The following is a 111,503-nucleotide window of genomic DNA, read 5'->3' on the forward strand; positions in this document are numbered from 1 at the left end:
CCACGACCAACATCCCGCGCAAGCCTCCCGTTCGAGCCGGAAGGCAGTGTGGATGACTTGTCCTGGGGTCCCGTTTGGACGCCGATTACCCCAAAAACGGGGTCCTTATTCCACGCCTAATCACAAGCTGCCTCGGAGGCGGCTCTCCCGGCGACGGCGCCACCGTACCCATCACGGTGCAAGGTCGAGCAAGGCGCGCAGCGACCGCGCAAGCCCGCTGCCAGTGTCCCGCGCCCTGATGATGGGCGTAGTAGCCGATCGGCCGCATCAGATACGCGCCCCCGGATACGGGAACCGGGTGAGCGCATCGTCCAGCGGGAGGACGGGCGCCGGCGGATCCAGCCGTTCGAGCTGCCGATGGGCACGTTCGACGAAGGCGATGGCGTTGGGGCAGGTCGGCACGGCTACGGCGGCAACGCTCTCCGTCCCCAGGCCGAGGCGGACAAGAGCCATCGTCGCCGCCTTCGCACCCTCTCGCCAGGCGGCCCGCAAGGCGCTTCGCCGGGCCACGATCCGCTGCCAATGGGCTGGGGCAGGAAGCAGATACGGATCCTCGCCGTCGAGGACCGCCTGCCGGCGCGCCATGTCGGTGGCCATACCTCCATCCGCGCGACCGACGGAACGGTCCGAGACCCATACGGCAACGGCCGGATCGTGCCGCAACCGGCCGCCCGCCTCGACCACCCGGCCGACGAGCGCGTTGTCCTCACCGCGCGGCAGGGCCGGCAAGCCCCCCACCGCCCGGTAGGTCGCGACCCGCAATGCGAGGCTCGCTCCGGTATGATCGCCATGCCGCGGCGCCGGATCGTGTGCCGGCGAGTCGAGCCGATCCTCGATGGCGCGCACCTGCGCCCAGTATCGCTCGATCTTCGCATGCAGGGCGAGCCGGAGCGGATCGGTCGAGACAGTGTCGATGACCAACCTGCCGCCGACGATCTCGGCATCGGCGAGGGCGGCGAGATTGGCGGCAACCCAGCTCGGCGGCAGCCATGCGTCGGCGTCGGTCGACAGCAGAACGCCCGACGGGCCGATCCGCTCGGCGGCGCAATCCATGGCTTGCCGTCGCGCGGTACCGACATGCGCCTCATGCGGCGGCAGTTCGGCGGTCGTCACCGTCAGCGCCAGCGATGCACCCGCAGGGCTGGCTGCGAGGCTCTCGGCGGCCTCCACGGTGCCATCGCGGCAATTGTTGGCGAAGAGCAGGACCGGCAACGGTCGGGCCGGGCCGTATCCCGACTGGTTCGCCAAGCTCGCCAGCACCCGCGCGATGCGATCCGCCTCGTCATGGGCCGGCAGCACGACCATGGCGGGGAGCGCCGCGTCCAATCAGGCGCTCGCCAAAGCCGGGAGACGCCAGGATGCGGCCGGCCTGTCGCGGCTCGCAACAAGACGTCCGTAGATATCCTCATAGGCGTCGATCATCCGCTCGACGTCGAAGAGCGCCTCGGCCCGCCGCCGGCAGGCCGAGCGATCGAGACGCATGGCTTCGCGCGCGGCCCGTGCCAGGTCGCGCGCATCGTCGGGCGCGGCGAGACGGCCCGTTGCCCCGTCGAGGATCGTCGGCAACGCGCCGCGACCGAAGGCTGCGACCGGCGTCCCGCACGCGAGCGCCTCGGCGACGACGAGCCCGAACGGTTCCTCCCAACAGGGTGAGACGAGAGCCACCTGCGCTCCGCCCAGCCATCGGGCCAGATCAGGCTGCGAAAGATGCCCGAGATCCGTCACATCCTGTCCCAATCGCGGCGCAATCGCCGTCTGCCAGTAGGAGCCCGGATGCCGCGGACCGGCGAAGGCGAGCGGCATCCCGGCCAGCCGGGCCGCCTCGATTGCCAGATGCAAGCCCTTTTCCGGCACGATGCGTCCGCTCCAGAAGGCATAGGCGGGTGTCACCGGATGTGGCGCGAACGGAAAGGCCTGCACGTCGATGCCGTTCTCGACGACCTGAACGTCCGGCGCGATCTCCGCCCATTCATCGGCCAGCGAGCGCGATACGCCGATGAGCGGCATCTCCGGCGCGCAGGCGCGCATGCCGGCGGCATAGGGCTGAAACGGAGGGGTGTGGAGAACGCAGACCATCGGTGGCGCCAGGGTGCGGCTCTCCCGCAGAGGCAAGTCATGCAACGCGTTGTTGTGAACGAGATCGAAACCGCCCGTGGCAACCCGCGCCATGACGGTCCGGTAGGCGTTCGTCTCGACGATCCGCTCGCAGTCGTCTCCGGTCGGATCGCAGATATCGACGGTCCCGATATCCGGGTCCGACCCGCGCGCCGCGAAAAGAGTGACCGAATGACCGCGTTTGATGAGCTGTGACGCCAGCAGATGCGTATGGCGTTCCAAACCGCCGGCAAAAGGTTGCGCGATCGGGTATTTGAGATGAGCGAGAATCGCGATTTTCACCAGCGAGAGCGCCTTTCCACACAACCCGACAACAACGGAAATATCGGATTCACTTCGACCTCGTTGACGATGCTGTTTCTCCGTCAGCCACCGAGAGCGAATTGAAGACAATCACGACGTCACGACTTTTATGGCGGGCTCACGCCAACGGGCTGCGCATAGTCCGGAGCGATGCCAAGCCCACAGCGCTTCCATGGTGAAATCCGCGTCGTGCGAAATGTATCCAACACGACGCCACTCCGGCGTGAATTTCTGTGGAGACTGGCGAGAGCGACACCCTGGGGCCGACAAAGCGTGCGAAAGAGAGAATCATCTTTCGATGCATTGTATTATTAAGCAAATGCAGGCTTTCGCAGATAGAATATCTTTGACAAACCCGAAGGAATGATGGCCACCCGGCCCGGACGACGTGCCGTGAGGGCCGTTCGGGAAACGGCATGATCCGAACCGAACGCTCGCCACCCGCTACCGGACCGCGACGGCATCGGCGCTATCGAGGGGGGGAGGCGAGACGTTCGGCGACCGCGGATCGGGCCGTCGAGCCCGCTCAGGCGACCAGATGCCAGCCCTGCTCGATGACGGGGAGGTGGTGGAGCATCGCCTCGGGGCTTTCCGAGATCGCAAGCGCCACGGAGGCCCGGCTCCGGCCGGCGTCGAGGGCGGCCTGCCAGTGGTCGAGGCCGGCCTGATCCGGGCTGCGGCCGAGCGCTCCTTCGTAAAGATGGGCGAGGAACGCCTGGTCCGAGAGGGTCGCGTAAGGGGCGGCGTACTCCGGCGAATCCAGGAATGCCTGAGCGATCGACAGTTCCGGGGCGCCGGATGTCGCCTGCGCGGTCCAGAACCGAAGCCCGGCCTCGTCCGGGGCACGGTCGAGGAGGCCGTAGTAGAGCCGGGCCATGTCGCTGGCGGTCGGGTCGGGCGCGAAGACACCGGCTTGGAGTGCGGGGGCGATCTGGCTTTCGTTCTCCGGCGAGAGCGCGAAGGCGAGCGCCACGTCGGCGCGCGATGTGCCGGCCGCGAGGAGCCCCTCCCAATATGCCTCCCCCGCCGTGTCGGGGGCGCGCCCGAGGGCGACCTGATAGAGATGCTCCAGGAAGGTCTCGTCGCTGCCGCCCCCGGCGGCCCCATAGCCGGCCGCGAATTCCGGGGAGGCCAGGAAGCCCGCCGCCGCGTCGTGCAGGCTCAGGCCCGCCGCGATGCGGTCCGTCCAGCAGGCGAGCCCGGCGTCGTCCGGCGCGCGGCCGAGAGGGGCATCGTAGAGGGCATAGATCTCGCCGCCGATGCTCGCGGCGTCATGCGCGAGCGCGCCGAACGCCGACCGGTTGGGAGCGAAATCGAGGGTCAGATCGAAGGACGCGCTGGTGCCGGTATTGCCGGCGGCATCCGTCTGCACGGCGGTGAGGTGGTAGGCGTGCCCGGTGCCGTCGCCGTCGAAGACGATCGGTATCGCCCAGTGTCCCGAGGCGTCGCTGGCGGTCGTGCCGATCGCGGCGGCGCCGTCGAACAGCGTGATCGTCCCGCCGGCATCGGCCGCGTCCGCCGTGCCCGAGACGACATGGCCGACCGTGCTGGCCGCGCCGCTCGCGGCCGCGATGCTCGGCATGGGCGCAATCGTATCGAGGGTGAACCGGACCGCCGCCGAGGTCGCCGCGCGGCCCTGCGCGTCGGTCTGGGTGACGGAGACCGTGTGCGGCCCTTGCGAGAGGCTCGAGGGGTCGTAGGTCGCCAGAACCACGCTGTCGACCGTATAGGTCAGCGTGCCGCCGGCGGACGAGGGTGTCACGGTCAGGGCGGCATCCGAGGTGATCCCGTCCAGCGACGAGGAGCCGGTGTCGTGAGAGAGCACGAGGCCCGGCGCCTCCGGCGCGGGAACCACGACGCCTGCGCTCTGGAGCCCGGCGGCCGCCGAGGCGTACTCGGCATTGCCGGTCAGGGCGATGTCGAGCACGGTGTTCGTGAACAGGAGCGTCCCCTCCTGAAGCCCGGCCGCCCGCGCCACATCCTCGGCCGCCGACCGCACGGCGGGGTCGAGATCGGCGAGGGTGATGGTCTTCGAGGGAAAGCTCCGGTCCGTGAAGCTCGCCGTGGACTGCCCGGCGGTGTAGGTGAAGAGCGAGGTGGCATCGGTGACGCGCCACGAATCCGCGAAGCTGCCGTAGAGCGTCGCAGCCGACACCTCCCCCGTGAGCACGGTCCCGTCGGCGAGCGCCAAATCGTTGGCCGTATTGCCGTCGGCGTTGCCGAGAAGGCCCGAGACCGGACCGACCGAGGCGGAATACGGCAGCATCTGCAAATCGAGGAAGGTCGAGGCGACGCCCGCCGAGAAGCCGTCGCCGGCATCCCCCACCACCGTGTAGATGTTGGCGGCCCGGCTCACGAAGCCGTGCCCGATCTGCAAGGCCTCGCCATCCGCGAGATCGTGCGCGACGCCGCCGATCAGGAGCGGATGCGCCGTCCCGGCGTCCAGCTCCACGACCGTGCCGCCGATCCGGGTGGCGACCGCCGTGACGGAGGATGCGTCGGGGCCGACCGCGCCCAGGCGGACCTGCGTCTCGACATTCGTGCCATGGACCAGCGCGAACTCGCCGACCGCCTGGAAGTCGTAGGCGCGCCCGTCGAAGGTCATGAGATGCGGATCGCCGTGGATGCCGCCGCTCGATCCGCCGATCCCCTGGAAGCCCCAGGAACCCCCTCCGCCCGTCGGGAAGATTCCGAGATGCACGGTGGCGACGTTGCTGTCGCTGATGCCGTCGTTCACCTTGTAGGTGAACTGGTCGAGACCGAAGTAATACGCATTCGGATTGGCGGGGTCGCGCCCGTCCGTGTAAGTGAACGAGCCGTCGGCGTGGAAGTCGAGCGTACCGTGGGCCGGCCCGGAGACGAGCGTCGCCGTCAGCGCCGAGCCGCTCGGGCTGGTGTCGTTCGCGAGCACGCCGCGGCCGGCGTCGATCACCAGGGGCTGGTAGGCGTAGGGCGACCAGCGGTCGTCGACGGCGGTCGGCGGGTAGCGGATCGTCTTGAGGAAGACGTCGATCGCCTCGTTCGTGTCGTTGGGGACGAAATTGTCCACCTCCGAGCTGAAGACGATCTTCGTGCCGTCCGGCGAGAAGCCGATTTGGGAGGGGAGGCGATCGGTGCTGTCGGAGGTCTGCGCGCCGTCCGCCGTCGTCGAGACGCGGGTGATGGCGCCGGTCGTCAGATCCTTGACGAAGACGTCCTGCGCCCCGTTCGTATCGCCGGGCACGAGGTTGTCCGCCGTCGAGCGGAAGGCGATCTTCTGGCTGTCCGGCGAGAAGACGGGAGCGTAGGTGCCGTGCAGCACGTACGGCGACGATGCGAGGGTGGAGTCGACGGCCGCGCCCCCGTCCGCCGCCGACGAGGCGACGGTGATCTGGCCCGTGCCCAGATCCAGGACGAAGACCTGATTGAAGTGGATCGGCGGAAAGCCGGGAACCGGGTTGGGGCTCGTGGGGAGCCCGCTCACGAGGTTGCTCGCCTGGCTGACGAAGGCGACCTTGCTGCCGTCCGGGGACATCGTGACCGATGTGACGTCCGCGTCGGCGCCGTAGCGCGAGCCGTCCACGTAGCTGAGGGTCGCGAGGTCGTAGACCGGGTCGTGGGTGCCGTGGGTCAACTGACGTATGTCGCCCGATCTCAGGTCCTTGATGTAGAGGTCGGCGGAGCTGTCGTACTGGTCGCCGGTGAGGCCGTGGAGCCCCGACGAGAAGACGATGCTACCGCCGTCCGGAGAGAAGGCGAGCCCGTAGGACAAGAAGTCCGTGCGCGCGGGCCCGACGCCCTGCGAGCCGTCCCTCGCCGTCGAGACCCGGTTGAGGGACCGGGTCGGCAGGTCGAGGATATAGACGTCGACCTGGCCGTTGGTGTCGCTCGGCATGAGCGCGGCGTCGGTGTAGAAGGCGATCTGGCTGCCGTTGGGCGAGAACTCGGCCCCTCGGAACGTGCCGGTATGCGGGAACGTGGTCGCCGTCCTCGTCAGCGTGTCCTCGACCTGGAACCCGGTCGCGGATTCGAAGGCGATCGTGTGGCCGTCCGGCGAGAACGCGATGTTGCTGCGGTAGTCGGAGGTGGCCTCCTGCCAGACCACCGTCGCCGTCCCGGTCGTCAGGTCCTTGATGTAGAGCCGGCTCCCGTCGCCCTCGCCCGCGTAGTCGCTGCTCGACCAGAACGCGACCTTGGTGCCGTCGTGCGAGACGGTCGGGTTGTTGCCGCCGCGCGCGATCTGGCCGTTGCCGGAATCCGTCGAGACGCGCACGATGTCGCCGAAATTCGCGGTCACGCCGAGCGACACGGTGGCGACGTTGCCCGGCACGATGCCGTCGCTGTCGCGGTAGGTGAAGCTGTCGCTGCCGACGTACCCCGTCGTCGGCGTGTAGGTGAACGAGCCGTCCCCGTTCAGCGCGAGGGTACCGTGCGACGGGCCCGAGACGAGCGCCGCCGTCAGGTGGTCGCCGTCGGTATCGTGGTCGTTCGCCAGCAGCCCCGAGGCCGCCGTGACCGTGAGCGGCACGTTCTGGCGGGTCGTGTAGCGATCGTCGCTGGCCGCCGGCGGCGTGTCGACGGTGAGCGTCACCGTGGCGAGGCCGCTCTGCGCCTGCCCGTCTGACGCCTTGTAGGTGAAGCCGTCCTGGCCGTGGAACCCGGCCGCCGCCGTGTAGGTGAAGGCCCCCGAGGGATCGAGGGCGAGGGTTCCGTGCGACGGCCCCGAGATCAGGGCGGCGGAGAGCGTATCGCCGTTGGCGTCGCGGTCGTTGGCGAGGACGCCCGACGCAGCGACCGCGAGCGGGGTGCCGGCCGTCACGACATAGGTATCGTCGCTCGCCACCGGCGGCGTGTTCACGGGCGCAACGACCAGCTCCTTGACGAAGATGTCGCCTTCCCTGGGCGTGAAGCCGGCGACCAGATCCTTCGATCCAGACAGGAACGCAACCTTGCTCCCGTCCGGCGACAGCGCGGGCTGCAAGCCGCCGAGGCTCGCCTGCGTGCCGTCCGCTGCGGTGGACAGCCGCGTGACCTCGCCTGTGATGAGATCCTTCTCGAACACGTCGTACTGGTTGTTGGTGTCGCCCGGCACCAGGAAGTTCCCGTAGGACGAGAACAGGATCTTGGTGCCGTCCGCCGAGAACACCGGCGGGTCGTTCTGGCCGCCGCTGCCGCCCTGCGCGCCGCTCTGCGAGGCCGTGACCAGCGTGACGGCGCCCGTCCTCAGATCCTTGACGAAGAGATCGTCGCTGTTGTTCGCGTCGCCGGCCACGAGGTTGTCGGAGCTCGACCAGAAGGCGACCTTGCTCCCGTCCGGCGAGAAGACCGGTGTCCCGACGCCCCGGTCGGCGATGGCGCCCGGCGTCCCGTCGGGATCGTTCGCCGCGCGGGAGACGAGGGTGTAGGCGCCGCTGGCGATGTCGCGCACATAGAGCTGATTGTAGAAGCCCGATGCGTCCGGCGTCAGGCCGGAGGAGGACAGCACGGCATACGCCTTCCCGTCCGGCGAGAGCACGGGATTGAAGAGGTAGCCGTCGCTGTTGGCCGACAGGCGCGTGACGGTGCCGGTGCCGAGATCCTTGAGGTAGAGATCGAGGTTGCCGTTGGTGTCGTCCGGGGTCAGCTTGGCCGACGAGATGAAGGCGACGCTGGTCCCGCCCGGCATGAAGACCGGAGCGGCGGTGTTGGTCACGACCGGGGTTCCGACGGAATCGCTTGTCACCATGGTGACGGCGCCGGTGGCGAGATCCTTCACGAAGATGCCGAGATTGAGATCCGCGTCGTTGGAGACGAGGTTTCCCGCGAAGGACGAGAAGGCGAGCTTGGTGCCGTCCGCCGAGAATACCGGGTTGAAGCTGCCGCTGTCGCCCTCGATCCCGGCCGCGTTGGCCGAGACGAGCGTGATCGCGCCCGTGGTGAGATCCTTGAGGAAGATGTCGGAGGTGCCGTTCGTGTCGGCCGTCACCAGGTTGTTGGCGTTGGAGACGAAGGCCACATGCCGGCCGTCGGGCGAGAACACCGGATGCGTGCTCTGTAGGTTCCCCGGAACGCCCGCTGCGCTGGTGGAGACGACCGTGACGGTCCCCGTCGCGTCGTTCGGTCCGGCCATGACATCCCTCTCCGTTGCCCGGACCGCACCCCCGCGCGCGCCCGGTCTGATAACCAGACCCGGCGGCGGCCCGATTTATTCGCGACGATCGCGATTCACGGCCGGAGGAGGGGGAGCGGCAACCGCCGCGAACGCAGGCTCGCGGGCCGGACGGACTTTTTCGAGCGCCAGGAATAATTCACCGTCGCGCATGGTCTGAAGTTTTGCCGACATGCGAGGATGTGCGAGGGCTACAACTACGTGCGCTGGCGCGCCGGCGGCATGGCCTTCTGGGCGGTGTCGCATCTCAACGGCAAGGAGCTCGCCGAGTTCGCCGCTCTCTGGCAGTGACCGGGCCCTCCGAGACGTCTGCGAGACACCCTCTCCCGGCGCCTGAGCGCCCGCCTACGGTCCCGCGCGGCTCGATGCTTCGAGCCGTCCCACCCGAGAACGCGCGCAGGCGTGGACCGGAAACAGGTCCGCTCGACCGGCCCGCGAGCCATATCCCAGGCCGGATCGGCTGCATGCGAAACGATTACCGGAAGCGCGCCGTCCATCTGTAATTATATTGCTTTTCTACTTATTTTGCCCTTATTGTATTATGTTTTATTTGAGATTTTCATCGCCACGCAAGTTCGAGACCTATGAGTTCGAACCCCCTGGTTTTAACGATTTATAAACAATTATCTGTTTTCTTTCAGCGTGGGCATTTTTCCCACACAATATGGCCGCCTCGTAGGAGTGGCTCACACATGCGCAGTTTCGGACATGTGCGACGTTGTCGGCGCGACGAGAGCGGTGCCGCCGCAATCGAATTCGCGCTGCTGTCGCCGATCTTCCTGGTGATCCTCTGCGCCTGGACCGAGGTCGGACTGTGCCTGCTGATGGAGAGCGCCCTCGACAACGCCGCCCGTGATGCCAGCCGCCTGATCCGAACCGGCACCGCGACGGAGGCGACCTTCAAGGCCGCCGTCTGCGCCAAGGCATCCCCGGCCATCCCCTGCGCCAGCATCACCTACAACGTCCAGTCCGCATCGAGCTTCGCGAGCTTGAGCGTCATCGCCGTATCGAGCACCGGCACCCTGTCGAGCACCGGTTTCGCCGCCGGAAGCTCGGGGTCCGACATGCTGGTGCAGGCCGCCTACAGCAAGCCGGCCTTCTTCTCGTCGCTCCTCAAGGCGGCGGGGTTCAGCGGCAACATCCTGATCATGACGACGCTCGCATTCCAGAACGAGAGCTACTGATGCCCTCCGCGTTCCGTCGTCTCTGGCACGACCGGCGTGGCCTGGGCGCGGTCGAGTTCGCGCTGGTGGTGCCGTTCCTGCTCCTGGCCTGCTTCGGGAGCGTGCAGTGCTTCCTCCTGGCGCGGGCCAAGATGCTCACCGTCGCCGCCGCCCGCAATCTCGCCGATCTCGTCTCCCAGCAGGACAGCGTCAGCGCCAGCGTGATCGGCGATTTCTGCACGGCGGGACAGCTGTCGATCCAGCCCCTTTCCGGCACGACGCTCAAGGCGTCCGTGGCCAGCGTCAGCTATTCCAGCACGACCTCGGCGCCGGCCATCGTCTGGACCGATACGACCTGCGGGAGCGTATCGGCCATCTCGACCGCGGCGACGCTTGCCAAGAGTGCGGTGACGGCCAGCGGCGACAGCACCATCGTGGTCTGCGCCACCTATACGCTGAGCCTGCCGATCTCCTTCCCGCTCGGTTCCAGCTTCACGCTGACCGGGACCGCGCTCGCGCGCCCGCGCAACGGCTCGGCCGTCGCCTACGGCAGCTGAATCGACCGAACCGCAGGATGATCGATATGCAACGTCCCTTGCTCGCCTTGGCCGCGGATTTCCGGCGCGATCGCCGCGGCTCGTTCGTCATTTGGCTCGCGGCGGCTCTCGTCGCCCTCATATTGTTCGCCGGCACCGGTCTCGACCTGATGCAGGCCGTGGATTTGCGCGCCCAGCTCCAGGCGGCCGCTGACTCGGCCGCTCTCGCGGGAGCAACAGCCTATACGTCGTCTTCCGCAAGCTCCACGGCGACCACGGCAGCCAAGAACTATATGGATGCCGCGATCGCCAAGCTCACCGTCAACAACGGCGTCACCTATACGACCACGCCGAGCGCGACGACGAGCGGAAACGCCACGCTTTATAAGGTGACGGTGACGGCCTCTTCATCCATTTCGAATTCTCTGATGAAGATGGCCGCCAGCTCGACATCGGTGCAGGTAACGGCAACCGCGCAGAACGCGACCTACACGATTTCGTCGACGCTCTCGGGTTTCTCCAGCAGCGCCGCCGATGCCAACTATATCTATTGGTATATCGTACCGAGCGACGGAGGCGTGCCCGCCAGCTCGGAGCTGACGCTGCTTTATTCGAACGTCAGCTCGAACACCACGAAGACGATCACCACGACGATCACCGCCGGGCAGAAGATGGGCTTCGCGCTGAAGAACGTCACCGGCGGCATCACCGCTTATGGGCGGAACGGCTACGGTGCGGCCCAGGGGACGAGCCATTGGTTCTACTCGCACCTGACGCCGCCGAGTTCACAGGCGTATGGCTCCGTCAGCAAGGACTGCAACTTGCAGGTGCTCGTTTCCGGCTCGTCGAGCTCTCTCAAGAGCGGGTCCTGCCTGTCGGCCTTGCCGGCTTACGCGGCCGTCAACTGTAGCGAGGCCGCCGGCAAGACCCTGGCCTTCTATTGGAACGACATGGGCGGCACGTCCGACGACTACGACTACAACGACGCCGCGTACAAAGTGGCCTGCTCGACCAACTCCGCGACATCTCAGGTCGGCGTGATCCTGATCAAGTAAATGAGCCGAGGCGGAAAAGCGGCTCAGTTCAGCTTGACGAGCTCGACACGGCGGTTCTTGGCGCGCCCCTCCTCGGTGTCGTTGCTCGCGAGCGGGGCCGCCATGCCGACGCCCTGCGGCACCATCCGCGCACCGGCGATCCCCGCGCCGGTCAGGGCGGCGACGACCGCCTGCGCACGCCGCCGCGAGAGATCGAGATTGTAGTCGACCCCGGCCTGATTGTCGGTGTGCCCGACCACGAGGACCTTGGTCGCGGGGGCGCCGCGCAGGAAGCTCACGAGCTCGGCGAGCTGCGGCTGGCTCTCCGGCTTCACCTCGGCCTTCGCCGTGTCGAACTGGATAGCGTAGAGCGCGACGCGACCGTCGCGGTCGAGCCCCTGGCCGACGGCGCTCGCGGCGACCGTCTCCATGCGCTGCTCGCGCGCGGCGGTCTCCACGGTGACGACGAGCGCCACCGTGCGTCCGACCCAGGACTTGCAGTTCGAGCCGGCGGAGACGTCTCCCACGGTCCAGGCCAGCACCGCGGCCTTGCCCGCCCCTTTAGGCAGATCGAGCAGGGTATAGCGCTGCCCGGCGCGGTCCTCCTGCAACACGCACTCGGTCCAGGGGCCGGAGATCATGTCGTAGGGGTAGAGCATGTGAACGATGCCGGTCTTGCTCCCGCCCGAGCGCGCCGCCGACACCGCCGAGCCGCCGCACTCGTCGCGGTTGCACTCGAAGAGAACGCTGCCACCCGCCTCCTTGACCGCCTGCTGGTAGCCCCGCACCACCTCCAGGACGGAGCGGCCTTCGGGCAGGAGATAGCTCATGCGCGTCAGCCGGCCCTCCACGGTCGGAGGCTCCGGCGGCAGGAAGAGGGCGTTGTTGTTGGCGTCCACCTTGTCCTCGCGCCGCTCCAGCTTCGCGTTGGGCAGCACCAACTCGTCGAAGGCGCTCGCCTTGCTCTCGAGCAGGATCGCTCCGGCATAGCGCGGGAGGGCGCCGGCATCCCGCGCGCCGGGAGCGTCCCCCGGCGGGATCGCCCCCGCCTTGAGCGGCGGCGCGGGAGGCGCGGCCTGTCGCGCCGGCGGCGGTCCCGCCGCGATCAGGAGGAGGGCGGCGGCACACACGAGCATGCGGATCATAGGGTCGGCGCTCTCCGAGACCATCCATTCGGCGACGGGGCGCAATTCAGCAGGTTCGAACACCCTTGTCGATATCGGACAGGCCGGCGCCGGGCGATGTGCGGGACCGGAATGCGGGCCGGCCCCGGCATCTCCGGGGGCCGGCCCGTCCGCGGCCTTCAGCCTTCCTTGAAGCCGTATTCCGGGACGCCGTCCTCGGCGCCGTAATACTTGTAGGGGAGGAACTTGCCCGAGAGGCTCATCTTCACGCGGTCGCCCTTGTTGTTGGGCTCGCGCTCGATCTCCATGTTGAAATCGATCGCCGACATGATGCCGTCGCCGAAATCCTCCTGGATCAGCTCCTTCCAGGTGGTGCCGTAGACCATCACCAGCTCGTAGAAGCGGTAGATCAGCGGGTCGGTCGGCGGGGCCTGGAACGAGCCGCGATAGGGCGCCTCGTTGAGCATGCGCTCCTCGGCCGCCGACAGCCCGAACAGCTCGGCCGCCTTCCTCGCCTGAGCCTTGGGGAGCTTCATCTGGCCCATGCAGGCGGCGGTGATGAGGATCGGAGAGAGGCCGCCGATCTCCGCCTGGATGTGCTTCCAGGTCCAGCCCTTCTCACGCTTGATGTCGAGCAGCTTCTCCGTGAGGTCTTCGCGCTTCATCGTGTCTCTCCAGGAATGGCCGCTCGGGGCGGCCGGGTGAAAGGTGTGTCGTTCCAGGGTGGCGGCGGGCAAGAGGCAGGGGGGCAAGAGGCAAGCGGGCAACGGGCGAGGCACGCGCGGATCCCCCGCGCCGGGAAGGCGGCGGCGGGAGACTGGCACGACAGGGCCTTCCCCTCGGATCAGACCCGCTTGGCCGGCGGCGCGGCATCCATCGGGTCGGGATCGATCCCGCTCGACGAGGGCCGCACGACGGGAGGATGGCGCTGGTCGTATCCCGGCGGCATGCCCTCGTCGCGCAGGCTCTTCGAGCGCGTCACCAGGAAGTCCATCAGATGATTGCGCAGGGCGTAATAGCCCGGCGCGTGGTGGAGCTGCGTGCGGTCGCGATCCTTCGGCAGCGGGTTCTCGACGATCTCGGCGACCTTGGCCTGGGGGCCGTTCGTCATCAGCACGATCCTGTCGGCGAGGTAGATCGCCTCGTCGACGTCGTGGGTGATCATGAACACGGTCTGCCCGGTCTCGATGCAGATGCGGCGAACCTCGTCCTGCAAGGTGCCGCGGGTCAGCGCGTCGAGGGCCGAGAACGGCTCGTCCATCAGCAGGATCTTCGGGTCGATGGAGAGCGCCCGCGCGATGCCGACGCGCTGCTTCATGCCCCCCGACAATTCGGAGGGCCGCTTGTGCTCGGCACCCGCGAGACCGACCGTGGCGATGGCCTTCCTCGCCCGCGCCTCGACCTCCGCGCGAGAGGCCTTGCGCCAGCGCGAGGACACCGCATAGGCGACGTTGCCGAGCACCGTGCGCCAGGGCAGCAGGGCGTGGCCCTGGAAGATCACGGCGCGGTCGAGGCTGGTGCCCTCGATCGCCTGGCCGTCGACGATGACCACGCCCTCGCTCGGCGCCTCGAGGCCCGCCAGGATGTTGAGCACCGTCGTCTTGCCGCAGCCGGAATGCCCGATCATGCAGACGAACTCGCCGCGCCGCATGGGCAGCCACAGATCCTCGAAGATCGTGGTCTGGGTGGCCCCCGCAGCCGGGTAGCGCCGGGCGATCCCCTCGATCGAGATGAACTTTTCCGAGGAGGGCATGGAACGGCCGGTCGGGCCGTCGGGTCGCGCGCCGGCGGAGCGCCGCACGAAGGGGAGAAGCTTGCTCATCGCGTGGCGCCTCACTCTGGGAAGGTGACGAGGCGCTGGGCGCGCGCGAGAAGCTGGTCGAGGACCATGCCGACGAGGCCGATCACCAGGATCGAGGTGATCACGTTGGTGATCGAGAGGTTGTTCCACTCGTTCCAGACGAAGTAGCCGATGCCGGTGCCGCCCACGAGCATCTCGGCGGCGACGATGACGAGCCAGGCGATGCCGATGGAGATGCGCATCCCCGTGAGGATCGTCGGCGCGGCCGCCGGCAGGATCACCGTGAAGGCGCGGCGAACCGGCCCGACCTCGAGGGTGCGGGCGACGTTGAGCCATTCCTTGCGGGTCGAGGCGACGCCGAACACCGTGTTGATCAGCATCGGCCAGACCGAGCAGACGAAGATCACGAAGATCGCCGACAGGCTCGAATCCTTGATGGTGTAGAGGGCGAGCGGCATCCAGGCGAGGGGCGAGACCGGCTTCAGGATCTGGATATACGGATCGAGCGCCTTGCTCATCAGCGGCGACATGCCGATCAGGAAGCCGATCGGGATCGCGACCAGCACCGCGAGCCCGTAGCCGAGAGCCACCCGCCCGATGGAATAGGCGAGCTGGATGCCGATTCCCTTGTCGTTCGGGCCCCGGTCGTAGAACGGGTCCTTGAGATGGCGCCAGATCGTGGCGCCGACATCGAGGGGACCCGGCATCGCGGATTTGCCGGTGGTGGCCGACTGGCCCATGAGCGCGGCATATTCCGGGTCCATCGTCTCGGTTCGAGAGACGCCGCTCACGGCGATCTGCCAGCCGAGCAGGATGACGACCAGGAGCGCCAGGGAAAGAACGCCGGCGCGAAGGTTCGAGGTGTTGGCCTTCGATGTCTTGGGCATGGCCTAGCTCGCCCGCTTGATCTTGAAGGACTCGACGTATTCACGCGGCTTTGCCGGATCGAAGGGCTTGCCCATCACCGAGAAGGACTTGGTGGTCGCCTCCGGCGGACTGAGCCCCTCCTGCTTCATCAGCCTGGCGGCGTCGGTGGCGAGGTAAACCTGCTTGGCCACGCCCGCGTAGTCGACATCGCCCTTGATCTGGCCCCAGCGCTTCATCTGGGTCAGCGTCCAGATCGCGAAGCTCTCGTAGGGGAAGGGATCGAAGGCGACGCGCTTCGGGTCCTTCTTCACGCCGCCGAGCCCGTCGGCATAGGTGCCGGTGAGGACCTGCTCCACCACGGTGAGCGGCTGGTTCAGGTAGTTCGCGGGCGCGATCGCGGCGGCGATCTCCTTGCGGTTCTCCGGCACCGAGGCATAGGCCGTGGCCTGGAGGATCGCGCGCAGGAGGGCGGCGGTCGCGTTCGGCATGGTCTTCACCGTCTCCTGCGCGATCGAGAACGAGCAGCAGGGATGCCCGTCCCAGATCTCCTTCGACAGGATGTGGATGAAGCCGACGCCGTCATAGACCGCGCGCTGCACCACGTTGTCGGGGGCGAGGAAGCCGTCGATGTTGTCGGCGCGCAGGTTGGCGACCATCTCCGGCGGCGGCACCGAGCGAAGCTGCACGTCCGTATCGGGATCGATGCCGTGCTCGGCCAGATAGTAGCGCAGCAGGTAGTTGTGGTTCGAGTAGTCGAACGGAATCGCGAGCTTGAAGCCCTTCCAGTTCTTCGGGTCGCGATTGTCCTTGTGCTTCATGGCGAGGCAGATCGCCTGGCCGTTGACGTTCTCGATGGCCTGCACCGCGAAGGGCACCGGGTTGGAACCCAGCCCCATGGTGATGGCGAGCGGCATCGGCGCCAGCATGTGGGCGGCGTCGTATTCCTTGTTGAGGGTCTTGTCGCGGACGACCGCCCAGCCTGCCGTCTTGACCACCTCGACGTTCAGCCCCTGCTTCTCGTAGAAACCCATGGGCTTGGCCATGATGATCGGCGTGGCGCAGGTGATCGGGATGAAGCCGACCTTGAGGTCGGTCTTCTCGGGCTTGGCCGTGTCGGCGAACGCCTCCGCGACGAATCGCGTCGGCAGGAACTGGGCGATGGCCGCCGCGGCGGTCGCGGCCCCCACGGCCTTGAGGAAGGCGCGCCGCTCGGCGGCGTGCGGGAAGACGGCCCGCGTCATCGTCTCCGCGACGGCCCGGTCGATGGCCGCGTCGCCCGCCGGAACCGCCGCCTCGTGCTCGGCTTGGCTCGCATGCGCGCCGCACGGGCAGCCGCCCCGGCCGAAGCGGGAGCCGAAGGGGGCCATCGCAGAACTCCGTGTTTCAGCCTCACGGTCCTCAGCAACAGTCGCGCCAAGAAGTCCGTGCTCGATTTTTCCTGATCCGACAGCGGCTTGCGAACCATCGCTGCTGCCGTCCGACAAAGTCCGGCCTCCATTGTCGACAGATTGTCGACTTTGGCGGCGACGCGCCGGCCTGATCGTCTTCCCGGTCAGGCGGCGAGCCACGCGGTCACGGCGCCGTGATGCCGCTGTTCCATCGCCAGCCGCTCCCGCGTCTGCTCCACGACGTGCCAGGGGGCGCCGGGGACCGGATTCCCGTGCAGCTCGATGGGCGCCGAGCGCGTCTTGAGGCGGATCACCGGCGCGGCATGGGCGTAGCCCGGATGCGGGCGGCCGAGGATCGCATGGGCGATGGCCTCGGCTTGGCGGGCGACGGGCTCGATGAAGCGGCAGGGCCGCCCGCCGATGCTGACGCAGTCGCCGAGGGCGAAGATGTCGGGTCCGCTCGTGCGCAGCGTCTCCGGGTCGACGACGATGCCGCGATCGAAGGCGAGGCCGGCGCCGCGCACCAGTCGCGCGGGGGTCGCGAGCCCCGTCGCGGCGATCACCGTGGCGGCGGACATGCCGGCTCCTCCCGACAGCGCCAGCGCGATGTCGCCCTCGGGACGGCGGCGGAGACCCTCGACCAGGGTGTTTCCGAGGAAGCGGACGCCCGCCCCTTCGAGACCGGCCAGGAGCCGGCGCCCGGCGGGCGCGGGCAGGAGTTCGGGCAGCGGCAGCGCGTCCGATCCGATCAGGGTCACGGCGTGGCCGGCCCTCGCGAGATCCTCGGCGATCTCGCAGCCGACCATGCCGGCGCCGATCACCGCGACGGCGCGGGGGCCGCCGGCGAGTTCCGCCTGCAAGGAGGTCCAGGCCGCGAGGTCGTTGATCCGCCAGCACAGGGCGGGGTCGAGACCCGGCGGCAGGGCCGGCCGCGCACCCTGGGCGAGGACGAGATGGGTATAGGCGAGCGTGCCGCGCGTGGTGCGCAGGCTATGCGGCTCCGGCGACAGGCCGACCGCCACCGTGTCCGCCATCAGGCGAACGCCGAGGCGCTCGGCGGCGGCGGCCCCGGTCTCCCGGCGAAGCCTGTCCGGCGACAGGCCGCGCCCCAACGCCACCGAGAGTTCCGGCTTGTGGTAGACGTCGCCGCCGCAGGCTGTCACCAGGGTGATCGGGACCTGCGCGTCGAGCGCCCGGATCGCCTCGGCGGCGCTCCACCCGGCGATGCCGGCCCCGACGATCGCCACGCCCGGCCGGCGCGAGGGAGCCGCCGGGAGCGGCGCCGGCGCCACCGCCGCCCGCCGCCGGTAAGGCTCGAAATCGGATTTCGTCACCCCGCAGATCGGGCAGGCCCAATCCTCCGGGATGTCGTCGAAGCGGGTGCCGGGGGCCAGTCCGCTGTCGGGATCGCCCTCGCCCTCGTCGTAGATCAGCCCGCAGGCCCGGCAGAGGAACTGCTTCCAGGGGCCGAGCCCGTCCGTCGGCTCCGGGGCGGTCATGCCTGCGCTCCCGCGCAGGAGGCGGCCGGCAGGATCTCGCGGGAGAGCCGCGCCATCTCCCAGCGCAGATGCTTGACGGCCGGCGTGACGATGGCCACGAAATGCGATTCCCGGATACGGCGCTGGGGCGCCGCCGACATCAGGTAGCCGCGCGCGCCCTGGTGCAGCAGAGCCGATTGCGCCGCGCGTAGCGCGAGCTCGGAGGTCTGGCAGCGGGCGTCGAGGACATCGATCAGGTAGTCGGTCGCGCCGTCATAGGGCGTCTCGGCGAGCCGCATCACGCGGACGCGCAGCTCCGCGAGCTCCGCCGCGATCCGATCGGGACGGTCGTCGAGGAACTGGTTGACGTGGCCGAGGGGCTCCTCGACCGCGCGCATGGCGTCGAGGCTGCCCTCGGCGACGCCGAGCCCCATGCCGCACTGGAGCAGGATGAACGCACCCCGGATGCGCCCGATGAAGGGCCGCGCCGGATCGGCGATGAGGTCGTCCTGGCCGACGAACACGTCGTCGAGGCGCACGCCCCAGGTGCTGGTGCCTTCCATGCCCGAGAAATGCGGGCAGGGCCTCAAGTCCGCGCGGTCGCAGCGCAGCAGGAACATGATCTCGTGGGTGATCGCCTCGCCCGCGCCGAGGACGCCCGCGATGGCGCCGCAATACTGGCCGGGGCCGATATGGCTGACCCAGGGCAGCATGCCGCTGACGCGATAGCCCCCCGCGACCCGCCGCGCCCGCAGCAACATGGGCTCGATTTCGGCGAACGCCTTCATCGGGTTGGAGAGGGCGGTGCCGCCGAAGCTCCGGCCGGCCGCATGCTCGTCCAGAAGGGCGCCTGCGAGCGCCGGGTTGCCCGACTGCTCCATGTAGAGACCGCAGACGTCGTGGCACCACATCAGGAAGCCGGTGGCCCCGCAGGCGCGGCTTCCCGCCTGCATCGCGGCGATGGACAGCCCGAAACGCGCGCCGTGCCGGTCGAGATGGACGCCGAGCGCGCCGGCCCCGCCGAGCTGCGCCATGATGTCGAGCGGGTAGGCGCCCCGATCGATCTCCGCGGCGGCGGCGCTCAAGGGTCCCCCGGCGATGGCCGCCGTCCCGGCGAGGACGGCCCCGTCCGTCCAGCCGAGCCCCTCGGGGCCGGGCAACGGCGTCTCCGGCATGGTGGAATCGGCCGGCCGAAGAGCGAGCGCGCTCGACATCGTGCATCTCCTCAGGATTTCGGAAGGACCATGCCTGGAGCCGCGTCCGATCGCGGCTCCAAGCCTTTGGTTTGGCCCGTATATTCGCGCCGAACCGGCATCCGTCTCGGCGGAATGCGCTAACCGGCGAGGCCGATCTCGAAGGGGATCGGGTTGCGCATGGAGTTCGCCACCGGCGAGTAGGCATTCGCGTGGCGCACGATCTCGTCGAGCTCCTCGCGGGTCGCGTCGCCCTCGATGGTGACCGCGACGCGGATGGCCTGGAAGCCCATGTCCTCGGGCTTCTTCTCGGCGCCGCCGGCGCCCCAGGCGGCCGGGTTGCCGATGTCGCCCTCGAGATGCAGCTCGAGGCGCGAGAGGCGAACCTGCTTCCAGGTGGCGACCGCCGTGATCCCGACGGCGAGGCAGCCGCCGAGCGCCGAGAGCACGATCTCGCCGGGCGCGGGGGCGGTGTTCTCGCCGAACAGGTGCAGCGGCTCGTCGACGACGACGGGCTGGTGGTCGCCGACATAGCTCAGGGTACGGTACTGGCCGTCGACCACGGTGTGGACCTTGTTGGTGCCGCGCGAGCCCGGATTGCAGCGGCCCTTCTCGGCGAACTGCATGAGCCCGTCCCGGTCGATCGGGCGCAGATACGCGGTGACGGTCTTCGGGGCGGGGCTGGCGCTCATGGTCTCATCCTCTTCCGGCGGCCCTTGCGGTGACGGGCCCGGTGCGAGGGGACTTGCGCAAGGCGGATGCCAGACGACGCGACGGCGAAACTTTCTTAGAAAACCATTTTATATCAGATATTTATGCCGATCCGTGATCAGTCCCGCGCGAGATGCTTCCTCGGGAATGTCGACATTGTGTCGACATTGTCGGCCCGCTTCGTCAGTAGCCGGAGGCGGTCTGGAGCTTGCGCCAGCGGTACGAGAACTGGCGTTCGGTCAGGCCGAGGCGCTGCGCGGCGCGGGTCTTGTTGCCCCCCGCCTGGGCGAGAGCCGAGCTGAGCTGGTCCCGGCCATGCGAATCCGCCGGCAGGTAGGGGCGGATGATGCCGGCCGGCCCCTGCGCGGGCGGCCTGTCGATGCGCTCCGGCGGGAGCAGGCCGGTGGCGGCGGCCCCCTCGAGCATCGGGCGCAGGTCCTCGACGTCGAGCATGCCCTCGCCGGAGAGCAGCACGAGCCGCTCGATGAAGTTCGCGAGCTGGCGGATGTTGCCCGGCCAGGGCTGGCGCGCGAGATGCGCCACCGCGCCCGGCGTCAGGTTCACGTTGCGCTGGTTGTCCTGATTGGCCCGCGTCAGGAAGTGCAGGACGAGATCGGGGATGTCGCCGCGCCGCTCGGCCAGGGGCGGCAGCGTGATCGGGATCACGTTGAGCCGGTAGAACAGGTCCTCGCGGAAGCGTCCGTGGGCGACCTCGGCGCCGAGATGGCGGTTCGTGGCCGCCACGAGCCGCATGTCGATCCGGATCTCGCGCTTGCCGCCGAGGCGCACCACGGTGCCCTCCTGAAGGGTGCGCAGCAGCTTCGTCTGGAGGATCGCCGGCATCTCGCCGATCTCGTCGAGGAAGATGGTGCCGCCGCTCGCCTGCTCGAACCAGCCGGCCCGCGCCTCCACCGCCCCCGTGAAGGCGCCGCGCTCGTGCCCGAACAGCTCGGACTCGAACAGGCTCTCGGGGATCGCCGCGCAGTTCACCTTGATGAAGGGCCGGTCCCGCCGGGGGCTGGCGAGATGGAGCGCGCGGGCGAACAGCTCCTTGCCGCTGCCCGACTCGCCGAGCAGCAGCACGCTGGCCGTGGCGTCGGCCACCTTCTCGACCTGGGCGAGCGCGCGCAGGAGCGCGGGCGAGGTGCCGATGATGCCGTAGCGGGCCCGCTTGATGCGCAGCTCGCGGGCCAGCATGCCGTTGTGCTCCTCGAGCGCGCGGGTCTTCTGCTCGACCCTGGCGTTCAGCGTCAGCAACTGGCCCACCATCGTCGCGATGATGCGCAGGATGGCGAGGTCGTCCGACAGGGCCCGCTCGCGGTGGCGGATGCGGTGGCAGGCGAGGGCCCCTACCGTGCGGTTGTCGACACGGATCGGCAGGGCCAGGAACGAGACCGCCCCGCGCGGCAGCCGCGCCCGCTCGACGGCGCGGGCGAGGAAGGTCGGGTCCTTGTCGATGTCTTGGACGATGATGAGATGGCCGTCCCCGATGACGCGGCCGGTGATGCCCTCGCCGGGGGCGTAGCGGCCGCGCGCGACCTCCTCGCGGGTCAGGCCGTAGGAATGGGCGATCCGGTAGCCGTCCCCGTCCGGGTCCCGCAGGACGATGCGCCCCCGGTTGAGGCCGATGATCTCCGAGAGGAGATGCAGCATCTCGCGCGCGACCTGATCGAGATGGATGCCCTTGCCGATGAGGTTCATGACCTCCTGCAACAGGAACATCTCCTGCGTGCGCCAATGCGCGCTCGACGCGTCCTTGCCCATCCGTCACCCGTGCCCGTGGCCCGCTCGTCCGTCGAGGGCGGGGCCGGAGGGGGCCTGCAAGCTCCGTGCGAGCCGGGCAGGGGGCCTATGCCGAGCGACGGGATGGCCCAGGCGTCAGTAAGCCAGGGCGAAGGCGGGAAAGACCTCCGACTTGGTCCCGCGCGGATCGGAGCCCGCCTCCAGAACCCCGGTCTCGAGGTTGCGCTCGGTCCCGCAGAGATAGCCCTCCGTCCAGGGTGGCGCGGGGTCGATCTCGTGCCCGCGCGCGGCCAGACCGTCCAGGGTGTCGCGGCCGATGCTCGTCTCGATGCGGAGGCGGTTGAGGTAGAAGTCGTGCGGGTGGAACAGGGCCGGGAAATGCTCGCTCGAGAATTTCGGCGCCTCGATCGCCGCCTGGAGCGGCATGTCGAACACGACGCGGTTGAGGAAGAACTGCAACTGCCACTGGTCCTGCTGATCGCCGCCCATGCTGCCGAACGCCAGCCACGGCTTGCCGTCCTTGCAGGCGAGGCTCGGGCTGATCGTGGTCCGGGGCCGCTTGAAGGGCGCGATCACGTTGGGATGGCGGGCCGGTCCCACGCGGCAGTTCGACAGGCGGACGCCGAGCGGAAACCCGAGGGCCGGCACGACCTCCGCGCTCTTGATCCAGGCGCCGCTCGGCGTGAAGGCGGCGGTGAAGCCTTCACGGTCCATGGCGTCGACATGGACGGTGCCCGGCCCCCAGGACGCGCCCCCGAGCCGCTCCGCGGGCGGCAGCAGGGCGCCCCCGGTCCGGGGATCGCCGGGACGCAGGGCCAGATCGGCGCGATCGGCGACGAGCCCGGCACGAAGCTGGCCGTAGGCGTCCGACAGCAGGGTCTCGACCGGCACCTCGACATGGTCGGGGTCGCCGTAGAACTGCTCGCGATCCGCGAAGGCGAGCTTCATCGCCTCGACCACGAGATGGATGTAGGCGGGGCTGTTGTGCCCGAGCGCGGCCAGATCGAAGTTCTTCAGGATCGACAGGGTCTGGAGGAGGGCGGGCCCCTGGGTCCACGGCCCGCATTTGTAGAGGTCGACGCCGGCGTAGCGGATCGAGACCGCGCGCTCGACCGGCACGGTGAAGCGCGCCAGGTCGTCCCGCGTCAGCAGACCGCCGCGCGCCGCCACGAAATCCGCGATCTCGCGGGCGACGTCGCCCTTGTAGAAGGCGTCGAAGACCGCCCCCAGGCCGTCGAGCCGCGTCCCGCCGGCCCGGCGCTCCTCGGCCGCGAGGAAGGCCAGCATGTCCGCGAGCGCGGGGTTGCGGATGATGTCGCCCTCCGCCGGGACGCGGCCCTCGGGCAGGTAGAGCGCGGCCGAGCCGTGCCATTCGCCACGGAAGCGCTCGGCGTTGTCGACGATGCCGAACTTGTGCTGGCGCAGCAGCCCGGCATGGACCGGGAAGCCGTTGCGGGCGAGGTCGAGGGCGGGGGCGCTGACATCGGCGAAGCTTAGGCGCCCGTAGCGGCGCGAGGCCTCGACCAGGGCGCCGAGCGCGCCCGGAACCCCAGCCGCCAGCGGCCCCTCCGGTGGAATCTGGTCGAGCCCGCGCCGCAGGAACGCCTCGGGCGTGGCCGCCGCCGGCGCCACGGTGTTGCCGTTGATGCAGACCACCCCGGCCTCGCCGGGGGCGGCGATCAGGATCGGGATCTCGCCCCCGATCGTGTGCATCTGCGGGTTGACGACCCCCTCGACCAGCGTCGCGGCGATGGCCGCGTCGACGGCGGTGCCGCCCTGCTTGAGGATGTCGATGCCCGCCATCGGCGCGAGGTAATGCTCGGCCGCGACGGCGCCGCGCCGCCCGAAGATGCGCGGATGGAACGGCACCGACTCCGTCGGAAGGGTGCGGAAGGACCGCGTGCTCGTAGGGGTGGGCAACATTCCCGTCCTCCCAGCAGTGATGCGCGCCCGGCTCAGGCCAGGGTCGAGAGGTCCTGGAACCAGTGCTGCGCCTGCGTGTAGCTCTTCACGCGCGGCGACAGCGCATGCGGGTTGCTGTCGTGCACCACCCAGACCTGCACGGCGTCGTCGACGACGATCTCGTGGATGCGCGCGAGGAGCCTGTCCTGCTCGGCCATGTCGAGGCTGGTCTTGACCTTGTCGCAGAGCGCGTCGACCTCGGGGTTGCGGTAGTGGCTCCAGTTGACGCCGTTCGGGGAGATCTGCTTCGAATCGTAGAAGCGCAGGATCGCGTAGAACGGGTCTGAGGTGACGTAGGCGACGTTGCTGGCGGTGACGCCCTTCAGGCTCGGATCCGCCGCGCCCTGGCGCCAGGCGGTGTAGGCGACCTCCTGCTCCACCGTGCGGAACTCGACCTGGATGCCGACCTCGGCCCAGCTCTGCTGCACGAACTCGTTGATCGGCAGGGAGAGCATCTGGCCGGTGCCGCCGGTCGGGATGATCATCGTCGTCTTGAGCGGGTTCTTCACCGAGTAGCCGGCCTCCTGAACGAGCTTGCGCGCCAGGTCGACATCCGTCTCGATCTTGAAGGTCGGCTTGCCGAACCAGGGGCTCGACGGCTGGACCTGCCCCACGGCCGGAGTGGCGAGGCCGCCCATGAGCTGAACGACGCCGGCACGGTCGATGGCGAGGTTGGCAGCCTTGCGCAGGCGCAGGTCGCGCCATGGGCTGCCCTCGATCATCGACAGGTGGTAGTTCCAGACATGCGGCGTGTCGTTGCCGACGATGCGCATGCCGGCGGCCTTGAGCCTCGGCACCGCGTCCGGCGCCGGCAGCTCGATCAGGTCGACATTGCCCGACAGGAGCGCGTTCACCCGCGAGAGATCCTCCGGCATGCAGGCGAGCGTCAGCTTGGACAGCTTCGGCATCCGCTTCGGGTTCCAGTAGGCGGTGTTCGGAACGAGCTCGATGCGGACGCGCGGCTGGAGCTGGCCGATCCTGTAGGGGCCGGTGCCCGAGGGCTCGAAGGCGAACTTCCCCCAGTCGCGGCCGAGCTTCTCGTACTGGGCCGGCGAGGAGATCAGGAACCACAGCATCTGGTAGGGGAACAGGCTGTCGACCGCCTTGGTCGTGACCTGGACGGTCATGCCGTCGATCTTCTTGTAGGAGGCGACGCCGGGCAGGCGGGGGCGCACCTGCGCGGCCTGGCGCTGGTCGAAATGCGGCGCCTCCTTGTTGAGCACCTTGTCGAAGTTCCAGATCACCGCATCGGCGTCGAAGGCCGACCCGTCGTGGAAGGTCACGCCGTCGCGCAGGCGGAAGATCCAGTTCCTGCGGTCGGCGGGATCGCTTTCCCACGCGGTCGCGAGACCGGGAATCAGCTTGCCGGGCCGGTCGGCGACGTCGAGCTCCCAGGCGACGAGCGGGTCGTAGAGGGTCAGCCCGGTGAACTGGTAGCCGCCCGCGCCCCGGTCCGGCTGCCCGGTGGTCAGCGGCAGGTCCGTCATCGAGATGCCGTAGGTCAGGGTGCCGGACGGGCTCGCGGCCTGGGCACGGCCGGTCGCGCCGAGCAGGGCCAGCGCAGCACCTCCGGCCATGAGCGTGCGGCGGCTGGGAAGATCTCGGTCCATCACGAAAGCCTGCTCCGGTGGCGCGAAAGGCCCCTGGCAGGAACCGACAAGCGCCGCATCCATTACTATGAAGAAAAAATACTTCTTCCAAAGATCAAAAATTGGCTCTTCGAGGCTATTTTTTCATCAACTGCCCGGCTGGAGCGGAATCCGCTCAGGCAGCGCCCGTATCGTCGCCTCGCCGTGCCGCGCTCCTCCGGTGGCGGCGGCGCTCCGCGCGCGACAGCTCGTCGGCACTGGCGAAGCCGGTCGTCGCGGCGATCTCGGCAGGCGCGAGGGCGCTTTCCCTGCGGAGCTGATGGGCCCGGTCCAGTCTCAGGTCGAGATAATGCGCGTGCAGGCTCGTGCTCATGAGCGTGCGGAAAAGCCGTTCGAGCTGCCGGACCGACACGGCGGCGGCGGCGGCGAGCGCCTCGCGCGGCAACGGGGTCTCGAGGTTGGATTCCATGGCCGCGAGCGCCCGCAGGAGGCGCGGATCGCGCACCCCGAGGCGCAGGCGGAGATCCATCCGCTGGGGGCTCAGGCCCTCGCGGATCTGGTTGTGCAGGAACCAGTCCCCGACCCCGGCGGCGAGCCCCGGCCCGTGATCGGCCTCGATCAGGTTCAGCATCAGGTCGAGGGCGGCGATTCCCCCCGAGCACGTCACCCGGTTGCCCTGTATCTCGAAGAGCGAGCGCACGACCTCGATCTCCGGGTAGCGCTCCTCGAAGGCGGGGACGTGCTCCCAGTGGAGAGTGCAGCGGCGGCCCTCCAGCAGCCCGGCGCGGGCCAGGATGTAGGGCCCGCCCGAAATCCCGCCGATGGTCGCGCCGGCGCGCGAGAGGGCGCGGAGCCATCGCGAGAGGGCCGGATCGTCGAACCCGGCCGGGTTTCCGCCGGCGCAGACGAAGACCCGGTCCGCGCGCCGCGTCAGCGCGCCGACCTCGACCTCGGTGAGGATGGTGACGCCGTTCGAGGCCCGCACGCTGCCGCCCCCCGGAGCGGCGTGCCACCAGTCGTACAGGTTGCGGCCCGACAGGGTGTTGGCCGCCCGCAACGGCTCGACGGCGGAGGTGTAGGCCATCAGCGGGAAGTCCGGCACCAGAACGAACCCCACCGTCAGGGCGGCGGACGGTTCGGGCACGGGCGCCTTGCGGCCCGGCCGGCTTCCGGGGCGGTTCGGTTTCGGGAGGTTCATTTCGGCGGAATGTGCCGGAAACCCGTCGCGATTTGCAAGCCGGCGGGACGGGCCTTGCGGCTATCGAGGTTCGACGCGCGAGCACCGCCGACGATGGGGCCCTTCCATGCGATATTCGCTTCTCAGCGTCCTCGGCCAGGCGCTGCGCGGCCAGAAGGACTGGACGCCGCAATGGCGCGACGCGGCGCCGAAGGCCGAATACGACGTCGTCATCATCGGCGGCGGCGGCCACGGGCTCGCGACGGCCTACTACCTCGCCAAGGAGCACGGCATCACGAACGTCGCCGTGCTGGAGAAGAGCCATATCGGCTCCGGCAATGTCGGCCGCAACACGACGATCATCCGCTCGAACTACGGGCTGCCCGGCAACATCCCCTTCTACGAGCATTCGATGAAGCTCTGGGAGGGGCTGGAGCAGGACATCAACTACAACGCCATGGTCAGCCAGCGCGGCGTGCTGAACCTCTATCATTCGGACGCCCAGCGCGACGCCTATGCGCGGCGCGGCAACGCCATGCGGCTCGCGGGCATCGACGCGGAGCTCCTCGATCGCGAGCAGGTCCGGGCGATGGTGCCCTTCATCGATTTCGACAACGCGCGCTTCCCGGTGAAGGGCGGCCTCGTGCAGCGCCGGGGGGGCACCGTGCGCCACGACGCGGTCGCCTGGGGCTATGCCCGCGCCGCCGACGCGCGCGGCGTCGACATCGTCCAGAACTGCGCCGTCACCGGGATTGCCCGCGAGAACGGCCGCGTCGCCGGGGTCGAGACCACGCGCGGCTTCATCCGGGCGAAGAAGGTCGGCATCTCGGTGGCGGGCTCGTCCTCGCTGCTCGCCGCCATGGTCGACCTGCGTCTGCCGATCGAGAGCCACGTCCTCCAGGCCTTCGTCAGCGAGGGAGTGAAGCCTCTGATCGACTGCGTCATGACCTTCGGCGCCGGCCATTTCTACGTCAGCCAGTCCGACAAGGGCGGGCTCGTCTTCGGCGGCGACATCGACGGCTACAATTCCTACGCGCAGCGCGGCAACCTCGCCACCATCGAGGACGTGATGGAGGGCGGCATGGCGCTCTGGCCCGGCCTCGGCCGGCTGCGGCTGCTGCGGCACTGGGGGGGCATCATGGACATGTCCATGGACGGCTCGCCGATCATCGACCGCACCGATATCGGCGGGCTCTATCTCAACGCCGGCTGGTGCTACGGCGGCTTCAAGGCGACGCCTGCGGCGGGCTTCTGCTTCGCGCACACCATCGCCCGCGACGCGCCCCATCCGGTGAGCGCCGCCTACCACCTCGACCGTTTCGCGACCGGCCATCTCATCGACGAGAAGGGCATGGGCGCGCAGCCGAACCTGCATTGATGTTTTTGGCGGCGTCGCCGCCGTCCGCCGCATGGGCGGCGACGCGCGGCCGCGCTTGCGGCTTCCGCCGAGGCAGCCGCCGGACGGACCGAGAGGAAGGACAGGAGCCATGCGCATCCGGTGCCCGCATTGCGGCGAGCGCGACAACGGCGAGTTCAGCTATCTCGGCGACGCGACGGTCATCCGGCCCGACGGCATGGACGCCTCGCCGCAGGCCATGCACGACTACGTCTATCTGCGCGACAACCCGGCCGGGCCCCATCGCGAGCTCTGGTATCACGCCGCCGGCTGCCGCTCCTGGCTCGTCGTGACCCGCGACACCCGCAGCCACGCGATCCACGACGTGTCCTCGGCCCTCGAGGTCGCCCTGGCCCGCCGCGCGGGAGGCGCCGCATGAGCGCCGTCGCCCCCGCCCACGGCCAGCCCTTCCGGACCGCGAAAGGCGGCCTGATCGACCGGCGCCAGCCCGTCGCCTTCAGCTTCGACGGCAAGTCCCTCGCGGGCTTCCAGGGCGATACGCTCGCCTCGGCGCTGCTCGCCAACGGCGTCCGTCTCGTCGGCCGGTCCTTCAAGTATCACCGACCGCGCGGCATCCTCGCGGCCGGCTCCGAGGAGCCGAACGCCATCGTGGAGTTGCGCTCGGGCGCCCGTCGCGAGCCGAACACCCGCGCCACCGTCGCCGAGCTGTTCGAGGGCCTGGAAGCGACGAGCCAGAACCGCTGGCCCTCGCTCGCCTTCGACGCCCTCGGGATCAACGCACTGGCGGCCCCGGTCTTCGCGGCGGGCTTCTACTACAAGACCTTCATGTGGCCGGCCTCCTTCTGGGAGAGGCTCTACGAGCCCATGATCCGCCGCGCCGCCGGCCTCGGCCGCGCCGCGACCGCGCCCGATCCCGATACCTACGACCGCATGCACGCCCATTGCGACGTGCTCGTCATCGGCGGCGGCCCGGCGGGCCTTTCGGCGGCGCTGGCGGCGGGCCGCTCCGGCGCCCGCGTCATCCTGGTGGACGAGGATTTCGAGATCGGCGGGCGCCTGCTCGCCGAGACCCACACGGTCGGATCGCAGAGCGGCGCCGCATGGGCTGCGTCCGCCGTCGCGGAACTCGCCGGCCTGCCCGAGGTCCGCATCCTGACGCGCACGACCCTGTTCGGGGTCTACGATCACGGCGCCTACGGCGCCGTCGAGCGGGTGAGCGACCACCTCGCCGTCCCGGCGCCCCACGCACCGCGCCAGCGGCTCTGGCGGATCACCGCCAGGCGCGCGGTCCTGGCCGCAGGCGCCGTCGAGCGTCCGCATGTCTTCGGCGGCAACGACCGGCCCGGAATCATGCTCGCCGGGGCGGTGCGGACCTATCTCAACCGCTACGGCGTGCTGCCGGGCCGCAGGATCGCGGTGCTGACATCGAGCGACGACGGCTGGCGCACCGTCTCCGACGTGCTCGCGGCCGGCGGCGGCATCGCGGCCGTGATCGACACGAGGCCCAGGGTTCCGGCCGAGCTGCGGCGCGGCGCCGAGGCGGCCGGCGCGGTGGTCGTCGCCGGCGGCCATGTGGCGGGGACGCGCGGGCATCTCGGGCTGAAGGCGATCGACGTGGTCGACGCCGAGGGACGCGCGCGCGCGATCGCCTGCGACTGCCTCGCCATGGCCAATGGCTGGAACCCGGTCGTCCATCTCGACTCGCACCTGTCGCGCCGCCCGGTCTGGAACGAGGACATCCACGCCTTCGTGCCGGCGGCGGGCCCCCATGGAATGACGGCGGCGGGCGCGGCGGCGGGCCGTCTCACCCTGGCGGAATGCCTCTCGACCGGCGCGGCGGCGGGGGCGGACGCGGCCCGTCACTGCGGCTTCGACGGGCCGCTGCCGCCGGTGCCGGAGACCGAGCCCGAGAACAGCGGGCACGCGCCGCTCTGGCGGGCGCCCAAAAGCAGGGGGAAAGCCTTCGTCGATTTCCAGAACGACGTGGCGGCCTCCGACATCGCGCTCGCCCATCGCGAGGGCTTCCGGGCGGTGGAGCATCTCAAGCGCTACACGACGCTCGGCATGGCCACAGACCAGGGCAAGACCTCGAACCTCGCCGGCCTCGGCATCATGGCGGAGCTGACGGGCCAAGCGATCCCGAGCGTCGGCACCACCGTGTTCCGGCCGCCCTTCACGCCGGTCGCCATCGGCGCGCTGGCCGGCCATCATCGCGGCAAGGACTTCCGCGCGACGCGGCACGTCCCCTCGCATGCCTGGTGCGAGGAGAACGGCGCGGTCTTCGTCGAGACCGGGCTGTGGCTGCGCCCGGCCTATTTCCCCCGCGCCGGGGAGACAGACTGGCTGGAGAGCGTGAGCCGCGAGGTGAACACCGTCCGCTCCGGGGTCGGCGTCTGCGACGTGACGACCCTCGGCAAGATCGACATCCAGGGAGGCGACGCGCTCGCCTTCATCGAGCGGCTCACCGCCAACCCCTTCGCCAGCCTGCCCGTGGGCAAGGCCCGCTACGCGATCCTCCTGCGCGAGGACGGCCTCGTCCTTGATGACGGCACCATCGCCCGCATGGGCGAGACCCACTACGTGATGACCGCCTCGACCGCGAACGCGGCCAGGGTGATGCAGCACATGGAGTTCTGCCGCCAGTGGCTCTGGCCGGAACTCGACGTGCGGATCGCCTCGATCAGCGAGCAATGGGCGCAATACGCGGTGGCCGGCCCGAAGGCCCGCGAAACCCTGCGCGGCGTCGTCGACCCCGCGTTCGACATCTCGAACGAGGCGTTCCCATTCCTCGCCAGCGCCGACGTCACGGTGGGTGGCGGCATCCCGGCGCGCCTGTTCCGCATCTCGTTCTCGGGGGAGCTCGCCTACGAGATCGCGGTCCCGGCCGCCTACGGCGACGCGCTGTGGCGGGCGATCGTCGCGAGCGGGACGCCCCACGGCATCACGCCCTACGGCTCGGAGGCGCTCTCCGTCATGCGCATCGAGAAGGGCCACGCGGCCGGCGCCGAGATCAACGGCGCGACGACCGCCGCCGATCTCGGGCTCGGCGGCATGCTGGCCAGGAAGAAGGACCATATCGGCCGCCTGATGAAGGAGCGTCCCGGCCTGACCGGGCCGGAGCGGCCGGTCCTGATCGGATTCCGTCCCGTCGACCCGTCGAAGCGGCTGAGGGCCGGCGCGCATGTCATCGGGCTCGACGCCGTGCCGAGCCTCGAGGCCGACCAGGGCTACCTGACCTCCGTCGCCTTCTCGCCGAGCAACGGGCACTGGATCGGCATCGGCTTCATCGCGCGTGGCCCGCAGCGGATCGGCGAGCGCGTGCGCGCCTACGATCCCGTCCGCAACGAGGATGTCGAGGTCGAGATCAGCTCGGCCGTCTTCGTCGATCCCGAGGGGAGCCGGATGCATGCCTGAGGCAACCGCGAGCCTGTGGGCTCCCCGCAGCGCCTGGGCCGGATACGCCAGACCCGGCCGCCACGGCCGCGCGCAGGGGGAGGCCGGCATCCGCCTGACCCCGCGCGACGGCATCGCCCTCGCGACGATCGTCGCGGCGGACGGGCGCGAGGAGGCGCTGCGCGCCATCCTCTCCGAGCGCTACGGCTGGGAGCTGCCGCCGCCGGGCAGGGCGCATCTCTCCGGTGAGGGCGGGCTGGTCTGGTCCGCCCCCGGCCAGTGGCTGGCCATGGCCGGCACCCGCGACGCCCTGCGCGAACTGCCCGGCCTCCTGCGGCCCGTCGCGGCCGTGACGGACCAGAGCGACGGCCGCGCGGTGGTGCGGGTCTCCGGTCCGCGCGCCCGGACGCTCATGGAGAAGGGCGTCGCCGTGGACCTCCACCCACGCGTCTTCGGGAAGGGGAGCGCCGCCGTCACCGCCATCGCCCATATCGGCGTCCAGTTCTGGCAGCGCGACGACGAGCCGGTCTACGACCTCGCGGTCGCGCGCAGCTTCGCCGGCAGCGTCTGGTCCTGGCTGACCGAGGCCGCCGCCGAGTTCGGCTACGAGGTCGAGGCCGCCCCTTGTCCGTGAGGGCAGGGGGCGGCTCGTCCCCGACACGGCGCCTTTCTTTTCAAGAAAGAAAAGTTCCTTTTGATTGACATTTCCCGGCCGTTCTGCGACTTGGCTTGAGCGCCTGACGGAGCGGGGAACGGTCGATGTGCGGGATTGTCGGACTTTATCTGAAGAACCCGGCGCTCGAGCCCCGGCTCGGGGCGCTGCTCTCCGGGATGCTCGCCACGATGACGGATCGCGGCCCGGACAGCGCCGGCTTCGCGGTCTACGGGTCCGACGGCGCGGGCGTGAAGCTGACCCTTCGCGGGCGCGACGGAGCCCATCTCGCGCAAGCCCTCGCGCGGATGGAGGCGGCCTTCGATCGCCCCTTCGAGACCACCGCGCGCGATACGCATGCGGTCCTGTCGGCCCCGGCGGACCAGGAGCCGCGGATCCGGGACTGGCTGAAGGAGAACGCGCCCGAGATCGACGTCGTCAGCGCCGGCAGGCGCATGGAGATCTACAAGGAGGTCGGCCTGCCCGCCGAGGTCGCCACGCGGTTCGATCTCGCCTCGATGACGGGCAGTCACGCGATCGGCCACACCCGCATGGCCACCGAGAGCGCCGTCACCACGAACGGCGCCCACCCGTTCTCGACCGGGCGCGACGAGTGCCTCGTCCATAACGGCTCGCTGTCGAACCACAACGGGATGCGCCGGCGCCTGGTGCGCGAGGGCCTGACCTTCGCCACCCAGAACGACACCGAGGTCGCGGCGGGCTACCTGTCCTGGCGGATGCGCGAGGGCGCCTCGCTCAAGGAGGCCCTCGAGGCCAGCCTCACGGATCTCGACGGCTTCTTCACCTTCGTCGTCGGCACGGAGAACGGCTTTGCCGTCGTGCGCGACCCGATCGCCTGCAAGCCGGCCGTGATGGCCGAGACCGACGACTACGTTGCCTTCGGCTCCGAATATCGCGCCCTCGTCGGCCTGCCGGGCATCGAGACCGCGCGCGTGTTCGAGCCGGAGCCCGCCCGCGTCTACGCCTGGGAGCGCCACTGATGCCGATCTACGACCTCGACAAGGCGCCCCTGCGCGAGCTCAACAAGGCGCTCCACGCCCTGCGGCCCGACACCAACGAGACCCATTGGACGGTGACGCATCCGGGCGGGCGCCACGCCGTCGCGGCGGGGCTCGACGCGCCGATCACGGTCGAGATCGAGGGGCATGTCGGGTACTACTGCGCCGGCATGAACAAGCAGGCGAGCGTGCTCGTCAACGGCAATGCCGGGGTGGGCGTCGCCGAGAACATGATGTCCGGCTTCGTGCATGTGCGCGGCGATGCCAGCCAGTCGGCCGGCGCCACCGCCCATGGCGGCTTCCTGCTCATCGACGGCAATGCCGGCGCCCGCTGCGGCATCTCGATGAAGGGCGTCGACATCCTCGTGAAGAAGTCGATCGGCCACATGTCGGCCTTCATGGCGCAGGCCGGGTCGCTCGTGGTTCTGGGGGATGCCGGCGAGGCGCTCGGCGACTCCCTCTACGAGGCCAAGCTCTTCGTGCGCGGCTCGGTCGCCAGCCTCGGCTCGGACTGCATCGAGAAGGAGATGCGCGACGAGCACCGGGCGCTGCTCCACGCCAAGCTGGAGATCGCCGGGCTCGCGGGCGAGGTCGATCCCTCAGACTTCAAGCGCTACGGCTCGGCCCGTCAGCTCTACCACTTCCGTGTCGACAACGCTGGAGCCTACTGATGGCCGCGAACCCCGAGGATCCGCGCGGCCTGCCGCGCACGCAGCCCCGCTTCTCCGCGACCTTCACGCCCGACGTGATGTCCGAGATCCGCCGCGCGGCGGCGACGGGCATCTACGACATCCGCGGCGCGGGCGCGAAGCGCGCCGTCCCCCATTTCGACGACCTGCTCTTCCTCGGCGCCTCGATCAGCCGCTATCCCCTCGAAGGCTACCGCGAGAAGTGCGGCACCGAAGTGGTCCTCGGCAACCGCTTCGCCTCCAAGCCGATCAGGCTGAAGACCCCCGTCACCATCGCGGGCATGAGCTTCGGCTCGCTCTCGGCCAACGCCAAGGAGGCGCTCGGACGCGGCGCGACCATCGCCGGGACCTCGACCACCACCGGCGACGGCGGCATGACCCCCGAGGAGCGCGGCCACTCGAAGACGCTCGTCTACCAGTACCTGCCCTCGCGCTACGGCATGAACCCGGACGACCTGCGCAAGGCGGACGCCATCGAGATCGTGATCGGTCAGGGCGCCAAGCCCGGCGGCGGCGGCATGCTGCTCGGCCAGAAGATCACCGAGCGTGTCGCCGGCATGCGCTGCCTGCCCCCCGGCATCGACCAGCGCTCGGCCTGCCGGCACCCGGACTGGACCGGGCCCGACGATCTGGAGATCAAGATCGAGGAGCTCCGGGCGATCACGGACGGCGAGAAGCCGATCTACGTGAAGGTCGGCGCCTCGCGCCCCTATTACGACACGGCGCTGGCCGTGAAATCGGGCGCCGACGTCGTGGTGCTCGACGGCATGCAGGGCGGCACCGCCGCCACCCAGGACGTGTTCATCGAGCATGTCGGCATCCCGACGCTGGCCGCCATCCGGCCGGCCGTCCGGGCCCTCCAGGAGCTCGGGATGCACCGGAAGGTCCAGCTCGTCGTCTCGGGCGGCATCCGCTCGGGCGCCGACGTCGCCAAGGCCCTGGCGCTCGGCGCCGACGCGGTGGCGATCGGGACCGCCGCGCTGATCGCGCTCGGCGACAACGATCCGCGCTGGGAGGCCGAGTACCAGGCCCTCGGCACCACCGCGGGCGCCTACGACGATTGGCACGAGGGCAGGGACCCGGCCGGCATCACCACGCAGGACCCGGAGCTGATGAAGCGCCTCGATCCCGAGCTGGCCGGGCGGCGCCTCGCCAACTTCCTCGCCGTGATGACCCTCGAAGCCCAGACCATCGCCCGCGCCGCCGGCAAGAGCCACCTGCACAACCTCGAGCCGGAAGACCTCGTCGCCCTGACCATCGAGGCGGCGGCGATGGCCCAGGTGCCGCTGGCCGGCACCGACTGGATCCCCGGCAAGACGGGTCTGTGACGACATCTCGGGCCGCCCTCCGCAATCGGGGGCGGCCTTTCTTTCGGGGCAATGACGATCGGCCGAGCTACGCCGGGAGGGTTTTGCGATGACAACCGACCTGGAGACCGCCGCCAAGGAACGCGGCATCAAGTACTTCCTCGTCTCCTACACGGACCTGTTCGGAACGCAGCGCGCGAAGCTCGTGCCTGCGGCATCGATCAAGGCCTGCTGCGAGGATGGGGCGGGGTTCGCCGGGTTCGCGACCTGGCTCGACATGAGCCCGGCTGATTCCGACCTGCTCGCCATGCCCGATCCCGACGGCCTCATCCAGCTGCCGTGGAAGCCCGAGGTGGGCTGGCTCCCCGCCGACCTCTCCATGAACGGCGTGCCCGTCGAGCAGGGCCCGCGCAACATCCTCAAGCGCCTGATTGGGGACGCCGCGAAGGACGGACTCCAGATGAAGACCGGCGTCGAGCCGGAGTTCTTCCTGATCACGCCCTGCGGCACCGAACCCGCCGACACGGCCGACAAGCAGATGAAGCCCTGCTACGACCAATCGGCCCTGATGCGCCGCTACGACGTCATCGCCGAGATCTGCGACGCGATGCTGTCGCTCGGCTGGAAGCCCTACCAGAACGACCACGAGGACGCGAACGGCCAGTTCGAGATGAACTGGGAATACGACGACGCCCTCGTCACCGCCGACCGGCACGCGTTCTTCAAGTACATGACCCGCTCCATCGCCGAGAAGCACGGCCTGCGGGCGACCTTCATGCCCAAGCCCTTCCCGACCCTGACCGGGTCCGGCTGCCACGCCCATGTCTCGCTCTGGCGCGACGGCACCAACGTCTTCAAGGATACCGCCGACGAGATCGGCCTGTCGCGGACGGGCTACCACTTCATCGGCGGCCTCATCCATTCGGCGGACGCGCTCGCTGCGATCACCAACCCCACGGTGAATTCCTACAAGCGCATCAACGCGCCCCGGACGGCCTCCGGCGCGACCTGGGCGCCCAACACCGTGACCTATACCGGCAACAACCGGACCCACATGGTGCGCGTGCCCGGCGGAGGCCGCTTCGAGCTCCGGCTCGCGGACGGCGCCGTCAACCCGTACCTGTTGCAGGCGGCCCTCCTGGCCGCCGGCCTCGACGGAATCCGCCAGGAGCGCGACCCCGGCCGGCGCCTCGACATCAACATGTACACGGACGGGCACGCTCTCGAAGATGTGAAGCGGCTTCCGCTGAACATGCTCGACGCCCTGCGCGCCCTGGAGGGCAGCTCGGTCCTGCGCGAGGCCTTCGGGTCCTTCGTGCCGAGCTACCTGAAGCTCAAGCACGACGAGTGGAACGGCTACTGCGGACACCTGACGCAGTGGGAGCGGGACAACACGCTCGACTGCTGACGCCGCACGAAGCCCGCCGGGCGGCCTCCCCCCCCGCATAGGCGAAACCGCGCTCGGCCCGATCGGGGCCGGCCCCAGTCACAGGGCGGCGCGGCGGGAAGCAACCTTAAATGGATGGTAACTTAATGCGGATGTAATACAGCAAACGCCAACCAGAGATTGAATATGCACCTTCGCATTCCTCGCCCCGGTCTTCGCATTCAAATGCTGAGTCTTGGGTTGGGAGGCGTGCTGGCCCTCGGTGTCCTCAATCTCGTCGGATCGCATATCCAGGACAGCCTGGCCCACGATTCGAGCAGCATCGCCGGGCTGAAGAGCAGCACCTCGGCCGTCGTCGGATTGATCACCCAGGTCCATCAGGTCGAAACCGATTTCCTTCTTCACCGGAAGGAGGCGCTCGTCGGAAAACGCGAGGATCTTCTGCGACAGGCCGGCCAGCAGCTCGACGCCGTCGAGAAGGGCGTCGCCGACTTCTCCCAGGACAACCCCCTGCGCAGGGCCGAGGCGATCCGCGCGGGCCTCAACCTGTACGCGACGCGCTTCCAGAACGTCGTGGCCGCTCAGCGCACCATCGGCTTCTCCGAGAAGGACGGCTTGCAGGGCAGCCTGCGGGCCGCCGTCCACACGGCGGAGAACCGCCTCGGCACGTTCGACCAGCCCCGCCTGAGCGTGCTGATGCTGATGATGCGCCGGCACGAAAAGGATTTCATGCTGCGCGGGGACGACAAGTATGTCGACGAGCTGCGCACCAGAGCCGACGAATTCAGGTCCGCCCTCGCGGCGACGCCGCTGTCGGCCACGGCCCGATCCGAGATCAAGGGCCTGATCGACGACTACGAGCGGAATTTCCTGGCCTATTCCGCCGGGTTATCGACCCTCAACGACGAGGCGGCCGATCTCAACAACATCCATGGCCGGCTCTCCTCCTTGACGGGAGAGGTCGGCCGGGCCGCCGACGAGCAGTACGAGGCGGCGCAGCAGCGGATCGCCGAGTATCGGCTCTGGCTCGCTCGCCTGACATGGGCGATCATCGCCGCCGCCGTGCTCGCGGCGGCCGGCCTCTCGTACTGGGTCGGCCAGCGCATGTCCCGGCCGCTCCGGCTCATCGCCTCGTCGATGGAGCGGCTGGCGGCGGGCGACCTGTCGGCGCAGGTCCCGGTGCTCACGCGCCAGGACGAGATCGGCGCCATCGCCCGCGCCCTCGGCGTCTTCCGCATGACGATCGCGGAGAACGGCGAACTGACCCTGGCGCAGGGGCGGCTGCGCGAGCGGGCCGAGTCGGAGCGCAAGACGGCGATGCTCGCCCTGGCGGACGATTTCGAGCGTGCGGTGGGGTCTGTTCTGGGGATGGTTGGGTCTGCTGCGGCGCAGTTGCAGGGCACCGCGCAGGCGATGAGCGCCACGGCGGGCGAGACCGCCAGCCAGTCGACCACGGTGGCCGCCGCCGCCGAGGAGGCCGCCTCGAATGTCGGCACGGTCGCCGCCGCCGCCGAGGAGCTGGGCTCGTCGGTCCAGGAGATCGGCCGTCAGGTCAGCGGCTCGGCCGAGCTCGCCCGCCTGGCGGTCTCGGAAGCCGAGCAGACCGCCGGGCTCGTCCAGGCGCTCAGCGCCGCCGCCGCCGAGATCGGCAACGTCGTGGCGCTGATCTCCTCCATCGCCGGCCAGACCAACCTGCTCGCGCTCAACGCCACCATCGAGGCGGCGCGTGCCGGCGAGGCCGGACGGGGCTTCGCCGTCGTCGCCTCCGAGGTCAAGGAACTGGCGAGCCAGACGGCGCGCGCCACCGACGAGATCTCGACCCAGATCGCCCGCATCCAGGGCTCGACGGGTCAGGCCGTCACCGCCATCGACGCGATCACCGGCCGCATCCGCGAGATCAGCGGCGTCGCCACCTCCCTCTCGGCCGCCGTCGAGGAGCAGGGCGCGGCCACCCAGGAGATCGTGCGCAACGTCTCGCAGGCCGCCATGGGCACCGGAGAGGTCACGGCCAACATCGCCGGCGTCGCCGGGGCCGCCGACGAGACCGGGGCCGCCGCCGCCCAGGTCCTCACCTCCGCCTCCGAGCTCTCCCGCCAGTCCGACCACCTGCGCGCCGAGGTCGCCCGCTTCCTCGCCACCGTCCGCGCCGCCTGAAGCCATTTCCGGTCGATGCGTTCGGCGTCGTCCGCCGCCGCCCCCTCTCCCCTCCGCGGGAGAGGGTGGCCCGCGAAGCGGGTCGGGTGAGGGGAGCGACGGTGCCGGAGAAGGCGTTCACCTCACCCGACCCTCGCGGACGAGAGGCACACCCTTCCCCGCAAAGGGGGGAGGGAAACGCGCGTCGCTTAACGCATCGGCCGTAGACCCGTACGAGGCGTGCCCCCCGTCCTCTCCGGAGGCGATCCGGCGGACGGTATTCGTCAGGTCAGTGCAGTCCTTCGCCCGCCTGGGACGCGATCCGGCAGGGCGTGCGCGCGTGCGGGGAGGGCGCCTGGAAGATCGGGTCGGCCCCGAACAGCGCCTTCAGGAAGCCGGCCACGGCGCGGATCCGGGGCGCGTATTGCAGGTCGGTGTGGACGTTCAGCCAGAGCTCGCGGCTCGTCGAGACGACGTCGTGGAGCACGGGGACGAGGTCGTCGCGCGGCCCCACGGCGAAGCTCGGCAGCAGCACGATACCGAGACCGCCGGCGGCCGCGTTCTTCTGCACGATCATGCTCGTCGAGCAGAAGACGACGCGCGGCCCGTCGAGCAGGTCGTCGAGCCAGCGCACGCAATCCACCTGGATCAGGTCGTCGATGTAGGAGACGAAGCTGTGGCGCCGCAGGTCCTCCGGCGCGCGCGGCACCCCGTTGCCGGCGAGATAGCCCGGCGCGGCGTAGAGCCCGAGCCGGAAGCGTCCGACGCGCTCCGAGACCAGCCCCTGGCCCGGCGGCTTGAAGAAGCTCAGGAAGAGGTCCGCCTCCCGGCGGTTGACGTAGACGGTCTGTGACGAGGTGACGAGCTCGACGCGCAGGTCGGGATTCGCCTCGCGCAGGGCCCCGAGCCGCTCGGCGAGATAGAGCGAGGCGATGCCCTCCATCGTGGCTAGGCGGACCCGGCCGCCGATGCCGCCGGCATCCGGCGTCGCCTCCTCGCGCATGCCGATGACCGCACTCTCGACCCGCTCCGCGTGGCAGAGCAGGCGACTCCCGGAGTCGCTCGGCCGCAGGCCCGAGGGCAGGCGCTCGAACAGGGCGAGCCCCAGCGTGCTTTCGAGATGGGCGAGGCGCCGGCTGACCGTCGACTGGTCGACCCGCAGGCGCTTGGCCGCCCCGGCGAGGCTGCCGGCGCGGGCGGCGGCGAGGAAGACCTTGATGTCGTCCCAGTCGAGAAGATCGAACGCGTGCATGAATACTATGGAAGCAATAACCGAGCCAGCGGTAGGGCCGGCGCCGGCGCCCTGCAAGCGGCCTTGCAGATTTACCCGCTTCGCGCCGGCGCTCCGGCCGCTAGGCTCTGCGCGAAAGGACCACCCATGCTCCCTCGCTTCAAAGCCGCCGCCGTGCAGGCGGCCCCGGTCTTCCTCGACGCCGCCGCGACGACGGAGAAGGCCGTCTCCATGATCCGGGAGGCGGCCAGGGCCGGCGCGTCGCTGATCGCCTTCCCCGAGACCTTCATCCCGGCCTTTCCGGTCTGGGCCGCCCTGTTCCCGCCCATCGACACCCACGACCTGTTCCTGCGCATGGCCGAGCAGTCGGTGCTCGTGGACGGGCCCGAGGTCGCCAGGCTGAAGGACGCAGCCAGGGCCGCCGGCATCGTCGTCTCGATCGGCATCAGCGAGCGCTCGCCCGCCAGCGTCGGCTGCCTGTGGAACAGCAACCTGCTGATCGGCGAGGACGGCAGCCTGCTCAACCACCACCGCAAGCTCATGCCGACCTATTACGAGAAGCTGGTCTGGGCGCCGGGGGACGGCGCCGGCCTGAAGGTCGTCGAGACCGCCGTCGGCCGGATCGGGCAGCTCATCTGCGGCGAGAACACCAACCCGCTCGCCCGCTACAGCCTGATGGCGCAGGGCGAGCAGTTCCACATCTCGTCCTGGCCCCCGGTCTGGCCGACGCGACGGCCGGCGGGCGGCGGCAACTACGACATCGCCGCGGCCAACCGCATCCGGGCGAGCGCGCATTGCTTCGAGGCGAAGGTGTTCGGTCTCGTCACCGCCGGCGTCCTCGACCGGACCGCCTTCGAGATGATGGCGGCGCGCGATCCGGCCGCCGCCGAGGTGCTGGAGGGGACGCCGCGCCCGGCCTCCTACTTCGTCGACCCCACCGGGGCGCAGATCGGCGAGGCCCTCCAGGACGAGGGCATCCTCTACGCGGAGATCGACCTCAACGCCTGCGTCGAGCCCAAGCAGTTCCACGACGTCGTCGGCTACTACAACCGCTTCGACGTGTTCGAGCTCGGCGTGAACCGGCGCCGCCTCTCCCCCGCCGCGTTCCGCGACGGGCCGCCCCCGTCCCCGCCCGCTCCCGAGACCGCCGCCGCGCCCGCCGAGCGCGGCTGACATCAGACCCGAACCCGCCCCGGCCGGCTCCGCTCCGGTCGAGGGCCCGCCCGACTGGAGATCCCTCATGCTCGTCGACCGTCGCAAGCTCATCCTCGGAAGCGCCGCGGGATTGATGCTCTCGCCCCTGCGCGGGGCCATGGCGCAGACGCCCGCCCAGATCGGGACCTTCCCCGAGGGCGTCACCGCCGATTCGGTCTTCGTCGGGCTGAACATGCCGCTCACCGGCGTCTTCTCCGGCGACGGCAGCGACCTGAAGCTCGGCTACGAGCTCGCCATCGCGCAGATCAACGCCGGCGGGGAGATCCCGTCCGCCTGGGGCCTCAAGGGCAAGGGCGTGCTCGGCCGCCAGATCCGCCACAAGATCTCGGACACGGAGGGCAAGCCAAACGTCGCCGTGCAGGCGGCCACCCAGTTCATCCAGCGCGACAAGGCGATCCTGTTCCAGGGCTCGGTCAGCAGCTCCGAGGCGATCGCGCTGGAGGAGCTCGCGAGCCGCGACAAGGTTCTCTACATGGTCGGCATCGCCGGCTCGAACGACATCACCGGCAAGAACTGCCAGCGCTACGGCTTCCGCTCGCAGCAGAACGCCTACATGGCGGCCAAGGCGCTGGCCCCCGTGGTCGCCAAGGCCCTCGGCAGCAAGCTCAAGGCCGCCTTCCTGGTGCCGGACTACAGCTACGGCCAGTCGGTCTACGAGTCCTTCGCCAAGTTCTCGAAGGAGGCCGGCTGGACCCAGGTGCTGAAGGAGACGGTCCCGCTCGGCACCGCCGATTACAGCTCGGCCCTGCTCAACATCGCCAACAGCGGCGCGGACGTGTTCGTGAACATCTGCTTCGGGGCCGATTCCGTGGCCTCCACCAAGCAGGCCGAGCAGTTCGGCGTGCTCTCCAGCATGAAGCTCGTCGTGCCGAACCTGTCCTGCTTCCAGGACAAGGAGGTCGGGGCGCAGCTCATGCAGGGCGTGTACGGCTCCTGCGACTTCTGGTGGACGATGGAGGACCGCGAGCCGCTCGCCAAGCACTTCGTGGAGAGCTTCTTCGCGCGGAACAAGTACCGTCCGCGCTGGGGCGCGCACATCGCCTATCTCCAGACCTATCTCTGGGCGCTGTCCGTGGAACGGGCTGGGGGCTTCAACCCGGTCGACGTCATCAAGGTGATGGAGGCCTCCAAGGCGCAGCCCTACGCGACCACCCTCGGCAAGGTCTATTACCGCGCCGAGGACCATCAGATGGTCCGCCCGATCCCGATCCTGAAGGGCAAGGCCCCTTCCGCCATGAAGGGACCGGAGGATTTCTACGAGGTCGTGGACGTGGTCGAGGGCGAGGCCGTGATGAACCCGCCCGACCTGTTCGGGTGCAAGCTCGGCTCCTACACCTGACGCGCCATGCCGAGCACCGCCGTCCTCCTCTCCCAGACCTTCAACGGCCTGGCCCTGGGTAGCTTGCTGGCGCTGGTCGCCAGCGGGCTCACCATCATCCTGGGCACGCTCGGCGTGCTCAACTTCGCCCACGGCGCCCTGTTCGCCGTGGGCGCCTACACCGCCTTCGTCATGATGCAGGCGACGCAGTCCTTCGTCCTGGCGCTGCTCGGCGGATGCGCGGTGATGCTCATCATCGGCTTCGCCATGGAGCGGCTCGTCATCCGCCACTTCTACGCCCGGCCGGACGAGGACCAGATCCTTGTGACCTACGGCATCGGCATCGTGCTGGTGGAGGGCCTGCGGGCCTGGTTCGGCGGCAACAGCCAGCGCGTGCCGGTGCCCTCCTGGGGGGTCGGCGCGACGAAGCTCGGCTTCCTCGTCTACCCGACCTACCGCCTCCAGCTCATCGGCATCGTCTGCGCGCTGCTGGTCGGCTTCTACCTGCTGCTCTACCGCACGGCGATCGGCCTCGTGGTGCGCGCCGGCATCGAGAACGCCGGCATGGTCGGCATCCTCGGCATCGACGTGCGCCGGACCTTCATGCTGGTCTTCGCCGTCGGCATCGTCGCGGTGGGACTCGCCGGGATGCTCTACGCGCCCGTGGTGTCGGTGACGCCCGACATGGGCGCGAGCTTCATGGTGCAGTCCTTCGTGGTGATCGTGCTGGGCGGCCTCGGCTCGTTTCCGGGCGCGGTGCTGGGCGGGCTGATCGCCGGCGAGATCATCAGCCTGACGAGCGCCTTCGACTCCGCCTATTCCGAGGTGATGCTCTACGGCCTGATGGCCCTCGTCCTCGTGGCGCGGCCGCAGGGGCTGTTCGGCACGGAGGGACGCGTCTGATGCGCAAGCCGCTCCTCCCGGCGCTACTGCCGGAACTCGCGCTCGTCGCCGCGCTCGTCGCGGCGCCGGTGGCGCTCCCGCCGCTCGGCTTCTCCCACGACCTGCTGTCGCGGGCGCTCAACTGGGCCTTGTTCGGGCTCGGCCTCGACATCCTGTTCGGACTCGCGGGGCTGCTCTCCTTCGGCCAGGCGGCCTTCTACGGGCTCGGCGGCTTCGTCGCCGCCTATCTCCTCGTCTCGGGCACGCTCCAGAGCGTCTGGCTCGCCTGCCTCGTCGGGACGCTGGCCGCGGGGGTGCTGGGGCTCGCGGTCGGCTGGCTGGCGGTGCGGCGCATCGGCATCTACTTCGCCATGATCACCCTGGCCTTCGGCCAGATGGCCTATTTCATCCAGAACTCCCCGCTCTCCGCCTATACCGGCGGCGAGAACGGCCTGCCCGGCGTGCCCGTGCCGGTGCTCGGCTTCGGGGCGTGGTCGGTGCGGATCACCGCCGGCCTGCCGATGTACGCGCTGCTCGCCGCCGCCTTCTTCGTCGGCTTCGTCCTCGCCCGGCGCATCGCCCGCTCGGCGGTGGGCCTGATCCTGAAGGCGCTCAAGGAGAACACCGCGCGGGTGGCGATGCTCGGCCACGACGTTCCCGCCTACAAGCTCGCCGCCTTCACCATCGCCGCCTTCTACGGCGGCCTCGCCGGGGCGATGCTGGGGCCGTTCCAGAGCTACATGCCGCCGGACGCCTTCTCCCTGGAGACCTCCGGCCAGCTCGTGGTGCAGGCGGTCGTCGGCGGCGTCGGCACGCTGATCGGCCCCCTGGTCGGGGCGGCGCTCTGGCTGTGGCTGCGCGACAACCTCCAGCTCGTTCCGGGCCTGGGCCCGCTCTGGAAGCTCATGCTCGGGCTCGCCTTCATCGGGCTGGTCATGGGCCTGCGCCGGGGCATCTGCGGGGAGATCCTGCATCGCTGGCGCCAGCGCCGGGACGCGGCCCTGCTGCAGGCGGAGCGAGCCCGCACGGAGGCGATCGAAGCCTCGGGCGGCACCATCGACGTCCCCGCCGTCCCGGAGGAGGTCGCGCTGCCGATGCCGCGGCCCGCGATCGAGGCCCGCGACTCGTATGGCGAGATCGCGCTGGAGGCGCGCGGCCTCGCCCGCCACTACGGCGGCCTGAAGGCGGTCGACGGGGTGAGCTTCACCGTTCGCCGGGGCTCGATCCATGCGGTGATCGGCCCCAACGGAGCCGGCAAGAGCACCCTGTTCAAGATGCTGCTCGACGAGGTGAGCCCGAGCGCCGGGGAGGTGCTGCTGTTCGGCGAGCGCCTGACCGGCGCCGGGGTCAGCCGCGCCGCCCAGCGGGGCGTCGCCAAGAGCAACCAGCTCAACCAGCTCTTCCTGGGCCTGAGCGTGCGCGACAACCTGCGGGTGGCGGCGCTCGCGCGGGCGCGGGGCACCTTCCGCCTGGACCTACTCGCCCCGGCCACGGCCCGGCCCGAGGTCGAGGCGCAGGTCGACGCCCTGCTCGACATCCTCGACCTCGCCGGACGGGCGCGGATGCCGGCCAGCGTGCTCGCCTATGGCGAGAAGCGGCGCCTGGAGATCGGCATGGCGCTCGCCACCAGCCCCAACGTGCTCCTCCTCGACGAACCGCTCGCCGGCATGAGCCTGTCGGAGCGCACCGCGACCTGCGCCCTGATCCGGCGCATCGCCCGAGCCTGCACCGTCCTCCTCGTGGAGCACGATCTCGACGCGGTGTTCGGGCTCGCCGAGCGCATCACCGTGCTGAGCGAGGGCCGCCTCCTCGCCGACGGACCCGCCGGGACGGTGCGCCGCGATCCGGCGGTCCAGAAAGCCTATCTCGGCGCGGCCAAGGAAGACGGCGCCTGCCTGGGGGAGAGCGTGCATGAGCCTGCTTGAGGTCGAGGGCGTCAACACCCTCTACGGGGACTCCCACGTCCTGTTCGACGTGTCCCTGCGGGTCGAGGAGAACGAGGTCGTGGCCCTGCTCGGGCGCAACGGCGCCGGCAAGACCACGACCCTGCGCACCGTCATGGGCGTGCTCAAGCCTCGAAGCGGCGCCATCCGCCTCGACGGCAAGCCGATCCACGGCCTGCCGCCGGCCAGGATCGCGCGGGTCGGCATGCAGCTCGTGCCGGAGGAGCGCGCCGTGTTCGGCGGGCTCACCGTCGAGGAGAACCTGCGCGTCGCCCGGCTGACCGCCCCCAAGCCCTGGTCCCTCGACCGGATCTGGGAGGTGTTTCCCCGCCTCAAGGAGCGGCGCCTCTCGCGGGCGCGCACGCTCTCGGGGGGCGAGCAGCAGATGCTGTCGATCGCCCGCGCCCTGATCCGCGACCCGCGCATCATCCTGCTCGACGAGCCCTTCGAGGGGCTGGCGCCGCTGATCGTGCGGGATCTCGTCGCCCTGACGAAGCGGCTCGCCGGGGAAGGGCGCACCATCGTCGTGGTGGAGCAGGACGTCGCGGCGGTGCTGAGCTTCGCCGACCGGGTCTACGGCTTCAACAACGGCCACGTCGTCTACGAGGGACGGGCCGCCGACCTGCGCGCCGACCCGGCGCCGATGCACGGCTTCATGGGGCTCGCCGCCTGAAGCGGGAGCCCGGACGGCCCCGCTTGATGCAAATCAAGGCTGCGGGCCGGCCGGCTCCCTAAGCGCAACGGGATACTTCCTCCCGAGGCGCGTCGACGAGCATGGCCGCGATACCCGTTCCCAAATACATGACAGAAGGGGAGGTGGGGCTGAGCCTCTCCTGCCTGGTCGGGGCGTTCCTGTGCGCCCTCGCATCCTCGCGGGCGGTGGACGCGCCGTTCGGCATCCACATGGCGCTGTTCGCCATCGCCGGCATCGCCGGCGCCGCCGCCATCCTGAAGCGCTACGAGAAGCGGCCGGCCGCGCCGACGCCGCAGGAGATCGACGGCCGCCCGAACTACAATCTCGGGCCCGTGAAGTTCGCGACCGTCGCGGCCATGGGCTGGGGCATCGCCGGCTTCCTCGTCGGCTGCATCATCGCCTTCCAGCTCTGGGCGCCGTCGCTCAATCTCGGCCTCGAATACACCACCTTCGGCCGCCTGCGGCCGCTGCACACCTCGGCGGTGATCTTCGCCTTCGGCGGCAACGTCCTGATCGGGACCTCGCTCTACGTGGTGCAGCGCACCAGCCGGGCGCGGCTCGCGGGCGATCTGGCGCCGTGGTTCGTGGTGCTCGGCTACAACCTGTTCATCGTCGTGGCCGGCACCGGCTACCTCATGGGCGTGACCCAGTCGAAGGAATACGCCGAGCCCGAATGGTACGCCGACCTGTGGCTGACCATCGTGTGGGTGGTCTACCTGCTCGTCTTCCTCGCGACCCTGTGGAAGCGCAAGGAGCCGCACATCTTCGTCGCGAACTGGTTCTACCTGGCCTTCATCGTGACGATCGCGATGCTGCACATCGTCAACAACCTGGCGATGCCGGTCACGATCTTCGGCTCGAAATCCTACCCGATGTTCGCGGGCGTGCAGGATGCCCTGATCCAGTGGTGGTACGGCCACAACGCGGTGGGCTTCTTCCTCACCGCCGGCTTCCTGGCGATCATGTACTACTTCGTCCCGAAGCGCGCCGAGCGGCCGATCTACTCGTACCGCCTGTCGATCATCCACTTCTGGGCGCTGATCTTCATGTATATCTGGGCAGGCCCGCACCACCTGCACTACACCGCCCTGCCGGACTGGGCGCAGACCCTGGGCATGACCTTCTCGATCATGCTGTGGATGCCCTCCTGGGGCGGCATGATCAACGGCCTGATGACGCTGTCGGGAGCCTGGGACAAGCTCCGCACCGATCCGGTGCTGCGCTTCATGGTGGTGTCGCTGGCCTTCTACGGCATGGCCACCTTCGAGGGGCCGATGATGTCCATCAAGGCCGTCAACGCGCTCTCGCACTACACGGACTGGACCATCGGCCACGTCCATTCGGGCGCGCTCGGCTGGGTCGCCTACATCTCCTTTGGCGCCCTGTACTGCCTCGTCCCCTGGCTGTGGAACCGGCGCGAGCTCTATTCGCTGAAGCTCGTCGAGTGGCACTTCTGGGTCTCGACCCTCGGCATCGTGCTGTACATCAGCTCGATGTGGGTCGCCGGCATCATGCAGGGCCTGATGTGGCGCGCCTACAATGCCCTCGGCTTCCTCGAATACTCCTTCGTCGAGACCGTGGAGGCGATGCAGCCCTACTACCTGGTCCGGGCGCTCGGCGGGGTGCTGTTCCTGATCGGCGGCCTGATCATGGCTTACAACCTCGCCATGACCATCGCGGGCAAGACCTCCGCCGAGAGCGAGCCCCTGACGCCGGGCGGCACGCGCCCCGACGCCGCCGGCCTCGCGCCCGCCGAGTGAATCCCCGCCTCGGGGCCGCCGTCCGGCGGCCCCGCGCCCCCGCGAAACTCCCGCATCACGGACCACTGTCATGGCCACCGCGCAGCCCGGCCTCTGGAAGAGGCACGAGATCCTCGAGAAGAACTCCATCCTCCTGCTCATCGGCGCGCTCATCGTCGTGGCCATCGGCGGCCTCGTCGAGATCACGCCGCTGTTCTACCTGAAGAGCACCGTCGAGAAGGTCGAGGGCGTCCGCCCCTACACGCCCCTCGAGCTCGCCGGGCGCAACATCTACATCCGCGAGGGCTGCTACCTCTGCCATAGCCAGATGATCCGTCCGATGCGCGACGAGATCGAGCGCTACGGCCATTTCTCGCTGGCGGCGGAGAGCATGTACGACCACCCCTTCCAGTGGGGATCGAAGCGCACTGGCCCCGACCTCGCCCGCGTCGGCGGCAAGTATTCGGACCAGTGGCACCGCGAGCACCTGAAGGACCCGCGCTCCGTGGTCCCGACCTCGATCATGCCGGCCTACGCCTTCCTCGAGCGGCCGCTCGACGCCGACGCCATCGCCGAGGACCTCAAGGCCAACCGCGCCCTCGGCGTCCCCTATTCGGACGAGATGGTGGCCTCGGCGCGCGGCGACCTGAAGGCGCAGCTCGACCCGGACGGCCCCGGCGCCGCCGACCTGCAACGCCGCTATCCCGGCGCCAACGTGCGCGACTTCGGAGGGGACAAGGCCAGGGCCGCCGAGATCGACGCCCTGATCGCCTACCTGCAAGTCTTGGGCACCATGGTCGACTTCAAGCTCTACGAAGACAAGAAGAACCTCAGGTGAGGGCCATGACCTACGAATCCGCCGCCGCCTTCGCGCAGACCACGGGTCTTCTCTACTTCGTCGGCATCTTCGCCGGCGTCGCCCTGTACGCCTTCTGGCCGCGCAACCGTGCCCGGTTCGACGCGGCCGCCCACCTTCCCCTGATCGAGGACTGACCGCCGTGGCCGACGCAGCGAACCCCGGCAAGCCCCCCGCCAGCCCGGAGACGACCGGGCACGACTGGGACGGCATCGCCGAGTACAACAATCCCCTGCCGCGCTGGTGGCTCTACGGCCTCTACGCGACCATCGTCTGGGCCTTCGGCTACTGGATCGCGTATCCGGCCTGGCCGCTCGTGAGCGGCTACACCTCCGGCGTGCTCGGCTACTCACAGCGCGCCACGGTGCTCGGCGAGGTCGAGACGGTGCGCCGGGAGCGCGCCGCGCGCGGACAGGCGCAGCTCGCCAGCGCCTCGGTCGCGGAGATCCGCGCCGATCCGGCGCTGCTGCGCCTGGCGCTCGCCACCGGCAAGGCCGCGTTCGGCGACAACTGCGCCGCCTGCCACGGCAGCTCCGCCACCGGCCGGATCGGCTATCCCAACCTCCAGGACGACGACTGGCTCTGGGGCGGGACGGCCGAGGAGATCGAGAAGACCATCCGTTACGGTGCCCGCTCCGGCAACGGCGAGGCGCATGTCGGCGACATGCCCGCCTTCGGACGCGACGGCATCCTCAAGCGCGACGAGGTCGAGGCGGTGGCGAGCTACGTGCTCTCGCTCTCGGGCAAGGCGGGCGTGGCCGGAGCGAGCACCGAGAAGGGCGCCGAGGTCTTCGCCGGCAACTGCGCCGCCTGCCACGGGGAGGCCGCCAAGGGCAATCCCGAGATGGGCGCGCCGAACCTCACCGATCCGATCTGGCTCTACGGCTCTGCGCCGGAACAGGTCGTCGCCACGGTGACGAACGGGCGCAGGGGCGTGATGCCCGCCTGGGAGAACCGCCTCGATCCGGCGACCATCAAGTCGCTCGCGGTCTACGTGCACAGCCTCGGCGGCGGCAAATAGCCGGAAACAGGCCGAAGACCCCGCCGGCCAGACGGCCGGCGGGCGCCGGTTGCGCGAGATCAAGGCAGCCGGCCGCCGCCCCCTCTAACGACGGCGGCACCGGCCCGCAGCCGGACGGGACCCGTACCGATGCCCCTTGCCGAACCGACCGACAGCGTCGCCGCCGCCGCGCCCCGCCCGACACCGCCGGGGCGCGCCAAGAAGTTCGGCGCCGCCGCGACGCGCAAGGCCATCCCGGCCGAGACCGGCTCGCTCTACGCCGCGCGGCGCAAGATCCAGCCCCAGGCCGTCCGCGGCACCTTCCGCACGATCAAGTGGATCCTGCTCGCGGTCACGCTGAGCGTCTACTACCTCGTGCCCTTCCTCCGCTGGCAGCGCGGGCCCGGCGAGCCCTCGCAGGCGGTGCTGCTCGATCTCGACCGGGGCCGGTTCTACTTCTTCTCCATCGAGCTCTGGCCGCAGGACGTCACCTACGTGATGGGCCTGCTGATCCTGGCGGCCTTCATCCTCTTCCTGATGAACGCCGTCGCGGGCCGGGTCTGGTGCGGCTACCTCTGCCCGCAGACCGTCTGGACCGACCTGTTCCTCGCCGTCGAGCGGCTGGTGGAGGGCGACCGGCGCGAACGGCTGAAGCTCGACGCCGCGCCCTGGTCGATCGAGAAGCTCGCGCTGCGCACGATGAAGCATGCCATCTGGCTGCTCATCGCCTGGTGGACCGGGGGCGCCTGGGTGCTCTACTTCGCCGACGCGCCCACCCTGGTGACGCGGCTCGCGACCTTCCAGGCCCCGGCCGTCGCCTATGTCGCCATCCTGACGCTGACGGCGACCACCTACCTGCTGGCGGGCCACATGCGCGAGCAGGTCTGCACCTACATGTGCCCCTGGCCGCGCATCCAGGGCTCGCTCACCGACGAGCACTCGCTCAACATCCTCTACCGCGACGATCGCGGCGAGCCGCGCGTCTCGGCCAAGCGCACCGCGCTGCTGCGCGCCGCCGGCCAGCCCGCCGGCGACTGCGTGGACTGCTTCGCCTGCGTCACGGCCTGCCCGGCCGGCATCGACATCCGCGACGGCTTGCAGATGGACTGCATCCAATGCGGCCTGTGCGTCGACGCCTGCGACACCGTCATGGGCAAGCTCGGGCGTCCCAAGTCCTTGATCGGGTACGATACCGAGGCCAACCGCCGGAGCCGGGCGGCCGGCGGCCCGCCGGTGAGCCGGATCCTGCGGGCGAGGACCGTGCTGTACGGCATCCTCGTCGCCACCGTCGGCGGGATCATGCTCTACGGCCTGGCGACCCGCAGCTTCGTCTCCCTGAGCGTGCTGCACGACCGCCAGCCGCTCTTCGTGACGCTCTCGGACGGCTCGGTCCGCAACGGCTACACGGTCCGGCTCATCAACAAGCGGCCGGGAGAGCGGCGCTTCGCGCTCGCCGTCGAGGGCCTGCCCGAATCGCGGGTCGAGGTCGTCGGCGGCACGCCGGAGGACATGCCGGTTCCCTCCGATTCGACGCAGGAGTTCCGCGTCCTCGTGTTCGCCCCGGCGGATACGCGCCCGGACCGCTCCGTGCCGCTCACCTTCCGCATCACCGATCCGGCGACGGGCGAGACGGCCCACGCCCAGGACACCTTCAAGGCGCCGTGACCATGCCCGTGACCCTGCCCGCCGCCGCCCCGCGCCTCACCGGGCGCAAGGTGTTCGCGATCCTCGCCGCCTTCTTCGGCATCATCGCCGGCGCCGACGCGGTGCTGGTCACGTCGGCCTTCGGCACCTGGTCCGGGCTCGAATCCCCGTCCTCCTACCAGGCGAGCCAGCGCTACAACGCGGAGCTGAAGCGGGCGCGGGCGCAGGACGCGCGGGGCTGGTCCCTCGACGGCACCGTCGCGCGCGACGGGCAGGGCGGCGCGCGCGTGACCGTCACGGCGCGGGACGCCGATGCGGGCCCGCTCGCCGGCAGGACCCTGCGGGTGCGCCTGGAGCGGCCCGTCGACAAGCGCGCGGACCTCGCGGTCGCCGTCGCCGAGACCGCGCCCGGCCTCTACGCGGCCCGGCTCCCGGCGGTGGCGGCGGGGCAATGGGAGCTGGTCGTGGAGGTGCTGGAGGGGGACGGCGTCGCGTTCCGGCGAAGGCACCGGGTGATCCTGGGCTGAGCGCGGGATAGGGCTGAGCGGACAACGCCGATGTGCTGCACCGATACGGCGCTCGCCTATGTCGAGGCCCATGCCTCCTGGAGCGAGGCGAACACCCGGCCCTCGCTGGCGCGCGACTACGCCGCCTTCCTGTCGCGCGGGGCGGACGGCGCGACGCGCGCCGAGTTCGCCGTCGAGGGCGTGCGCTGCGCGGGCTGCATGAGCACCATCGAGCGGGGGCTCGCCGACCTTCCCGGATTGGCGGCCGCCCGTCTCAACTTTTCCGACCGGCGCCTCGCCGTGACCTGGAAACCGGGGGCCGAGGCGGAGATCGGCGCGGTGATCGCCGCCCTGAAGGGGCTCGGCTTCGAGGCGCATCCCTTCAACCCCGCCCGCCCGAACGACGCGGAGACGGCGGAGACGCAGCGCCTGATCCGGGCCCTCGCCGTGGCCGGCTTCGCCTCCATGAACGTGATGCTCCTCGCGATCTCGGTCTGGGCCGGCAACATCTCGGACATGACGCCGGAGAACCGCGACCTCTTCCACTGGATCCAGGCGGTGATCGCGCTGCCGGCCGCCGCCTATGCCGGGCGCCCCTTCTACGAGGGCGCCTTCCGCGGCCTGCGGGCGGGCCGGGTGACGATGGACTTCCCGATCACGCTCGGCGTCGTGCTGACCCTGGCGATGTCCGTGATCGAGACCCTCTCGGGCGCCCCCCACGCCTATTTCGACGGCGCCGTGATGCTGCTGTTCTTCCTCCTGATCGGGCGCGTCCTCGATCAGGCGATGCGCCGACGCACGCGCGCCTTCGCGGAGAACCTCGCCGCGCTGCGCGCCGAGAGCGCGACCCTGGTCGACGCGGCCGGAACCCTGCGCGAGGTGCCGGTGGCGGAGCTCGCGCCGGGGGTCCGCATCCTCGTGCGGCCCGGCGAGCGGGTGCCGGCGGACGGCGTGGTCGAGCACGGCGCCTCCGATCTCGACCAGAGCCTCGTCACCGGAGAGACCGCCGCCGTCTCCGTCCGGGGCGGCGACCGGGTCTTCGCCGGGGCGCTCAACGGCAGCGGCGCCCTCACCGTGCGGATCGCCACGGCGCCGGGCGCCAGCCTGCTCGACGAGGTGGAAGGGCTGATGCGCCGCGCGCTGGAGGCCCGCTCGCGCAGCCTCGTCCTCGCCGACAAGGCGACGCGCCTCTACGTCCCGCTGGTCCACGCGGCGGCGGCGCTGACCCTGGCCGGATGGCTCGCGGCGGGCGCCGGCTGGCACGCGGCGCTTCTCGACGCCGTCGCTGTCCTGATCGTGACCTGCCCCTGCGCGCTCGGCCTCGCCATCCCGGCCGTGCAGGTGGTGGCGGCCGGCGCCCTGTTCCGCGAGGGCGTCCTGCTGAACGACGGCACGGCCCTGGAGCGCTTCGCCGAGATCGACACCATCGCCTTCGACAAGACCGGCACCCTGACCCTGCCGATCCCGGCGCTGGCGGAGGCGGGCCACGACCCGCGCGTCCTGGCGCTGGCGGCGCGGCTCGCCCTGTCCAGCCGGCACCCGATGGCGACGGCGCTGGTGGGGGCGGCGGAGGGCGCGGGCCCGTTTCCCGGCGCGCAGGAGGCGGCGGGGCTCGGCGTGCGCGCCCTCGTCGACGGGGTCGCGCTGCGTCTCGGCTCCCCCCGCTTCTGCGAGGCGGAGGCGGAGGCCACCGCAGCGCTCGCCGCCCATCCCGACGCCTCGGTGATCTGCTTCCGGGCGGAGGGCGACGCGCCGGTGGCCTTCCCCGTGCGCCAGGCGCTGCGCGCCGACGCCCCGGAGGTGATCGAGGCCCTGCGGGCGTCGGGCCGGCGCGTTCTCATCCTCTCCGGCGACCGGGCATCCGCCGTCGAGGCCGTCGCCGCCCGGCTCGGGGTGGCGGACTGGGAGGCCGGGCTGACCCCCTCCGACAAGATCGCCCGGATCGAGGCCCTCCAGCGGCAGGGCCGGCGCGTGCTGATGGTCGGCGACGGCCTCAACGACGCCCCCGCGCTCGCCGCCGCCCATGCCTCGCTCTCGCCGGTGAGCGCCGCGCATGTCAGCCAGGCGGCCGCCGACGCCCTGTTCCTCGGGCGCGGCCTCGCCCCGGTCCTCGCCGTGCTCGCGGCCGGGCGGCGGGCGCGGCGCCTCATGATGCAGAACCTCTGGTTCTCGGCCGCCTACAACGTCGTCGCGGTTCCGCTGGCGGCGGCCGGGCTGCTGACGCCGCTGATCGCGGCGCTGGCGATGTCCGGCTCGTCCGTCGTCGTCACGCTCAACGCGCTGCGGGCCCGTTCCGGCGGACCGCGCCCCGCCGCCTCCGGGGAGGCCGGGACGCCGGGGCCGGCCGCCGCCCGGATCGCCGGAGCCCGCCCGTGAACGTCCTGCTCCTCGTCATCCCCCTCGCTCTCGCGCTCGGCACGCTCGGCCTGTTCGCCTTCCTGTGGGCGCTCGGCAGCGGCCAGTACGAGGACATCGAGGGCGCCGAATACCGCGCCCTCGACGACGACTGACCGCGCCCCGCCGGAAGACGGTCCCGCCGCTTGCGCCACATCAAGGAAGGCGGGGCGAGGGGACCTTACCGCTGCCCCTCGGGACCGGTCGGGGCCCGACCGGGAACGAGGAGGGCGGCATGCGGGAGGACCTGAGGGCGCGCTACGGCGACGAGCGTCTGCCCCGCTACACGAGCTATCCGCCGAGCCCGCATTTCACGGCCGGCGTCGGGGCCGCCACCTACGCGGACTGGCTGCGGGACCTTCCGGCGGGGGCCGCCGCCTCGCTCTACCTGCATGTCCCGTTCTGCCGCGCGATGTGCTGGTATTGCGGCTGCCACACCAGCATCACCCGGCACGACGGGCCGATCGCCGATTACGTCGCGCTGCTGCGGCAGGAGATCGACCTCGTCGCGGCCCGTCTCGACGCGCCGCCGCCGGTACGGCACATCCATTTCGGCGGCGGCACCCCCACGGTCATGACCCCGGCGGACTTCGCGGGCCTGATCGCGGCGCTGCGGGCGCGCTTTCCCGTCGATCCGGCCGCCGAGATCGCCGTCGAGATCGACCCGCGCACCCTCGTCCCCGAGATGGCGGCCGCCCTCGGCCGGGTCGGCGTGAATCGCGCGAGCCTCGGGGTCCAGAGCTTCGATCCCGTCGTCCAGGAGGCGATCCGCCGCCGGCAGGGCTTCGAGGCGACCGCCTCGGCGGCGGCGGCCCTCAGGGCGGCCGGCGTGCGGGGGATCAATCTCGACCTGATCTACGGTCTGCCGCACCAGACCGTCGCCGCCTGCGTCGACACGGTCCTGCGCTGCCTGGAGCTGCGTCCCGACCGCTTCGCCGTGTTCGGATACGCCCATGTGCCCGCCTTCAAGAAGCACCAGCGCCATATCGACGCCGACACGCTGCCGGACGGGAGCGCCCGGCAGGCCCAGGCGGACGCCATCGCCGACACGCTCGCGCGGGCCGGCTATCGGCGGATCGGCCTCGACCACTACGCCCTGCCGGGCGATCCGATGGCGGTCGCGCAGAGGCAAGGGCGGCTGCGGCGGAACTTCCAGGGCTACACCACCGACGAGAGCGAGGTGCTGATCGGCCTCGGCGCCTCCTCCATCGGCCGGCTGCCGCAGGGGTTCGTCCAGAACGCGCCGGCCCTGCGGGACTACGCGCAGCGCATCGGCGCCGGCGCGCTCGCCGCGTGCAAGGGATACGCGCTGACGCCGGAGGACCGCCTCCGGGCCGAGCTGATCGAGCGGATCATGTGCGACTTCGCCGTCGATGTCGGGCGGATCTGCCGCCACCACGGCCGGGACCCGCTGACGCTGCTCGCCGCCCTGCCGCGCCTGGAGAGCCTCGTCGCCGACGGCCTGGTCCGGCGCGAGGGCCCGGTGCTGCGCGTGCCGGATGAGGCGCGCATGTTCATCCGGACGGTCGCGTCGGCCTTCGACGCCTATCTGGGAACCTCCGGGGCGGTGCATAGCCGCGCGGCCTGAGAGAACCCCGCAAGGGCCGCATGCCGCCCGCGCGATTGATGCCGCGGGCCGGAATGGACTACCGTCCGGCGCGCGCAACCCGCCCGGAGAACCCTGTGAACCCCGTCGCCCTGGTCGGAGAGACGCCTGATCCAGGCTCCGCCGAGGCTCGGGAACCGCCGTTCGGGCCCGCACCCGAGATCGCCTTTGCCACGCTCGATCGCGAGGGGCGCGTCACCGGCTGGTACGCGGCCCCCGAGCGGGACGGCGGCTGGCGCGAGGCGGACCTCCTGGGCAAGCCCGTCTCGGTGTTCTTCACCCCCGAGGATCGGGAGGCCGGCAAGCCCGAGCATATCCTGGCCACGGCGCGCCGGACCGGACGCTACGAGGGGGAGGAGACGCGCCTCGACGCGCGCGGCACGCCCTACCGGGCGAGCGTGGTGCTCGTCCCGCAGCGCGGCGCCGGCGGCGAGGTGGTCGGCTACGCCGAGCTCGTCCGGGGGGTCTCCGAGCCTGCCGCCGCCGCGGAGGCGTTGCGGGCCAGCGAGGCGCATCTGCGCTCGATCCTGGAGACCGTGCCCGACGCCATGGTGGTGATCGACGAGCAGGCCCGCATCCAGTCCTTCAGCGCCGCCGCCGTGCGCCAGTTCGGCTTCGCGCCGGAGGAGGTGGTGGGCCGCAACGTCAGCCTGCTGATGCCCGAGCCCTACCGCACCCAGCACGACGCCTACATGGCCCGCTACCTCGCGACGGGGCAGCGGCGCATCATCGGCATCGGCCGGGTCGTGGTCGGCCAGCGCAAGGACGGCTCGACCTTCCCGATGGAGCTGTCGGTCGGGGAGATGCGATCCGGCGGCGTGCGCTACTTCACCGGCTTCATCCGCGACCTGACCGAGCGGAACCAGACCGAGACGCGCTTGCAGGAGCTGCAATCCGAGCTGGTGCACATGTCCCGCTTCACCGCCCTCGGCGAGATGGCCTCGACCCTCGCGCACGAGATCAACCAGCCGCTAACCGCGATCGCGAGCTACCTCAAGGGCTGCCGGCGCATCCTCGGCCGCATGGAGGGCCCGGAGGTGCCGCTGCTCTCCGACGCCGTCAACCAGGCCGCCGAGCAGGCGCTGCGGGCCGGACAGGTCATCCGTCACCTGCGCGAGTTCGTGTCGCGCGGGGAGAGCGAGCGGCACATCGAGAACCTGCCCAAGCTCATCGAGGAGGCGAGCGCGCTGGCCCTCGTCGGCGCCAAGGAGAAGGGCGTGCGCGTGCGCTTCGACCTCGCCCCGGACGCGCCCCTGGTGCTTGCCGACCGGATCCAGGTGCAGCAGGTGCTGCTCAACCTGATCCGCAACGCCATCGAGGCCATGCAGGACATGCCGCTGCGCGAGCTCGTCGTCGCCACGCGGGCGGTGCCGGCGGAGAGGGCGGCGGAGGTGAGCGTCCGCGACACCGGGACGGGCATCGCGCCCGAGATCGCCGAGCAGCTCTTCCAGCCCTTCGTGACCACCAAGCCCCACGGGATGGGCGTCGGCCTCTCGATCTGCCGCACCATCGTCGAGGCGCATGGGGGCAAGATCTGGGTCGAGCGCGGGGCCGGGGGAGGGACAGTGTTCCGCTTCACCCTGCGCACCTTCGACGGACGGGAGTTGGCCGATGTCGAGTGACGCCCTCGTGCATGTGGTGGACGACGACATGGCGGTGCGCCAATCGCTCGCCTTCCTGCTCGCCACCGACGGGCTGGCGGTCCGCGTGCACGAATCGGCGAGCGCCTTCCTGGCCGCTCTCGACGGCCCAGTCGGCTGCGTGGTGACGGACGTGCGCATGCCCGAGATCGACGGGATCGCGCTCCTGCGCCGGCTGAAGGAGCGGGGCGACATGCCCCCCGTCATCGTCATGACGGGGCATGCCGACGTGCCGATGGCGGTCGAGGCGATGAAGGCCGGCGCCGTCGACTTCATCGAGAAGCCCTTCGACGACGAGGTCCTGCTGTCGAGCGTGCGCGCCGCGCTGAACCGGCTGGGGCGGGACGCGGCGCTGGCCGGCGAGGCGAACGCCGCCCGCGCGCGGATCGCCGGGCTCTCCGAACGCGAGCGGCAGGTGCTCGAGGGGCTCGTCGCCGGCAAGGCCAACAAGGCGATCGGCCTCGACCTGGGCATCAGCCCGCGGACGGTGGAGATCTACCGGGCCAACGTCATGTCCAAGATGCAGGCCGGCAGCCTCTCCGAACTCATCCGCATGGCCCTGACGGTGGGCCGGCGCTGAACGCCGCCGCCGCTCAGGCGAGCCCCTGTCCAGGCGTCCACGCGTCTGGGGGGACCATGCCGGGGGCGACATAGGCGAAGTAGAGCGCGTCGAGCTGCGTCCACAGCACGGTGCACTTGAAGGTCAGGGCCTCCATCGCCTGCCGCTGGAGCGCGGGCGTCACCGCGTGCCGCTTGACGTAGTCGAGGGCGAAGTCCGCGTCGCGCGGGGCCTGGGTCAGGCGCTTGTCGAAATAGGCGAGCGTCTCCTTGGTGATGAAGTCGTAGTTCTTCAGCATCCCCGCCACCCGCTCCGAGATGATCGTCGGCGAGAACATCTCCGTCAGCGAGGACGCGATCGCCTCGAGCAGCGAGCGCTCCTTCACGAAATGCACGTAAGCCTCCACGGAGAACTTCGTCGCCGACAGGATGCCCTTCGTGGACAGCACGTAGTCGCGTTCGAAGCCGACGCCCTCGGCGAGCTTCAGCCAGCGCTCGATGCCGCCGTCGCCGGGCGCGTCGCCGTCATGGTCCACGATGCGCTGGCGCCAGACACGGCGCAGCGACGCGTCCTCCATCCGCGCCAGCACGGCGGCGTCCTTCACCGGGATCATCGCCTGGTAGTAGTAGCGGTTCAGCGCCCAGGCCCGGACCTGATCCTTGCTCAGCTTGCCGTCGTGCAGCAGCCGGTGGAACGGGTGCAGGTTGTGGTAGCGCCGCGCCCCGATCCCGCGCAAAGCCGCCTCTAGCTCATCCGGGGTCAGGAGCCGATCCGGGGCGGCGGAGGTGGGAAAGGCGGCGGCGGGGAGGGGGGCGTTCATGGCGGGTCCGCTTCTTCGTCGGGGCTGGAAAAAGGCGCGCGACGCCCACGGACCGCCTTGATCCAGATCAACGCCGCTCATGCGGGACGGTCTACGCATGTCGTGCCGGGGCGGCCGTATAGCCGGTCGTCCCGTCTCTTCGGAGGCTCGCATGTCATCCCCCGCCGTCCAGGACCTTCTCGCCGACCGACCGCTGCGCAGCGTGACCGGCTCCTCCACCGTGGCGGCGGCCTGCCACCGCATGCGCGAGCACCGCGTCGGCGCCCTCGCGGTCTTCGACGGCATGCGGCTCACCGGCATCCTGAGCGAGCGCGACATCAGCGTCCGCGTCATCGCCGGCCATCACGACCCGATGCTGACCCTGGTGCGGGAGGTGATGACGCGCCAGCCGCGCACGGTCCCGGCGCATACCCCCGCCTCGGAGGCGCTGAGGATCATGCTGGAGGGCGGATTCCGCCACCTGCCGGTGACGCGGGGAGAGTCGGTCGTCGGAATGGTCTCGCTGCGCGACGTCTCGGCCGAGGGCGGCCTTCCCGCGCAGGGCGTGCGCGAGGCGGAACCGGTCCTCGCCCTGGGCTGACGGCCGGGCTTGCGGGCGCGGCGCTTGAGGCACATCAAGGCGGCGCCCGCGCGTCGGGTCTAGTCGATGCCGACGCAACGATCGGGCGCCCCCATGACGAAGCACACGGGACCGGTGCTCGTCGTCGACGACGACGAGGCCGTCCGCCAATCCCTGAAATTCGCGCTCGAGCTCGAGGGGCTCGACGTGCGCCTCTACGAGAACGGCGCGCATCTGCTGGGCGATGCCGCGCTGCCCCTCACGGGCTGCCTCGTCGTGGACTACCGGATGCCCGACATGGACGGGGTCCAGCTCGTCGGGCATCTGCGCGAGCGCAAGGTCGATCTCCCCGCCATCCTCATCACCGGCCGCTCGTCGGGCGACCTGCGGCGGCGCGCGGCCCATGCGGGCTTCCGCCGCGTGGTCGAGAAGCCGTTCGAGGACGGCTCGCTCCTCGACGGCATCCACGACGCCCTCGCCGCGTCCCCCTGACGGCCCCTCCGTAGAACCCCTTAAGGGAAGACCCGGAATTTTCCCCGCCTCCGGCACGGCCTAGCCAGGGAGCCAGGTTCAGACCCCTGGAGGCTCCCATGCAGACCGCCCTCGCCACCGCCGGCCTCGCCGCCGTCTTCTCGGCGGTCGTCCCGAACGGGGCTCATGCCGCCGCCGCCGAGCCCCGGACCGGCCAGCGCCGCTCCTACGAGGCCGACGAGGAGATCTTCGCCGAGGGCGACCGGACGGTCTCGTTCTACAAGGTCCTCTCGGGCGCGGTGCGCACCTACAAGCTCCTCTCCGACGGGCGCCGCCAGATCGACGCCTTCCACCTGCCGGGCGAGATCTTCGGCGTGGAGGGGGGCGAGGAGCACCGCTTCAGCGCCGAGGCGGTGACGGCGACCCGGCTCCTCATCCACCGGCGCGAGCCGCGCGCCCTGGCCGGCGGCGACGGCGTGCTGGCACGCGAGATCGTGGCGGCGCTGATGCGCAACCTGGAGCGGGCGCAGGACCACATGATGCTGCTGGGCCGCAAGTCGGCCAAGGAGCGCATCGCGACCTTCCTGCTCGCCCTGGCCGAGCGCATGGAGGCCCGGAACGGGGCCGTCGAGCTGCCGATGTCGCGCACCGACATCGCCGATCATCTCGGATTGACCGTCGAGAGCGTCTCGCGGGCCGTGACCCAGCTCGAGCGGGAGGGGCTGATCGAGCTGCCGCCGAACCGCCGCGCGGTGGTCCTGCGCGACGCCGCCGCCCTGCGCCGGCTCGCCGGCTGAGGGGGATCGTTGCCGGCCCGCACCAGTCGGAATCTCCCCGTCCGAGCAAGCTCGGCAATTTGATCCCGATCAAGGACGCCCGGAAGTCGAGGGCCTTGATGGATCGGGTCGGCTCCCGCGGCCTCCCTCCACGAAACTCCGGATCGAACGGCACCCATGTCCAGAAAGCTCATCGCCATCGCCACCGCAGCAGCGCTCGGCCTCGGCACGCAAGCGGCCCTTTCGGCCGATCTCCCGTCCCCGGCCGCGCCCCCGGCGCCGGACCTGACGCTGCCCACCTGGTCGCCCTGGCTGGTGCGCGTGCGCGCCCTCGGCGTCCTGCCCGATCCGGGCGCGCGCCTCTCGGCCGCCGGCAGGCCGCTCACGGGAGCGGGGGTGGCCATCACCGATTCGGCGATCCCCGAGCTCGACATCTCCTACTTCCTGACCAAGAACATCGCCGCCGAGCTGATCCTCGGCGTGACGCGGCACGGCATCCAGGGCTCCGGGACGCTGGCCGGCACCCGCATCGGCACGACCTGGATCCTGCCGCCCACGCTCACCCTGCAATACCATTTCGACGGGTTCGGCCGCTTCAAGCCGTATGTCGGCGCGGGCGTGAACTACTCGGTCTTCTTCGGCGAGAAGGAGCGCGGCGGCTTCAACGGCTTCCGCCTCTCGAGCAGCGTCGCGCCCGCCCTCCAGGCCGGCTTCGACTACATGCTCGACGATCACTGGGGCCTCAACGTCGACGTGAAGAAGCTCTTCCTCGACACCAAGGTGAAGCTGAACGCCGGCGTGATCCGGGGCCGCGTCGACATCGATCCGTGGATCGCGGGCGCCGGCATCACCTACAAGTTCTGAGAATCCCGGCAGCATCCCGAGAACGGCCCGCGCAGGCACCCGCGCGGGCCGACGCGTTTGCGGACACGGCCCCGTCTCGCCCTCCTTGCGCTGGATCAAGGAGGCGCTCCCCGCGAAGGCGGACACTCCCTCACGCGGGCGCCGGATCGAGACGGGCCGCGCGAGCGGTCCGCCGGATCGGCGGCCCGGCCACGAGGGAGAGGAGCCCCGATGTCCCACGTCCCCCACGAGCTCGCCGAGGAGTTCCCGGCGCAGGCCGAGCGCATCCAGGCGCTCAAGCTGGCGGATCAGCGCTTCGCCGCCCTGGTCGAGCGCTACCATACGGTCAATCGCGCCCTTCACCGCATGGAGGAGCGCATCGAGCCGGTCTCGGAGTCCACCGAGCGTACGCTGCGCCGCGAGCGCCTGCACCTCAAGGACGAGGTCTCCCGCGCGCTCGAGGCGCAGGCCGTCTGAACGAAGGGATCGCAGGCCATGCCACATCCTCATCCCGCCCCGGCGGACGCGTGGCTCGCGCTCTGGGGAACGCTCTGGTTCGATCTTCCGCTCGACCGCGCGGACGGCCACCGGCCGGGCGGCGGGGCGTGGGAGGCCGCCCTCGCCGAGAGCGGCGACGAGCCCGGCGGCACGGACCCCGACCATCCGGACGCCCTGCTGGACCTGATCGAGGACTTGCAGGTGGGCTGCTTCGCCTGAGCCGCGCGTGGCTTCCGATTGCGCTGGATCAAGGCCGGGGCCGCGCCGTTCGGGGAAGCTGTCCCGGCATCCTCGACCTCATCGATACAGGAGCCGCGCCATGTCCATCGCCAGCATCATGGTATCCGTCGATTCGGGACGGGCGGCCGCGCACCGCGTCCGTCTCGCCGCCGATCTCGCCGACCGGTTCGAGGCGGCCCTCACGGGCATCGCCGCCCGCCGGATTCCGGGACCGGGCCCCGCCGACAACATCGAGGCGGCCCAGGCCGCCTACGACGAGGAGCGGGCCAAGCTCGCGGCCGAGCTCGACCAGGCGAAGGAGATCTTCGACCACAACGTCGCCCCGGCCGCCCGGACCGGTTGGCGGCAGGCCGAGGCCGGGGCGGAAGCCTTCCTGGTCCAGCAGGCGCGCGGCGCCGATCTCGTCGTCGTCGGGCGCAACCCGGCGGAGGGCGGGGCGAGGGAGATGGCCGCCGATCCCGGCACGGTGCTGATGGAGGTCGGCCGGCCGGTGCTGGTGGCCCCGCCGGGTCTGGAGCGGCTCAAGGCCGCGCGCATCGTCGTCGCCTGGAAGGACGCGCCCGAGTCGCGCCGCGCCGTCACCGCCGCCCTGCCGTTCGTCGCGCGCGCCGATCAGGTCTTCGTGGTGAGCGCCGGCGCCGACGCCCGCTTCGAGGGGGCCGAGGAGGTCTCCGAGCTGCTGGCCCGCCACGGCGCGCATGTCACCACCCACTTCCTCGACGCCGCCGCGGGGGCGATCGCCGAGGAGATCCTGCGCTTCGCCAACCGCCAGGACGCGGACCTCGTGGTGATGGGCGGCTACGGCCGCTCCCGGCTGCACGAATGGCTGTTCGGCGGGGTGACGCGCGACATCCTGCAAGTGTCCCCCTTCTGCTGCCTGATGAGCCATTGATGCGCCGCCTCACGGTCATGGCGGGAGCGCTGGCGCTCCTGCCTCTCCTCCATGTCGCGCCGGCCGCCGCCTGGGACAGGAAGGTCGAGCGCGGCCGGACGCTGACGCGCGCGCAATGCGCCCGCTGCCACGCCGTCGGCAGGACCGGGACGAGCCCGCTGCGGCAGGCTCCTCCCTTCCGCACCCTCCACGAGCGCTATCCCGTCGAGAATCTCGAGGAGGCGCTGACCGAGGGCATCCGCACGGGCCATCCCTCGATGCCAGAGTTCAGGTTCGACCCGGACGAGGCGGAGGCGATCATCGCCTACCTGAAATCGCTGGAGAGCTGAGGGCCCTCAGCCGGCGGCGAGGGCTTCCAGCCGGTCGAGGTCGAGTAGGCGCACGCCCCCCGGCACGAGCAGCAGGGTATCGGCGCGGTCGAGCCGGGACAGCATCCGGCTCACCGTCTCCATGGTCAGCCCGAGATGGTCGGCCATGTCCTGCCGGCCCATCGGCAGCTCGACCGTGACGGAGCTGTGCCCGGCACGCGCGAAGCGGGCCCGCAGCGACAGCAGGAACGCCGCCACCTTCTCCTCGGCCGTGCGGCGCCCGAGGAGAAGCATCTGGTCCTGCGCGAGCGCCAGCTCGTAGCCGGCCCGCTCGTACAGGCTCCTGAGCAGATGGGGCTTCGACTCGACCAGGGCGGCGAAGTCCTGGCGGCCGAAGCGGCAGGTCCGCACCGGGCCGAGCGCCTCGGCGGAGACCGGGTGGCGCACCTGCGGGACGAGGCCCAGGAAGTCCCCCGGCAGCGCGAAGCCCATGACCTGACGCCGGCCGTCCGGGAGCAGGCGGACGAGGCGCAGCGTCCCCTCGATGACGTTGAAGACCGAACAGGCCGGCTCGTCCTGCCCGAACAGGGTCTGGCCCTTGTCGAGGGTGAGGTGCTGGCTCAGCGCCTCCAGATCGCCGAGTTCGGCCGGCGTCAGCACGGAACAGATTCCGGCCAGCCGCGCGCCGCACTCGCCGCAGCTCTCCGCCTGACGCTTGTGATGGCACGCGTGGGCAAGCCTCTCGCCCGCGCCCGTGTCGACCGGCATGGAAGCCTCCTCCGGGGAAGCGGACGGCACAGCCCGCCATCCGGCCGGCTCCCGTCCGGCGCCGAGGATGGACCGGGCCGGGCGCGGCGCATTGATCCACCGCAAGGTGATGACCGGGGGGCACGGGACGGCACCGAGCCGAGCGCGCGCGCCACCAGCCCGAGGTCGAAGGCCGGGACGGGCTACGAAACGGTGTCCCGCCTCGAACGGCCGCCGACGACAGCTGAACGGAGCTGGCGAGCGGCGGCAGGGTGGAGGCAACGGTCCCGCCGGGGCCCCTGGAGGAGGCCATGACCCCTCAGATCGAGAGCGCGGCCGCCGTCGACGCCGACATGGCCGACCTCGTGCGGTCGCTCTCCGAGAACGGGCTCCATCACCGGATCGCGGCCTGTCGCGCAGGGTGATCGTCGGGACCGCCCGCCGGATGTGACCGCTCGGGCACATCCGCGCCGGATCGCGGCGGCCGCGTTGACTCGGGGGGCGGCCGCCTCCTACCGTGAGGGCGACGGTTCCTCGCGAGAGGATCAAAAGGGAACGCGGTGAGGGGTTTTGCTCCGATGCCGCGGCTGCCCCCGCAACTGTAAGCGGCGAGCCCTCCGCCACCCGTGTCACTGGACGAGCCTCGTCCGGGAAGACGGTGAGAGGGCAGCGACCCGCGAGCCAGGAGACCTGCCGTCAGTCGTGGTCACACGCGAAACGCGTCGGGCGGGGTGTCCTGGCGGGTGTCGAAGCGCCCGGCTGCCGTCGTGCATCCCGTGTGGTCCGGCCTCGTTCGCGGTGACGTGCCACTGCCGTTGCCCGAGGCTCGTTGTCCGTGATTTCTCCCTCTCGATCCGCGCTCCCGCGAGCGCTGGCGCTGTCCTGCGCGGGCACCTGCCTGCTGCTCTCGTGTCCCGCTCTCGCGCAGCAGAGCGCGGCCCCCTTCGCGGCGACGCCCCTCGGGACCGCGGCGGCGGTCTCGCTCTCCGAGCTTTCCGTGAGCGCCACAGGCGTGCCGACCCCGATCGCGCTCACCGGATCGAGCGTCACCGTGCTCACCGCCGAGACCCTGGAGGCCCAGCAGCGCCGCACCGCTCCCGATGCGCTCCAGCAGGTGCCCGGCCTCAACGTCGTGCAGACCGGCGGGCCCGGCGGCCAGACCTCGGTGTTCATTCGAGGCGCGAACTCGAACCATGTGAAGGTGCTGATCGACGGCATCGACGCCACCGATCCCTCGAATCCCAACGGCTCCTTCGATTTCGGCCAGCTCCTGACCGAGGATCTGTCGCGCATCGAGGTGCTGCGCGGGCCCCAGAGCGGGCTCTACGGCTCGGACGCCATCGGCGGCGTGGTCTCCTTCACGACGAAGCGCGGCGAAGGGCCAGCCAAGGCGAGCCTGCGGGTCGAGGGCGGCTCGTTCGGCACCTTCAACCAGAGCGGCCGGATCAGCGGCGCGCAGGACGGGTTCGATTATTCGGTGTCGGTGCAGCACCTGCGGGCCGCCGCGACCCCGGTGACGCCCGGCTATCTGCTCGCGCCCGGCACGGCGATCCACCCGAACTATTACGACAACGAAACCGTCTCGGCGCGGTTCGGCTACCAGTTCACCGACAGCTTCCGCGTCAACTCCATCACGCGCTTCGTCAACTCGAAGCTACTGATCTCGACCGACGACTACAACACCTTCCCCGTCACGATCGGCGGCCTGCGGGGCCAAGCCGACGTGCAGCAGGTCTTCTCCCGCAACGAGGCCGAGTGGACGCCGTTCGCCGGCTTCCACAACCTCTTCGCGGTCAACTACTCGAACCTGTTCAACCGCCAGGTCTCGAACGCCTACGACCCCTTCAACCCGCTGCCGACCACCGGGCTCGGCGAGCGCACCCGCTACGAGTATCGCGGCGACTACCAGCTCTCCCCCGGCAACCTCGTGCTGTTCGGCGCGCAGCGGGACGACGAGAGCCTGTCCACCGCCGATCCGAACCCGTTCGGCAGCGGCAACCTCAAGGCGAAGAACGGCAACACCGCGGGATACGCGGAGGCACAGCTCACGCCCTTCGAGCGGGCGGCGCTCGTCGCCAATATCCGCCACGACGAGAACGACGCGTTCGGCCCGGCCACCACCTTCCGCGTGGCGCCGAGCTACATCCTTCCCTTCACCGACACGCGCATCAAGGGCAGCGTCGGCACCGGCTTCAAGGCACCGACGCTGAGCCAGCTCTACCAGAGCTTCCCGGCCTTCAACTTCTTCGCCAACCCGAACCTGAAGCCGGAGGAGAGCCTCGGCTACGATGCCGGCATCGAGCAGCCGCTGGGGGATCGAATCCTCGTCGGCGCGACCTACTACCGCAACGACTTCAGGAACCTGATCGCCACCAACGCGACCTTCACCTCCAACGAGAACATCGGCCGGGCCGAATCCTACGGCGCCGAGGCCTTCGTCTCGGTGAAGCTCACCGACACCCTGTCGGGCCGGGTCGACTATACCAACACGGTGACGAAGAACGAGATCACCAACCAGGAGCTGCTGCGCCGTCCCCGCCACAAGGGCAGCGCCACGGCGCTCTGGACCCCGCTGCCGGGCCTGACCTTCAGCGGCACGGTGATCGTGCTCGGCCACTTCGTCGACGGCAACCGCGACTTCTCGGTGGCGCGGCTCAAGAACCCCGGCTTCACCCTGGTGAACCTCGCGGTGAACTACGACGTGACCCGGACCGTGAGCCTGTTCGGGCGGGTCGATAACCTGTTCGACCGCCGCTACGAGAACCCGACCGGCTTCCTCGGGCCGGGGCTCGCCGTCTATGGCGGCGTCCGGCTGACCTCGTTCTGAGGGCGCGATGAGACTGCGACGCGCGCTCGCGGCCCTGGCCGCGCTGACCTTCCCCTGCACGGCCACCGCCGGGGCGCCCGCGCGCGTCGTCTCCCTGAACCTGTGCGCGGACGAGCTGATCCTGCGGCTCGCCGACCGCGAGCAGGTCATGGCCGTGACCCATCTCGCCCGCGACCCGCGCGGCTCCACCGTGGCGGCGCAAGCCGCCGGCCTGCCCGTCACGCGCGGCCTGTCGGAGGAGATCGTGGCGCTGCGCCCCGATCTCGTCGTCGCGGGGGCCTTCACCACGCGGATGACGGTCGGCATGCTCAAGCGCGTCGGCTTTCCCGTGCTCGAGCTCGGCGTGCCGGCCGATCTCGACGGGGTGCGCACGCAGATCCGCACGGTGGCCGGGGCGCTCGGCCACGCGGATCGCGGCGAGGCGCTCGTCGCCGATCTCGACGCGCGGCTCGCCCGCATCGTCCGGCCGGCCCGGCCCCTGCGGGTCCTGGTGCTGCGCCCGAGCGCCTTCACGGTGGCGCCCGGCGGGCTCGGCGACGCGCTGATCCGCGCCGCCGGCCTGAGCAACGTCGCCGCCGAGCTGGGACAGGACCGGCTCGGGCAGGTTCCCCTCGAGGCGGCGGCCTTCTCGGATGCCGACCTCATCGCCCTCGACGAGGACGAGCCGGGCACGCCGTCGCTGGCCGACACGCTGCTGCGCCATCCCGTCCTCGACGCGCTCCGCCGGCAGGGCCGCACGCTCTCCATCCCGAACCGGCTCTGGACCTGCCCCGGCCCGCAGGTGGCCGAGGTCGCGGCGCGCCTCGCCGAGGCGGCCCGCGCCCGCTTGGCCGTGCCATGAACGCGCCCATGCCTCCCCCTCGCGCTCGCGCAAGGCAGCGCCGTCCCGGCGGCGCGGCGGGCGCTCCGGCGATCGTCGGCGGTCTCGCGGTGCTGGTCGTCGGCCTGACGCTCGCCTCCGTCGCCGTGGGCTACGCCCCCTTCGACCTGCCGGCGGCCTTCGCCGATCTCCTCGCAGGGAGGGCGACGCTGCCGGCGCTGGTGCTGTGGGAGCTGCGCATCCCGCGCGCGCTGCTCGGCGCGCTCGTCGGGTTCAGTCTCGGCCTGACCGGCGCGGTGATGCAGGGGTATCTCCGCAACCCGCTCGCCGATCCGGGCATCCTGGGCATCTCCTCGGCCGCCGCCCTCGGCGCCGTGATCGTCTTCTATGGCGGGTTCGCCGTCTCGCTGACCCTGGCGCTGCCGCTCGGCGGGATCGCGGGGGCGGCAGGCGCCGCCTTCCTCCTCAACATGCTCGCCGCGCGCGGGAGCGGCACCCTCGGGCTGATCCTCGCCGGGGTCGGCCTGTCGAGCCTCGCCGGAGCGCTCACCGCCCTCGCCCTCAACCTGTCGCCGAACCCCTACGCGGCCCTGGAGATCGTGTTCTGGCTGATGGGCTCGCTCGCCGATCGCGGCATGGACCATGTCTGGCTCTGCCTGCCGCTCATGGCCGCCGGCTGGCTCATGATGCTCTCGACGGCCCCGGCCCTCGACGCGCTGGCCCTCGGCGAGGACACCGCCGAGAGCCTCGGGTTCGATCTCGTCTCGGCGCGGCTGCGCATCGTCACCGGGGCGGCCCTCGCGGTCGGCAGCGGCGTGGCTGTCAGCGGCGCCATCGGCTTCGTCGGTCTCGTGGTCCCGCATCTGATGCGGCCGCTGGTCGGGGCGCGGCCCGGCGCGGTCCTCCTGCCGAGCGGGCTCGCCGGCGCCGCGCTGGTGCTCGCCGCCGACATCGCCGTCAGGCTCCTGGCGACGCGGCCCGAGCTGAAGCTCGGGGTGGTGACGGCGCTCGTCGGCGCGCCCTTCCTGATCCTGCTGCTGCTGCGCGGCGGAGGGCGGCGCGCATGAGCCTGGCGCTGCACGATGCCGGGCTCCGGCTCGGCGCCCGGCCCGTCCTCTCGGGGGTGAGCCTCGCCCTGGAGCGGGGCGCTCTCGTCGGCCTCCTCGGCCCCAACGGCGCCGGCAAGACCAGCCTGCTGCGGATCCTCGCGGCGCTGCTCGCCCCCACCCAGGGGCAGGCGCTCCTCGACGGCCGCCCGCTCGCCGGAATCGGCCGCGACGAGCGGGCGCGCCGCATCGCCGGCTTCTTCCAGGGCGCGGGCGTCGGCTGGCCGATGACGGTGCGCGAGGTGGTGGCGCTCGGGCGCCTGCCGCATCGCAGCGCCTTCGCCGGGCTGTCCGGCGCCGACGAGGCGGCCGTGGAGCGGGCGATGGCCCGCACGGAGGTCGGCCATCTCGCGGACCGGCTCGTGCCGGCCCTGTCCTCGGGGGAGCGCATGCGGGTCCTGCTCGCGCGGGCGCTCGCCGTCGAGGCGGAGTGGCTCGTCGCCGACGAGCCGATCACAGCCCTCGACCCGGCCCATCAGATCGACGCGATGACGCTGCTGCGGTCCGTCGCGCGCGACGGCGCCGGCGTCGTCGCCGTCCTGCACGATCTCGGGCTCGCGGCCCGCTTCTGCGACCGGATCGTCGTGCTGAACGGGGGCCGCGTGATCGCCGACGACCGGCCCGAGCGCGCCTTGACCGATACCGTGCTCGGGACCGTCTTCGGTGTCACGGCCCAGCGCGGGCAGGCCGGCGACGGAACCCGCTACATCCTGCCCTGGGGACGCACGGGGCACGCCACCGAGGAGACGAACGATGCGGGCAGCCACCGGTCCTGACGCGGTCGCGGAGCTTCTGCGGACATCCCTCGCCGATCCCGGAACGGCCTGGAGCCTCGGCAGCTTCGGCGCCATCGCCGAGTTCATGCGCGATCCCGGCGAGGGGGTCCTGGCCCTCCCGGACGACCGTCTCGGCATGGCGACGGCGCGCGGCGCCATCGCGCTGACGCCTTCCCCCGAGCTACGTCCGGTCGCCTACGAGACCGCCGTCGCCTCGGGCTGGAACCAGACCATCGCGCTCTGCCTGCCGGAATCCGCCTGCGCCATGAGCCGGCGCAGGGTGGTGACGGAACTCGGCCCGGACGGCGAGGCGGCCCGCCCGGAGGATCGCGCCGGCATCCTGTTCGATCTCGGCCTCGACCTGCTGGCGGTGGATGCCTGCGTGCGCGCGAGCGATCCCGATGCCATCGCCTGCCTGCGCTCCGGCGTCGGGCTGCCGCTCTTCGACCATGCCAACCCGATCGGGCCGCGCCTCGTCGCCATGAGCCCGCACCGGGTCTTCCTCGCCCGGATCGGCCGCGTCGAGGTCTACGCGCCGATTCCGGCGCCCGGCGGCACCAGCCCGGAGGGGCCGCACACCCATGTCCTGCCGAAGCTTCTGCGGAGCGGCCGGACGCATGCGGCCACGACGCCCGTTCCCGAAGGCTGGGTGCCCTGCGCCGGCATCCATCCGGCCCATCCCTACAAGGACATGATGGGCGAGCGCATCACCTTCGACGCCGCCCGCTACGAGGCGTTCCAGATCCTGCTCGAACGCTGGGGCGATCCCGAGCTTTTGGCGCTCAAGCGCGGCGGCGAGCCGGCCGGCGGCACCGTGCCGAGCCGCCACGCCCTCGCCGCGCGCCGCATCGCCGACGCGCAGGCGCGGTCTCTGCGCGGCGAGAGCATCGCGCCGGACACGGGCGAGGACGACGGCGAGGAGGCCGATCTCCACGCCTGAGCCGGCGCGGCGGTCTCGAGGGTGGCTTCGGGGGCGCCCTTCGGCGTCACGGGGAGGGGCGGTTCGCGCACCCCGTCTGCCTGCGCCGGCGGGAAGCGGCCCGCGCGGATGTCGGCCTGGATCGACGGCAGCAGCCTCGGCGCGGAGAGGGTTGATCTCCCAGGCGTGGAGGTCGCGGCCAGGGAAGAAGGACCACCGCTCCGGTCGCCCGGCTTTCTCGCGACAGGTTGCCAACCGCGATCGATTTTTCTACCAACTAGTAGGTAGTACGTCACGCACGACGAACGCACGCCCAGCCCGGCAAGGGCGACAGAGAGAGGAACACGCGATGCAGGACTGGACCGGCTACAAGACCGAGCTGACCGCCACCCTGGGGCAGATCGCGCGGATCAGCCCCGATCTCATGAAGGCTCACGATCTCATCGCCTCGGCCACGCCGAAGGAGCCGCAGCTCGATGCCAAGACCCGCGAGCTGATCGCCCTGGCCGTGGCCGTGACCACACGCTGCGATGGCTGCATCGCCTTTCACACCGAGGCGGCGCGCAAGGCCGGGGCGACGAAGGAAGAGATGGTCGAGGCGCTGGGCGTGGCCATCGCGCTGAACACGGGCGCGGCCCTCGTCTACTCGGCCCGCGCCTTCGACGCCTTCACACAGAACGCTGGCTGATGCGCGTCGCGAGGGACGTCCGTGGCGGCCCCTCGCACTTGGCGCGAATGTCTCGGGTGATCGGCCGCGATCTCCTCGCCCTGTCGGTCGACAGCCCGTCCTCGCATCTCGCGTGGATGGACGGCATCGGCCGGGGACTCGCGGGGTTCTGCCCCCCGCGAGGCAGGTACGGACCGAGGCGCGCCGTCACTGGGCGCGCCTCGGAGGACCGTTTTCCGCCGACCGCGCCCTCAGGCGGCCTGCGCGGCTTGCAGGAAGGTGGCGATGTCGTCCCGAAGCCGCTGCAACTGCGCATCGAGGGTCTGGCGCGCGATCATCACGCCGCTCGTCGCCTGGACCGAGGAGTCGGTCGACCGGCCCAACGCGGCGATGTCGTCGACCACGCCGCGCGAGGCGGCGGCCGTCTGCTGCACGTTGTCCGCGATCTCCTTGGTCGCGGCGGTCTGCTCCTCGACGGCGGCGGCGATGGCCGTCGCGATGTCGCTGACCTCCGCGATGACCTGGGCGATGCCGGCGATGTCGGCCTCGCTCTGGCTGGTGGCGGTCTGGACGGCGCCGATGCGGGTGCGGATCTCCTCCGTCGCGCTGGCCGTCTGGCTGGCGAGCTGCTTCACCTCCGTGGCGACGACGGCGAAGCCGCGACCGGCGTCGCCAGCCCGCGCCGCCTCGATGGTGGCGTTGAGCGCCAGAAGGTTGGTCTGGGACGCGATCGTGTTGATGAGCTCGACGACCTGCCCGATCTCGCGGGCCATCTCGGCGAGGCCGGCGACGGTGGCCGTGGTGCGATGAGCGGCGTCGACGGCGTTCCTCGCGACGGAGGCGGACCGCGCGGCCTGGCTGCCGATCTCACGCACGGAGGCCGCGAGCTCCTCGGTCGCGGCGGCGCCCGCCTGCATGTTGCTCGCCGTACGCTCGGCGGCCGTCGCGACCTGCGTCGCGAGACCACCCGCCTGCTCCATGGCGCCGTTCAGGACGGTCGAGCTGGCCGACAGCTCCTCGCCGGCCTCGGCGCAGACCTTCAGCGAGCTTTCCACCGCGCTCGAAAAGCTCGCGACCGCGTCCGAAAGGACCTGGCCGCGCGCCTGCCTTTCGATCACGAGCGCCTCCTGATAGACGGAGATCGCGTGGTCCATATCGAGAAGAGCGGCCTTGTTCACGGCGCTGATCGCGGAGGCGAGCTTGATTCCGCTGAAGCGATGCTTCGTCGCGAGGTGAGCGGTCAGAGCCTCGAGAACGAAAGCGTAGCCGCCGATATACCAGCGGGGTTCGAGGCCGATGCGATGGTGAACCAAGCCGATGCGCCGGGTGCTTTCGGCGTAGTCGTCGTCGAAGCGGCCGCTGAAGAGCCGCTCCCAATGCTGCGTCTGGGCCCGAACCAGCCTCGGCTGCTGTGCACCGACGAGAGCCGATAGCGCCGGAACGCTCCGAAGGTGATCGTAGAACCGCCCCAGGATCTCGGGGAGCGCGGCCTCGATCTGCGGCCATAGCGACCGCAACGTTCGGATCGTCGGCTCGTCGATCTTCAGGAATGTCATCCGCTCGTTGAGCGCGTCGTTGCTGCGCATGGGAGATCTCGCTGAGAACGCCGATGTCTCGTCGGCCGTGCGTCGACGGTCGACCAAAATCGTTAATCGAAAGTCAACATGTGATTGCCCAGCAATCAGCGTCGGCGTATTTTCAGCAAATTTGCGGTTTAATCCGCGCTGTCCCTCGAACGAAAGAGCCGTTCTTGATCACGTCAGGCCAGATGCGGGCGGCGCGCGCCCTTCTCGGAATCGATCAGCGGCGGCTGGCGGAATCGTCCGGCGTCTCCCTGCCCACCATCCAGCGCATGGAGCAAAGCGACGGCGTCGTTCGCGGCATGATCGACAATCTGGTGAAGATCCTGGTGGTTTTCGACGAGATGGGCGTCGAGATGATCTCCGACAGCGCCAAGAGCCATGCGGGCGGCCGAGGGGTTCGGTTGAAGCAGGCTCCTTCGGAGAAGAGATCGCCGCCCGCCCACACCTGAAAACGGATCGGGACACGTCCACGGTTCGTCGAGGACGCGCGAGGCGCGGACCGACGCCGCCCGTGCCGTTTCCCGGCAGCCGGATACAGTATTCGACCGCGCGGCGCCTTCCTCGCCGCGACCGTTGCCGCTACACTGACGGAGCATGCGCGCCGCCTCCCTCCTCGCCCTTCTCGCCCTCGTCGTTCCGGGGGCCTCCGCGTCGGCGCTGGAGGCCGGCGACGCCATCACGCTCACCTCCAACGGCGTCGGCCTGACGGTCCTGTCCGTGCAGCGGCCCGACCCGGAGACGGTCGATCTGGTGGCGCAGCGGACGAAGGCGAACGCGGCGTCGTTCTGCGGCGACTACAAGGGCCTGACGCCCGGCTCGAAGAAATGGGACGTGTGCGTGTCGGAGCATGTGTCCACGGGCGTGCACAGGATCACCGTGAAATGCGGCGCCGCCACGATCCTCGTGACCAACGACAAGGGCGGCTCGGGCTCGTATCGCCGTCCGGCGGACGGGGGCCCGTGGGTGTCGGAGGCCGATCCCAACACGATCATCCATGTGGACGATCTGTTCGAGGCCGCCTGCCGGCGCCCGGCGCCCTGAGGTCCGTCTCCCGTCCGAGGGCGGGAGGGAGCCGGACATCCAACACGATCACGGGGGGAGGGGGGATGTCGGAAGGTCGTCTGCGCGGGCCCGTGCGGCTCTCCCGGCATGCCGGGCTCCGGTCGCGCGTGGGCGGTGTCGCGCTCGCCGCCGCGCTGGCCGCGACCCCGGCCGGCGCGAACGATTCGACCGCCGCGCTGACCACGGGCGGCCTCGTCCTCCAGACCAGCCGCGACATCGAGATGCGCTCGGAGGATCTGTCGATCTCGGCGAAGCGGATCGGCGTCCGCTATCGGTTCTTCAACCGCGCAGAGGCCGACGAGACCGTCACCGTGGCCTTTCCGATGCCGGAGATCGCGGCGCGCGAGGACGCCAACATCGCCATCCCGGACACCGAGTCCGACAACGTCCTGCGGTTCCGCACGCTGGTCGACGGGCACGAGGTCAAGGCGGAGATCGAGCAGAAGGCCCTGCTCGGCGGCGCGGACGTCACCGCCCGCCTGAGGGCGCATGCGATCCCGCTGCTGCCCTCCTCGGAGACGACCCAGAAGGCGCTCGACGCGCTGCCGAAGCCGGTCCGGGAACAGTTGCTGAAGGACGGCATCGTCCGCGCCGACGATTACGATCGCGGCAAGGGCATGGAGCACCATATCGCGGCCGAATGGAGCGTGCGCACCACCTATCACTGGCGGCAGACCTTCCCGGCCCGGCGGGAGATCGCGATCGAGCACGCATACGTGCCGAGCGTCGGAGGATCGGTCCAGACCGCGATCGGGTCCGCGACGGCCGCCGAGACGAAGGATTATCGCACGCGCTTCTGCACCGATCAGGCGTTCCTCGCCGGCGTCGCGGCGATGACGCGGAAGAACGGCAACGTGCCCCCTCCCGAGAGCCGGATCTCCTACGTGCTGAAGACCGGCGCCAACTGGGCCGCGCCGATCGGCGATTTCCGCCTGACCGTCGACAAGGGCGATCCGGGCGCGCTGGTGAGCTTCTGCGAGACAAACGTGGTCAAGACGGGGCCGACGACCTTCGAAGTCCGCAAGACCGATTTCGTCCCCTCGCGCGATCTCGACATCCTGATCGTCGGCCTCCCGCAATAGGCGGCCTTCGCAGGGTCGTCAGAACCCGGCGCGGTCGTAGTCCAGCGAGGAGGCGCAGATCGCGACCTGGGTGCGGTTCTTCACGCCGAGCTTGCGCATGATCTCGGAGACATGCGCCTTCACCATCGAATCGCCGATGCCGAGCTCGTAGGCGATCTGCTTGTTGATCTTGCCGCGCTTGAGCATGCCCAGCACGTTGAGCTGCGCAGGCGTCAGCTTGGCGATCCGCGCCGAGGCCGAGGCGGCCTCCGCGTCCCCCCGGTCGGCGCCGAGATAGCCGGCATCCACATGGTCCGGCGTGAACACGGAGCCGCCGGCGATGCAGTCCAGCGCCCGGATATAGGTCGCCTTGTCCGCCGATTTCGGCACGAAGCCCGCCGCGCCGAGATGCAGCGCCTCGCGCACGATGCGCGGCTCGTCATGGCCGGAGACCACCAGGATCGGGATGCGCGGGAACGCCGCCCGCATCGCGATCAGGCCGTCGAAGCCGATCACGCCCTTCATCGAGAGGTCGAGCATGATGAGGTCGATCTTCGGCTTGTCGGCGAGGACGAGCTTCGCCGCCTCGATCGACTCCGCCTCGTCGATCCGCGTCTGCGGGCGGGCGAGGCGGATAATGCTGCGCAATGCCTCGCGAAACAGCGGATGATCGTCGACCAGGATGAAATGCATCGGACTCGTCTCGAACCCATCGGGCCGCCCGCACAAGATATCGCCGGCCGATGACAAATAGTTCCGGCCACGCGACGATCGGTCAAGCGGCGGACTTCAAATAAATCTATTATGATATTTGCAATGCATCCGACATTGTTTTTCGGCAAGGTCCATGGAATTTTTCAATAATAGATTTCTAATAAGGCATATGTACAAAAGTTAGGATGCGATTGCCTGTCTTTCCCCTCATACATGCTCCGAGTTCGATCGCGAAGGATCGGGTTCGTCAACAAAAACGAGACGGTCCGGCGGATGCCGGAGATGTCGAGGGAGAGACGCATGGCCAAGATTTGGGCGGGGCCCTCGCCCCGCAAGCGGTTGCTCGCCACGGCTTCGACACTGATCGTGTCGAGCCTGCTGCTCGCGGCGCCGTCCCAGGCCGAGAAGGCCGGGAAGGGGGGCGTAACCTGGGAGGACATCCTCAACGACCAGAACACCAACGACGACGTGCTGATGTACGGCATGGGCGTCAAGGCGCAGCGCTACTCGACGCTCGAGAAGATCAATACCAACAACGTCGGTCTCCTCAAGCCGAAATGGTCGTTTTCCTTCGGTGACGAGAAGCAGCGCGGCCAGGAAGGCCAGGCGCTCGTGCGTGACGGCATCGTCTACATCACGGCGTCCTATTCGCGCATCTTCGCCCTCGACACCAAGACGGGCAAGAAGATCTGGTCCTATTCCGCCCGCCTTCCCGACGACATCCGTCCCTGCTGCGACGTGGTCAGCCGCGGCGCCGCGATGTACGGCGACAAGATCTTCTTCGGTACCCTCGACGCCTCGATGGTGGCGCTCGACGCCAAGACCGGAAAGGTGATCTGGAACAAGAAGTTCGACGATCACGGCGCCGGCTACGCCTATTCGGGCGCGCCGAACATCATCAAGGACAAGAAGACCGGCAGGGTCATGCTCATCCACGGCAACTCGGGCGACGAGTTCGGCGCGCTGGGCAAGCTCTACGCCCGCGATCCCGACACCGGCGAGGAGATCTGGATGCGGCCCCTCGTCGAGGGTCACATGGGCCGCCTGAACGGCAAGGACTCGACCCCGACCGGCGATGCCAAGGCCCCCTCCTGGCCCGACGGCGCCGACGGCAAGAAGGCCGAGTCGTGGAACCACGGCGGCGGCGCCCCCTGGCAGACCGGCGTCTACGACGAGCAGACCAACACCTTCGTCATCGGCACCGGCAACCCGGCTCCGTGGAACTACCACTACCGCACCGGCCCGAAGGGCGACTGGCAGAACTACGACAGCCTGTACACCTCGGGCCAGGTCTATATCGACCCCTCGAACGGCGAGCCGGTGGGCTTCTACCAGCACACCCCCAACGACGCCTGGGACTTCTCGGGCAACAACGAGATCATCCTTTTCGACATGGAGAAGGACGGCAAGAAGATGCGTCTCGGCGCCCATGCCGACCGCAACGGCTTCTTCTTCCTGACCGACACCGACAAGCTCACCGCCCGCGACGGCAAGATCAGCAAGCAGACCTCGCTGGTGGCCGCCTACCCGTTCGTGAAGGACATCAACTGGGCCAAGGGCTTCGACCTGAAGACCGGCCGTCCGATCGAGCCGGAGGGCGAGGCGAGCCGCCGTCCGCCGGCCCCCGCGGCGGGCGAGACGAAGGGCAAGTCCGTCGAGGTGACGCCGAACTTCCTCGGCGGCAAGAACTGGTCGCCGATGTCCTACTCCCAGCAGACGGGGCTGTTCTACATCCCCTCGAACGACTGGAAGGAGGATTACTGGACCGAGAACGTCACCTACAAGGCGGGCTCCGCCTATCTCGGCCAGGGCTTCCGCATCCACCGCAAGTTCGACACCCATGTCGGCGCGCTGCGGGCGATGGACCCGAAGACCGGCAAGATCGTCTGGGAGCACCTCGAGCACATGCCGCTCTGGGGCGGCAGCATGACGACCAAGGGCGGCCTCGTCTTCCAGGGCACCTCGGACGGCTTCGTGAAGGCGTTCGACGCCAAGAACGGCAAGGAACTCTGGAAGTTCCAGACCGGCTCCGGCGTGGTCTCGGTGCCGATGACCTGGGAAGAGGGCGGCAAGCAGTATATCGGCATCGCCTCGGGCTACGGCGGCGCCGTGCCGCTCTGGGGCGGCGACATGGCCGACCAGACCAAGCTCGTCTCGCAGGGCGGCTCGTTCTGGGTGTTCGAGCTGCCGACCGACACGGCCTCCGCCGAGTGAACGGATGACCGACGGCCCGGAGACGCGACGTCTCCGGGCCGTCCCCGTCGTCGTTCGTGGTCCCTTCGCTCAGGAGCTGACCCCATGTCGGCCCGTCTCCCGCTCTTCGTCCTCGCCGCCGTCCTCGTCCCGAGCCTCGCCTTCGCGCAGGCCGTCGTCTTCAACCAGGAGGAGCGGCCCGATCCGTGGGTCGTGAACGGCTGCACCATCGCGCCCAAGACCCGATGCCCCGGCGCCGATCTGCGGCACGCCGATCTCAAGAACGCCGATCTCGGCGGCGCCGATCTCTCGGGCGCCAATCTCGCCCGCGCCGACCTGCGGCACGCCAACCTGCGCGGCACCAATCTCGACGGGGCCAATCTCGGCGGCGCCCGTCTCCAGATCGCCTTCATGCAGGGCGTGAAGGCGCGGAACGCCTCCTTCGTCGGCGCCAATTTCGACCATGCCCGCATCACGGGCGGCGATTTCAGCGGCGCGGACTTCACCGTCGCCGATCTCGAGATGGTGCAGGCCAAGCGCGCGCAGTTCGTCGGCGCGAAGTTCGTCAACACCGACCTCCAGGAAGCCAAGTTCTATGAGGTCAACCTGAAGGACGCCCTCATGGAGGGCGTCAAGATCCGCTTCGCGATCTTCCAGGATGCCTGGATGCAGGACTGCAAGGGCTGTCCCGTCCACTGGCAGACCGGCACGCCGGTCTGGGAGGCCTACCCGGAGACCCCGGCGCCCAAGGCGGCCGCCGATCCCCAGGCGGACCGGTGAGGCTCGGGATGGCGGCGGCGCTCGCGGTCCTGTCCCTCGCCTCGCCGGCGCGCTCCGGCGACGCTGCCGGCGCCGAGACCGTTCGGCGCGCCTTCGCCGGGTGCCGGGCGGTCGAGGACGAGCGCGAGCGGGTGCGCTGCTACGACAAGCTCTCCGGCGTCCTGTCGCCACCGCGCTTCCAGGGGCGCCTGACCGCGCAGACCGACCCCTTCGCGATCACCGCCCCCACGGTGCTCCGCTACGAGAGCGATGGGCCGATCTTCGTCATGTACCTCAAGGACGAGCGCGGCGGCATCGTCCAGAACCTGCACATCGGAGGCGGCGGCAGCGCCACCTACCTCATCGACAAGCCCGGCACCTACTCCCTCCAGGTCAGCGGCTCCGAGTCCTGGCGGATCTGGCTCGATCCCGCCTGAGCCTTCCGCAGCCTATCCCGCCACCCAGACAAGGCCCTCTCCATGACCAAGACCACCCTGGCCCTCGCCTGCGGGCTCGCCGTTCTCGTCGGGTTGCCGAGCCTCGTGCGCGCGCATGGCGACGCCGCGCCGCAGCCCGTCGACACCACCGGCCTCGATCCCCTCGGCGACGACATCCGCACCTCCAATCCCTACGAGGGCAACAAGGTCGCCATCCGCATCGGCGCCAACGGCTACAACCAGAACTGCGCCCGCTGCCACGGCCTCGACGCCAAGTCCGGCGGGATGGCGCCCGACCTGCGCGAGGTCGAGGCCGGCGAGTCCGGCGACGGCTGGTTCATCACCCGCGTGCTGCACGGCGCCAAGAAGGACGACCGCTTCCGCATGCCTCCCTTCGAGGGAATCCTGAGCCAGGAGGCGATCTGGGCGATCCGCACCTATGTCGAGAACCAGCCGAAGGATTGAGGACGCGGCGGCATCGGGGAGCGCGGCGGATGCGGTGTTCGCGACCTGCATCGGCAGGGCTTCTTCTGCTCGCGCTCACCTGGGCGGGAGCGGCCGCGGCCGAGATCAAGGAATATCAGATCAGGCGCATGCTGATGCTCAAGACCCAATGCGGCGTGTCCGGGCTCGACATCGCGACGATCTCCGACCCGGTCGACCGCTACACGCACCGCTTCCTGGCGACCTGCGAGAACGTCACGCACTACCCGGACGGGGTCGAGATCCTCTGCCCCGACACCGAGGACGAGCGCGACTGCCGCATGCTCACCGTGAAGCGGGAATTCCCCCATCTCCACCTGATGAGGCCGTGACCGTGGGCGCGCCCGGCCTTGCGCGCCTGAGCCACGCGACGCGCCTCCTGCACTGGGCGGTGGCCCTCGGCGTCGTCGGGATGCTCGGCTACGGCTTCTGGCTCCAGACCCTGCCGGGGGGCGCGGGCAAGACGGGGTCAGTCCAGCTCCACAAGTCGTTCGGCATGCTGGTCTTCGCGACCGCGCTCGCCCGGCTGCTCTGGCGCCTGCGCGAGGGATTTCCGCCGGCCGGCGGCCACAGGCCCTTCGAGCGCGCCGCCGCCCGCGCGCTCCACGTCTTCCTGATCGCCGCCACCCTGGCGATGCCGCTTACCGGCATCGGGCGCTCCCTGGCCTATGCGCGCCCGGTGAGCATGTTCGGCTGGCCGGTGATCCCCAAGCTCTTCGCCGAGAAGCAGGAGACCCTCTACGCGGTCTGCGCCGGCATCCACGACTGGCTCGCCCTGGCCCTCGCCGCCGCCATCGGCCTGCACGCGGCGGCGGCGCTGAAGCATCACCTCGTCGACCGCGACGACACCCTGCGGCGGATGCTGCCTTCGGGAGGCGGCCGATGATCGCTCTTCGCGCCATGGCGGTCGCCACCGGCCTCCTGCTCGCCGCCCCCGGCGCGCACGCGTCCCCCGATCTCGACCCGGCGAGCGGATACCGCGTGCGGAACTACCGCGCCCCGGTGACGCTGCCGGTGGAGGGCGGACGCCGCGTCGGCCTGCCGGAGGTGGACCGTCTCAAGGGGGAGGGGGCCGCCCTCGTCGACGTGATGCCCCAGCGCGGCGGCTACGATCCCGAGACCGGCCTCTGGCGGCTCGTGGACCGGCGCGAGACCATTCCCGGCGCGGTCTGGCTACCCGAGGTCGGGCGCGGAACCCTCGATGCGCGGCTCGCCGCCTATTTCGCCGGCTGGCTCGCGCGGCTCACCCATGGCGACAAGGGGCGCCCGCTGGTGTTCTTCTGCATGGCCGATTGCTGGATGTCGTGGAACGCCGTGAAGCGGGCGGCCGCGCTCGGCTACGGCCGCGTCTACTGGTTCGCCGACGGCACGGACGGCTGGCGGGAGGCGGACCGCCCGCTCGAAAACGCCGATCCGCCGCCGGTCCCCGCCCTCGACAAGCCTGAGGCGACAACGCGATGATGGTCCCGTCCCCGCGATCGGCATCCCCGATCGCCACCGCCGCCGCGAAGGCGGCCGCGCCCTCCACGTCCCGGCGCGATCCGCTCGACTCGCCCCTCTGGGACGGGCTCGCCAAGCGCCATCTCGACGGGCGCGACGTGATCTTCGACGACCGCGTGCAGGTGGTCCTGCCCCCCGTCACCGAGAACCAGAGCCGGGTGCCGGTGCTGGTCGACGCCCGCGCCATCGGCCGCGCCGACGAGATCGCGGTGATCGCCGACATCCATCCCTTCCCACTGACCCTGCGCCTGGAGCCGAAGGCGGCGGAGCCCTTCGTCGCCTTCCGCATGAAGATCGAGCAGGCGACGCCGATCCGGGCGGCGGTGCGCCAGGGCGATCTCTGGCATGTCGGCGGACGCTATCTCGACGCTCAGGGCGGCGGCTGCTCGGTGCCGCCGGTGGTCGAGAAGAAGATCGACTGGAGCCGGCTCGGGGAGACGCGGGCGCGGGTCTGGCGGGAGGCGGAGGAGGGCCTGCGCCTGCGGCTGCGCCTGTTCCACCCCATGGACAACGGCATGATCGCCAATATCCCGATGTTCATCATCGAGACCGTCGATGTGAGCGATGCGGCGGGCGCCCTGCTGGCGCGGCTGCATCTGAGCGAGGCCATCGCCGCCGATCCGACCCTGACGCTGCTTCCCGACCGGCCGAAGGAGGGCGGCGTGCTCAAGGTCGTCGCGCGCGACAACAACGGCGGCCTGTTCTCGGCCTCCGTCCCGATTCCCGGCCGCGAGGCCGCCACCACGCGGGAGGGCCGGCTGTGACGAGGACGGGAACGGAGGCCGGGATGCCTCGAGGCGCGTACAGCACCAACCGCCGCGAATGGCTCGGCCTCGGGCTGGCGGCGGCAATGACGCCGCTGCTGCCCGCCGGGGCACGGGCGAAGGTATTGGCCTATCCGCTCGCGCCGGTGTCGATCGCGCCCGGCGTCTGGACGCTCTACGGCGCGAACGAGCCGATCACCGCCGGCAACGGCGGCGCCATCGCCAACGTCACCATCCTCGACACGGCGGACGGCGCGGTGCTGATCGATGCCGGGCCGTCCCACCGCTACGGCGAGGCGCTGAAGGCGGTCGCCGAGGAGCTGACGCGCAAGCCCGTCGTGCGGGTCTATCTCACGCATTATCATGCCGACCATGTGCTCGGCGCCACCGCCTTCGACAGCGGCGTGGTCGCGGCGGGCAAGGACCTGACCGAAGACCTCAAGCGCTACGGCAACGACCTCACCGGCGGCATGTATCACGTCGCCGGGGACTGGATGCGCGGGACCGGAGTGCCGGAGCCGGGCCGGCTGGCGGCGGAGGGCGTCGAGACGGTGGGCGGCCGCCGCTTCCGCACGCTCCGCCTCTCGGGCCACACCCGCGAGGATCTCTGCCTGTTCGAGGAAAGCTCCGGCCTGCTGTTTCCCGGCGACCTCGTCTTCCTCGACCGCGCCGCCACCACGCCCGATGCGAACCTTCCCGCCTGGCGGACTTCCCTCGACGCCCTGTCGGGGATCGACCACGCGCTGCTCGTGCCCGGCCACGGCCCCGTCGAGGCGGGCCGGCGCGGCATCGACCAGACCCGGCGCTGGCTGGACGCGGTCGAGTCGCAGATCGGCGACGGCTTCGAGCGCGGCCTCGACATCACCGAGCTGATGGGGGTGCCGTTGCCGCCCTGGACGGACGGGATCGCCGTGGCGCGCTACGAATATGCCCGCTCGGTCATGCACCTGCTCCCCAGGCTGGAGGAGGAGCGCCTGCCGTTGCTGGCCTCGCGATAGGGGCGGCCGGCATGACGACGGCCGCCCCTTTTGATTGTCAGGCCTTTTTGCGGGCGCTGTAGGAATGGGCGCCGACGCCGGCGAGCTTGCCGCCGTCGACGATCAGGTACTCGTTGCGGATCGGACGGCCCTCGAAATAGCATTCGAGGATCTCGCGGGTGCCGGCCGCGTAGCGGGTCTGGGCCGAGAGCGAGGTGCCGGAGATGTGGGGCGTCATGCCGTGATGCGGCATCGAGCGCCAGGGATGGTCCTTCGGCGCCGGCTGCGGGAACCAGACGTCGCCCGCGTAGCCCGCGAGCCGGCCGCTCTCGAGCGCCCGGACGATGGCGTCGCGGTCGGCGAGCTTGCCGCGGGCGGTGTTCACGAGATAGGCGCCGCGCTTGAACAGCTTGAGCGTCTCGTCGTTGATCATGTGCTCCGTCTCCGGGTGGAGCGGGCAGTTGAGGGTGACGACGTCGCAGACGCCGTACATCTCCTCGCGGCTCGCGTGCCAGGTGAGGCCGAGCTCCTTCTCGACCGACTCCGGCAGCCGGTGGCGGTCGGTGTAGTGCAGGTGCATGTCGAAGGGCTTGAGGCGCTTGAGCACCGCGAGCCCGATGCGGCCGGCGGCCACCGTGCCGACATGCATGCCCTCGACGTCGTAGGAGCGCGTCACGCAGTCGGCGATGTTCCAGCCGCCCTTCATCACCCACTGGTAGGAGGGGATGTAGTTGCGCACGAGCCCGAGGACCATCATCACCACGTGCTCGGCGACGCTGATCGAGTTGCAGAACGTGACCTCGGCGACCGTGATGCCGCGCTCGATGGCCGCGTCGAGATCGACATGGTCGGAGCCGATGCCGGCGGTGAGCGCGAGCTTCAGCTTCGGCGCCCTGGCGATGCGCTCGGCGGTGAGGTAGGCCGGCCAGAAGGGCTGCGAGATCACCACCTCGGCATCGTGCAGGTGCTTGTCGAGATCGGAGCCGGCGCCGTCCTTCGAGGAGGTCACGACGAGCTCGTGGCCGAGGCTCTCGACGTATGTGCGCAGGCCGAGCTCGCCCGAGACGCTGCCGAGCAGGGTGCCGGGCTGGAAGTCGATGGCCTTGGGGGTCGGCAGGGTCTGGCCGTCGGAATAGCGCTCGATCTTGGGCAGGTCGTCGCGGGCGTAGGTCTTCGGATATCCATCGACGGGATCATCGTAGAGAACGAGGACGATCTTGGCCATGTGTGACTCCCTTTGTCAGATCACAAAGGGGAAACCGCCCGCCGACTGAGGCATGACGCCGCGTAGATACCTTATGGATCGGGCGGTTCCCCGCTCGATTTCAGGAGTTCGTCTTGTCGCGAACCGAACCGAGCCCGATCAAACTCGACGTATTATCATGCCGAATCCAACGAAATCCTTGAATGGCCTGATCGATGCGGGCGATCAGCCTCCAGCGGCGGGCCCGGCGGCGGCGAAGGCCGCTTCGAGATCGGCATCGAGCACGACGCGGGAGAGGGCGCCCGCCATGGGCGGCAGCGGATCGCGCTCCGACAGCACCAGCCCCACCGCCTGCCGATGGGCCGGCTCGACGAGATCGCGCATCGCGAGATCGGGCGTGCCGCCGAAGAGATGGCGGAAACCGTGCGGGACGATGGCGGCGAAGCCCCCCTGCCGCAGGGTCGCGCAGATGCCGAGATAGGAGTTGCTCACCACCACCGGCCGCAGGGTCAGCCCCAGCGAGGCGGCGAGCCTGTCGAGGATGCGCCGGTTCTGCATGTCCTCGCCGAGCAGGCAGAGCCGGTGCCCCTCGACCTCGGACCAGGCCACCGCCTCCCGGCCCGCGAGGGGATGGTCGGCCCGCATCGCGACGATGTAGCGCTCGTGATAGAGCGGAATCCGTCGCACCCGTTCGAGGGGCTCGTTCTCCAGATAGGTGAGCCCGGCCTCGATCTCGAAGCTATCGAGCCCAGCCTGGATCTCGCGGGACGAGAGCGAGCGGATCTCGACGAGGGCCTCGGGATGGGCCTCGCGGAAGCGCGCCGTGAGGAAACCGACCGCCCCCATCGCCGCCGGCACCACCCCGAGGCGCAAGGTTCCCCTCAATCCGGTGCGGAGCCCGGACAGGTCCTCGCGCAGGCTGTCGTAGTCGGTCAGGATCTGGCGCGACCAGGCCAGGAGATGCTCGCCCTCCACCGTGAGGCCGAGGAAGCGCTGGTTGCGGATGACGAGTGTCACCCGCAGGTCCTCCTCCAGCTTGCGGATGGCGGAGGAGAGCGTGGACTGCGTGACGTTGCAGGCCTCCGCGGCGCGGGCGAAGTGCCGCATCCGCGCGAGCGTCACGAAATAGGAGAGATGGCGCACCAGCATGGGGGCATGCTTAGGCCGCCGCCCGCTCCATCGCTATATCCGTCGATGCAGAACGCGCCGCTCAGAACAGCGAGATGAAGACGATGCCGGCGGCCATGAGGGCGGCGCCCCCGAGACGCTGCGGGCCGGCCCGGACCTGCTTCATGCCGAGCCATCCGAAATGATCGAGCGCGACGGAGGTCAGCAGGTTGGCGGTGATGAGGAGGCCGTTGAAGGCCCCGGCGCCCACCTTGTCGACGAAGAGCAGCCCCGCGAATACCGCAACCGCCCCGGTGAGGCCGGCGAGCGGCATCCACCAGCGCACCCCCGACAGGTCCGCCCGCGTCGGCAGCGGCGTCGGGCGGATCAGGAACACGAAGGCGAAGACGAAGACCACGGGCAGGAAGGATACGGTGGCCGCCAGCCACGGATTGACGAGGGCGCCACGCAGCTGCGCGTTCCAGACGACGCCGATCGCCTGGAGCGCTCCCGCTCCCAGGATGAACGGATAGAGCAGCTTCGGATCGAGCCCGTGGCCGTCACCGTCCCCGTCATCCTTGCCGGAGCTGGCGCGGGCGATCAGCACGATGCCGGCGACCATCAGCAGCCCGCCGAGCCACGGCATCGGCTTGAAGCCCGCCGGTTGCAGCCCGAACAGGCCGAACGCGTCCAGGGCGAGCGAGGTCAGGATGTTGGCGGTGATGGTGAGCCCGTTGAACGGGCCGGCACCGACCTTGTCGACGAAGGCGAGCCCGCCGAACACCGCCACCGCGCCGGCCAGACCGCCGAGCGGCGCGTACCAGGGCATTCCGCCGAGGGTGTCGAGGCCCGGCAGCGGCGTCGGCATCATCAGGAAGAGCGTCGTGAACACGAACACGATGGGCGCGAACGAGACCGTGGCGGCGAGCCACGGATTGACCATCCGTCCGCGCAGCTGCGCGTTCATGGAATTGCCGAGCGCCTGAAGCACGCCCGCCACGATGATGAAGGGATAGAGCAGGGCTGCGGTCACGCGGTCATGCCTCCTGGGACGGCGTCGATCTCGGGTGTCAGACGAGGAGCAGGGCGGCCAGCGCCGCCGCCAGAGCGGGGGGCATCACGAGGATGCCGAGCTTGAGGAAGGCCCAGGCCGACACGTCCTCGCCCTCGCGCCGGATCGCGGTCAGCCAGAGGATCGTCGCGAGCGAGCCCGTCACCGAGAGGTTGGGGCCGAGATCGACGCCGATCAGGATCGCGCCGGCGATCTTGGGGGGCACCTCCGCCGCCTGGACGGCGGCCCCCGCCAGCAGCCCCGCCGGCAGGTTGTTCACGAGGTTCGAGCCGAAGGCGACGATGGCCCCGCTCGCCCATGCCGTGCCGGCGGGATCGGCCCGCGCGGCGGATTTGAGCATGTCGGCGATCATGCGCAGGACGCCTGTCTTCTCCAGGGCCTCGACGAGCACGAACAGGCCGGCGACGAGGGGCAGCACGCTCCAGGACACGTCCTTGACCACCTCGACCAGGCCGCCGCGATTGATCGCCAGGACCAGTAGCGCCGTGGCGAGGCCGGCGACGAAGGTCGGCAGGCCGAGCTCGATCCCGGCGGCCGAGGCGCCGATCAGCGCGGCCCCGGTGGCGACGATGCCGGCGGCGGCGACCTTGCCGCCGAGGGAGAGGGCAGGGGTCTCGACATCCGTGGCGACGCTCTCGCTGCGCAACCGGCCGTTCTGGGTGAGGCGCAGCACGGCGTAGGTCACGAGCACGGCGAGCAGCGAGGGGAGGGCGAAGGTGGCGAGCCAGCGGCCAAGCGGCGGCATGTGCTCGGCGAAGACCACGAGATTCGCCGGGTTCGAGATGGGCAGCACGAAGCTCGCCGCGTTGGCGATGAAGGCGCAGATCAGCAGATAGGGCAGAGGGTCCTTCACCCCCGCCGCCTTGGTCGCGGCGAAGACCGCCGGCGTCAGCACCACGGCGCAGGCGTCGTTCGAGAGGAACACCGTCACCACCGTGCCGACGAGATAGACGAGGAGGAACAGGCGCGTGGCCGAACCCTTTGCGGCGCGCACGGCATGGGCGGCGAGCCAGTCGAACAGCCCCTCCTTCCGGGCGATCTCGGAGAGCAGCATCATGCCGACGAGAAACAGGTAGACGTCCGTTCCCTTCGCCACTCCGTCCAGGGCCACCTGCCAGGGCATCAGCCCGAGCAGGACCAGAAGGGCCGCGCCGGCCACGGCCCAGATCGCCTCCGGCCAGGAGAACGGGCGCAGGATCACCCCGAGGGTCGCCAGGGCGGCGATGCCCCAGGTCGCGAGGTTGGGTGTCAGGACGAGGGCGCCCATCGTTGTCCTTGTTCGGTCAGTCGAAGACGATCGGGGAAAGGGATGGGTCGCAGGCCGTTGCCTACCACTTGCGTCCGGCCCGGTTCGGGCCGAGCTGATCGCCGCGCACCCCCTTGCCGAGCCAGGCGCGCAGACGGAAATCGTCGCTTCCGGGCTTGTCGGGCATCGGCCGCTGGCGGCGCGGCTCCGGCTCTGGAACGGCTGGCTCGATCACGTCGGTGTCGACATAATCCGGGCCGTGGCCGGGCCAGCGGCCGTCGACCGCCTCGACCTGAAGGCTGCGGGCGCCCTCCGGCCAGGGCATCCAAGCCTCGTAGACCTGCGCCGCCCCTCGCGTCATCAGCGTCCACGGGCCGGTATCGATGCGGCAGTGGCAATATTTCGGTTCCTGGTCCGAGAGGACGAGGGCGCGCACCAGGATGCGGTCGTCGGCGTCGCGCTCCATGCCGCTGTTCTGGGGGCTCGTCGGCACGGTGGCGACGCGGCGGTCGGCGGGGCTGGTGATCAGCACGAAGGGCCAGGTCCGGTCCAGCGCCTTGAAGCGCCAGCTCGTCACCGGCCCGTCGATCGCGGCCACCGCGTAGCCCACCGAACCGTCCTCGTTCTGGCCCACGGACCGGGCCGCCGCGTAAAGGGTGCGCCCGTCATGCGCGAGCTCGTTGTAATGGGTGTGGCCCATCTCGACGAGGCGGACGCCGCCGCTCCAGAACAGCCCGGCGATGTCGAGCCGGTCGTCGGGCTCGCGCAGGTCGTCGGGATAGGCGTGCATGAACACGGCGCAGGGCATGCCGGCCTCGGCCGCCTCAACGACCTCCTTGTTCAGCCACTGGGTCTGGTCGCGCCCCAGGCGGAAATCGAGGCCGATGCGCTTCCGGCCGAACCCGGCGCTGACCATGTCGACGAACAGGCAGCGCACCCCGGCGACGGTCTCGGCATAGTAGTATTGCGCGACGTCGCACTCGTCCTCCGGCTGCGGCAGCCGGTTCAGCACCGGCCCATGCCGCCCGCCGCGCGGGCTTCCCGCGACTGCCTCGAAGAGGTCGTGGAACGCCGCGATCGAGCCGTGCTGACGGTCGTGATCGCCGGGGATCAGCCGCACCGGCAGGTCGGGGTAAAGGTCGAGCGCCTCATACAGGATCGCATATTGCTCGGCACAGCCGTCCTCGGCGAGATCGCCCGGCAGATAGGTGAAGTCGATCGCGGCCTGCGGCCTGACGGCCGCGATCTGGTCGAGGATGGCGCGCAGATCGGCGGCGTTGGCCGCAGAATCCTCGGTGAGATGCAGATCGCCGACATGGATGAAGGCGAAGGGCTTTCCCGATGCCGGCATCGACGCATCCGCCTGCCACCAGGCCACCGTCACGCTTCCCCGGCAAGGACCGCGCCGCCGCCCGTCCGGGGGGTGGGAGCGGCCGAGGGCCTGTAGCCACGGGTCTCGGGCATCGCCACGAGGTAGAAGGCGAACCCGACCGCCGCGATGGCCGCGAGCGACAGGAAGGCGCTCGCATATCCGGCATAGACGATGATGAGTCCGGCGAGCGTCGCGCTGAGGGAGGCACCGAGCCCCTGCGCCGTGGCGACCGCTCCCTGGGCGACGTTGAAGCGTCCGGTGCCGCGCGTCAGGTCCGCCACCACGACGGGAAAGAGCGCGCCGTAGATGCCGGCCCCGATGCCGTCGAGGAGTTGGACGCCGACGAGGTAGAACGGGTTGTCGGAGAGCGTGTAGAGCGCGCCGCGCAGCGCCAGCACGCCGAACGCCACCAGGAAGATCGGCTTGCGGCCGATGGCGTCGGCCCTGGCGCCGACGAACACCGCCACCGGCACCATCACGCACTGGGCGGCGACGATGCAGACGGCGATCAGCGAGGTGGCGTTCTCCTTGCCGGCGAGCTTGGTCAGGAGCTGCCCGACCGAGGTCAGCATCGCCGCGTTGGAGAGGTGGAAGATCGCCGCCAGCAGCGCGAACAGCATCAGGTGCTTGTTCTGGAGGAGCGCCGCCAGACCGGACGGCTGCTCGCCCGCCTCGTCCTTCTCATGGTGATCGAGCCCGCGCGCGAGCTCGTCGTCGATCTCGGAGGCCGGCACCATCAGCATGGCGCCGATGGAGGCGACGGCGAGGATCGCCATCAGCCAGAACACCACGATCGGCCCGAAGAAATACGCGGTGCCCCCCGCCAGCGCCGCCGACACCGCGTTGCCGGCGTGGTTGAAGCCCTCGTTGCGGCCGATGCGCTTGGCGAAGAGCTTCGGGCCGACGACGCCGAGGGTGATGGCGGCCAGCGCCGGCGGGAAGATCGCCCCGGCGATGCCGGCGACCGACTGGGTGGCCGCGACCACGTAGAAGTTCGAGATGAAGGGCAGGGCGAGGCAGCTCAGCGTCACCGCGAGCGCCGCCGCGATGACGATCGCCCGCTTGTGGCTGGTGCGGTCGATCAGAGCCCCGGCCGGGGTCTGCGCGATCAGCCCGGCGATGCCGGCGATGGTCATGACGAGCCCGGTGGTCGCCTCGTTCCAGCCCTGGTCCGGCCCGCGGACAGCGAGGAGATAGATGGCGAGATAGGGCCCGAGCCCGTCGCGCACGTCGGCCAGGGTGAAGTTCAGCGCGTCGAGGCCGCGCAGGGCGCGGGTCGAGGGAGTGCGCGCGTCCGTGGTCGCGCCGGCGCTATCGCCTCGCATCTGGAGGACCTCCGTAAGGGCTGGTTGTGGGCGGCCCGCGACGGGGACAGCCGCCGCTCAATGCCCCGCACGAAGACGGGTTCCGGGATCGTCCATCACGAAAACGTGGGGCCGGAGAATCGATGCGGCACTCGATGCTGCGAGGCACGATCGCGGGCATGCGGGCTTCCTCCGGCCGCCGTCTCGACATGCGGCGGCCGGACCCGCCACGCATGTTCCGCGCCGCCCCCGACCGTGACGCCGCCGCCTTCCGAAGACGCCCGTCCGTTGCGACGCGCGGGAGACCGACGATACGGAGCCGCGCGCCCAGCCGGGCACCGCCCCGCCGGCGGAATCTCGGCACCGGATTCAAGCAACATTAACCAAGCCGGCGCTTAATCGGCCCCGTTCAAGTCGTGTCGTTCCTCGTCGGTGAACCCCGATCCCGAACCGGTCGCAGGCGGTGCCGCGACGCGGAACGGCGAGCCGTGGGCGCGCCACGCGGACCTGCGTGTCGAGTAGAGTTCCCATGGCTTATGCCGCGCTTCGCTCCTGCCGCTTTCCTCGACAGGAGCGCCGCCGCCGCCGCAACCGCGCCGTGCTGGCCGCCGCGCTCGCGGCCCTCGGCCTTGCCGGAGCGCGGCAGGCCGGCTGGCTCGGCGCCCCCGAGATGAGCCCCGCGCGGCCGGCGAGCGTCGCGGCCCTCCCCGCGCCACCTCCGGCCAGGGCGGCATCCGCCGACTATGCCTGGATGCTCGATCCGGCTCCGGCCCTCGGACGCGAGAACGCGGACAGCGCCCCGCTGGCCTCGGCCTTCCAGCGCACGCGTCCCACGCCGGCCGAGGCCGAACCGAGCCTCACCGTCGCGGCGGACCCGATCCGTCCAATGCCCCAGGTGGCCGCTCTCGACATGCCGGCCGCCGCCATTGAGATGCCGGCCGCCGCTCCGCCCGCGTTGCAGAAGCCTTCGGTCGCCCTGCCGATCCCGCTTCCGGTGCCGCGCCCGGCGGAGTTCAGGCGCGAGCCGGTGGCGGTCGCCGCGCGGATCGCGCGGCCGGAGCCGAGGCCCTCGACGCAGAGCGTCTTCCGGGCGGCGCGGATCGAGGAGCCGTCCCTTCTGGAGCGGATCTTCGGCGACGGGCCGGCCCCCGCCGCGCTCGGATACGCCGCCCTGGAGACCGCGCCGGAACGGACGGCGCCGAGCGGCCGGGCCTTCCCCGCGCCGGTCCCGGAGGCCACGGGCGGCACCGCCGTCTACGACATCACCGCCCAGCGGGTGACGCTGCCGAACGGCGAGGTCCTGGAGGCCCATTCCGGCCTGGGGTCGAGCATGGACAACCCGCGCGACGTGCACCGGACCATGCGCGGCTCGACGCCGCCGGGCACCTACGACCTGCGGGAGCGCGAGGCCCTGTTCCACGGCGTGCGGGCGATCCGCCTCAACCCCGTGGGCGGTCCGGCCGCGATCAAGGGCCGTGTCGGGCTCCTTGCCCATACCTACATGCTCGGCCCGAGCGGCGCCTCGAACGGCTGCGTGTCGTTCCGCGACTACAACCGCTTCCTCCAGGCGTATCTGCGCGGCGAGGTGCGGCGCCTCGTGGTCGTCGCCGGGAACGGCCAGGACGGACCGTCGCTCGGCCGGCGCCTGTTCGGGATGTCCGGCAGCGGTTCGGGCCGGAGCTGAGCGTCCAGCGCCGGGCGGCCGCGCTCAGAGCGCCGCGATCTCGGCAGCCAGCGCGTCCGCCACGGCGATCCCGTCGCGGGCCGCCGCCGCGCGCAGGGCGAGGCGGCGAGCACCGGGCAGGCGCGCGCCGGCCTGCGCCTCGATCAATCCCGCGAGTTCGGCGAAACGCTCGGGGGCATCCGGCGACAGGGCGGCGGCATCGATGGCGACGATGAGCTGGCCGGTGCCCGGCGGATCGCCCTCGGCGTCGAGGAAGGAGCTCGCCTCCGCCGCGAAACGGCCGCCCGTCAGGCCGGCGGCGAGCAGCTCGACCATCAGCGCCAGCGCCGTGCCCTTCGCGTCGCCGAGGGGGAGCATGGTGCCCTTCAGGGCCGCCTCCGGGTCCGTGGTCGGATGTCCCTGCGCGTCGAGGGCCCAGCCCTCGGGGAGGGGCTCGCCGCGCCGGCGCGCCGCGACGATGTTGCCGCGAGCCACCTTCGAGAGGGCGAGATCCGCCACGATGGGCGCGCGCCCCGGCAGCGGGCAGGCGAAGGCGAGGGGGTTGGTGCCGAACACCGCCCTCGCCCCGCCCCAGGGCGCCATCGCCGCCGGCGTATTGGCGAACAGGATCGCGACGAGCCCCTCGGCCGCGAGCCGCTCCACCGGGCGCCCGGCCGCGCCGCAATGATGCGAGCGGCGGATGCCGGCGGCGGCGATGCCCTGGCTCCTCGCCACCGCCGGAAGCGCGGCCACCGCCGCGTCGAGGGCCGGATAGGCGAAGCCGTGCGCGGCGTCGATCGCGACGAGACCCGGACGGGGATGCCCGACCGTGACGGCCGCATCGCCCCGGACCTTGCCGGCCCGCACCTGGGCGGCATAGGCCGGCACCCGCACGAGACCGTGCCCCGTCAGACCGTCGGCTTCCGCCTCCACCAGCGCGCGGGCGGTGCTCTCCGCCGCCGCAGGCGCGGCGCCGCAGCGGACGAAGGCGGCCGCCGCGAGCTCCCGCGCGGCATCGAGCGTCAGGATCGGCATGGACGGGGATCTCCGGCGGCCAACCGCCTCACTTGGTCAGCCGCAACGCCCCGATGCTGGCGGCGATCTGGTTGAAGACCGAGATGAGGCCGCTCGAATCGTTGGCGATGAAGAACTGGTTCGAGGACGAGGCGCAGTTGCGCAGGAGCGTCTGGCCCGTGGCGTCGATCGGATCGGAGGAAACGCTGAAGCCGATTGTATAGATCGAGATGTTGACCGCCTTGGCGTTGGAGCAGGCCTGGGCGGTGAGGGCGTCGAGGGCGGCGCGGGAGCTGGCGGTGTCGGAGACGTTCTGATTGGCGGACGGCAGGCGCGGATTGGGCGTCGAGGTGTCGGCGTTCGTGAAATAGCCCATGGAGAAGTACATGGAGCCGTTCTCCGGCGCATTGGGGTTCGTCGCCCAGCTATTGGTACCGTCGGTCATCAGGATGATGATCTTGTTGATGGTGCTCGCCGACGCGCTGCTCGAACTCGGCGAATAGGCGGATCCGTCGGCGAAGACGCTGTTCGGCGAGATCGTCCGCCACCCCCACATGAAGCCCTCGTGGATGTTGGTCGATCCGAGGGGCACCATGCTGTTGATCGTCGCCTTCAGGGTCGTGGTGTCGTTGGTCAGGCGCAGCAGCGGCTGGCTGGTGCAGCCGTAGTTGGGCCCGTTCGGCACGCCCGTGTAGCCGTTGTAGGAGGTCGGCGAGGCGTCGCGCGGGTTCTTGTACTTGCAGGCCCGCCCCTCCGCGTTCAGGAAGGAGGTCGACGACGAGAGAGCCGGGCAGGAACTGGTGCCGTTCGAGTCGTCGATATAGCTGTTGAAGCTGTACCTCGTGTTCCAGCCGACCGTGTAGGCCCCGTAGGAGGTGCTGCCGTCACCCGGTTCGTCGGGGGCGAACAGCGGGACGTAATACGAATCCTTGTTCGAGGGTGTCGGCGCCCCGTCCTGCACGTTGAGCGGATAGGGCAGGGTCTCCAGGCAGCCGCCCCAGCCCCAGCCCGAATAGGCGCTCTGCAAGGCCGTGAAGACGTCGAAGCGGCTGGTGAAGCCGGCCGTGCTCGGGGAGAGGACGTTGGTCCAGTGCAGGCTCGACTTGCCGGTCTGGTCGATCCAGCTCGCGTAGCGGTAGGTGGCGGGGTTCACCGCCACCGACGCGGCGAAGGGAACGATCGCGATCTTGGTGGCGCTGGAGAAGGACGGGCTCGAGTAGACGTAGTCCACGAAGTTGGCCGCCGCCGTCTTCGCCGCGTCGAGCTTGCTCTGGCCGCCGCTCGAGGCGGCCATCGAGCCGGTGTTGTCGAGCACGAGGGCGATCTCGAAGGTCTTCGGCAGGGGCGTCGCGCATTGGACGCCGACGGCCGGAGTGATCGCCGTCGTTCCGGTGAACTTGCCGAAGAAGCTCTGCGACGGGATGCGGGCGGTCAGCGTGATCTGGCGCGGGTTGCTCGTGATGACGAGCGGATCGACCACCACGGTCGCGCCCATGGCCCCCACCATCGTGGTCTGGGCGAGGGTGTTCAGGGCGGCGCTGGTCGTCGTCAGCGGCGTCTGGCAGAGCAGCAGCGAGGTGGCGTCGACATTCGCCTGGAGCTTCGTCGCGAGCCGCGTCGCGAAGCCGTAATCGATGGCCGCGCCCGCCAGCGCCAGCATCGGCAGGCTGAGGAAGGCGAACAGGATCACGACGTTGCCGCCGCGCGCACGGGAGAAATCGCGCGCGAGAGAGACGCGGCGCAGGGGACGCGGCACGCGCGCCGCGAGGCGCGTCACCATGCGAGCCATCCGGGAAGTCATGGGCAGGCTGCTCCGTTTGGAAGCACGATTTCGGTATAGGTGTTCGGCGCGTAGACCGTGCCCCCGCGCGCCGGCCAGGGGATGCTCGCGGAGAACGTGATCGTGCTGCCGAGGCCGGGAAGGATCTTCAGGAGCGCGCTTCCGATCATCGGCGTGTAGGTCATGCTGACCTCGGCGAGCATGTAGCGGACGCCGTTCGTCCGGTACCCGGCGGGGACGGTCAGGCCGGCGGCGGGGCCGGTGGCGCGCGCGGTCGTGTTGCTGCTGGCGGTGCTGGAGCAGACGCGCGGGACGAGATTCAGGTTCGTGATGTCGACGCCCATGGCGCTGACGACGATCTTGGCGTTCGTCGCGTCGAACGGGCGCAGCACGTTCGCGGCCGAGGACAGGATGTCCGTCATCAGGCTCGCCTTGATCGGGTTCTGGGTGTCTCCCTGCGCGGTCAGGTCCGCCACCGTGCGCGCCAGCAGCGTGACCTTCCGCCAGTTGTCGATGGCATGGGACATCTCGGACATGCCGGCCCAGACCATGAGCAGCACCGGCAGGATCAGCGCGAACTCGACGGCCGAGCTGCCGCGCCGGGCACGGCGGAACCGGCCGGCGGCGCGCCGGATCGACCGGCGCGTCCGCGCGCCGCGCGAGGGGAAGAGGGGAGGGATCGTCACGGCTTCAGCATGCGGACGCGTTGCCCGCCAGGTAGGGTTCGGTCCGGAACACGGCGGTCGACATCAGGAGATGCGAACCGGTATCCGTGCCGCTGGTGAAGGTCTTCAGGTTGAGTCCGAGCATGCCGAGGAAGGTCGGGAACGGCACCGCCGCCGTCACGATCACGATGGTGCCCGGCTGGGCGCAGGCATAGTTCGACCCGAAGCTGGTGTTCCAGGTGCCGGTGGCGGTGTTGACCGGGGTCGAGTTCTGCGCCGAGGCGAAGGTGCTCGCGGTCTGGACGTCGATCTTGACGTTCTGGCAGTTGAAGACATTGACGATCGGCGCGGCGCTCGTCCCGCACATCGTCGTCTTCAGGTTGGCGAGCAAGGTGGCCGCGTCGGTCTGGCCGGCATTGGCGATCTGGAACTGGCCGGTCAGGATCGTGCGCACCGCGGTCTGCAAGGCCCTGTCGAAATTCTGGGAGGCCCAGGTGAGGAAGGCGATCTGGATGATCGCCGCGACCAGGCCGAGGAACGGCACCGCCACGAGCGCGAACTCGACTGCCGCGGAACCGCTGGTATCCCGACACAATACCTCCGTCGACTTGCGACATATGCGCAAGCGAGGAGATAGATATTTCAGTGCCCGCTTCATGACTTATATTAGCATGGAGCGGTTTAACCGACCTTTGAGAAACGACGTTAACCGGGGCTCACCGGGATCGCGCCGGTCTTCCGTCCTCTCCGACGCGGCGGTTAAGGATCGGTTAACCATGTCGGCGCCAGCCTGTGGCCGCAGGAGTTGCCCCATGACCCGTCGTTCCCGCCGAGACTTCGATGCGCTGAGCGAGGCTCAGCTCGCCGCCGGGCGGCTCGACGCGCGGCGCGTCCGCTCCGACGCCGCCAACAGGCTCGCCGCGCCCAAGACCCTGGCCGAATTGTTCGAGACGATCGACCACGTCGCCGAGGCGGCGACCGGGGAGCGCAGCTTCCTCCACTTCAAGGCGCAGGAGGAGCGCTCGGCGGACTCGAAGCGCAGCGCCTGATCCTCCCGCGCCGGCCGCTCGGGAACCCGCCTGTCCGAATCCGGTCCGGGACGGTAGACCGGCGCCGCGCGCCCGCGCACAGTGCCGGACGCCCAGAATCCCGGAGGTCGGCCCGTGAGTTGGAACCCCGCCCTGGAACCCGGTTGCCCCGACGCGATCGGCGTCGACGCCATCGAGACCCTGATCGTGCCGCGCGCCCGCGACCTCGGCGATTTCGAGGTGCGGCGCGCGCTGCCCTCGCCGAGGCGCCAGATGGTCGGCCCGTTCGTGTTCTTCGACCAGGCCGGCCCCGCCGAGTTCATCACCGGCAAGGGCGTCGACGTGCGCCCGCATCCCCATATCGGGCTCGCCACCGTCACCTACCTGTACAAGGGCGAGTTCCAGCATCGCGACAGCACGGGCGCGAACCAGACCATCCTGCCCGGCGCCGTCAACTGGATGGTGGCGGGCCGGGGCGTCACGCATTCCGAGCGGACCGGCCGCGAGACGCGCAAGGCCCCGCACAGCCTGTTCGGCATCCAGACCTGGGTGGCGCTGCCCGAGGACAGGGAAGAGGTCGCGCCGAGCTTCGAGCATCACGGCAAGGACACCCTCCCGGTGATCGAGGGCGAGGGCGTCGACCTGCGGCTGATCCTCGGGCGGGCCTATGGCGAGACCGCCCCGGCCAGCGTGTTCACGGACCTGTTCTACGCGGACGTGACGCTCGCGCCGGGAGCCCGCCTCCCGCTGCCGAGCGATCACGAGGACCGGGGTCTCTACATCACCGAGGGGTCGGTCTCCGTCGCCGGGCAGGACTTCGAGGCGGGCCGGATGATGGTCTTTCGGCCGGGCGATGCGATCACCGTGGCCGCGGGCCCGGCGGGCGCCCGGCTGATGGCCCTCGGCGGCGCCACCCTGAACGGCCCGCGCTATCTCTGGTGGAACTTCGTCTCCTCCAGCCGCGACCGCATCGAGGCGGCCAAGGAGGAGTGGCGGCGCGGGGACTGGGGCCGGGGCCAGTTCGACCTGCCTCCCGACGACCGCGCCGAGTTCATCCCGCTGCCGCCCTGACCGCCGGGCAGCCGCCACGAAGCCGCCTCACGGGGCGACCGGCGCGCGGGCCGGGGCACCGGCCACCGCCTCCCGGATCGCGGCGAGCAGCGCGCCCTCGAACATCAGCGCCGAGCCGTAGTGGAACTCGATGTCGAAGGGCCGCCGCGAGTTCATCGACAGCGAGGCGCTCTGCATGGCCACGAGCCGCCCCTCCGCATCGAACAGGCCGGAGCCGGAACCGCCGAACCCGTCGTTGCAGTCGTGGCGCACACGCCGCATGTCGTCCTCGCTCGGCGGATCGATCTGGCGAATGCGGCAGGACTCGGTACTCGCCGGACCGTCGTAGTTCGCATGCCCACCCGGCGAGACCATGACGATCGGGATCTCGGCCGGCCCCGTCGGCAGGGGCGGAGCGGCGGGAATCGGCTGTGGCGGGATACCCTCCGCCGGCTGCGACAGCCGCAGCAGGGCCCAGTCGTCGGTGATGTGGAGCGCCTTGGCGCCGAAGGGCGTGCCGAGCCGCAGGCTGGCCGGCTCGAAGGTGTAGTTGCGGCCGCCGATCTGGAAGAAGCAATCCGCGACCTCGCGCGTCATCTCCATCTGGCGGTTGCGGAAGTTGTGGGCGTTAAGCACCACGAGCCGCGCGTCTCCGATCAGCCAGGCGGCGGCGGCCTTCTGCGGAATCCCGTCGGCGCGCCGGCAAAAGAGGACGCCCGCCCCCGGATAGCGCGCCACGTCGGCCCCCGTGAGGTCCCGGCGCCCGTCGCGCGGATAGAGCGCCGCGAGATCACCCGCGCCGGCCCCCGACGCGATCAGGCTCGCGGCCAGCGCGGCGCAGGCCCGGAGCCGGGCCCGAGAGCGGCGCGGCCCGGCGGGCCTCATCATGTGAACGATCCCGATCGTCACGGCTATTCGGCCGGATCCTTCTTCACCGAGACGCAAAGCTTCACCGCTTCCTCGATCTTGATGTCGCGCGGGTTGCCGATATTGGCGGTCTCTTCCAGGCAGCTCATGAAATAGCGCTGGTCGAGCTCCGGCGAGAGGCGCGAGAACGCCTTGCCCAGGCGCGTGGCGAAATCGACCTTCTCCTCGGTGGTGGCCCTCGGCCAGCGCGCGACCTTGTCGTCCATGCCGATGGGCGCCGCATGCACGGCAACGGGCGAGCAGAACGCAGTCAATAATAAGACAGTCATAATCTTCGACATGACACAGCCGCGCAAACACCATCGAGAGTTTCATGGTAGCGCTTGCCATACCCGAGTAAAGCATTTGTCAGACAGGGATATTCTTATTGCACCGCACCAAATATCCTGGGAAATACGCGCTTCCGATTTACCGTTTTATCCCGAATAAAAACGTTGAATTGGATGGAGACATGAAACCGGCGAGTTGTTTATATGACGAGCCAGAAGATCAGTAATAAATCTTTCATAAGACGTAGATGTCATTATTTATATCTTATGAATACTGAGCCTTTCACTAGGCGGATTGATCTTCAGGCCAGTCAAAACGAACGCCCGCCGCCAGCCGAAAGGGCCGGCATGCGAGGCCGTTGAGGGCAGGAGACGCAGGATGAACAGGTTACTAGGGTCGGTGTCGGTGCTGGCGGTCCTGGCGCTCGCGCCGATCGGGATGTCGAGCATCGCGGCAGCCAACGACAAGCTCGTCGAGATGTCGAAGAGCGACGAAAACTGGATCATGCCCGGCAAGGACTATGATTCGGACAACTACTCCAAGCTCAAGCAGATCAACACCGACAACGTGAAGAACCTTCGGGTGTCGTGGACCTTCTCCACCGGCCTCCTGAACGGTCACGAGGGCGCCCCGCTCGTCGTCGGCGGCAAGATGTACATCCACACCTCGTTTCCGAACAACACCTTCGCGCTCGGCCTCGACGATCCGGGCCACATCCTCTGGCAGGACAAGCCCAAGCAGAACCCGGCCGCCCGCGCCGTGGCCTGCTGCGATCTCGTGAACCGCGGCCTCGCCTACTGGCCCGGCGACGGCAAGGTGCCGGCCCTGATCCTGAAGACCCAGCTCGACGGCAACGTCGCCGCCCTCAACGCCGAGACCGGCGAGATGGTGTGGAAGGTCGAGAACTCCGACATCAAGGTCGGCTCGACGCTCACGATCGCCCCCTACGTCGTGAAGGACAAGGTCATCATCGGTTCGTCCGGCGCCGAGCTCGGCGTGCGCGGCTACCTCACCGCCTACGACGTGAAGACCGGCGCCCAGGTCTGGCGCGCCTTCGCCACGGGCCCGGACAAGGACCTGCTGCTCGCCAACGACTTCAACATCCACAACGCCCATTACGGCCAGAAGGGCTTAGGCACCTCCACCTGGGAGGGCGACGCCTGGAAGATCGGCGGCGGCACGAACTGGGGCTGGTACGCCTACGATCCGGGCACCAACCTGATCTATTTCGGCACCGGCAACCCGGCGCCGTGGAACGAGACCATGCGTCCCGGCGACAACAAGTGGACGATGACCATCTTCGGCCGCGACGCCGATACGGGTGAAGCCAAGTTCGGCTACCAGAAGACCCCGCACGACGAGTGGGACTACGCCGGCGTCAACGTCATGATGCTCTCCGAGCAGAAGGACAAGGACGGGAAGATGAGGAAGCTTCTCACCCATCCCGACCGCAACGGCATCGTCTACACCCTGGACCGGACGGACGGCTCGCTGGTCTCGGCCAACAAGATCGACGACACCGTCAACGTCTTCAAGTCCGTGGACCTGAAGACCGGCCAGCCGGTGCGCGATCCCGAGTACGGCACCCGGATGGACCACCTCGCCAAGGACGTCTGCCCCTCGGCGATGGGCTACCACAACCAGGGCCACGACTCCTACGATCCGGAGCGCAAGGCCTTCTTCATGGGCATCAACCACATCTGCATGGATTGGGAGCCCTTCATGCTGCCCTACCGTGCGGGCCAGTTCTTCGTCGGTGCGACGCTGAACATGTATCCCGGCCCGAAGGGTGATCGCCAGAACTACGAAGGTCTGGGCCAGATCAAGAGCTACAACGCCATCACCGGCGAGTTCAAATGGGAGAAGATGGAGCGCTTCGCCGTGTGGGGCGGGACGACGGCGACCGCCGGCGGCCTGGTCTTCTACGGAACGCTCGACGGCTACATCAAGGCCCGCAACTCGGACAACGGCGACCTCCTCTGGAAGTTCAAGCTGCCGTCCGGCGCCATCGGCTACCCGATCACCTACACCCACAAGGGTGATCAGTACGTCGCCATCTATTACGGCGTCGGCGGCTGGCCGGGCGTGGGCCTCGTGTTCGACCTCCAGGATCCGACGGCCGGTCTCGGCGCGGTCGGCGCCTTCAAGAAGCTCGCCAACTACACCCAGATGGGCGGCGGCGTGGTGGTGTTCTCGCTGAACGGCAAGGGCCCCTACGACGATCCGAATGTCGGCGAGTACCAGCAGGCCGCCGCCAAGTAAGGCCGGCCCCTCTCTCGCGAAGCGGAGGCTCCGCCGGCTCGTCCGGCGGGGCTTCCCCCGAAGACCGACAGCGCGAAGGCCGCAGAAGGGACACGCCATGTCCCGGCCGCCGCGCCCCCGCCAGACCGGCTCAAGAAACGGATCCGCCCATGTCTCTCGCCACCGGACGCCGCGCGGCGCTCGCCGCCGCGCTCATCGCCCTCGGCTCGCAGTCGCCCGCCGGCGCAGCGTCCCCCGATGCCGGGACGGCGGCCGCCGCCCCCGACGCCTCGGTTCTGCGCGTCTGCGCCGCCAACCAGCCGCCCCTGTCCCTGAAGGACGGCTCGGGCCTCGAGAACCGCATCGCCACAGCCGTCGCCGAGGCCATGGGCCGCAAGGCCCAGTTCGTCTGGTCGGACAAGCCGGCGATCTACCTGGTGCGCGACGGGCTCGACAAGAAGCTCTGCGACGTGGTGGTCGGCCTCGACACGGACGATCCGCGCGTGCTCACCACCAAGCCCTATTACCGCAGCGGCTACGTCTTCATCACCCGCGCCGACAAGGACCTCGACGTGAAGTCCTGGGCCGACCCGCGCCTCAAGACGGTCGACCACATGGTCGTCGGGTTCGGCACGCCGGGGGAGGCGATGCTCAAGGATATCGGCCGCTACGAGGAGGACATGGCCTATCTCTACTCGCTGGTGAACTTCCGCGCCGCGCGCAACACCTACACCCAGATCGACCCGGCCCGCATGGTCAGCGAGGTCGCCACCGACAAGGCGGACGTCGCCGTCGCCTTCGCGCCAGAGGTCGCCCGCTACGTCAAGGAGTCCGCGACGCCGCTGCGCATGACGCTGGTGCCCGACGAGACGGTGCGCAGCGACGGCCGCAAGATGCCCCAGAGCTTCGACCAGTCCATGGGCGTGCGCCGCGACGACGAGGCCCTGAAGGCCGCCCTCGACGCCGGCATCGCGAAGGCCAGGCCCAGGATCGAGGCCATCCTCAAGCAGGACGGCGTGCCCGTCGCCGCCCCCTCGAACTGAGCCGGCGCCCTCCGCCATCCCCACGGCACCCCTGAGCCCGTCCGCAGCGGCCGGCGCCCATCAGAGCGATTTCATGCGTCCTTCCAAGATCGTCATCGCCGCCTTCGCCGGCCTCGCCGCCCTGGCGGCCGGGTCCGCGGCCCTCGCCCAGCCCAGCGCCGGACCGCAGACCGGCATCACCTTCCGCAACACCGTCACCGGAGAGCAGATCGACGTCTCGCAGGGCAAGGAAGGCGGCCGCGACACCCCGGCGGTGAAGGAGTTCTTCCAGACCGGCAAGAACCTCTACATCGACGACAAGGCCTGCCTCAGGAACGGCGAGTCCCTGTTCGCGACCTCCTGCTCCGGCTGCCACGGCCATCTCGCCGAGGGCAAGCTCGGGCCGGGGCTCAACGACAACTACTGGACCTATCCGTCCAACACCGAGGACACGGGCCTGTTCTCGACCATGTTCGGCGGCGCCAACGGCATGATGGGCCCGCACAACGACAACCTGACCCCCGACGAGATGCTCCAGATCATCGCCTGGATCCGGCATCTCTATACCGGCCCGGTGAAGGATGCCGTCTGGCTCAACGCCGAGCAGAAGAAGAATTACCACCCCTACAAGCAGGGTGAGACCTTCCCCAAGGACGTTCAGGGCCAGTGCAAGCCGCTGGAAGACTGAGCGCACGAGGAAGTCTCGTCGCGTACGACCGCGCGGGATGAACGAAAGCGGCAGACGCCGCGCCATAAGACTCGGAGGAGACGATCATGCGGATGTTCATTTACGCGGTGGCGCTCGGTGCGGGCGCGATGCTGGCCGTGCCGGCGCTCGCCTATGACGGCACCAAGTGCAAGGCCGCCGGCAATTGCTGGGAGCCCAAGCCCGGCTTCCCGGAGAAGATCGCCGGCTCGAAATACGACCCGAAGCACGACCCGAAGGAGCTCGCCAAGCAGTCGGAGTCGATCAAGGCCATGGAAGAGCGCAACGCCCGGCGCATCGAAGCCGCCAAGAAGACCGGCAAGTTCGAATACGACGTCACCAAGCTCTCCGCCAACTGAGAGGACGCGGGCCGCGGCGACCCCGATGGCGTCTGGACTGCTCCGTCCAGGGTCGCCGCCGCCTGCCTGTCCCCGATCCGAAGCTCCGGGGCCGATCCGGCCGTACCGGAGCTTCGGTGCGTGCGTCACGAAGACAAGCCAGGCAGCAGCGATGAACGAGACCCGCCCCGGCGACGCGATGCTCACCGACTGGCGCGAGGCGGCGGCCCGGTTCGAGGCCGTTGTGGGCGGGGCCGTGGTCGGCCAGGCGCGGGCGATCCGCCTCGTCACCATCGCGATCTTCGCGCGCGGGCACGTCCTGCTCGAAGGCGATGTCGGCGTCGGCAAGACCACGCTGCTGCGCGCCGTGGCCCGCGCGCTCGGCGGCGCCTACGAGCGGGTCGAGGGCACCGTCGACATGATGCCGTCGGACCTCGTCTACCACACCTATCTCGCCGATGACGGGCGCCCCCGCGTCGAGCCGGGGCCGGTGCTGCGCCGGGCCGAGGACCTGTCGATCTTCTTCTTCAACGAGATCAACCGCGCCCGCCCGCAGGTGCATGCCCTGCTGCTGCGCCTGATGGCGGAGCGCAGCCTCACGGCCTTCAACCGCGAGTACCGCTTCCCCAACCTCCAGGTCTTCGCCGACCGCAACCGGGTGGAGCGCGAGGAGACCTTCGAGCTGCCGGCCGCCGCCCGCGACCGCTTCCTCATGGAGATCGGCATGGAGGCCCCGCGCGACGCCGAGGCGCGGCGCGCGCTGGTGTTCGATCCGCGCTTCCACGACACCGACGCGCTGATCGAGGGGATCGAGGCCGGCGTGCTCGACCACGCGGCGATCGGCGGCGTCGCCCGCGCCATCCAGCACGGCATCAGTGCGAGCCCGGCCATCGAGACCTACGTCGTCGGTTTGTGGGAGGCTCTGGTCCGGCCGGCCGGAGCCGGCATCCGCCTGCCCGGCATCGACATGGAGGCCCTGGTGCAGGGGGGCGCCTCGCCGCGCGGCGTCGCCTTCCTGGTGCGGGCCGCCAAGGTGCGGGCCTGGCTCGAGGGCCGCGACTGGCTGGTGCCCGAGGACATCCGCGCGGTCTTCCCCGAGGTGATGGCGCACCGCGTCTTCCTCGAACCCGTCTACGAGATGCGCCGCGCGACCATCGTGCCCGAACTCTGCCGCGCGGTGTTCGACACGGTGCCCGCCCCGTGAGCGGCCCCGAACACGCCGCCGATATCGTCTACCGGCCGCGCGGCCGCGTCGCCGGCAGCGCGGTGGGCGCGCATCGCGGCCGGGACGCCGGCGGGCTCGGCACCTTCCGCGATCAGGTGCCGTTCCTGCGCATGCCGGACGCGCGCCGCATCGATGTGCGCGCGACGCTGCGCGACCCCTTCGAGGGCACCTTCGTGCGCCGCTTCGAGAGCCGCACGGCGCTGGAGGTCTGGGCGCTTCTCGACCTCACCGCCTCCATGCGCTTCGTCGGAGAGGCGGACCGCCTGGGGCTCGCCGCCGATCTCTGCGGCGCGCTCGCGGCCTCCGCCACCCGCATCGGGGACGCCTTCGGGCTGATCGGCTGCGACGACGATGTCCGCGAGGACGTGACCCTGCCGGCGAGCCGGCGCCGCGCGGCGGCGGGCGAGGTCGCCGCGCGCATCCGCTCCGCCCGCTGCACCGGGACCGGGGCAGGGGGGATGGCGCGGGCCGCCCACGGCCTCGCCGGGCGCCCGAAGATCGTCTTCCTGATCTCGGACTTCCGCTGGCCGGAAGCCCTGATCGCCGAGGTCTTCGCGAGCCTGTCCCGCCACGACATCGTGCCCGTGGTCCTGGCCGACACCGCCGAGGAGGAGGGCCTGCCCGCCTGGGGCCTGATGGAGCTCGACGACCTCGAAGGGGCAGGGCGCCGCGTGGTGTTCATGCGCCCGGCGCTGCGCCGCGCCTGGATCGCGCGCGAGGCGGAGCGGACGGAGACCCTCCGGCGGATCGCCGCCGCCCATGGCCGCCCGCCGTTCCGCCTCGCCGGCCGGTTCGACCCGGAAGCGCTCAGCCGCCACCTGCTCGGCACCTGAGGGGGCATCCATGCGTCGCGCCCATGTCCTTCTCGCGATTCTGCTGTCGGCCCTCTGGGCAGGGGCCGCGCAGGCGCAGGTGCGCGGCGTCGAGGTGCGCACGCCCCGGCCGTTCGGCTACTTCCTCGGCGACCTCGTGCGGGGCCAGATCGACATCGTCGTCGACGAGGGGTTCACCCTTCAGGCCGCCTCGCTGCCCCAGCCCGGAGCGCTGACCTACTGGCTCGATCTGCGCGGCATCACCGTCGAGGAGGCGAGGGTGGGCGACGCGCGGCGCGTGCGCCTCAACCTGACCTACCAGAATTTCTACGCCGCCCTCGACACGCGCCCCCTGGAGATCCCCGGCTTCGCCCTCACCTTCGTCAGCGAGGCGGACCGAGGGGCCACCACCGCCACGGCGCAGGTGCCGGCCTGGTCCTTCACCGTCTCGCCCTTGCGCGAGGTGCAGCCCCCGGTCCAGACCGATCCCGCCGACTACATGCGGCCGGACGGGCGCGCGCCGCTCCTCGATCCGCAACCGATGCTGACGGCGGCCGCCTGGTTCGCCGGGCTCGCCGTTCTGGCCCTTGGCCTCCTCGCCCGCGACCGGGCCTGGTGGCCGTTCCGGGCACGGCGCGCCCGCGCCTTCGCCGCCCTCCGGCGCAGCCTGCGCGCCCTGGCGCGCCGGCCGGACGCGGATGCCGCCTATGGCGAGGCGCTGCTCGGGCTGCATCGCGGCATCGACGAGACCGCCGGCCGCCGGGTGCTGGCCGACGACCTCCCCGATTTCCTCGCCCGGCATGAAGCCTACCGGGGGCAGGGCGCCGATCTGGAAAAATTCTTCTCCGCCTCGCGCCTCGCCTTCTTCGGCCGGGGCCTGTCCGCAGCGCGGGAAACGCTGCCGCTGGCGGAACTGGAGAGGACCGCCCGGCGCCTCGCCGCCTCCGAGCGCGGAGCCTGAGACGGCCATGACGGACGCCTTCGCCCGCCTCTCCGCGACGAGCCCCCTGGTGCTGTGGCTGCTGCCCCTGGCGCTGCTGCCGCTGCTGGTCTCGGCCCAGCGCCGGACCCCAGTGCCGGCGATCGAGGCCGGCCCCGCCGACCTCCTGTCGCGGGCAGTCGGCTGCACCCTGACGGCCGCCGGAATCCTCGGCCTCGCCGGACTGATCGTGGGGCTCGCGGGCCCCTATCGCCGGGGCGAGACCGTGATCCGCACCGGCATCGGCGCGCAGGTCTCGATGCTCGTAGACCGCTCGGGCAGCATGAACGAGACCTTCGCCGGCCGGCAGCCCTCGGGCGCCGAGGAATCGAAGGCCGCAGCATCCCGGCGCCTGCTCGGCGACTTCGTCGGCAGCCGCGAGCACGACCAGTTCGCCGTGACCGCCTTCTCCACGGCGCCGATGCTGGTGGTGCCGATGACCGACCGGCACGAGGCGGTGCGCGCCGCCATCCGCGCCATCGACCGGCCGGGGCTCGACTACACCAACGTGGCGCGCGGCCTCGCCATGGCGCTCTCGCAGTTCGGCACGGAGAACGCGAACGTCTCGCGCGCGCTGCTGATGGTCTCGGACGGAGCCGCCGTGATCGATCCGCGCGTGCAGGGCACCCTGCGGGCCGCCTTCGCCAAGGTGCGGCCGAACCTCTACTGGCTCTTCCTGCGCACCAAGGGCTCGCCCTCGATCTCCGACAAGCCGGCCGGGGAGGACACCCCGCAGGCGGCTCCCGAGCGCCATCTCGACCTCTTCTTCAAGAGCCTCGGCACGCCCTACCGCGCCTTCGAGGCCGAGGGGCCGGAGGCGGTCGCCGCCGCGATCCGCCAGATCGAGGCGCTCGAGCGCGACCCGATCCCCTATACCGAGCGGCGGCCACGCCGGGACCTCTCGGGATGGGCCTATGGGGCGGCTCTGCTGGGGCTCGTCCTGCTTGCGGCGGGCAAGCTCGCCGAAGCCGACCTCCACCGCGGAAAGCAGACCGCGATGCCGCGCGTGGAAGACGCCGCACCGGCGCGGAGGATGGCCGCATGAGCGCGCTCGCGACGGCCTTCGGGCAGCAGAACGGGGAACCGTCCCGGACAGCGCGCGCCCGGACGAGGGCCGGCGCGGCCTGGCGGCAGACCCGCCCGGTCCTGCTCGTCGCCCTGCCGGTCCTGCTCATCGCCGCCGCCCTCGGCTGCGCGGGGGCGGCGTGGCGAACCATGGCCGACAACCGCGCCATCGCCGGGTTGCAGGCGGGCCGCGACATCCCGGTCGGCACGGGCGCTCCGGCGGGGCTGCTGCTCGCGCGGGTCCAGCATCTCGCCGTCCGGGGGCGAACGGAGGAGATCGAGCCGCTGATCGACGCCCTCGACCGGCGGGGCGAGACCGACAAAGCGGCGCGCGCCCGCTACGCGCTCGCCAACGCGCGCCTGCGGCAGGCCTTCGGCCATCTGGAGCGCGGCGAGCTCGACCCCGCCGGGCCCCTCGTCACCCTGGCTCGGCAGGACTACCGCCGGGCGCTCCAGGGCCGGCCGGACTACTGGGACGCGAAATTCAACCTCGACGTGGCCTCGCGCCTCCTGCGCGAATACCCGGATTTCGACCGCAAGACCGGCGACGAGCTGAAGGCCGAGCCGAAGAAGATCTGGACCGACATCCCCGGCCAGCCGCGAGGCGAGCCGTGAGGGCGCATCTCCTCCGCAACCTGCGCGACGGACGCTTCCGTCTCCTCGCCGGGGCGCTCGCCCTGGTGGTGCTGACCTTCGTGCTGCGGCCCATCGCGCTGACCCGCGACGGTGTCGAGATCCTGGCCGTCGTCGACATCACCGGCAGCATGAACGTGCGCGACTACGCGGACGCGCAGGGCAAGCCCGTCAGCCGCCTGGAGACGGCGAAGGCGGCGCTGCGCGATCTCGTCGCCGCGCTGCCCTGCGGCTCGAAGGTTGCGCTCGGCCTGTTCACCGAGCGGCGGCCGTTCCTGCTGTTCACGCCCATCGAGGTCTGCGCCGATTTCGCGCCGCTCGACGGCGCCATCGCCGCCATCGACTGGCGCATGGCCTGGGAGGCGGACAGCCGCGTCTCGGCAGGGCTATTCCGCGCCGTCGAGATGGCCGCGAGCCTCGGCACCGATCTCGTCTTCGTCACGGACGGGCAGGAGGCGCCGCCGCTGCCGGCGGGCAGCACCCCGAGCTTCGAGGGCAAGCCCGGCGCCGTGCGCGGCCTCATCGTCGGCGCGGGCGGCTACGGCCTGTCGCCGATCCCGCGCTACAACGATGCCGGCCGCGAGATCGGCTTCTACGGCTCGGGCGACGTCCAGCAGGAGAACCGCTTCGGGCCGCCCCCGGCCGATGCCGAGAGCCGCGAGGGCTACAACCCGCGCAACGCCCCCTTCGGAGCGGCCGCCGCCACGGGCAGCGAGCATCTCTCCTCCGTGCGCGAGCCCTACCTGAAACGGCTCGCCGGCGCGACCGGGCTCGCCTACGCCCATCTCGACGGGCCGCGCGGCCTCGCCGGACCGCTGCTCGCGGCGGCGACCCCGCGCCCGCTTCCCGGCAGCCTCGACCCGCGCCCGTTCCTGGGCGCGGCCGCGCTGGCGCTGCTCCTCGCCGTCTTCGCGTTTCCCCTCGTCCGGCCGGCCGCGCGCCTCGCGGGCCGTCCGCCGCGTCTCAGGAAGGTCTGATCCCATGCGCCGTCTCGTCCAGGTTCTCCTTGCCTCGCTCGCCGCCACGGCGGCGCTGGCACACGGCCCGACCCCGCAGAAGATCGACCAGTCGATCACCATCGCGGCCAAGCCCGAGGCGGTCTGGAAGGTGGTCGGCGATTTCGCCGCCATCGACCGCTGGCACCCGGACGTCGCCAAGAGCGAGGGCAGCGACGGCAACACCGCGGGCGGGCGCCGCAAGGTCACGCTGAAGACCGGCGGCACCCTGGACGAAGGGCTCGACGAGATGAACGCCGAGGGCCGCAGCTATTCCTACCGCCTCTCCGACGCCGACCTGAAGGCGCTGCCGGTCTCCTCCTATTCCGCGACGCTCACCGTGACCCCGGATGGAAACGGCTCCAAGGTCGAGTGGATCGGGCGGTTCTACCGGGGCGACACCGGCAACGAGCCGCCGGACGAGCTCAACGACGAGGCCGGCAAGACCGCCATGAACCGCTATTTCAGCGACGGGCTGAAGGGCCTGAAGGCGCGCGTCGAGGGCGGGGCGACGCATTGATGCCTCCACGCCGCGCCCCGCCACCCGCGATCCCCGCCGCCGGCCTCGCGCTGCTGCTCGTCCTGGGAGCGGCCGATGGGTCCGCCAGGGCCGGGACAGTGGTGGTGGCGAGCCAGCAGGCCGGCGTCCTGACGCGGCTCGGCGCGCGCGAGGCCGGCGCGGCGATCCCCGTCGAGCCGATCCCCGTCGAGGCAGGACCGGCGCAGGTGGCGGCGGGGCCGGACGGGCGCCTCTACCTCACCCATCCCGACCGGCGCGCGGTCACGGTGGTGGAGGGCGCCCGCGTGCTGCGCCGCTTCGACCTGCCGGCCCAGCCCTTCGGCATCGCGGTCTCGGGCGACGGCGCCAGCCTCTTCGTCGGCGACTGGGCGGGCGGGCGCGTGCTGCGGCTCTCGGCCGGGAGCGGGACGGTGACGGGCAGCGTCGCGGTGGGCCGCGAACCGGCCGCCCTCGTGCTCGACGCGCGCGGCAGGCTCTACGCGGCCGATCGCGAGAGCCGCCAGGTCAGCGTCGTCGACACCGCGACCATGACGCGGATCGCCACGGTGCCGGTGGGCGAGGCACCCTTCGCCCTGGCGCTCAGCCCGGCGCAGGACCGGCTCTACGTCGCCAATGTGCGCAGCGGCGACCTCAGCGTCCTCGACACGGCGACCCTGACGAGCCTCGCCACGGTGCCGGTGGGCGCCATGCCCTACGGCGTCGCCGCGACCCCGGACGGAAGCCGCGTCCTCGTCACCAACCAGCAGGCGGGGACGGTGACGGTGCTCGACGCCGGGACCTTGAGCGTCCTCGGCAAGGTGCAGGTGGGCAAGTACCCGGAGGGCATCGCGATCGACTCCGGCGCGGCCTATGTGGCGGACTGGTTTTCGGACGCGGTCTCGGTGGTCGATCTCGCCAGCCTGACGGAGAGCGCCCGCATTCCCGTGGGGGAGGGGCCGCGCAGCCTCGCCGTGCTGCCCGCCCTCCGCTCCGGCGGCGACGCGGGAGCCCGGCCGTGAGAGGCGCGGCGGCGCTCGCGGCCGTCCTGGCGCTCGGCCTCTCCGCCTGCGGCAAGGGCGAGGACGAGGCCAAGGCGCCGGAGGAGACCACCGTCGTCGCGACGAGGTCGGACGCGGACATTCCGGCCTGGCTCTCGCCCACGGACCCCATGGATCCGGCCCGCTGGCTCGCGAGCAAGGCGCTCGGCCGGCCGGCGCCGGAGGTCGGCTCGCAGACGGAGCACCTGCGCCACAGCCTCCAGCGGGCGAAGACCTCGTTCATCGAGGATCCGCGCATGGTCGCGAACCGGACGGTGCAGCTCGGCCAGATGCTCGCCGAGGCGGGCAAGCCGGAACCCTACGCCGACCTCCTCGACGGGCTGGAGGAGGTCGCGGCCGCCACCACGCGCAAGCAGCTCTACGGGGAGCTGTGCCAGCACTATTTCAACACCCGCCAGCAGGGCGCCGACCGCGCCCAGGCGCTCGCCCGGCTGACGGAGCGCTACGCCGCCCAGCCCGACGCTCCCGCGCCGGCCGCCGGCGATACCGCCAAGCCGCCGCCATGACCGACGTCCTCATCGCCGACGACCATCCGGTGGTGCTGCGCGGTTTCCGGCGCCTCATGGAGGATGCCGGCGACGTCTGCCTCCACGAGGCCACCGACCCGATCGGCGCCTACCGGATCTTCCACCGGCTCAGGCCCGCCGTGGTGGTCACGGACCTGACCTTCCAGGGGGACGGGCTCGCCGGCCTGTCGCTGATCCGCCGGATCCATGCCCTCGACCGTCAGGCGCGCATCCTCGCCTTCAGCATGCACCACGATCCGGTGATCGCCGCGCGCGCCCTGGAGAACGGCGCCATCGGCTACGTCTTCAAGGATGCCGGCACGGCCGAGCTGCTCAGGGCCTTCGAGGCGGTGCGGACCGGGACGAGCTATCTCGACCACGCGCTGGCGACGCGCGTGGCGCTCCTGAACGCCGTCGTCCACCGCACGCCCTCGGCCGAGCTCAACGCCCGCGAGCTGCAAGTCCTGCTGATGCTCGGCAAGGGCATGACCTATGTCGGCATCGCCGACGCGCTGTTCATCAAGTACCGCACGGTGCTGACGCTCTGCGCCGGCATGCGGCGCAAGCTCGGCGTGAGGTCGCTGGCCGAGTTGATCCAGATCGCGATCGCGCAGCGCGAGCGCGACAGCGCGTAGCCGGGGCCTATCCGGCGGCCGCGCGCTCCAGCGCCGCGATGTCGAGCTTCACCATCTGCTGCATGGCGGCGAAGACGCGGGCCGAGACGGCCGGGTCCGGGTCGGCGAGCAGGCGCGGCAGCACCTCGGGAACGATCTGCCAGGGCACGCCCCAGCGGTCGCGTAGCCATCCGCACATGATCTCGGAGCCGCCATCCGCCGTCAGCGCCGACCAGAGCCGGTCCACCTCCGCCTGATCCGCGCAAGCGACCGAGATCGACGCCGCGAAGCCGTATTCGGCCTGCGAGCCGCCGTTCAATCCCTGGAAGCTCTGGCCGCCGAGGGTGAAGGCCACCAGGATCGCGTCGCCCGCCTTGCCGCCGGGCCAATCGGCCGGCGCGCGCTGGACATGGTCGATGCGGGAACCGGGCACCAGCGACACGTAGAGGCGCGCCGCCTCCTCCGCGCCGGTGTCGAACCACAGGCAGGTGCCGACCTTCGACATCGCGCTCTCCCTCCTCGGGCCGAAACGACGTCGGGACGGGTTAGCACGGGCCCGAGGGAGAGGCGAGCGCCTCGGGCCGGACGCTCGCGACGGCGGTGCCGATGAGAACGTCGCGGCCGACGAGCCCGGCGAGCGCCGTCTCGCTCCACGCCTCCGTGCCGGGCGGCCGCATGGGGAGCACGAGGTAGCGCATGTCGGCGTTGCTGTCGTGGACCCGGACCCTGACCTCGGCGGGAACGTCGAGCCCGAACTCCCGCAGGACCGCGCGCGGCTCGCGCACGGCGCGGGCGCGGTAGGATTTCGAGATGTACCAGGAGGGCGGCTGC

General features: G+C 70.4%; 104 protein-coding genes, 1 pseudogene and 1 riboswitch (1 of these 106 running past the window's edge). Of the genes and pseudogenes, 71 read left to right on the plus strand and 34 right to left on the minus strand.

What is annotated here, in order from left to right:
- Window positions 1-267: 267 nt before the first annotated feature.
- The 3 genes from ACP56T_RS07385 to ACP56T_RS07395 form a co-directional block, all read right to left on the minus strand.
- Window positions 268-1,305, minus strand: a complete 1,038-nt coding sequence (locus ACP56T_RS07385; protein ID WP_430911716.1) for a glycosyltransferase family 2 protein — start codon at window positions 1,303-1,305, stop codon at window positions 268-270.
- A 21-nt stretch (window positions 1,306-1,326) separates the two neighbouring features.
- Window positions 1,327-2,397: a glycosyltransferase gene (locus ACP56T_RS07390; RefSeq protein WP_430911497.1), complete on the minus strand. Its 1,071-nt coding sequence runs from the start codon at window positions 2,395-2,397 to the stop codon at window positions 1,327-1,329.
- Window positions 2,398-2,944: 547 nt separating this feature from the next.
- On the minus strand, window positions 2,945-8,506 hold the full coding sequence (locus ACP56T_RS07395; RefSeq protein ID WP_430911498.1) for a DUF4214 domain-containing protein: 5,562 nt from the start codon (window positions 8,504-8,506) through the stop codon (window positions 2,945-2,947).
- Window positions 8,507-9,237: 731 nt separating this feature from the next.
- On the opposite strand from ACP56T_RS07395, the gene ACP56T_RS07400 reads away from it, so the two are divergent.
- The 3 genes from ACP56T_RS07400 to ACP56T_RS07410 are packed head-to-tail and all read left to right on the plus strand — an operon-like array spanning window position 9,238 to window position 11,299.
- Window positions 9,238-9,729, plus strand: coding sequence for a TadE/TadG family type IV pilus assembly protein (locus ACP56T_RS07400; protein ID WP_430911499.1), 492 nt, complete (start codon window positions 9,238-9,240; stop codon window positions 9,727-9,729).
- Window positions 9,729-10,265, plus strand: coding sequence for a TadE/TadG family type IV pilus assembly protein (locus tag ACP56T_RS07405; protein ID WP_430911500.1), 537 nt, complete (start codon window positions 9,729-9,731; stop codon window positions 10,263-10,265). The genes ACP56T_RS07400 and ACP56T_RS07405 overlap by 1 nt, the downstream gene beginning before the upstream one ends.
- Window positions 10,266-10,282: 17 nt before the next feature.
- Window positions 10,283-11,299 (plus strand): pilus assembly protein TadG-related protein, encoded by a 1,017-nt coding sequence (locus ACP56T_RS07410; protein ID WP_430911501.1) that lies wholly within the window; start codon window positions 10,283-10,285, stop codon window positions 11,297-11,299.
- Between the two features lie 23 nt (window positions 11,300-11,322).
- On the opposite strand, the gene ACP56T_RS07415 is transcribed toward ACP56T_RS07410, so the two are convergent.
- The 12 genes from ACP56T_RS07415 to ACP56T_RS07470 all read right to left on the minus strand — a co-directional run bounded on the left by ACP56T_RS07415 (window position 11,323) and on the right by ACP56T_RS07470 (window position 26,218).
- On the minus strand, window positions 11,323-12,486 hold the full coding sequence (locus tag ACP56T_RS07415; protein ID WP_430911502.1) for an OmpA family protein: 1,164 nt from the start codon (window positions 12,484-12,486) through the stop codon (window positions 11,323-11,325).
- Window positions 12,487-12,581: 95 nt separating this feature from the next.
- A complete protein-coding gene (gene cynS / locus ACP56T_RS07420) occupies window positions 12,582-13,067 on the minus strand; it encodes a cyanase (protein ID WP_430911503.1) in 486 nt (161 codons plus the stop codon).
- A 179-nt stretch (window positions 13,068-13,246) separates the two neighbouring features.
- Window positions 13,247-14,224, minus strand: coding sequence for an ABC transporter ATP-binding protein (locus tag ACP56T_RS07425; RefSeq protein WP_430911504.1), 978 nt, complete (start codon window positions 14,222-14,224; stop codon window positions 13,247-13,249).
- 11 nt (window positions 14,225-14,235) lie between these two features.
- Window positions 14,236-15,090: a nitrate ABC transporter permease gene (ntrB, locus tag ACP56T_RS07430; protein WP_430911505.1), complete on the minus strand. Its 855-nt coding sequence runs from the start codon at window positions 15,088-15,090 to the stop codon at window positions 14,236-14,238.
- A gap of 3 nt (window positions 15,091-15,093) precedes the next feature.
- Window positions 15,094-16,437, minus strand: a complete 1,344-nt coding sequence (locus ACP56T_RS07435) for a CmpA/NrtA family ABC transporter substrate-binding protein (protein ID WP_430911506.1) — start codon at window positions 16,435-16,437, stop codon at window positions 15,094-15,096.
- Between the two features lie 185 nt (window positions 16,438-16,622).
- Complete coding sequence (locus tag ACP56T_RS07440; protein WP_430911507.1) at window positions 16,623-17,957, minus strand: FAD-dependent oxidoreductase; 1,335 nt, start codon at window positions 17,955-17,957, stop codon at window positions 16,623-16,625.
- A complete protein-coding gene (locus tag ACP56T_RS07445) occupies window positions 17,954-19,150 on the minus strand; it encodes an acyl-CoA dehydrogenase (protein ID WP_430911508.1) in 1,197 nt (398 codons plus the stop codon). The genes ACP56T_RS07440 and ACP56T_RS07445 overlap by 4 nt, the downstream gene beginning before the upstream one ends.
- 119 nt (window positions 19,151-19,269) lie before the next feature.
- On the minus strand, window positions 19,270-19,821 hold the full coding sequence (locus ACP56T_RS07450) for an OsmC family protein (protein ID WP_430911509.1): 552 nt from the start codon (window positions 19,819-19,821) through the stop codon (window positions 19,270-19,272).
- Window positions 19,822-20,023: 202 nt separating this feature from the next.
- On the minus strand, window positions 20,024-21,604 hold the full coding sequence (locus ACP56T_RS07455; RefSeq protein WP_430911510.1) for a sigma 54-interacting transcriptional regulator: 1,581 nt from the start codon (window positions 21,602-21,604) through the stop codon (window positions 20,024-20,026).
- A 114-nt stretch (window positions 21,605-21,718) separates the two neighbouring features.
- Window positions 21,719-23,506 carry a gamma-glutamyltransferase family protein gene (locus tag ACP56T_RS07460; RefSeq protein WP_430911511.1) on the minus strand — a complete coding sequence of 596 codons (1,788 nt, stop codon included), beginning with the start codon at window positions 23,504-23,506 and terminating at the stop codon, window positions 21,719-21,721.
- Window positions 23,507-23,538: 32 nt separating this feature from the next.
- A complete protein-coding gene (locus ACP56T_RS07465; RefSeq protein WP_430911512.1) occupies window positions 23,539-25,155 on the minus strand; it encodes an ABC transporter substrate-binding protein in 1,617 nt (538 codons plus the stop codon).
- Between the two features lie 154 nt (window positions 25,156-25,309).
- On the minus strand, window positions 25,310-26,218 hold the full coding sequence (locus ACP56T_RS07470; RefSeq protein ID WP_430911717.1) for a GlxA family transcriptional regulator: 909 nt from the start codon (window positions 26,216-26,218) through the stop codon (window positions 25,310-25,312).
- A 220-nt stretch (window positions 26,219-26,438) separates the two neighbouring features.
- On the opposite strand from ACP56T_RS07470, the gene ACP56T_RS07475 reads away from it, so the two are divergent.
- From ACP56T_RS07475 to ACP56T_RS07515, 9 genes are all read left to right on the plus strand, one after another.
- Entirely contained in the window at window positions 26,439-27,689 is a 1,251-nt protein-coding gene (locus tag ACP56T_RS07475; protein ID WP_430911513.1) for a sarcosine oxidase subunit beta family protein, read from the plus strand.
- Between the two features lie 109 nt (window positions 27,690-27,798).
- Complete coding sequence (locus tag ACP56T_RS07480; RefSeq protein WP_430911514.1) at window positions 27,799-28,086, plus strand: sarcosine oxidase subunit delta; 288 nt, start codon at window positions 27,799-27,801, stop codon at window positions 28,084-28,086.
- Complete coding sequence (locus tag ACP56T_RS07485) at window positions 28,083-31,082, plus strand: sarcosine oxidase subunit alpha family protein (protein WP_430911515.1); 3,000 nt, start codon at window positions 28,083-28,085, stop codon at window positions 31,080-31,082. Before ACP56T_RS07480 ends, ACP56T_RS07485 begins: the two co-directional genes overlap by 4 nt.
- Entirely contained in the window at window positions 31,075-31,695 is a 621-nt protein-coding gene (locus tag ACP56T_RS07490; RefSeq protein WP_430911516.1) for a sarcosine oxidase subunit gamma, read from the plus strand. Before ACP56T_RS07485 ends, ACP56T_RS07490 begins: the two co-directional genes overlap by 8 nt.
- Before the next feature lie 125 nt (window positions 31,696-31,820).
- Window positions 31,821-32,714 (plus strand): class II glutamine amidotransferase, encoded by an 894-nt coding sequence (locus ACP56T_RS07495; RefSeq protein WP_430911517.1) that lies wholly within the window; start codon window positions 31,821-31,823, stop codon window positions 32,712-32,714.
- Window positions 32,714-33,403, plus strand: coding sequence for a GltB/FmdC/FwdC-like GXGXG domain-containing protein (locus tag ACP56T_RS07500; RefSeq protein ID WP_430911518.1), 690 nt, complete (start codon window positions 32,714-32,716; stop codon window positions 33,401-33,403). Before ACP56T_RS07495 ends, ACP56T_RS07500 begins: the two co-directional genes overlap by 1 nt.
- Window positions 33,403-34,749: an FMN-binding glutamate synthase family protein gene (locus ACP56T_RS07505; protein ID WP_430911519.1), complete on the plus strand. Its 1,347-nt coding sequence runs from the start codon at window positions 33,403-33,405 to the stop codon at window positions 34,747-34,749. Before ACP56T_RS07500 ends, ACP56T_RS07505 begins: the two co-directional genes overlap by 1 nt.
- 88 nt (window positions 34,750-34,837) lie before the next feature.
- Window positions 34,838-36,136 (plus strand): type III glutamate--ammonia ligase, encoded by a 1,299-nt coding sequence (glnT, locus tag ACP56T_RS07510; RefSeq protein ID WP_430911520.1) that lies wholly within the window; start codon window positions 34,838-34,840, stop codon window positions 36,134-36,136.
- A gap of 228 nt (window positions 36,137-36,364) precedes the next feature.
- Window positions 36,365-38,269: a methyl-accepting chemotaxis protein gene (locus ACP56T_RS07515; protein ID WP_430911521.1), complete on the plus strand. Its 1,905-nt coding sequence runs from the start codon at window positions 36,365-36,367 to the stop codon at window positions 38,267-38,269.
- A gap of 268 nt (window positions 38,270-38,537) precedes the next feature.
- Here ACP56T_RS07515 and ACP56T_RS07520 read toward each other — a convergent pair whose 3' ends face one another.
- The gene (locus ACP56T_RS07520) at window positions 38,538-39,500 is read right to left on the minus strand and encodes a LysR family transcriptional regulator (RefSeq protein ID WP_430911522.1); all 963 of its coding nucleotides are present in this window, start codon (window positions 39,498-39,500) and stop codon (window positions 38,538-38,540) included.
- A 126-nt stretch (window positions 39,501-39,626) separates the two neighbouring features.
- On the opposite strand from ACP56T_RS07520, the gene ACP56T_RS07525 reads away from it, so the two are divergent.
- The 16 genes from ACP56T_RS07525 (at window position 39,627) to fixJ (ending at window position 57,496) form a co-directional block, all read left to right on the plus strand.
- On the plus strand, window positions 39,627-40,652 hold the full coding sequence (locus tag ACP56T_RS07525; RefSeq protein WP_430911523.1) for a carbon-nitrogen hydrolase family protein: 1,026 nt from the start codon (window positions 39,627-39,629) through the stop codon (window positions 40,650-40,652).
- Between the two features lie 67 nt (window positions 40,653-40,719).
- A complete protein-coding gene (locus tag ACP56T_RS07530) occupies window positions 40,720-42,033 on the plus strand; it encodes an ABC transporter substrate-binding protein (protein ID WP_430911524.1) in 1,314 nt (437 codons plus the stop codon).
- A gap of 6 nt (window positions 42,034-42,039) precedes the next feature.
- Window positions 42,040-42,915, plus strand: a complete 876-nt coding sequence (locus tag ACP56T_RS07535; RefSeq protein WP_430911525.1) for a branched-chain amino acid ABC transporter permease — start codon at window positions 42,040-42,042, stop codon at window positions 42,913-42,915.
- On the plus strand, window positions 42,915-44,819 hold the full coding sequence (locus ACP56T_RS07540; protein ID WP_430911526.1) for a branched-chain amino acid ABC transporter ATP-binding protein/permease: 1,905 nt from the start codon (window positions 42,915-42,917) through the stop codon (window positions 44,817-44,819). The genes ACP56T_RS07535 and ACP56T_RS07540 overlap by 1 nt, the downstream gene beginning before the upstream one ends.
- On the plus strand, window positions 44,806-45,510 hold the full coding sequence (locus tag ACP56T_RS07545) for an ABC transporter ATP-binding protein (RefSeq protein ID WP_430911527.1): 705 nt from the start codon (window positions 44,806-44,808) through the stop codon (window positions 45,508-45,510). Before ACP56T_RS07540 ends, ACP56T_RS07545 begins: the two co-directional genes overlap by 14 nt.
- 128 nt (window positions 45,511-45,638) lie before the next feature.
- Entirely contained in the window at window positions 45,639-47,291 is a 1,653-nt protein-coding gene (ccoN, locus tag ACP56T_RS07550) for a cytochrome-c oxidase, cbb3-type subunit I (RefSeq protein ID WP_430911718.1), read from the plus strand.
- Between the two features lie 70 nt (window positions 47,292-47,361).
- Entirely contained in the window at window positions 47,362-48,108 is a 747-nt protein-coding gene (ccoO, locus tag ACP56T_RS07555; protein WP_430911528.1) for a cytochrome-c oxidase, cbb3-type subunit II, read from the plus strand.
- A 5-nt stretch (window positions 48,109-48,113) separates the two neighbouring features.
- Entirely contained in the window at window positions 48,114-48,263 is a 150-nt protein-coding gene (locus ACP56T_RS07560; protein WP_430911529.1) for a cbb3-type cytochrome c oxidase subunit 3, read from the plus strand.
- A gap of 5 nt (window positions 48,264-48,268) precedes the next feature.
- Window positions 48,269-49,147 (plus strand): cytochrome-c oxidase, cbb3-type subunit III, encoded by an 879-nt coding sequence (gene ccoP / locus ACP56T_RS07565; RefSeq protein ID WP_430911530.1) that lies wholly within the window; start codon window positions 48,269-48,271, stop codon window positions 49,145-49,147.
- Between the two features lie 129 nt (window positions 49,148-49,276).
- Entirely contained in the window at window positions 49,277-50,791 is a 1,515-nt protein-coding gene (gene ccoG / locus ACP56T_RS07570) for a cytochrome c oxidase accessory protein CcoG (protein WP_430911531.1), read from the plus strand.
- A gap of 2 nt (window positions 50,792-50,793) precedes the next feature.
- A complete protein-coding gene (locus ACP56T_RS07575; protein ID WP_430911719.1) occupies window positions 50,794-51,297 on the plus strand; it encodes a FixH family protein in 504 nt (167 codons plus the stop codon).
- Window positions 51,298-51,327: 30 nt separating this feature from the next.
- Complete coding sequence (locus tag ACP56T_RS07580) at window positions 51,328-53,652, plus strand: heavy metal translocating P-type ATPase (RefSeq protein ID WP_430911532.1); 2,325 nt, start codon at window positions 51,328-51,330, stop codon at window positions 53,650-53,652.
- Window positions 53,649-53,786, plus strand: a complete 138-nt coding sequence (gene ccoS / locus ACP56T_RS07585) for a cbb3-type cytochrome oxidase assembly protein CcoS (protein WP_430911533.1) — start codon at window positions 53,649-53,651, stop codon at window positions 53,784-53,786. Before ACP56T_RS07580 ends, ccoS begins: the two co-directional genes overlap by 4 nt.
- A gap of 119 nt (window positions 53,787-53,905) precedes the next feature.
- Window positions 53,906-55,258, plus strand: coding sequence for an oxygen-independent coproporphyrinogen III oxidase (gene hemN, locus ACP56T_RS07590; protein WP_430911534.1), 1,353 nt, complete (start codon window positions 53,906-53,908; stop codon window positions 55,256-55,258).
- Window positions 55,259-55,353: 95 nt separating this feature from the next.
- Window positions 55,354-56,898 (plus strand): PAS domain S-box protein, encoded by a 1,545-nt coding sequence (locus tag ACP56T_RS07595; protein WP_430911535.1) that lies wholly within the window; start codon window positions 55,354-55,356, stop codon window positions 56,896-56,898.
- Window positions 56,888-57,496, plus strand: a complete 609-nt coding sequence (fixJ, locus tag ACP56T_RS07600; protein ID WP_430911536.1) for a response regulator FixJ — start codon at window positions 56,888-56,890, stop codon at window positions 57,494-57,496. The genes ACP56T_RS07595 and fixJ overlap by 11 nt, the downstream gene beginning before the upstream one ends.
- A gap of 19 nt (window positions 57,497-57,515) precedes the next feature.
- On the opposite strand, the pseudogene pqqC reads toward fixJ, so the two are convergent.
- Window positions 57,516-58,295: pseudogene (gene pqqC / locus ACP56T_RS07605) on the minus strand (pyrroloquinoline-quinone synthase PqqC); the annotation flags it as partial.
- A gap of 151 nt (window positions 58,296-58,446) precedes the next feature.
- Here pqqC and ACP56T_RS07610 point away from each other — a divergent pair.
- The 8 genes from ACP56T_RS07610 (at window position 58,447) to ACP56T_RS07645 (ending at window position 62,903) form a co-directional block, all read left to right on the plus strand.
- Window positions 58,447-58,875, plus strand: coding sequence for a CBS domain-containing protein (locus ACP56T_RS07610; RefSeq protein ID WP_430911537.1), 429 nt, complete (start codon window positions 58,447-58,449; stop codon window positions 58,873-58,875).
- A gap of 93 nt (window positions 58,876-58,968) precedes the next feature.
- Window positions 58,969-59,346: a response regulator transcription factor gene (locus tag ACP56T_RS07615; RefSeq protein ID WP_430911538.1), complete on the plus strand. Its 378-nt coding sequence runs from the start codon at window positions 58,969-58,971 to the stop codon at window positions 59,344-59,346.
- 98 nt (window positions 59,347-59,444) lie between these two features.
- On the plus strand, window positions 59,445-60,122 hold the full coding sequence (locus ACP56T_RS07620; protein ID WP_430911539.1) for a helix-turn-helix domain-containing protein: 678 nt from the start codon (window positions 59,445-59,447) through the stop codon (window positions 60,120-60,122).
- Between the two features lie 156 nt (window positions 60,123-60,278).
- On the plus strand, window positions 60,279-60,965 hold the full coding sequence (locus ACP56T_RS07625; protein ID WP_430911540.1) for an OmpW/AlkL family protein: 687 nt from the start codon (window positions 60,279-60,281) through the stop codon (window positions 60,963-60,965).
- 210 nt (window positions 60,966-61,175) lie between these two features.
- Complete coding sequence (locus ACP56T_RS07630) at window positions 61,176-61,421, plus strand: YdcH family protein (protein WP_430911541.1); 246 nt, start codon at window positions 61,176-61,178, stop codon at window positions 61,419-61,421.
- 18 nt (window positions 61,422-61,439) lie between these two features.
- Complete coding sequence (locus ACP56T_RS07635; protein ID WP_430911542.1) at window positions 61,440-61,661, plus strand: hypothetical protein; 222 nt, start codon at window positions 61,440-61,442, stop codon at window positions 61,659-61,661.
- Between the two features lie 100 nt (window positions 61,662-61,761).
- Complete coding sequence (locus ACP56T_RS07640) at window positions 61,762-62,574, plus strand: universal stress protein (protein WP_430911543.1); 813 nt, start codon at window positions 61,762-61,764, stop codon at window positions 62,572-62,574.
- Window positions 62,574-62,903, plus strand: coding sequence for a c-type cytochrome (locus ACP56T_RS07645; RefSeq protein ID WP_430911544.1), 330 nt, complete (start codon window positions 62,574-62,576; stop codon window positions 62,901-62,903). Before ACP56T_RS07640 ends, ACP56T_RS07645 begins: the two co-directional genes overlap by 1 nt.
- A 6-nt stretch (window positions 62,904-62,909) precedes the next feature.
- On the opposite strand, the gene ACP56T_RS07650 is transcribed toward ACP56T_RS07645, so the two are convergent.
- Entirely contained in the window at window positions 62,910-63,650 is a 741-nt protein-coding gene (locus ACP56T_RS07650; protein WP_430911545.1) for a Crp/Fnr family transcriptional regulator, read from the minus strand.
- 489 nt (window positions 63,651-64,139) lie between these two features.
- A riboswitch (cobalamin riboswitch) is annotated at window positions 64,140-64,341 on the plus strand.
- 123 nt (window positions 64,342-64,464) lie between these two features.
- On the opposite strand from ACP56T_RS07650, the gene ACP56T_RS07655 reads away from it, so the two are divergent.
- The 6 genes from ACP56T_RS07655 to ACP56T_RS07680 all read left to right on the plus strand — a co-directional run bounded on the left by ACP56T_RS07655 (window position 64,465) and on the right by ACP56T_RS07680 (window position 70,765).
- Complete coding sequence (locus ACP56T_RS07655; protein WP_430911546.1) at window positions 64,465-66,456, plus strand: TonB-dependent receptor plug domain-containing protein; 1,992 nt, start codon at window positions 64,465-64,467, stop codon at window positions 66,454-66,456.
- A gap of 7 nt (window positions 66,457-66,463) precedes the next feature.
- Window positions 66,464-67,297 carry an ABC transporter substrate-binding protein gene (locus ACP56T_RS07660; protein WP_430911547.1) on the plus strand — a complete coding sequence of 278 codons (834 nt, stop codon included), beginning with the start codon at window positions 66,464-66,466 and terminating at the stop codon, window positions 67,295-67,297.
- Entirely contained in the window at window positions 67,294-68,343 is a 1,050-nt protein-coding gene (locus tag ACP56T_RS07665; RefSeq protein ID WP_430911548.1) for a FecCD family ABC transporter permease, read from the plus strand. Before ACP56T_RS07660 ends, ACP56T_RS07665 begins: the two co-directional genes overlap by 4 nt.
- Window positions 68,340-69,158, plus strand: coding sequence for an ABC transporter ATP-binding protein (locus tag ACP56T_RS07670; protein WP_430911549.1), 819 nt, complete (start codon window positions 68,340-68,342; stop codon window positions 69,156-69,158). The genes ACP56T_RS07665 and ACP56T_RS07670 overlap by 4 nt, the downstream gene beginning before the upstream one ends.
- Window positions 69,136-70,098, plus strand: a complete 963-nt coding sequence (locus ACP56T_RS07675; protein ID WP_430911550.1) for a DUF6925 family protein — start codon at window positions 69,136-69,138, stop codon at window positions 70,096-70,098. Before ACP56T_RS07670 ends, ACP56T_RS07675 begins: the two co-directional genes overlap by 23 nt.
- A 328-nt stretch (window positions 70,099-70,426) precedes the next feature.
- On the plus strand, window positions 70,427-70,765 hold the full coding sequence (locus tag ACP56T_RS07680) for a carboxymuconolactone decarboxylase family protein (protein ID WP_430911551.1): 339 nt from the start codon (window positions 70,427-70,429) through the stop codon (window positions 70,763-70,765).
- Window positions 70,766-70,995: 230 nt separating this feature from the next.
- Here ACP56T_RS07680 and ACP56T_RS07685 read toward each other — a convergent pair whose 3' ends face one another.
- A complete protein-coding gene (locus tag ACP56T_RS07685) occupies window positions 70,996-72,330 on the minus strand; it encodes a protoglobin domain-containing protein (RefSeq protein ID WP_430911552.1) in 1,335 nt (444 codons plus the stop codon).
- Between the two features lie 164 nt (window positions 72,331-72,494).
- Between ACP56T_RS07685 and ACP56T_RS07690 the strand changes: the two genes are divergently transcribed.
- The 3 genes from ACP56T_RS07690 (at window position 72,495) to ACP56T_RS07700 (ending at window position 74,471) form a co-directional block, all read left to right on the plus strand.
- Complete coding sequence (locus ACP56T_RS07690; RefSeq protein WP_430911720.1) at window positions 72,495-72,776, plus strand: helix-turn-helix domain-containing protein; 282 nt, start codon at window positions 72,495-72,497, stop codon at window positions 72,774-72,776.
- Between the two features lie 145 nt (window positions 72,777-72,921).
- On the plus strand, window positions 72,922-73,368 hold the full coding sequence (locus ACP56T_RS07695) for a hypothetical protein (RefSeq protein WP_430911553.1): 447 nt from the start codon (window positions 72,922-72,924) through the stop codon (window positions 73,366-73,368).
- 65 nt (window positions 73,369-73,433) lie between these two features.
- The gene (locus ACP56T_RS07700) at window positions 73,434-74,471 is read left to right on the plus strand and encodes a DUF4424 domain-containing protein (protein ID WP_430911554.1); all 1,038 of its coding nucleotides are present in this window, start codon (window positions 73,434-73,436) and stop codon (window positions 74,469-74,471) included.
- An 18-nt stretch (window positions 74,472-74,489) separates the two neighbouring features.
- On the opposite strand, the gene ACP56T_RS07705 is transcribed toward ACP56T_RS07700, so the two are convergent.
- Window positions 74,490-75,143: a response regulator gene (locus tag ACP56T_RS07705; protein WP_430911555.1), complete on the minus strand. Its 654-nt coding sequence runs from the start codon at window positions 75,141-75,143 to the stop codon at window positions 74,490-74,492.
- A gap of 321 nt (window positions 75,144-75,464) precedes the next feature.
- On the opposite strand from ACP56T_RS07705, the gene ACP56T_RS07710 reads away from it, so the two are divergent.
- From ACP56T_RS07710 to ACP56T_RS07750, 9 genes are all read left to right on the plus strand, one after another.
- A complete protein-coding gene (locus ACP56T_RS07710) occupies window positions 75,465-77,378 on the plus strand; it encodes a PQQ-dependent methanol/ethanol family dehydrogenase (RefSeq protein WP_430911556.1) in 1,914 nt (637 codons plus the stop codon).
- 84 nt (window positions 77,379-77,462) lie between these two features.
- Entirely contained in the window at window positions 77,463-78,137 is a 675-nt protein-coding gene (locus ACP56T_RS07715) for a pentapeptide repeat-containing protein (RefSeq protein WP_430911557.1), read from the plus strand.
- 8 nt (window positions 78,138-78,145) lie between these two features.
- The gene (locus tag ACP56T_RS07720) at window positions 78,146-78,553 is read left to right on the plus strand and encodes a hypothetical protein (RefSeq protein ID WP_430911558.1); all 408 of its coding nucleotides are present in this window, start codon (window positions 78,146-78,148) and stop codon (window positions 78,551-78,553) included.
- 42 nt (window positions 78,554-78,595) lie between these two features.
- Complete coding sequence (gene pedF / locus ACP56T_RS07725; protein ID WP_430911559.1) at window positions 78,596-79,018, plus strand: cytochrome c-550 PedF; 423 nt, start codon at window positions 78,596-78,598, stop codon at window positions 79,016-79,018.
- Between the two features lie 128 nt (window positions 79,019-79,146).
- Window positions 79,147-79,368, plus strand: a complete 222-nt coding sequence (locus ACP56T_RS07730; protein ID WP_430911560.1) for a hypothetical protein — start codon at window positions 79,147-79,149, stop codon at window positions 79,366-79,368.
- Entirely contained in the window at window positions 79,365-79,922 is a 558-nt protein-coding gene (locus ACP56T_RS07735) for a cytochrome b (RefSeq protein ID WP_430911561.1), read from the plus strand. Before ACP56T_RS07730 ends, ACP56T_RS07735 begins: the two co-directional genes overlap by 4 nt.
- A complete protein-coding gene (locus ACP56T_RS07740) occupies window positions 79,919-80,497 on the plus strand; it encodes a rhodanese-like domain-containing protein (protein WP_430911562.1) in 579 nt (192 codons plus the stop codon). The genes ACP56T_RS07735 and ACP56T_RS07740 overlap by 4 nt, the downstream gene beginning before the upstream one ends.
- Window positions 80,494-81,300: a quinoprotein dehydrogenase-associated SoxYZ-like carrier gene (locus tag ACP56T_RS07745; RefSeq protein ID WP_430911563.1), complete on the plus strand. Its 807-nt coding sequence runs from the start codon at window positions 80,494-80,496 to the stop codon at window positions 81,298-81,300. The genes ACP56T_RS07740 and ACP56T_RS07745 overlap by 4 nt, the downstream gene beginning before the upstream one ends.
- 23 nt (window positions 81,301-81,323) lie before the next feature.
- Window positions 81,324-82,298 (plus strand): quinoprotein relay system zinc metallohydrolase 1, encoded by a 975-nt coding sequence (locus ACP56T_RS07750; RefSeq protein WP_430911564.1) that lies wholly within the window; start codon window positions 81,324-81,326, stop codon window positions 82,296-82,298.
- 37 nt (window positions 82,299-82,335) lie between these two features.
- Here the strand turns inward: ACP56T_RS07750 and ACP56T_RS07755 are convergent, their stop codons facing one another.
- The 6 genes from ACP56T_RS07755 to ACP56T_RS07780 form a co-directional block, all read right to left on the minus strand.
- Entirely contained in the window at window positions 82,336-83,502 is a 1,167-nt protein-coding gene (locus ACP56T_RS07755; protein WP_430911565.1) for an NAD-dependent formate dehydrogenase, read from the minus strand.
- Window positions 83,503-83,706: 204 nt separating this feature from the next.
- Window positions 83,707-84,630, minus strand: coding sequence for a LysR family transcriptional regulator (locus ACP56T_RS07760; RefSeq protein ID WP_430911566.1), 924 nt, complete (start codon window positions 84,628-84,630; stop codon window positions 83,707-83,709).
- A gap of 61 nt (window positions 84,631-84,691) precedes the next feature.
- On the minus strand, window positions 84,692-85,621 hold the full coding sequence (locus tag ACP56T_RS07765; RefSeq protein ID WP_430911567.1) for a DMT family transporter: 930 nt from the start codon (window positions 85,619-85,621) through the stop codon (window positions 84,692-84,694).
- 37 nt (window positions 85,622-85,658) lie between these two features.
- Entirely contained in the window at window positions 85,659-86,927 is a 1,269-nt protein-coding gene (locus ACP56T_RS07770) for an arsenic transporter (protein WP_430911568.1), read from the minus strand.
- A gap of 61 nt (window positions 86,928-86,988) precedes the next feature.
- On the minus strand, window positions 86,989-88,257 hold the full coding sequence (locus ACP56T_RS07775; RefSeq protein WP_430911569.1) for a metallophosphoesterase family protein: 1,269 nt from the start codon (window positions 88,255-88,257) through the stop codon (window positions 86,989-86,991).
- 29 nt (window positions 88,258-88,286) lie between these two features.
- The gene (locus ACP56T_RS07780; protein ID WP_430911570.1) at window positions 88,287-89,603 is read right to left on the minus strand and encodes an MFS transporter; all 1,317 of its coding nucleotides are present in this window, start codon (window positions 89,601-89,603) and stop codon (window positions 88,287-88,289) included.
- 508 nt (window positions 89,604-90,111) lie between these two features.
- Between ACP56T_RS07780 and ACP56T_RS07785 the strand changes: the two genes are divergently transcribed.
- On the plus strand, window positions 90,112-91,266 hold the full coding sequence (locus ACP56T_RS07785; RefSeq protein ID WP_430911571.1) for a DUF2778 domain-containing protein: 1,155 nt from the start codon (window positions 90,112-90,114) through the stop codon (window positions 91,264-91,266).
- Window positions 91,267-91,290: 24 nt separating this feature from the next.
- Here ACP56T_RS07785 and ACP56T_RS07790 read toward each other — a convergent pair whose 3' ends face one another.
- From ACP56T_RS07790 to ACP56T_RS07805, 4 genes are read right to left on the minus strand one after another with little or no spacing between them, the layout of a single operon-like run.
- Window positions 91,291-92,280 (minus strand): Ldh family oxidoreductase, encoded by a 990-nt coding sequence (locus ACP56T_RS07790; protein ID WP_430911572.1) that lies wholly within the window; start codon window positions 92,278-92,280, stop codon window positions 91,291-91,293.
- Window positions 92,281-92,308: 28 nt separating this feature from the next.
- A complete protein-coding gene (locus tag ACP56T_RS07795) occupies window positions 92,309-94,039 on the minus strand; it encodes a TadE/TadG family type IV pilus assembly protein (RefSeq protein ID WP_430911573.1) in 1,731 nt (576 codons plus the stop codon).
- Window positions 94,040-94,056: 17 nt separating this feature from the next.
- On the minus strand, window positions 94,057-94,725 hold the full coding sequence (locus ACP56T_RS07800; protein ID WP_430911574.1) for a TadE/TadG family type IV pilus assembly protein: 669 nt from the start codon (window positions 94,723-94,725) through the stop codon (window positions 94,057-94,059).
- 4 nt (window positions 94,726-94,729) lie between these two features.
- Entirely contained in the window at window positions 94,730-95,329 is a 600-nt protein-coding gene (locus tag ACP56T_RS07805) for a TadE/TadG family type IV pilus assembly protein (RefSeq protein WP_430911721.1), read from the minus strand.
- A 187-nt stretch (window positions 95,330-95,516) separates the two neighbouring features.
- Between ACP56T_RS07805 and ACP56T_RS07810 the strand changes: the two genes are divergently transcribed.
- Window positions 95,517-95,753: a hypothetical protein gene (locus ACP56T_RS07810; RefSeq protein WP_430911575.1), complete on the plus strand. Its 237-nt coding sequence runs from the start codon at window positions 95,517-95,519 to the stop codon at window positions 95,751-95,753.
- 114 nt (window positions 95,754-95,867) lie between these two features.
- Window positions 95,868-96,803 carry a pirin family protein gene (locus tag ACP56T_RS07815; RefSeq protein WP_430911576.1) on the plus strand — a complete coding sequence of 312 codons (936 nt, stop codon included), beginning with the start codon at window positions 95,868-95,870 and terminating at the stop codon, window positions 96,801-96,803.
- Between the two features lie 27 nt (window positions 96,804-96,830).
- Here ACP56T_RS07815 and ACP56T_RS07820 read toward each other — a convergent pair whose 3' ends face one another.
- Both ACP56T_RS07820 and ACP56T_RS07825 read right to left on the minus strand, forming a co-directional pair.
- Window positions 96,831-97,670, minus strand: coding sequence for a trypsin-like peptidase domain-containing protein (locus tag ACP56T_RS07820; protein ID WP_430911577.1), 840 nt, complete (start codon window positions 97,668-97,670; stop codon window positions 96,831-96,833).
- A 23-nt stretch (window positions 97,671-97,693) separates the two neighbouring features.
- Window positions 97,694-97,915 carry a hypothetical protein gene (locus ACP56T_RS07825; protein ID WP_430911578.1) on the minus strand — a complete coding sequence of 74 codons (222 nt, stop codon included), beginning with the start codon at window positions 97,913-97,915 and terminating at the stop codon, window positions 97,694-97,696.
- A 442-nt stretch (window positions 97,916-98,357) separates the two neighbouring features.
- Between ACP56T_RS07825 and ACP56T_RS07830 the strand changes: the two genes are divergently transcribed.
- The 14 genes from ACP56T_RS07830 to ACP56T_RS07895 all read left to right on the plus strand — a co-directional run bounded on the left by ACP56T_RS07830 (window position 98,358) and on the right by ACP56T_RS07895 (window position 110,693).
- Complete coding sequence (locus tag ACP56T_RS07830) at window positions 98,358-100,241, plus strand: methanol/ethanol family PQQ-dependent dehydrogenase (protein WP_430911579.1); 1,884 nt, start codon at window positions 98,358-98,360, stop codon at window positions 100,239-100,241.
- 149 nt (window positions 100,242-100,390) lie between these two features.
- The gene (gene moxJ / locus ACP56T_RS07835; protein WP_430911580.1) at window positions 100,391-101,263 is read left to right on the plus strand and encodes a methanol oxidation system protein MoxJ; all 873 of its coding nucleotides are present in this window, start codon (window positions 100,391-100,393) and stop codon (window positions 101,261-101,263) included.
- 73 nt (window positions 101,264-101,336) lie between these two features.
- On the plus strand, window positions 101,337-101,930 hold the full coding sequence (gene moxG / locus ACP56T_RS07840) for a cytochrome c(L), periplasmic (protein WP_430911581.1): 594 nt from the start codon (window positions 101,337-101,339) through the stop codon (window positions 101,928-101,930).
- 86 nt (window positions 101,931-102,016) lie between these two features.
- Entirely contained in the window at window positions 102,017-102,307 is a 291-nt protein-coding gene (locus tag ACP56T_RS07845; RefSeq protein WP_430911582.1) for a methanol dehydrogenase [cytochrome c] subunit, read from the plus strand.
- Between the two features lie 151 nt (window positions 102,308-102,458).
- Window positions 102,459-103,490: an AAA family ATPase gene (locus ACP56T_RS07850; RefSeq protein WP_430911583.1), complete on the plus strand. Its 1,032-nt coding sequence runs from the start codon at window positions 102,459-102,461 to the stop codon at window positions 103,488-103,490.
- Complete coding sequence (locus tag ACP56T_RS07855; RefSeq protein WP_430911584.1) at window positions 103,487-104,344, plus strand: DUF58 domain-containing protein; 858 nt, start codon at window positions 103,487-103,489, stop codon at window positions 104,342-104,344. The genes ACP56T_RS07850 and ACP56T_RS07855 overlap by 4 nt, the downstream gene beginning before the upstream one ends.
- Window positions 104,345-104,354: 10 nt before the next feature.
- Entirely contained in the window at window positions 104,355-105,284 is a 930-nt protein-coding gene (locus tag ACP56T_RS07860; RefSeq protein WP_430911585.1) for a nonribosomal peptide synthetase MxaA, read from the plus strand.
- Window positions 105,285-105,291: 7 nt separating this feature from the next.
- The gene (locus ACP56T_RS07865; RefSeq protein WP_430911586.1) at window positions 105,292-106,347 is read left to right on the plus strand and encodes a vWA domain-containing protein; all 1,056 of its coding nucleotides are present in this window, start codon (window positions 105,292-105,294) and stop codon (window positions 106,345-106,347) included.
- Complete coding sequence (locus ACP56T_RS07870) at window positions 106,344-106,982, plus strand: tetratricopeptide repeat protein (RefSeq protein WP_430911587.1); 639 nt, start codon at window positions 106,344-106,346, stop codon at window positions 106,980-106,982. Before ACP56T_RS07865 ends, ACP56T_RS07870 begins: the two co-directional genes overlap by 4 nt.
- Window positions 106,979-107,977 (plus strand): VWA domain-containing protein, encoded by a 999-nt coding sequence (locus ACP56T_RS07875; RefSeq protein ID WP_430911588.1) that lies wholly within the window; start codon window positions 106,979-106,981, stop codon window positions 107,975-107,977. Before ACP56T_RS07870 ends, ACP56T_RS07875 begins: the two co-directional genes overlap by 4 nt.
- Window positions 107,978-107,981: 4 nt before the next feature.
- Window positions 107,982-108,515, plus strand: a complete 534-nt coding sequence (locus tag ACP56T_RS07880) for an SRPBCC family protein (RefSeq protein ID WP_430911589.1) — start codon at window positions 107,982-107,984, stop codon at window positions 108,513-108,515.
- Entirely contained in the window at window positions 108,515-109,513 is a 999-nt protein-coding gene (locus ACP56T_RS07885; RefSeq protein WP_430911590.1) for a YncE family protein, read from the plus strand. The genes ACP56T_RS07880 and ACP56T_RS07885 overlap by 1 nt, the downstream gene beginning before the upstream one ends.
- A complete protein-coding gene (locus ACP56T_RS07890) occupies window positions 109,510-110,058 on the plus strand; it encodes a hypothetical protein (protein WP_430911591.1) in 549 nt (182 codons plus the stop codon). The genes ACP56T_RS07885 and ACP56T_RS07890 overlap by 4 nt, the downstream gene beginning before the upstream one ends.
- Window positions 110,055-110,693 carry a response regulator transcription factor gene (locus tag ACP56T_RS07895; protein ID WP_430911592.1) on the plus strand — a complete coding sequence of 213 codons (639 nt, stop codon included), beginning with the start codon at window positions 110,055-110,057 and terminating at the stop codon, window positions 110,691-110,693. The genes ACP56T_RS07890 and ACP56T_RS07895 overlap by 4 nt, the downstream gene beginning before the upstream one ends.
- Window positions 110,694-110,700: 7 nt before the next feature.
- Here the strand turns inward: ACP56T_RS07895 and ACP56T_RS07900 are convergent, their stop codons facing one another.
- Both ACP56T_RS07900 and ACP56T_RS07905 read right to left on the minus strand, forming a co-directional pair.
- Complete coding sequence (locus ACP56T_RS07900) at window positions 110,701-111,177, minus strand: VOC family protein (RefSeq protein ID WP_430911593.1); 477 nt, start codon at window positions 111,175-111,177, stop codon at window positions 110,701-110,703.
- Between the two features lie 40 nt (window positions 111,178-111,217).
- On the minus strand, window positions 111,218-111,503 hold the end of the coding sequence (locus ACP56T_RS07905; RefSeq protein WP_430911594.1) for a nitrile hydratase subunit alpha. The gene runs 401 nt beyond the window's last position; the window shows 286 of its 687 coding nt (coding positions 402-687); its start codon lies off the right edge, out of view; its stop codon occupies window positions 111,218-111,220.

It is taken from the genome of Methylobacterium endophyticum, from assembly GCF_050591105.1.
Taxonomy (GTDB): Bacteria; Pseudomonadota; Alphaproteobacteria; order Rhizobiales; family Beijerinckiaceae; genus Methylobacterium.

What these genes read in the sequence shown, in the direction of transcription:
- ACP56T_RS07560 (WP_430911529.1), top strand. Translation starts at nt 48,114, where the DNA reads ATGACCTACGAATCCGCCGCCGCCTTCGCGCAGACCACGGGTCTTCTC.
- ACP56T_RS07775 (WP_430911569.1), bottom strand. Translation starts at nt 88,257, where the DNA reads ATGCCGGCATCGGGAAAGCCCTTCGCCTTCATCCATGTCGGCGATCTG.
- ACP56T_RS07695 (WP_430911553.1), top strand. Translation starts at nt 72,922, where the DNA reads ATGCGCGCCGCCTCCCTCCTCGCCCTTCTCGCCCTCGTCGTTCCGGGG.
- ACP56T_RS07700 (WP_430911554.1), top strand. Translation starts at nt 73,434, where the DNA reads ATGTCGGAAGGTCGTCTGCGCGGGCCCGTGCGGCTCTCCCGGCATGCC.
- ACP56T_RS07860 (WP_430911585.1), top strand. Translation starts at nt 104,355, where the DNA reads ATGCGTCGCGCCCATGTCCTTCTCGCGATTCTGCTGTCGGCCCTCTGG.
- ACP56T_RS07870 (WP_430911587.1), top strand. Translation starts at nt 106,344, where the DNA reads ATGAGCGCGCTCGCGACGGCCTTCGGGCAGCAGAACGGGGAACCGTCC.
- ccoN (WP_430911718.1), top strand. Translation starts at nt 45,639, where the DNA reads ATGACAGAAGGGGAGGTGGGGCTGAGCCTCTCCTGCCTGGTCGGGGCG.
- ACP56T_RS07505 (WP_430911519.1), top strand. Translation starts at nt 33,403, where the DNA reads ATGGCCGCGAACCCCGAGGATCCGCGCGGCCTGCCGCGCACGCAGCCC.
- ACP56T_RS07490 (WP_430911516.1), top strand. Translation starts at nt 31,075, where the DNA reads ATGCCTGAGGCAACCGCGAGCCTGTGGGCTCCCCGCAGCGCCTGGGCC.
- ACP56T_RS07540 (WP_430911526.1), top strand. Translation starts at nt 42,915, where the DNA reads ATGCGCAAGCCGCTCCTCCCGGCGCTACTGCCGGAACTCGCGCTCGTC.
- ACP56T_RS07485 (WP_430911515.1), top strand. Translation starts at nt 28,083, where the DNA reads ATGAGCGCCGTCGCCCCCGCCCACGGCCAGCCCTTCCGGACCGCGAAA.
- ACP56T_RS07745 (WP_430911563.1), top strand. Translation starts at nt 80,494, where the DNA reads ATGATGGTCCCGTCCCCGCGATCGGCATCCCCGATCGCCACCGCCGCC.
- ACP56T_RS07710 (WP_430911556.1), top strand. Translation starts at nt 75,465, where the DNA reads ATGGCCAAGATTTGGGCGGGGCCCTCGCCCCGCAAGCGGTTGCTCGCC.
- ACP56T_RS07545 (WP_430911527.1), top strand. Translation starts at nt 44,806, where the DNA reads ATGAGCCTGCTTGAGGTCGAGGGCGTCAACACCCTCTACGGGGACTCC.
- cynS (WP_430911503.1), bottom strand. Translation starts at nt 13,067, where the DNA reads ATGAAGCGCGAAGACCTCACGGAGAAGCTGCTCGACATCAAGCGTGAG.
- ACP56T_RS07445 (WP_430911508.1), bottom strand. Translation starts at nt 19,150, where the DNA reads ATGTCGAGCGCGCTCGCTCTTCGGCCGGCCGATTCCACCATGCCGGAG.
- ccoO (WP_430911528.1), top strand. Translation starts at nt 47,362, where the DNA reads ATGGCCACCGCGCAGCCCGGCCTCTGGAAGAGGCACGAGATCCTCGAG.
- ACP56T_RS07610 (WP_430911537.1), top strand. Translation starts at nt 58,447, where the DNA reads ATGTCATCCCCCGCCGTCCAGGACCTTCTCGCCGACCGACCGCTGCGC.
- ACP56T_RS07785 (WP_430911571.1), top strand. Translation starts at nt 90,112, where the DNA reads ATGGCTTATGCCGCGCTTCGCTCCTGCCGCTTTCCTCGACAGGAGCGC.
- ccoG (WP_430911531.1), top strand. Translation starts at nt 49,277, where the DNA reads ATGCCCCTTGCCGAACCGACCGACAGCGTCGCCGCCGCCGCGCCCCGC.
- ACP56T_RS07470 (WP_430911717.1), bottom strand. Translation starts at nt 26,218, where the DNA reads ATGGCCTACACCTCCGCCGTCGAGCCGTTGCGGGCGGCCAACACCCTG.
- ACP56T_RS07770 (WP_430911568.1), bottom strand. Translation starts at nt 86,927, where the DNA reads ATGGGCGCCCTCGTCCTGACACCCAACCTCGCGACCTGGGGCATCGCC.
- ACP56T_RS07850 (WP_430911583.1), top strand. Translation starts at nt 102,459, where the DNA reads ATGAACGAGACCCGCCCCGGCGACGCGATGCTCACCGACTGGCGCGAG.
- ACP56T_RS07670 (WP_430911549.1), top strand. Translation starts at nt 68,340, where the DNA reads ATGAGCCTGGCGCTGCACGATGCCGGGCTCCGGCTCGGCGCCCGGCCC.
- ACP56T_RS07675 (WP_430911550.1), top strand. Translation starts at nt 69,136, where the DNA reads ATGCGGGCAGCCACCGGTCCTGACGCGGTCGCGGAGCTTCTGCGGACA.
- ACP56T_RS07520 (WP_430911522.1), bottom strand. Translation starts at nt 39,500, where the DNA reads ATGCACGCGTTCGATCTTCTCGACTGGGACGACATCAAGGTCTTCCTC.
- ACP56T_RS07425 (WP_430911504.1), bottom strand. Translation starts at nt 14,224, where the DNA reads ATGAGCAAGCTTCTCCCCTTCGTGCGGCGCTCCGCCGGCGCGCGACCC.
- ACP56T_RS07530 (WP_430911524.1), top strand. Translation starts at nt 40,720, where the DNA reads ATGCTCGTCGACCGTCGCAAGCTCATCCTCGGAAGCGCCGCGGGATTG.
- ACP56T_RS07640 (WP_430911543.1), top strand. Translation starts at nt 61,762, where the DNA reads ATGTCCATCGCCAGCATCATGGTATCCGTCGATTCGGGACGGGCGGCC.
- ACP56T_RS07880 (WP_430911589.1), top strand. Translation starts at nt 107,982, where the DNA reads ATGCGCCGTCTCGTCCAGGTTCTCCTTGCCTCGCTCGCCGCCACGGCG.
- ACP56T_RS07575 (WP_430911719.1), top strand. Translation starts at nt 50,794, where the DNA reads ATGCCCGTGACCCTGCCCGCCGCCGCCCCGCGCCTCACCGGGCGCAAG.
- ACP56T_RS07525 (WP_430911523.1), top strand. Translation starts at nt 39,627, where the DNA reads ATGCTCCCTCGCTTCAAAGCCGCCGCCGTGCAGGCGGCCCCGGTCTTC.
- ACP56T_RS07665 (WP_430911548.1), top strand. Translation starts at nt 67,294, where the DNA reads ATGAACGCGCCCATGCCTCCCCCTCGCGCTCGCGCAAGGCAGCGCCGT.
- ACP56T_RS07810 (WP_430911575.1), top strand. Translation starts at nt 95,517, where the DNA reads ATGACCCGTCGTTCCCGCCGAGACTTCGATGCGCTGAGCGAGGCTCAG.
- ACP56T_RS07730 (WP_430911560.1), top strand. Translation starts at nt 79,147, where the DNA reads ATGCTGATGCTCAAGACCCAATGCGGCGTGTCCGGGCTCGACATCGCG.
- ACP56T_RS07495 (WP_430911517.1), top strand. Translation starts at nt 31,821, where the DNA reads ATGTGCGGGATTGTCGGACTTTATCTGAAGAACCCGGCGCTCGAGCCC.
- ACP56T_RS07625 (WP_430911540.1), top strand. Translation starts at nt 60,279, where the DNA reads ATGTCCAGAAAGCTCATCGCCATCGCCACCGCAGCAGCGCTCGGCCTC.
- fixJ (WP_430911536.1), top strand. Translation starts at nt 56,888, where the DNA reads ATGTCGAGTGACGCCCTCGTGCATGTGGTGGACGACGACATGGCGGTG.
- ACP56T_RS07620 (WP_430911539.1), top strand. Translation starts at nt 59,445, where the DNA reads ATGCAGACCGCCCTCGCCACCGCCGGCCTCGCCGCCGTCTTCTCGGCG.
- moxG (WP_430911581.1), top strand. Translation starts at nt 101,337, where the DNA reads ATGCGTCCTTCCAAGATCGTCATCGCCGCCTTCGCCGGCCTCGCCGCC.
- ACP56T_RS07755 (WP_430911565.1), bottom strand. Translation starts at nt 83,502, where the DNA reads ATGGCCAAGATCGTCCTCGTTCTCTACGATGATCCCGTCGATGGATAT.
- ACP56T_RS07900 (WP_430911593.1), bottom strand. Translation starts at nt 111,177, where the DNA reads ATGTCGAAGGTCGGCACCTGCCTGTGGTTCGACACCGGCGCGGAGGAG.
- ACP56T_RS07405 (WP_430911500.1), top strand. Translation starts at nt 9,729, where the DNA reads ATGCCCTCCGCGTTCCGTCGTCTCTGGCACGACCGGCGTGGCCTGGGC.
- ACP56T_RS07705 (WP_430911555.1), bottom strand. Translation starts at nt 75,143, where the DNA reads ATGCATTTCATCCTGGTCGACGATCATCCGCTGTTTCGCGAGGCATTG.
- ACP56T_RS07795 (WP_430911573.1), bottom strand. Translation starts at nt 94,039, where the DNA reads ATGGTGACGCGCCTCGCGGCGCGCGTGCCGCGTCCCCTGCGCCGCGTC.
- ACP56T_RS07830 (WP_430911579.1), top strand. Translation starts at nt 98,358, where the DNA reads ATGAACAGGTTACTAGGGTCGGTGTCGGTGCTGGCGGTCCTGGCGCTC.
- ACP56T_RS07650 (WP_430911545.1), bottom strand. Translation starts at nt 63,650, where the DNA reads ATGCCGGTCGACACGGGCGCGGGCGAGAGGCTTGCCCACGCGTGCCAT.
- pedF (WP_430911559.1), top strand. Translation starts at nt 78,596, where the DNA reads ATGACCAAGACCACCCTGGCCCTCGCCTGCGGGCTCGCCGTTCTCGTC.
- ntrB (WP_430911505.1), bottom strand. Translation starts at nt 15,090, where the DNA reads ATGCCCAAGACATCGAAGGCCAACACCTCGAACCTTCGCGCCGGCGTT.
- ACP56T_RS07450 (WP_430911509.1), bottom strand. Translation starts at nt 19,821, where the DNA reads ATGAGCGCCAGCCCCGCCCCGAAGACCGTCACCGCGTATCTGCGCCCG.
- ACP56T_RS07400 (WP_430911499.1), top strand. Translation starts at nt 9,238, where the DNA reads ATGCGCAGTTTCGGACATGTGCGACGTTGTCGGCGCGACGAGAGCGGT.
- ACP56T_RS07825 (WP_430911578.1), bottom strand. Translation starts at nt 97,915, where the DNA reads ATGGACGACAAGGTCGCGCGCTGGCCGAGGGCCACCACCGAGGAGAAG.
- ACP56T_RS07455 (WP_430911510.1), bottom strand. Translation starts at nt 21,604, where the DNA reads ATGGGCAAGGACGCGTCGAGCGCGCATTGGCGCACGCAGGAGATGTTC.
- ACP56T_RS07685 (WP_430911552.1), bottom strand. Translation starts at nt 72,330, where the DNA reads ATGCGCAGCAACGACGCGCTCAACGAGCGGATGACATTCCTGAAGATC.
- ACP56T_RS07465 (WP_430911512.1), bottom strand. Translation starts at nt 25,155, where the DNA reads ATGGACCGAGATCTTCCCAGCCGCCGCACGCTCATGGCCGGAGGTGCT.
- ACP56T_RS07630 (WP_430911541.1), top strand. Translation starts at nt 61,176, where the DNA reads ATGTCCCACGTCCCCCACGAGCTCGCCGAGGAGTTCCCGGCGCAGGCC.
- ACP56T_RS07395 (WP_430911498.1), bottom strand. Translation starts at nt 8,506, where the DNA reads ATGGCCGGACCGAACGACGCGACGGGGACCGTCACGGTCGTCTCCACC.
- ACP56T_RS07895 (WP_430911592.1), top strand. Translation starts at nt 110,055, where the DNA reads ATGACCGACGTCCTCATCGCCGACGACCATCCGGTGGTGCTGCGCGGT.
- ACP56T_RS07385 (WP_430911716.1), bottom strand. Translation starts at nt 1,305, where the DNA reads ATGGTCGTGCTGCCGGCCCATGACGAGGCGGATCGCATCGCGCGGGTG.
- ACP56T_RS07615 (WP_430911538.1), top strand. Translation starts at nt 58,969, where the DNA reads ATGACGAAGCACACGGGACCGGTGCTCGTCGTCGACGACGACGAGGCC.
- ACP56T_RS07740 (WP_430911562.1), top strand. Translation starts at nt 79,919, where the DNA reads ATGATCGCTCTTCGCGCCATGGCGGTCGCCACCGGCCTCCTGCTCGCC.
- ACP56T_RS07790 (WP_430911572.1), bottom strand. Translation starts at nt 92,280, where the DNA reads ATGCCGATCCTGACGCTCGATGCCGCGCGGGAGCTCGCGGCGGCCGCC.
- ACP56T_RS07760 (WP_430911566.1), bottom strand. Translation starts at nt 84,630, where the DNA reads ATGCTGGTGCGCCATCTCTCCTATTTCGTGACGCTCGCGCGGATGCGG.
- ACP56T_RS07885 (WP_430911590.1), top strand. Translation starts at nt 108,515, where the DNA reads ATGCCTCCACGCCGCGCCCCGCCACCCGCGATCCCCGCCGCCGGCCTC.
- ACP56T_RS07475 (WP_430911513.1), top strand. Translation starts at nt 26,439, where the DNA reads ATGCGATATTCGCTTCTCAGCGTCCTCGGCCAGGCGCTGCGCGGCCAG.
- ACP56T_RS07435 (WP_430911506.1), bottom strand. Translation starts at nt 16,437, where the DNA reads ATGGCCCCCTTCGGCTCCCGCTTCGGCCGGGGCGGCTGCCCGTGCGGC.
- ACP56T_RS07460 (WP_430911511.1), bottom strand. Translation starts at nt 23,506, where the DNA reads ATGTTGCCCACCCCTACGAGCACGCGGTCCTTCCGCACCCTTCCGACG.
- ACP56T_RS07750 (WP_430911564.1), top strand. Translation starts at nt 81,324, where the DNA reads ATGCCTCGAGGCGCGTACAGCACCAACCGCCGCGAATGGCTCGGCCTC.
- ACP56T_RS07720 (WP_430911558.1), top strand. Translation starts at nt 78,146, where the DNA reads ATGGCGGCGGCGCTCGCGGTCCTGTCCCTCGCCTCGCCGGCGCGCTCC.
- ACP56T_RS07580 (WP_430911532.1), top strand. Translation starts at nt 51,328, where the DNA reads ATGTGCTGCACCGATACGGCGCTCGCCTATGTCGAGGCCCATGCCTCC.
- ACP56T_RS07480 (WP_430911514.1), top strand. Translation starts at nt 27,799, where the DNA reads ATGCGCATCCGGTGCCCGCATTGCGGCGAGCGCGACAACGGCGAGTTC.
- hemN (WP_430911534.1), top strand. Translation starts at nt 53,906, where the DNA reads ATGCGGGAGGACCTGAGGGCGCGCTACGGCGACGAGCGTCTGCCCCGC.
- ACP56T_RS07820 (WP_430911577.1), bottom strand. Translation starts at nt 97,670, where the DNA reads ATGATGAGGCCCGCCGGGCCGCGCCGCTCTCGGGCCCGGCTCCGGGCC.
- ACP56T_RS07845 (WP_430911582.1), top strand. Translation starts at nt 102,017, where the DNA reads ATGCGGATGTTCATTTACGCGGTGGCGCTCGGTGCGGGCGCGATGCTG.
- ACP56T_RS07865 (WP_430911586.1), top strand. Translation starts at nt 105,292, where the DNA reads ATGACGGACGCCTTCGCCCGCCTCTCCGCGACGAGCCCCCTGGTGCTG.
- ACP56T_RS07780 (WP_430911570.1), bottom strand. Translation starts at nt 89,603, where the DNA reads ATGCGAGGCGATAGCGCCGGCGCGACCACGGACGCGCGCACTCCCTCG.
- ACP56T_RS07635 (WP_430911542.1), top strand. Translation starts at nt 61,440, where the DNA reads ATGCCACATCCTCATCCCGCCCCGGCGGACGCGTGGCTCGCGCTCTGG.
- ACP56T_RS07410 (WP_430911501.1), top strand. Translation starts at nt 10,283, where the DNA reads ATGATCGATATGCAACGTCCCTTGCTCGCCTTGGCCGCGGATTTCCGG.
- ACP56T_RS07680 (WP_430911551.1), top strand. Translation starts at nt 70,427, where the DNA reads ATGCAGGACTGGACCGGCTACAAGACCGAGCTGACCGCCACCCTGGGG.
- ACP56T_RS07715 (WP_430911557.1), top strand. Translation starts at nt 77,463, where the DNA reads ATGTCGGCCCGTCTCCCGCTCTTCGTCCTCGCCGCCGTCCTCGTCCCG.
- ACP56T_RS07440 (WP_430911507.1), bottom strand. Translation starts at nt 17,957, where the DNA reads ATGACCGCCCCGGAGCCGACGGACGGGCTCGGCCCCTGGAAGCAGTTC.
- ACP56T_RS07500 (WP_430911518.1), top strand. Translation starts at nt 32,714, where the DNA reads ATGCCGATCTACGACCTCGACAAGGCGCCCCTGCGCGAGCTCAACAAG.
- ACP56T_RS07535 (WP_430911525.1), top strand. Translation starts at nt 42,040, where the DNA reads ATGCCGAGCACCGCCGTCCTCCTCTCCCAGACCTTCAACGGCCTGGCC.
- glnT (WP_430911520.1), top strand. Translation starts at nt 34,838, where the DNA reads ATGACAACCGACCTGGAGACCGCCGCCAAGGAACGCGGCATCAAGTAC.
- ACP56T_RS07660 (WP_430911547.1), top strand. Translation starts at nt 66,464, where the DNA reads ATGAGACTGCGACGCGCGCTCGCGGCCCTGGCCGCGCTGACCTTCCCC.
- ACP56T_RS07645 (WP_430911544.1), top strand. Translation starts at nt 62,574, where the DNA reads ATGCGCCGCCTCACGGTCATGGCGGGAGCGCTGGCGCTCCTGCCTCTC.
- moxJ (WP_430911580.1), top strand. Translation starts at nt 100,391, where the DNA reads ATGTCTCTCGCCACCGGACGCCGCGCGGCGCTCGCCGCCGCGCTCATC.